Here is a 115,343-nt window from a genome sequence, read left to right on the forward strand (position 1 = left end):
AGAAGGTCTGCCCGCCCTCTTCCAAGTGCACCGTGAAGGCGTCGGTCGACAGCCCGGTCTCCTCGAACACCTCAATGGCCTTCTCGGTGGAGGAGGAGATGGCCGGGAAGACGATTCCGTACGAGGCGACGATGTCCTGCGCCTCGGCCGTACCCAGGAATGCCACCCACTGGGCGGCCAGGTCCACCTTGTCCGAGTCCTTGACGATCGAGTCTCCCAGTCCGTTGAACAAGGAGGCGCGGTTACCGTTGGGACCGATCGGGGTGGGGGCAATACCCACGTTGATGTCCAGGCCCGCGAAGGTGTTGAACATCCAGGCCCCGTGAATCGCCATGGCGATAGACCCCGAACCGAGCTGGATATCAGTGCTCGTGGCGTCGGAGAAGGCGCCGTTGGGGTTCAGGTAGCCCTTGTCCACCAGCCCGAAGTACCAGTCCAGGGTGCGCTGGAAGTCCTCCTCGTCGTAGCGGTAGTGGGTGCCCCAGGTCTCCTGGTCGGTGTAGTGCCAGTCCCCCACCGTGGCGGTGAAGGGGCTCCACTGGGTCTGGCCGTCGTTGGAGCCCGAGTCCTGAATGCCGAGGCCGTAAACGGCAACGTGCTTCGGATCGAAGCCCTCCTCGTCGCCGCGCACCCCGTTACGGTCCACGGTGAGCCGGGCAAGGATCCGCTCAAAGGTGCCGCCGTCGTCGGGGTTCCAGTCACAGGTCTGGATCTCCTCCTCGGAGATGCCCGCCTCGGCGAGCATGTCCTCGTTGTAGAACAGCGCCACCGTGTCCCAGTCCTTGGGGCAGCCGTACTGGTGACCGTCGTCGCCCTTCCACAGGTCCAGCAGACCCTCCTGGAAGGCGGACTCGTCGACGTCGGACCAGGCCGCCTGCTCATCCAGCGGGACCAGCACGTCCAGGTCCACGAACTGGGCGAATCTGGCGATGTGGTCGACGAACACGTCCGGGCCGGTGCCGGCGATGAAGCCGGCGGTCAGCTTGGTCCAGTAGTCGCCCCAGCCGATCTGGGTGATGTTGACGGTGATGCCCGTCTTCTCCTTGAAGCGCGCGGCGCAGGCCGCATAGGCGGGCTCCTGGCTCGCATCCCAGAGCCAGTAGTCGATGGAGTTGGACTTCGACTGCTCGTCACCGCCGGAGCAGGCCGCCAGCGTTGCTGCCGTGGCGCCGGCGAGCGCGCCTGCCAGCAGGCCTCGGCGGGTGAGCATGAGCTTGTTGTTCATCTCGTTCCTCACTTGATTCCGGTGAAGCCGATGGAGTTGACGATGCGCTTGGCCGCCGCCATGAACAGCAGCAGCATCGGAAGTGCGGCCACCAGGGTGGCCGCCATCAGTCCGGACCAGTCGGTGCCGGAGGTGGGCGCCTGGGACCGGAAGACGGCCACGGCCACGGTCAGCACGCGGGAGGAGTCCGTGTAGGACACCAGCAGCGGCCAGAAGTAGTCGTTCCAGGCGGTGATGTAGGTGATGATCGCCAGGGTGCTGATGGGTGCGGAGGCCATCGGCAGGATCAGCTGGAAGAAGACCCGGACCTTGGAGGCGCCGTCGAGCAGGGCGGCCTCCTCCAGCTCCCTGGGGATGTTCATGAAGAACTGGCGCAGGAAGAACACCGCGAACGGCGTCATGAACATGGTCGGCAGGGCCACGCCCAGCAGGTTGTCGATGAGCCCGATCTGCTTGACCAGCACGAAGTTGGGCAGCAGTGTGAAGATCGACGGCACCATCAGCGCCGCCAGGAACAGGGTGAATACCGCATCCCTCCCCCGCCAGCGCAGGCGGGCGAAGGAGTATGCGGCCATCGCGGAGAAGAAGACCTGACCCGCAGTGACCAGCGTGGACACGATCACCGAGTTGCGCAGGTAGATCCAGAAGTTCATGGAGGCGCCGGAGCCGCCGTCGGCCAGGGCCTCCTCGGTGGACTGCATGCCGAACACACGCGCGAAGCCGCGCAGGTTGAAGTCAACCGGCAGGATCGAGGTGGGATCGGAGGTGATCCCGGCATTGGAGGACAGCGCCGTGCGCAGCACCCAGTAGAAGGGCAGGATCGTGACGATCATGACCAGGGCCATGAAGATCCAGGCGATCACACGGCCAACAGACAGGCTGTTCTTACCGGAGCGCCTTTGCTCAGTCTTGGGGCTTGCCGCCGAGCCGGTGCCGGTGGTGGCGAGAGTGCTCATGGTTAGTCGTTCCTCTCAGTCCAGGTCGGTCTCGCCCGCACGGGTCATGCGGTACTGGAGAATCGTGATCGCGGCCAGGACGATCAGCAGCCCCACCGCCATCGCGGAGGCGTAGCCGAACTGGAAGCGCCCGAAGGCCATGTCGTAGATGTAGTACTGCAGCACGCGGCTGGCATTGACCGGACCGCCCTGGGTGGTCACCGACACGGTGTCGAACACCTGGAAGGAGCCGATCATCGTCATGATGAGCACCAGTGCCAGAATAGGGCGCAGCAGCGGCACCGTGATCTTCCAGAACATCGTCCACTCACTGGCGCCGTCCATCTTGCCGGCCTCGTAGACCGTGTTCGGAATCGACTGCAGTCCGGCGAAGATGAGCAGGGCGGTGTAGCCCACGTGCCGCCACACGTTGATCATCGCAATCGTGGGAATCGCCAGGGCGGAGGAGAAGAAGTTGACGTTCTCCCCGGTGATGGCCGAGATGATCTCATTGGAGATGCCCAGCGTGTTGTCCAGGATCCACAGCCACAGCATCGCGACGACGACGTTGGACACCAGGTAGGGGGTCAGCACGATCGAGCGGACCAGGGTCGACTGGGTCAGCCGCTGCATGAGCACGGCGATTATCAGTGCCAGCACCGTCTGGAAACCGATGTTGATCAGCACGTACTCGAGCGTCACCTTGACGGCGTTCCAGAAGATGGAGTCGCCCACCATGCGCTGGTAGTTGGCCAGACCGGTGAACTGCTCCGGCGTCAGCAGGTTGTACTCGGTGAAGGACAGCCAGATGCCCCTGATGAGGGGCCAGATGTAGAAGGCGACCAGACCGATGCCGGCGGGAATGATGAAGGCGATGCCAAGCAGGCGATCATCCTTCGGCTTCCTGCGCAGCGCCGATGGGGCCGCAGCGGTCGCTGTGGACATGGACGGTGCTCCGTTCCTGGCGAGGGGATGGATTTGGAGAATTGAAGAAGCGGATGGGATTACACGGCGCAGTGCCGACGACGCCGACGCGTACGCGCCAGGCCGTGTGATGCGGGCGCGGGGCCCGACCCGACGGCGGCCTCACACGGCGGTGACACGCACCAGGAGTGAGTGGTCGGGGTGAATGACGGGCAGCGACAACCCGGTAGCGGCCAGGTAGGCGCCGGGCAGGACCACGCCCTCGGGACGGGTCCAGGCGGCTGCGTAGGTGCTTCCCTCGTACAGGGGGGCGGCCAGTTCCACACGGTAGGTGCGCTCCGGGTCCAGCCCCGGAAGCGGGCGGGGGGCGCCCGGCCAGGTGAGTGCCTGCCCCAGGCCGGTCAGTCCGTACAGGGCTTCGGAGCGGTCGGCGGACACCACACCCTGGACGCGCACGGCGTCGTCCTCGTCGACGTCGGCGTGCACCACGGTCCCGGAGTGCAGCAGGGGGCGCAGCTGCTTGTGCAGGGCGATCAGCTCCGCCAGGCCCTGCTTGTCGGCGTCCGTGGCGGACAGCAGGTCCCATTCCACACCCATGTGACCCCACAGGGCGGTGGCGGCGCGGAATGAGACGTCCAGGCTGCGCAGCGTGGTGTGGTCGCGGCCGGCACCGACGTGGGTGCCGATCAGCTCGGGCGGCAGCAGGGTCATGGTGCCGCGGTTGATATTGGCGCGGTCGTGGGCGTCATTGCAGTCGGAGGTCCACACGCGCTGAGTGTGCTCGATGATCCCCAGGTCGATGCGGCCGCCGCCGCCGCAGCACGACTCGATCTCCAGCCCCGGGAACCGCTCGCGCAGGGCGTCCAGGAGGCGGTACAGGGCGAGGGTCTGCTCGTGGACCGCCGGGGCGCCGAAGCGGGTGCCGAGCGAGGCGTTGGGGGCCATGTGGCCGGCGGCGAGCACGGTGGAGTTGTGGTCCCACTTGATGTAGGCGATGTCGAGGCGCTCAACCAGGTCGGCGATGGCACCGAACAAGTACTCCCACGCTCCTGGCGCCGTCAGGTCCAGGACCCGCTGGTGACGGTGCTCGACAGCGCCCCCGGCGCCGTCGGAGAGGACCCAGTCGGGGTGGGCACGGGCCAGGTCGGAGTCCAGGTTGATCATCTCCGGCTCGAACCACAGGCCGAACTCCATGCCGAGACAGCGCACGTGCTCGGCGAGCGGTTCCAGGCCGGTGGGCCAGACCTCTGCGGACACCTGCCAGTCCCCCAGGCCGGAGGTGTCGTCCCGCCGGGAGCCGAACCAGCCGTCGTCGACGACGAAGCGCTCGACTCCAATCGCCGCGGCCTCATCCGCGAGTGCCTTGAGGGTGTCGAGGTCGTGGTTGAAGTAGACGGCCTCCCACACATTGAGGAGTACGGGCCGGGGCCGGGACGGGTAGGCGGGCAGGGCGCGCACGTGAGCGTGCGAGCGCGCGGCCAGGGCGTCCAGCCCCTCACCCCAGGAGCCCACCAGCCAGGGGGTGGTGTAGGACTGGCCGGAGCCGAGCACGACCTCACCGGGCTGGAGCAGCTCGCCCGCGCCGAGCAGCCGGTATCCCTGCGGCGGGTGGGAGGCGAGGGCGCGCGTGTTGCCGGACCAGGCCAGGTGGACGGCGTGCACGCGGCCGCGCCGCCAGCCGAATCCGGGCGTGCCGGCCGCCAACCAGGTGGCGGAGTCGTGTCCGGTGCGCCCCTCCCAGGACTCGCGCAGGCGGGTTCCGGGGGTGAATGGCGTGCGGACGATCTGGCGCTCGAAGGCGTGGTGGCCGGTGAAGTCCAGTAGCTCAGTGGCGTCGGCCGGAACCGGCAGCACGGGGGTCAGCTCGTCGATCTCCAGCGGTGCGGCGCCGGGGGCGGCGGTGTCGGCGACCTCGGCGCGCAGCCGCACCAGACCGGTGGGCTCCAGTCGCAGCACGGTGGTCAACTCGATGCCGTGGACCGGGTCGACGGCGGTGGAGGTGACGACGTCGGCCCGGCCGCCGGGAGCGTCGACCACCTCGACGGCGTGGGTGACGCTCTCGGGGTGCACGGAGAAGGCGGAGCCGTCCGCCCGGTGCAGCAGCACGGCGGGACGCGCGGACCACCCCAGGTGCGGGAGCGGCAGTACCGGCAGGTCCGGCGTCGTCCAGCTGTGGTTGGAACCGGTGCTCGTGTTCTGAGCGATGGCGACGTCGGCGAGTGCCGCGCCGTCCAGGTCGCCCAGGTCCTCGCCCCAGTGGCGCACCACCGGGTGGCGGTCGGGCATGAGGTCCAGGACGAGCGAGGTGCCGCCGCGGCGCAGGTGGACGGTACGAGAGTCGGACACGGCGTCTCCTTTGACATGGCTGGATTCGCGGATGGGTGGCGGTGCAGCCCGTTACCTGGGGCCGCTGCGATGCGGCCCGGGATGCGAAGATAATTTTATAGTCGAAGAAACAAGTGGCGTCAAGCGCGCGCGGATGTCTCGTCGGCGCTCGGGCAGGCGAGCACCCTCCCCACGGGCTCGTCCCCGAGGCACGAGTTCGGAGGCCTGCCCGCGCTGGGCACCCGCACGGCATCCGATACGCGTGGGCGATGCGAAAAGTCGTGCGCGTGACGCCGTCAGCTCGGCTCGTAGGGGGCGACGACGATCTCGACGCGCTGAAGCTCCTTGACGTCGGCGTAGCCGGTGGTGGCGAGTGTGCGCCGCAGGGCGCCCATGATGTTCAGGGTGCCGTCGGCGCGGTCCGAGGGTCCGGAGAGGATCTGCTCCATGGTGCCGACCGTGCCCACGTGGCTGCGGTAGCCGCGCGGCAGCCGCTCGTGGCGGGCCTCGGCGCCCCAGTGGTAGCCGCCGCCCGGGGCCTCCTGGGCGCGCGCGAGCGCAGCACCGAGCATCACGGCGTCGGCGCCGCAGGCGATGGCCTTGACGACGTCGCCGGAGTTGCCGACCGAGCCGTCGGCGATGACATGCACGTAGCGGCCGCCGGACTCGTCCATGTAGTCGCGGCGCGCGGCCGCCACGTCGGCGACGGCGGTGGCCATGGGCATGTGCAGGCCCAGTACCTGCCGCACGGACGAGGAGGCCCCGCCGCCCTGGCCGACGAGCACGCCCGCCGCGCCGGTGCGCATCAGGTGCAGGGCGGCGGTGTAGGTGGTTACGCCGCCGACCACCACGGGCACGTCCAGCTCATAGATGAAGCGCTTGAGGTTCAGTGGCTCGACCGAGCCGGACACGTGCTCGGCGGAGACCACCGAGCCGCGGATGACCAGCAGGTCGACCCCGGCGTCGACGACGGTGCGCCAGTGCCGCTGGGTCTGTGAGGGGCTGAGCCGCCCGGCGACGACGACGCCGGCCTCACGAATCTGCGCCAGCCGGGCGGCGATGAGCTCGGGCCGCACCGGTGGACGGTACACGTCCTGAAGCACGGCGGTGGCCTGCTCGGGCGCGGCGGTGCGGATGCGCTCCAGGGCGGGGGCCGGGTCCTCGTAGCGGGTCCACAGCCCCTCCAGGTCCAGTACGCCGATGCCGCCGAGCTTCCCCACCAGGATCGCGGTCTCGGGACTCATCACCGAGTCCATGGGCGAGGCCATCACCGGCAGGTCCACGTGGTAGGCGTCCAACTGCCAGCCGACGCGCACGTCCCGCACGTCGCGGGTGCGGCGCGCCGGGACCAGCGCGATGTCGTCGAAGGAGTAGGCCTGCCGGGCGCGCTTGTCCCGCCCGATCTCGATCTCACCGCTCATGAAGTGCATCGTAGCGAGCCTCACCCCGGACACCGGCGTCTCCGGCCGCGTCATTCGTGTCGGAGGCCGATGGCACACTCGGGCCATGAGCCAGCAACCACGCCCCGCCCGAACCGCCTCAGCCACCTGGACCGCCGGTCCACTACTCGGATTCGACACGGAGACCACCGGGGTGAGCCCCACCAGCGATCGGCTGGTGACGGCGGCGCTGGTCGCCCGGGGCCCGCGCGGCGCCGACGGCACGCGCACCCAGCAGGTAACCACCTGGCTGGCGGACCCGGGCGTGGCGATCCCCGCCTCCGCCACGGCCGTGCACGGCATCAGCACCGCGCGCGCCCGCGCCGAGGGGCGCCCGGTCGGCGAGGTACTGGAGGAGGTGGCCGCCGCGCTGGCGGCGGCGATGGCGGCGGGCACCCCGGTGGTCGCCTACAACGCCGCCTACGACCTGACCCTGCTGGAGGCGGAGCTGGCCCGCCACGGCCTGCCCACCATGCGGGAGCGGCTGGGCCGGGAGCTGGGGCCGGTGGTGGACCCGCTGGTCATCGACCGGCGGGTGGACCGCTACCGCAGGGGCAAGCGGCGCCTGACGGACTTGTGCTCCTACTACGGGATCGACCCCGAGGCAGCCGGCCTGCACACCGCCGAGGTGGATGTAGTCGCCACCCTGGATGTGCTGGACGCCATGGCCTACGCCCACCCGGAGATCGCCCGTATCCCGCGCGCGGAGCTGATGAGCTGGCAGGCGGCTGCGCACCGCGACTGGGCGGAGTCATTCAATGACTTCCTGCGCCGTCGCGGCCGCACCCCCGATGTGAGCCCGGCCTGGCCACTGCCCGACGGTGTGTGACGGCGGCGGGCCCGCTGACCAGGCCTTGCCACGCCCCCGGTCAGGAGTCGCGGCCGGTGTAGTTCGGGGCCTCGACGGTCATCTTCACATCGTGCGGGTGGGACTCCTTCAGGCCCGCCGCGGTGATGCGCACGAACTGGCCGTTGGCCTTCAACTCGGGGATGGTACGAGCACCCACGTAGAACATCGACTGGTGCAGGCCACCGACGAGCTGGTAGACCACATCCGCCAAGGAGCCCGAGAAGGGCACCTGCCCCTCGATGCCCTCGGGGATGATCTTGTCGTCCCCGGAGACGTCGGCCTGGAAGTAGCGGTCCTTGGAGTAGGACTTGCGGCCGCGCGAGCTCATCGCCCCGAGCGACCCCATGCCCCGGTAGCGCTTCCACTGCTTGCCGTTGACGAACACCAGGTCGCCGGGCGACTCGGTGCAGCCGGCCAGCAGGGAGCCGAGCATGACGGTGTCCGCCCCGGCCACCAGCGCCTTGGCGATGTCACCGGAGTACTGCAGTCCGCCGTCGGCAATCAGCGGCACACCCGCCGGGGTGCAGGCGCGGGCGGCCTCGTAGACGGCGGTCACCTGGGGCACACCCACGCCGGCGACCACGCGGGTGGTGCAGATCGAACCGGGCCCCACCCCCACCTTGACGGCGTCCACGCCGGCGTCGATCAGCGCCTGGGCGCCCTCGCGAGTGGCCACGTTGCCACCGATCACCTCGATGCCGGAGAAGGCCGGGTCGGACTTCAGGCGGGAGATCATCTCCAGGGCCAGCCTGGCCCCGCCGTTGGCGGTGTCCACCACGATCACGTCCACGCCGGCGTCGGCCAGGGCGCCGGCCCGCTCCCAGGTGTCACCCCAGTAGCCGACGGCCGCACCGACCACGAGGCGGCCCGCCTCGTCCTTGGTGGCATTGGGGTACTGCTCGGTCTTGACGAAGTCCTTGACGGTGATCAGCCCGGACAGACGGCCGTCGGCGTCGATGATCGGCAGCTTCTCAATGCGGTGCTCAGCCAGCAGTGCCTTGGCGTCCTCACGGGAGATGCCCGCCGGTCCGGTAATCAGTCGCTCACGCGGGGTCATGCACTCCCGCACGGTCAGCGTGTCCCAGCGCTCGGGCGGCACGAAACGCAGATCGCGGTTGGTGATGATGCCCAGCAGGTTCCCGGCGTCGTCCACGACCGGCAGGCCGGAGACCTTGTAGTGGCCGCACAGCTCGTCCAGCTGGGCAATGGTGGCGTCCGGGCCCACCGTGACCGGATCGGAGACCATGCCGGACTCCGAGCGCTTGACGCGGCGCACGTGCTGGGCCTGCTCCTCGATCGACAGGTTGCGGTGCAGGATGCCGATACCGCCCTGCCGGGCCATGGCGATGGCCATGTCGGACTCGGTGACCGTGTCCATCGCGGCGCTCAGCAGCGGGGTGGCCAGGGAGATCTTGCGGGTCAGGCGGGAGGTCGTATCAACCTCGGAGGGGATGACGTCCGTCAGCCTGGGCAGCAGGAGAACGTCGTCGTAGGTCAGACCGGTGGGGGCGAAGATGTCGGGGCTGGTGATCGAGTCGCTCACGGATGCATCGTAAAACCCGCGCGGCGGCCGACGCACGTCGGAGACCCGCCACAGTCCGCCCTCCCTCCTCCCCCGCACACGGCTGTGGGGCGGCAGGCACGTGCCTGCCGCCCCACAGTGAGACGTAGAAGCCGGGTCGGCTACCGGGTCAGCGGGTGACGACCGCCAGGACGTCACGGGCGGACAGGATCAGGTAGTCCTCGCCGTCGTACCGGACCTCGGTGCCGCCGTACTTGGAGTAGATGACGACGTCGCCCTCGGCGACGTCAACCGGGATGCGCTTGCCGGAGTCGTCAACACGGCCCGGGCCCACGGCCAGAACCTTGCCCTCCTGCGGCTTCTCCTTGGCGGTGTCCGGAATGACCAGCCCGGACGCGGTGGTCTGCTCGGCCTCGACCGTCTGCACGACGATGCGGTCCTCGAGCGGCTTGATGGAGATCGACATGCGTTCTCCCCTTCTCGCTTCTTGAGTATGGAATGACTGGATGCCGCATCCCGGGAGCGCCGAGCCGCCGTCGCGGGGGTCGGTCCGGCACACAAGAGCTGCGGGTCGCACGAGAGGCCGAAGCACCTCGCGCGCCGAAAGAGAATCTACGCGCACCGTTAGCACTCAGTCAACGCGAGTGCTAAAGCGCACCTCCCGGTTCGCCGTCGGCGTGCGGCACCCGCCGCGCCCACCGGCACGACGACGCCCACCGCGACGGCGGGGCTCACCCCTTCCGATTCCCACGAGTCCAGGTGATGGCATCATCCACGGTGGTCTCGCGGTCCCCGAGCAGCGGCGTCCGGTCGGTGAGCACGTCCCACCCGGCCTTCACCGCCGCCCCGCGCTCACGCAGCCAGCTGTAGGTCCAGGTGCTGCGATTGGCGCGGGCCCGCGTGTCACCCACCCCGGCGGCATCCACGCCCACGGCCCGGCACACGGCCACCGCGCGGGCCTCGTGGAAGTCCTGACTGACGAGGATCGCCTCGGACACGCCGAACACCTCCCGCGCCCGCACACAGGTGGCGTAAGTGTCGAAGCCGGCGTAGTCGACGGCGATCGCCTCACTCGGCATCCCCACGGACACCAGGTACTCGTACATCGCGATCGGCTCGTTGTAGCTGGCCTGACCGTTGTCGCCGGACACGAGGATCGCGTCCACACGCCCCGACTCGTACAGGTCGGCGGCCACATCCAGCCGGTAGCGCAGCCACGGGGAGGGCTCGCCGGAGGAGTAGACCGAAGCACCCAGGACGATGGCGACCGGGGCGGTTGCGTCGTCGTCGGCGGCCCCGTGCTCGGTGACGTGCCCGGCTGCGCTCGCCCAGATCCAGGCGTTGGGCAGCGCCACCGCAGTCACCGCGAGCGCAAGCAGCCCGCCCAGGACCCACCGCCAGCGGCGGCGTCTGTCGCCTCGTGCCACGCAGCTCCTCCTTACTTCTTCCGGGGCCGGACACCCAAGAGTATTCGCCCCGCCGGGGGCGCCGGTTCACACGGACGGGCAAGCGTAGCCCCATCGGGACCATCATGCGGCCATCGTCGCTCCGCCCGCGCGCCCCACGGCGTTAAGACCGCGCCGTCCGCCACCGGGCGACCCCGGACCCGGGGTGATCTAAAACCGTGAGACGCCTCTCCGTATGCAGCGCGTGAGCGGATCGACGTGTCATGATTCTGAACGATGGACGGCTTCGACCTCGCCCCGCTGCTCACCCCGGAGGGCTGGCGGCTGCTCGAATCACTGCCCCCCTATGATCCCGATCAGGCCCTCACCCTGGGCGAGTCCCTGCGCCGCGAGGGCCACTCGCCCGCACTGGTGGCCGCCGCGCTGACTCAGCAACGGCTGCGCGGGCGCGCCACCGCCAAGTTCGGCCCCTTCGCCGCCAGGATGCTGTTCACACCCGACGCCCTGGAGCAGGCCACGCGGCTGGCCGTATCCGCGCACCACGCCTCCCGCTATGCGCGCGCCGGAAGCCAGTACGTGGCGGATCTGGGCTGCGGCATCGGCGGCGACGCACTCGCCCTGGCCTCGTTGTGCCCGCGGGTGCTGGCGGTGGACCGGGACGAGCCGACGGCGGCCCTCGCCACCGTCAACCTCTCCCCGTTCCCGAATGCCGAGGTGCGCTGCGCCGACGCGCTGGAGGTGGACCTGCGGGCGGAGGGGGTCGACGCCGTCTTCGCCGACCCGGCGCGCCGCGCCGGGGGCAGGCGCATCGCGGACCCGGAGTCCTGGTCGCCGCCGCTGGGCAGGGTGCTGGCCCTGCGGGAGCAGGTGGCGGCGCTCGGCGTCAAGGCGGCCCCGGGGATCGACCACGCGCTACTACCGGCCGACGCGCATGTGCAGTGGGTGAGCGTGGACGGCGAGGTGGTAGAGGCCGGCATCTGGTGTGGTCCGCTGGCCCCGGAGGGGCCCGGGCGCTCCGCGCTGGTCCTGCGCACGGGGGTCGACGGCGCGCCGGCGCCCCATGTGCTGGCCGACCCCGACTGCGCCGACCCCTCGGCTCCGCCCACTCAACTCGATCCCGTTACCGGGGCGGAGGAGCTCGGCGAGTTCATCCACGAGCCCGACGGCGCCGCCATCCGCGCCGGCCTAGTGGCTCACCTGGCGGGCCGTCTCGGCGCAACACCCGTCGGGCACCGCATCGCCTACCTGACGGGCACGAGGCCCGTCGGGCCGGAGCTCGCCCCCTTCGTGCGCACTTGGCGACTGGTGGAGGTGCTTCCCCTGCGCCTGAAGGCGCTGCGCTCCCGCGTGCACAGTCGCGGCATCGGCCGCCTGGAGATTCACGCCCGCGGCGTCGACGTCTCCCCCGACGCACTGCGCGCCTCCCTGCGCCCGCGCGGTGACGTCGGGGAGGTCTGGCTGCTGACCCGTATCGGCTCGCGCGGCGACGGCGGTCACGGCCGCTCCCCCCGGGGCGCCGTACTCGTCGTCGAGCCCGTGGGCCCGTCGACGGGCCAGAGCCCCGCCGCGCCGTCGTCGCAGGCGCACGACAGCCACCCATCAACGTAACCATCAGCAAGTGTCCTTGAACAACGTCTCCGACAAGTGTCCTTGAACAACGTCTCCGACAAGTGTCCTTGAACAACGTCTCCGAAAGGAGCTCCGTAATGACCCCGGCCACACCCGCCTTCACCCGTACTCCCCGCGCGCATCTGCTGCACCGGGAGGAGATGCCCTTCGCCCATTCCGAGCGCTCCACACTCGGCATCGAGTGGGAGCTTCAGCTCGTTGACCGCGACAGCCTGGACCTGCGCCAGTGCGCCGCCGAGGTCCTCCGCCTAGTGGGCGAGGACCCGCACATCCACGGCGAGATGATGCTCAACACCGTGGAGCTGGTCTCCGGCGCCCGCGATACGGTCGCCGAGTGCATTGAGGACATTGCGCTCGCCTACGACCGGTTGCTGCCCGTCGTCGAGCCGCTGCGGGTACAGCTGGCCAGCGCGGGCACCCACCCCTTCGCCGACCCGCTGGTGCAGAAGGTCACCGACGCGGAGCGCTATGCGCGGCTGGTGGAACGAACCCGGCTGTGGGGCCACCAGATGCTCATCTTCGGCACCCACGTTCACGTCGGCATTGAGGACCGCAGCAAGGTGCTGCCGATCCTTTCCGCCCTGCTCACCCGCACCGCGCACCTGCAGTGCTTGAGCGCCTCGTCGCCGTTCTGGGCGGGCGCCTCCACCGGCTACGCCGACAACCGCGCCATGATGTTCCAGCAGCTGCCGACGGCGGGCGCCCCGCATCAGTTGGACTCCTGGGAGGAGCTGGAGGGCTTCGTCGGCGACATGGTGCACACCGGCGTCATCGAGGACTTCACCGAGATTCGCTGGGACGTGCGCCCATCGCCGCGACTGGGCACCATCGAGGTGCGGTCCTGCGACGCCGCCACCAACCTCGTCGAACTGGGTGGGATCGCCGCCCTGACTCAGTGCCTGGTGGAGGACTTCTCCCGCCGCCTGGACCGCGGTGAGGAGCTGGACGCGCTGCCGCCGTGGTACGTCAACGAGAACAAGTGGCGCTCTGCCCGCTACGGCATGGACGCCATCCTGATCACCGACTCATCGGGCACCGAGGAACTGGTCACCGACACCGTGGAGCGGATGCTCATCGAGTTGGAGCCTGTCGCCGTCGACCTGGGTTGCGAGTCGGAGCTCGACAGTGTTCGGGCAACGCTCGAGGCCGGCGCCTCCTATCAGCGCCAGCTCGCCGCAGCCACCACCGCTAGCAGCAACGAGGCCGCCATGCGGCTACTGCTGGAGGAAGTGCGCGCCGGCCGACCGCTGGCTCCCGCGGAGGTCACCGCCCTGGTCTCCAACGGCATCCGCCCCGGCCCTGCTGCTCCTCCCCGACGCCCCTCGCCCGACAGGCACTGCCCCCTCCCTCCCCGATCTCGGTAGTTATAACCACCGAGATCGGTAGTTGTAACCACCGAGGTCGGTAGTTGTTACGTGCCGAGGTCGGTAGTTGTAACCACCGAGGTCGGTAGTTGTTACGTGCCGAGGTCGGTAGATGTGGGAGCGCCCCATGCTTGCGCGTCGTCCGGTGAATGCCGCATAGGATGACCATTCCTTCCAAGGCCCTTGCAAGTCGCCCGCGGACGCGGCTGAGCTTCCGCCGTCACCGGGAAGTCCTTGCGGTCGCTGTAATGGGCGCGGTTCATGGACGCCTCCGGCTTGTATGGGTGGAGGTTGGTCTCGAGACTGTGATGCCGACGGCCATCCTCGGGTCGGTAAGGACGTCGTCGGGCCAGTGAGGTCACCCTCGCACGGGGCCGTCCTCGAGAGCCTGGCTGCGTCGCAGGCGCCTCACCGCCTCATAAGCGGCTAGCCAGCACCCACAAACAGTCCCACCTCCCGGACGCCTCCATATGTTCGTGGGCGTGGCAGTCGGCGTTTCGCCGGACGCGGGACCCGGTGAACCTGCCGGTCTTCCCTCGCCGACGCCGACGAACCCCGCCAGACCGCGCCGGACTCATCTGCCTGGAAACCCCGGGCCGGGAAGCGGGACCATTTGCAACGCCACCTCCCCATCTGCAACGCCACTTCGGGGTTAACAACGCCAGTTAACCGTCTGCTGAAGGGTGCTGAGGTATACAGCAGACCGTTAAGTAGCGCTGTTAACGTCCAACCGGCGCAGCAGACAGCTCAGCCCGACACGCCCCCGAACCGGAAGAGCCCCTTATCGACCGACCTCAGCACGTAACAACTACCGACCTCGGTGGTTACAACTACCGACCTCGGTGGTTGCAACTACCGATCTCAGCACGTAACAACTACCGATCTCGCGGAAGGGGTGGGCGGGTGGGCGGGTGGGCGGGGGTGGTCGGGGGGGGCGGGGGGGGCCGACGAGCTCAGTGCGCGACGGGCACATCCAGCGGCATGCCGGAGTCGGGGGCGAAGTCCATGGGGCTCGGCTCCACTCCCGCGCGCACGGCAGCCGCGCCGAGGGCCGCGATCTGGGCACCGTTATCCGTGCAGTACTTCAGCGGCGGCAGCCGCAGGGTAATGCCTGCCTCCGCGCAGCGCTGCGCCGCGAGCGCCCGCAGCCGGGAGTTGGCGGAGAACCCGCCGCCGATCACCAGGGTGTCGCAGCCGGCGTCCCGGCAGGCCTGCACGGCCTTCGCGGTGAGTGAGTCGTTGACCGCCTCGGAGAAGGCGGCGCACACGTCGGCGGCCGGCACCTCCTGCCCGGAGTCGTGCAGTGACTCCACGTAGCGTGCGACCGCGGTCTTCAGCCCGGAGAAGGAGAAGTCGTAGCGGTGGCGCTCACGGTCCTTGGCGGCGGCCAGCCCGCGGGGGAAGCGGATCGCCGCTACATCTCCCTCCTGGGCGAGCCGGTCGACGTGCGGGCCGCCCGGGTAGGGCAGGCCGAGCAGTCGGCCGACCTTGTCGAAGGCCTCCCCGGCGGCGTCGTCCAGGGTGCCGCCCAGCTCGACGACGTCGGTGGCCAGGTCGTGGATGTCCAGCAGGCTGGAATGGCCGCCGGAGACGATCAGGCCGATGAAGTGCGCGGGGGCGGGGCCGTCAATGAGCTCGTCGACGGCGATGTGCCCGACGACGTGGTTCACGCCGTAGATGGGCTTGCCCAGCGACGCGGCCAGTGCCTTGGCGGCGCTTACGCCGACGGTGAGGGAGCCGATGAGCCCGGGGCCGGCGCTGACGGCTATGGCGTCGACATCCGCCAGGTCGGCTCCGGCCCGCTCCAGCGCGGCGTCGAGGGTGGGCAGGAAGGACTCCAGGTGGGCGCGTGAGGCGATCTCGGGGATTATGCCGCCGAAGCGGGCGTACTCGTCCATGGAGGTGGCCACGACGTCGCCGAGCAGTTCGCGCCCACGCACCAGGGCGACGCCGGTCTCGTCGCAGGTGGACTCAATGCCGAGGATCAGAGGTTCACTCACGGCGTCCAAGCGTAGCCGCCCGGCGGGCCCGGTGGGCACGCCGGGCGGGGTGCCCAAGAGGCCGTGCTTGCACGCCTTACACGAGCCGCCAGCCGGCGGCGCGGCTGCGATAGTTCCAGAAGTCCCGGTAGGGGCCGGGGGCGTCCAACAGGTCGGCGTGGGTGCCGTGCTGAGCCACCTGCCCGGCCTGGTCCATGACGATCACCTGGTCGGCGGCGGCGATGGTCTCCAGCTTGTGGGCGATCACGATCAGTGTGGAGGTGCGCCGCAGCTCCTGCATGGCGGCCACGATATGCGCCTCGTTCTCCGCATCCAGGGCACTGGTGGCCTCATCCAGCAGCACGATGGGCGCTTGTTTGAGCAGGGCGCGGGCGATGGAAACCCGCTGCCGCTCCCCACCAGACAGGGCCTGCCCGCCCTCACCGACGCGCGTGTCCCAGCCGTCGGGCAGCCGGTCCACGATCTCGGTGACCCCGGCCAGGTCAGCCGCCCACCGCACCCGATCAGTACCGGCCTCGGGGTCTCCGATGCGGATATTGGCCTCCAGGGTGTCATCGAAGAGGTATACGTCCTGGAAGACCATGGAGATCTGCCCCATGAGCTGAGATACCGGCATGTCTCGTACGTCGGTGCCGCCCACGCGCACGGTGCCGGCGTCCACGTCCCAGAAGCGGGCAACCAGACGGGCGATGGTGGTCTTCCCACTGCCGGAGGGACCCACCACCGCGCACATGGAGCGGGCGGGCACGCGCAGGCTCACTCCGCGCAGCACGGGCGCGTCGGCCCGGTAGGAGAAGTGGACGGCGTCGAGCTCGACGGCGCCGGGCTCTGGCTCCGCGGCGGCGGCGCCCGGCTCCGGCAGCGGGGGGACGTCCATGACGGCGTCGAGGTGGTCCATCATCTGGCGGCGCTCCTCAATGCCCGCGGTGGTGGCGCCGATGGTGTCTAGCATGGTGGTGAACCGCAGGCACATGCCGATGGTGACGACCGCCTGCAACGGGGCCAGGGCCCCGGAGACGGACAGGGCCGCCGACAGGGCGATCATGGCTACGACGATCACCTGGACCAGGACACCATTGACCAGGTTGCCGGCGGTCTCCCACCACAGGCCGCGGCGGGAGGTGCGGGCAGCGACGTCGAAGGCGTCGGCCAGCTGCCGGTAGTCGGTGCTTGCGTGGCAGGAGCGCAGTGCTCCCTGGCAGCGCGCGAATTCCACAATGCGGGCGGCGAGCTCGCGCTCAGCGGGCTCGGAGAGGGCCTTGCCGCGGTCGATCATGCGGCGGGAGACCCGTAAGAACACCGCCAGCAAAGGTGCCGCGCAGGTCAGCAGCAGCCCCAGCCGCCAGTCCCACGCCCAGGAGCCGAGCCAGATGACCACGCACCCGGCCACGGTGGTGCTGAGCGAATTCAGGAAGTGCGCCACCGACTCGGACAGTGACATCATCTCCCGGGAGACGGCCCGGGACATGACGCCGGCGGAGTCGGCGGTGAACCAACTCAGGGGCACGCGGGCCACCTGGTCGCCGATGGCGTAGTGGACGTCGTGCTGGAAGCCGAGCGCCCCGGTCATGCCGATACGCTGGCTGAAGTAGTCGGCGACGGCGCAGGTGACGGCGAGGACGGCGAGCACGATGAGCCAGGCGCCGAAGCCGAGCCCCCAGCTGGCTCGACCGGTCACCAATGCCACCGAGGCCGGCAGCAGGAACAGCAGCGCCAGGCCCGAGGACACACCGCTGAGGACTCCGATTCCTATACCGCCGACGACCTGCCGCCAGGCAACGGGCCCCATGAGGCGTCGGTAGCGGGCCATCAAGGAGTGGGAGACAGGCGGATCCGCAGCAGCCGGGGCGCCGGGTGCCGCCCGGTTCACGACGCGCTTCACGGGATAACTCGTGGTGTCAGTCATGGCGGTTCTCCTCGGAGTCGACGGCGACGCCGCCCTGGCGCAGCAGCGCCCGGTAGTGGGGTTCGGTCAGGAGTTCGTCGTGAGTGCCGGCAGCCACGATGCGGCCGCGGTCCATGACCACGATGCGGTGGGCGCCGCGGACGGCTGCGGGCCGGTGGGCGATGACCAGCACCGTGCGCTCCTTGACCAGCTCCGCCAGGGCATGCTGAATCTCAGCCTCGGACTCGGGGTCTGCCATGGCGGTGGCCTCGTCGAGCAGGATCACCGGGGTGTCGCACAGTACGGCCCGGGCGATGGCGATGCGTTGGGCCTGCCCGCCGGACAGGGCCGTGTCCCGTCCGACGACGGTGTCATAGCCGGCGGGAAGGGTCATGATGAAGTCGTCAATCTGGGCGACGCGGGCGGCGGCACGCACCTGCTCCAGGTCCGCATCTGGGCGGCCGAGGGCGATGTTGTCGCGGATTGGGGCGTCGAGCAGCTGAGGATCTTGGAGGACGAAGGAGACCGTGTCGTACAGGGTCCGCTCATCCATGTCGCGCAGGTCCACCCCGCCGATGCGCACCGTGCCGGCGTCGGGGTCGGCGAAGCGGGCAATCAGGGTCGCCAGGGTCGATTTGCCGGAGCCGGAGGGGCCCAGCAGGGCGGTGACGGTGCCGGGCTCCAGGGTCAGGGAGGCGTCGTCGACGGCGAGGGTCCGCCCGTAGGAGTAGGACACGTGCTCGATCTCCACGCGGGCGCCGTCCGGGCGGCGCGGGTGGACGGCGGCGGGCAGGGTGGGGGCGTCGAGAATGTCGCACAGGCGCAGCGCGGCCGCCCCGGCCTGCTGGTAGGACCAGGAGACGGAGGCGATGGTGACCATGGCACCGGGCAGCACGAGGGCGATCAGCGTGGTGGTGAGCATCTGCGGCAGCGTCACCAGGCCGGAGCGCAGCAGCAGGCTCCCGCCGCCCAGGTTGACCAGTAGCAGCACCGGGATGGACACCCAGGTGATGGACAAGCAGCTGATATTCATCATCGACATGGCCCAGGCGCGGTAGAACGTGGAGAACTCGTCGCCGGCGCGCAGGTAGGCGGCGTGGGCGCGGCCGACCTGCCCGAAGGCCTTGACCACCCCGATGCCGGCGACGAACTCCACCATGGCGGAGGAGATGTTCTCCAGGCGGCGGTCCATCTCCACGGTCTTCTCATTCATGCCGCGCATGGACAGGGAGTAGGTGGCGAAGAACAGCGGGATGGTGCCGATGCTCAGCAGTCCCAGGCGCCAGTCGATCCAGAAGGCGCAGGCCAGGAGCGCCACCGGGGAGATGACCGCGTTGAGGCGCTCCACCGGCCCGTGGGCGATGACGGTGTGCACGGTGGTGGTGTCGTCCTGCACCGCCTTGCGCAGCCGGCCGGAGGTGGATGCGGTGAACCAGCTCAGGGGCGTGCGGGTCAGCCGGGAGATGATGTCACGGCGCAGCCGGTCACGCAGGGCGAGGTCGGCGAAGTGGGTGATGAGCAGGGCCAGGGAGTACAGCAGCAGGCGGGTCGAGTAGGCACCGATCAGCACCATCACCGTGGCGCGCACGCGCGCCGGGTCGGGGGCAGAGCCCACCTCGTGCGCCGCCAGCAGGATGTCGCCCAGTTGTACGAGCGCCACATACGGGGCGATGGACAGTAGCCCGGAAATGACTACGAGCACCTGCCCGAGGCGCAGCCGGGCGCGCACCGAGGCGCCCAGGCGCTTGATGGCGGCCTGGCCGGCGACCGCGCGGGCGCGGTCGTCGGCGGGTCGGGTCGACGGCTCCACCTGATCGGGTGCGGCCGTCGTGAGCGAGCTCGGCATGTCTCACGCTCCAATCGAGAACACCATTCTCTATTGACTGAGCCTGACCTTACTTTGATGCGGTGTGACATACAAGGGTCGTACGCAAACCGGCGCCGCGTAACGTGACCCGCATGACGCGTCTGGGCAATCCCACCGGGCCGAAGCCCGGATTCACCCGCCAGGAGGTGGTGTCCGCCGCACTGGAGATCGGCGTCGACCGCTTCACACTCTCGGCTGTCGCCCAGCGACTGGGGGTGGGGACCTCGGCGCTGTACCGCACGATCAGCTCACGCGAGGACCTGCTGCGCGGCTGCCTGGAGCGGGTCGCGGCCGCCACCGACTTCTCCGACCTGGCCGGGTCCTGGCAGGGGGTGGCGCGCGCCTACGCCGAGCGCCTGTGGGAACTGCTGGAGGAGCACCCGGGACTGGCCGGCGTACTCGTCTCCACGTCCTGGGCCTACCAGTTCTTCGCCCGGCCCATAACACAGACACAGCGGGCGCTCACACGGGGCGGCCTGTCCCCCGACGACGCCGTCCTGGCCCTCGACTTCATCGCCGACACCGTCATCAGCGTGCACCTGCAGACCGAGGTCGCCCGCGCACCCGTCAGCGACACCCCGGGGATCCCGCAGCATGCCGGCAGCACCTTAGCCACCGACAGGGACGGCCCGTCGGCGCCAAGTGGTCTGGATGCGGCGCGCAGGCGCTTCGCCGAGGACGGGCGGGCCGCGCAGCTGCCCGCCGCGCTGGCCCCTTCCACCAGCTGGCTCGACCGCGGCTGGCTGGATCGCAAGCTCGAGGTCATCATTCACGGCATCGCCAGCGCTGCCGCACAGTCGGCGGGCGACGACGAACGGGCGCCCACTGGGCCGGACGACTAGCCGCGCCACCACTCAGTAATGGCTGACGACGGTGGTGCCGGTCTCGGCCCAGTCGTAGTACCAGTGGGCCTCCTCCTCCGGCAGGTTGATGCACCCGTGCGATCCGGCGTCGGCACCGACACCGAAGTGCTTGGCCCAGGGGGCGGAGTGGATGGCGTAGTTGCCGTGCCAGTAGGTGACCCAGGCGACGTCCTTCTGGCAGTATGACCAGCCGGCGCTGCAGCCCAGGTCCTGCTTCGCATAACTGAGGTACACCTCGTAGGTGCCGGTGATGGTCTCATTGCCGGGGCCGCCGTGGTTCATGAGGATCGGGCCGTGCACCTGCTCATAGCCCTCGTAGGCGGTGATGGTGGAGTCGGTGAGGTTGATGTCGATCCACTTCTCGCCGGCCTCGGCACTGTAGGCGAAGCGGTCAGTGCCGGCGGAGACGACTCGCTGCTCGGTCTGCGCCTCCACCTCCTGGGTGGCGAACTCACCGGTGTAGGCCTCGTGGGACTCCAGCGCGGACATGATCTCCGCGGCAACGGCGTCGCGGTTGGTGACCTCCAGTCCCGCCTGGGCCGGCCGGGCGGGCTCCAGCACGTTGCCTTCGGCGTCGACGTTGTCGATGGCGCTGACCGGATCGAACTCGATGGACTGCGCCGCCTGATCGACCCAGGCGGCCACGTTCTCCGCCAGCAGGGTCGGCTCGAGCTCGCCGTCGACGGCGGTGGTACCGACCCAGGCGGCGCGGGCGGCGGCGTCGGCCTCCACGGTCTGCCCCCCGCCGGCGAGTGTGACCTCGGGGGCGATGAGCTCATCGGCGGCGGCAGCAGCCTTCTCGGCGGCGGCGTCGGAGACGGCGGGGGCGACGTCGGTCACAGGCAGCTGGGCGCTCTGGGAGGTGAGACTCACGACGGCGGCCTCGACGACGGCGGTGAGGGACTCGACGTCCACTCCCCTGCCCGGGGTGCCGCCGACCGCCTCGAAGGAGCCGCCGTCGGCGGTCGGCTGAATGGATGCGTTGACCGCCGGGGTGCCGGACTGGGCGTCGATGCGCTCGGCGAGCGCGGCCACGGCCTCGGCGTCCACGAATGCGGCCGGCCGCACGTCGGCCCGGTCTGCGACACCCCCTGCTGCCGCCTCGGTGAGATCGACGCCGTCCACCAGTGCGTCCGCCACGGCCACCGCGTCGACGCGCCCGCCGGCCCGCTCCAACGTGGTCTCAATGGTCTGCCCGGCGATGGTGATGGAGACGGTGGTGCCGGCAGCGCGAGTGGCGACGACGTCGGTCACCTCCTGGCGGGTCATGCCGGCCACGCTCTGACCGCCGATGCTGGCTCCAGCGGGCGCGAGGTCCGCGGCGTAGGCGGCGCGGCCGGACAGGCCCGCGAGCGGGGCCGCCACAAGCAGCGCCAGCAGTAGCGCCAGCATCCGCCTGCGGGCACGCAGCGCGTTCGTAGCGTGCCTCGGCGTATGCGCAGCGTCATCACGTCGCCACTGCGGGAACCTCTTCTTCACCATACCTCCGGTAAAGGAAGTGTAACGGAACCTGACGGGGAGAAGATCACGATACAGCCGCCGTCCGCAACCGGCCACTCACTGGCGCTGTGGCACACGCCGCCAGACGGCGCCCCACCCGCCATTGTCCCGTTATCGGCGCTGACGTGACGCTCAGGTTCGGGCCGGGCCGGTCTACTACGCCGGTTGGGGCTTTACTACGCCGCAAGCGTACCCAACGGTGGACCGGCGTGGTAGAGCGTGCGGGAACACGTCCGGGACGGCCGGTACGGCCCTGGTACACGACGCCGCGCCGTGGCTTAGCGCAGAGCCACGGCGCGGTGGGTCGTTGGCAGCCCCGGGCTGCTCGCCGGGAGCCTCAGGCGGTGGCCTTCTGGCCCTTCCACAGGGCGTGGCCCAGGTCGCGGTTGAGCCGGGTGATGACCTCCAGCGGCACCGACTTGGGGCACACGGCCGCACACTCACCGATGTTGGTGCAGCCGCCGAAGCCCTCGGCGTCGTGCTGGTTGAGCATGTTGACCACGCGGGCGAGGCGCTCCGGCTGGCCCTGCGGCAGCAGGCCCAGGTGGGAGATCTTCGCGCCGGTGAACAGCATGGCGGAGGCGTTCGGGCAGGCGGCCACGCAGGCGCCGCAACCGATGCAGGCGGCGGCCTCGAAGGCGGCGTCGGCCTTGTCCTTCTGCACGGGCACGGAGTGCGCCTCCGGGGCGGCACCGGTGTTGACGGAGATGTAGCCGCCGGCCTGCACGATGCGGTCCAGGGCCGAGCGGTCCACGATCAGGTCCTTGAGCACCGGGAACCCGGTGGAGCGCCACGGCTCGATGGTGATGGTGGAACCGTCCTTGAAGGAGGGGTCCTCCGCCAGGTGACGCATGTGCAGCTGGCAGGTGGTGGAGCGGATCGGCCCGTGGGCCTGCCCGTTGATGACCACACCGCACTGGCCGCAGATGCCCTCGCGGCAGTCCGAGTCGAAGGCGACGGGCTCCTCGCCCTCGGCGAAGAGCTGCTCGTTGAGCAGGTCGAGGACCTCGAGGAAGCTCATGTGCTCCTCGATGCCGGTCATCGAGTACTCCTCGAAGTGACCCTCCGAGTCCTGGTTCTTCTGGCGCCAGATCTTCAGCTTGATGTTCACTTGTAACTCCGCTGCTTGAGCTCGATGTCCTTGTAGATGAGGTCCTCCTTGTGGAGGATCGGGGGCTGGTTCTCGCCGCCCCACTCCCAGGCGGCCACGTAGAGGAACTCGTCGTCGTGGCGCAGCGCCTCACCCTCGGGGGTCTGGGACTCGGCGCGGAAGTGGCCGCCGCAGGACTCGCGGCGGTGGAGGGCGTCGATGCACATCAGCTCGGCCAGCTCGAAGAAGTCGAGCAGGCGGCCCGCCTTCTCCAGTGCCTGGTTGAGTTCCATGGCCTCGCCGGTGATGCGGGCGTCCCGCCAGAACTCCTCCTTGAGGGCGCGGATCTGGCCGATGGCCTCCCGCAGTCCCTCCTCGCGGCGCTCCATGCCGCAGTACTCCCACATGATGCGACCCAGTGCCATGTGGAAGTCGTCCACGGAGCGGGTGCCGCGCAGCGCCATGAGCCGGTCGATACGGTCCTCGACGCTCTTGCGGGCCTCGGCGATCTCCGGGGCGTCCGGGTCGACCTTGCCCTCGCGCAGCATGTCCGCCAGGTAGTCGTTGAGAGTGTCCGGCAGTACGAAGTAACCGTCGGCCAGGCCCTGCATGAGGGCTGATGCCCCCAGGCGGTTGGCGCCGTGGTCGGAGAAGTTGGCCTCGCCGGCCACGTACAGGCCCGGGATGTTGGACTCCAGGTCGTAGTCGACCCACAGCCCGCCCATGGTGTAGTGCACGGCCGGGTAGATGCGCATGGGGACCTCGTAGGGGTCGTCGCCCGTGATGCGCTGGTACATCTCGAACAGGTTCCCGTAGCGGGCGGAGACGGCGTCCCGGCCGAGCCGGCCGATGGCCTCGGAGAAGTCCAGGTAGACGCCGCGCCGCATCATGCGCTCGTTGCCCTGCGCGTCGCGCTCCTTAATGGCGGGGCCGACGCCGCGGCCCTCGTCGCACATGTTCTTCGCCTGACGGGAGGCGATGTCGCGCGGCACCAGGTTGCCGAAGGCGGGGTAGATCCGCTCCAGGTAATAGTCGCGGTCCTCCTCGGGAATGTCACGCGGGTCCTTGTCGCAGTCCTCCGCCCGCTTGGGCACCCAGATACGGCCGTCGTTGCGCAGCGACTCACTCATCAGGGTCAGCTTGGACTGGAAGTCACCGGACTGCGGGATGCAGGTCGGGTGGATCTGCGTGTAGCAGGGGTTGGCGAAGTACGCGCCCTTGCGGTGCGCCCGCCAGATCGCGGTGGCGTTGCAGCCCATGGCGTTGGTGGACAGGAAGAACACGTTGCCGTAGCCGCCGGTGCACAGGACGACGGCGTCGGCCAGGTGGGTGGCGATCTCACCGGTGACCATGTCGCGGGTGACGATGCCGCGGGCGCGACCGTCGATCACGATCAGCTCGACCATCTCGTGGCGGCGGTACTCCTTGACGGTGCCGGCGCGGACCTGACGCTCCAGGGCCTGGTAGGCACCGATCAGCAGCTGCTGGCCGGTCTGGCCGCGCGCGTAGAAGGTGCGGGAGACCTGCACGCCACCGAAGGAGCGGTTGTCCAGCAGGCCGCCGTACTCGCGGGCGAAGGGGACGCCCTGGGCCACGCACTGGTCGATGATGGCCGCGCTGACCTCGGCCAGCCGGTAGACGTTGTCCTCCCGGGCGCGGTAGTCGCCGCCCTTGACGGTGTCGTAGAAGAGCCGGTAGACGGAGTCGCCGTCATTGCGGTAGTTCTTCGCGGCGTTGATACCGCCCTGGGCGGCGATGGAGTGGGCGCGGCGGGCGGAGTCCTGGTAGAAGAAGCACTTGACGTTGTAGCCCTGCTCCCCGAGCGACGCGGCGGCGGCACCGCCCGCCAGACCGGAGCCGACGACGATCACGTCGAGCTTGCGGCGGTTGGCGGGGTTGACCAGATTCGCGTTGAACTTGCGCTGCTCCCAGCGCTGCGCAATGGGGACGTCGTGCGGGGCCTTGGTGTCGGCGATCTTCTCGCCCTCGCGGTAAAGGCCGTCGATGAGTTCAGTCATCATTCACTCGCTCTCGCTCAGTGGGCAGCGCAGTGGGCGAACTGCTCGGAGGCCGAGCCGATCGCGTCGCAGAACTGGGGGTAGTAGTCGGCGGCGGCCATGGGGGCCTCGGTCCAGCCGAAGAAGATCGCCGTCGGAGGGGCCATGAACACGGCGAACAGGCCGAAGGCGACGATGAAGGCGATCAGGCGGATGAGGGGCACGGTGTTGCCGCGGGTGGCACCGAGGGTCTGCAGGGCGGACCAGACGCCGTGCCACACGTGCAGGCACAGGGCCACCAGGGCCACCAGGTAGATCAGGTACACCCACCACAGCTGGAAGCCGTAGTACATGTTGGCGTAGGCGCGGCCATGGACGTACTCCCCGCCGGGGGTCAACGACAGGGTGGTGAACTGCAGGATGTGCCAGATGATGAACAGCAGCAGGATGACACCGCCCCAGCGCATGGTGCGCATGGCGTAGCGGGAGGCGAAGTAGTCGGCACCGGGCTTCTTGACCTCGTACTTGTCGTTCCCACGGGCCTTGCGGTTGCGGTACCACAGGTGGAAGGCACTGCCGACGTGGGCCGCCAGTAGCGCCACCAGCACGAGGCGCAGGATCCACAGGAAGCCGCTGTAGGGCAGGAGCGGCTCGAGCAGGGTGCGCAGCCAGACCGCGTAGTGGTCGTAGGCGATCTCGCCCTGGAAGTAGTGGGTGTTCCCGTAGGCGTGGAACACGACGAACAGGATGAAGATGATGCCCGACCAGGCCATCAGACGCTTCATGAAGACCGTCGTCGTGTAGGCGGTCTTCTTCTTGGGGGGAGCAGACGTTTTCACCACAAGTGCAGTTTACGAACACCCCTCGGCCGATAGTCCCAAACCTCCGCCCCGTCCTCGGCAAGGATTAGCGCACCCTTGCCATGGTGCGGAAAAACGGGGACCTGCGCCAGCGCTCCACTTCAAGACGCCCCGTCGCAGCGGGCGCGGGGCCGCCCGTGGACGCCGCCATTTCGTCACGTCATTGTCAGACAAATATCAGAGTCTTCAGCCGCCCTTGCCACGCCGCCAGGGTCCCGCCCGGTTTCAGGACCCCGCCGCGGGTGCCCGCAGGCGCCGACGCATGACCACGGCATCCTCCACGGGGGCCAGGTAGTAGCGGCGACGCCGCCCGACCGGCACGAAGCCATGAGCCGCGTACAGGCGCCGGGCGCCCTCATTGGACGCGCGCACCTCCAGCAGGACGGCACGGCAGCCCACGTCCTCGGCGAGCTGCGCCAGGGCCTCCAGCAGGGCGGTGGCCACGCCCCGCCGACGGGCGGCGGGAACGGTGCCGATCGTGAGCAGGTCGGCATCGCCGCGGCCGTCCCCGTACCACAGGCCGGCATAGCCGACGATCGCGCTCCCGCCCGCAGCCGGATCGGCCGCCCCGCAGTCCGTCCCGGCGTCCGCGCCCGCCGCCGCGAGCAGCTCGGCGACCAGGTACCTCCGGTCCGCGCCGGGGCCGACGGCGCGGTCCAGCTCGGCGGCGAGCGTGGCCGGGCTCCAGGCCTCCGCGCCGAACAGCTCCGACTCCAGGCGGGATACCACCTCCAGGTCGGCGGGCGTCATGGTGCGCAGCCGCACCCCCGGCGGGGCCGAGCCCACGGCGGAGGGGGACGGGCTCACCGGGCGCGTCCCGTGGGCATCTGCACATCGGGACGCCGCAGGTACAGCGGCCGCGTGTCCAGCCCGGCCTCCCGCAGCACCTCCGGCCCCGCCTCGGGCAGCCGCCGCAGGCGGGCCAGGGCGAGGCGCACCTGGGCAGCCGCGTCACCGGACGCGGGCGCCAGCAGCTCACGGCCCGCCGCCAGCTCCGGGTACATGGCGGCGCCGGAGCCGGCCACGACGTCGGCGGCCGGCAGTGCGCCCGCATCCTCGCGTTCGCGCAGCGCGCCCGGGGCCATGACCTCGAAGCCGCCCAGGCGCTCCACGTCGTCTGCGCCCCGGGCGCGGTAGCGGGCGGCGTAGACCTCCTTGCGGCGCGCGTCGGTGGCGACCAGGACGGTGGCCGACTGCGCGCGGGCACGGTCCTGCCCGGCCAGCTCGTCGAGGGCGGCACGCGCGACGGCGTCGAGGCTGGGCACGCCGTACACGGGGATGCCGCGGGCCCGGCCGACGGTGCGGGCGGCCACCAGTCCGGCGCGCAGCCCGGTGAAGGGGGCGGGGCCGGTGGCGGCGACGACGGCGTCGAGCGGCGCCGCGGCCACCGCCGGGGCGGCGAGCGCGCCCGCCAGCATGGGGCCCAGGGACTCGGCGTGACGGCGGGGACTGTCCTGGCGCGCCGTCGTCAGGACGTCCAAGACGATGGGGGCCGACTCGCCGCCACCGGACCGTACGTCCGGGGCGGAGGCCACAAGCAGCTGGGTGCCCAGCGAGGAGTCGATGGAGAGGATGCGCACGGGGGCAAGCCTAGAGGAGCGGGAGACGGTCGTGGGTGGCGGTGCACGGGCCCGGCGGGCCACCGGCCGGGCCCGGTGCCTCAGCCCGCCAGCACGCCCAGGTCCACGCCGGCCCAGCGCGGACCGACGGCGGTGATGGTGACGGTGCGGCGACCGTCGTCGGCCTGCTCCAGGTCGGTAACCGCATCGGCCCCGGGGGCGGCGGGTGCGGCCAGTCCGCCGTGGGGGCGGGAGACGGTGATCTCCAGGCGGTCGGCCGAGAGCGCCTCGGCCTTGCCCTCGCCCCACTCCATGAGGGTTACCGAGTCGGCGACGGAGGAGTCCAGGTCGAGGGCGTCGAGCTCCTCCAGGGAGGAGATCCGGTAGGCGTCCACGTGAATGAGATCGGGCCCCGAGCCGGCCGCGGGGTGGACACGGGCGATGACGAAGGTCGGCGAGGAGACGCGCCCGCGCACTCCCATGGCCGCACCGATCCCCTGGCTGAGCGTGGTCTTGCCGGCGCCGAGCCCGCCGGTCAGCACCACCACGTCGCCGGCGCGCAGCAGGCCGGCCAGGCGTGCGCCCAGGGCGCGGGTGGCGTCGGCGGAGTCGGTGGGGACGCTGATCACTGCGGCCGGGCCTGCCGTGCCGGTGCGGCCGGCGCTCATGCCCGCGGCTCCTGCGCGTGCGGGGCGTGGATCCGGGCGGCGTCCCGGCCGGTGAACACGCGGGGAACGCGCTCGCCGAGCCGGGTGACGATCTCATAGTTGATGGTGGAGCACAGCTGGGCCCACTCGTCGGCGGTGGGGGTGACGGCGTCGTCGGGCGCGCCCCACAGCACGGCGGTGTCTCCGGCAGCTGCGGGCGGGGGCACCGGGGCCCCCTCGGGGGTGGTGGCCGGGCCGAGGTCGATGACCACCTGGTCCATGCAGACGCGGCCGACTATGGCGGAGCGCAGGCCGTTCACCGCGACCGGACCGCCGTTGGAGGCGGCACGGGGGATGCCGTCGCCGTAGCCGAGTGGGACCAGCCCCAGCCAGCGGTCGGTGGGGGCGCGCCAGGTACCCCCGTAGGAGACGGCCTGGCCGGCGGGAATGCGCTTGACCTGGGTCAGCGGGGCCTCCAGGCGCATGGCCGGCGTCAGGTCGAGGGTGGCGGAGGTGGCGACGGCGGGGTCCGGTGACAGCCCGTACAGGCCGATGCCGATACGCACCAGGTCCAGTCGGGTGTCGGGGTGCCACAGCAGGCCGGCGGTGGCGGCCAGGTGGCGCACGCGCGGGTTCAGGCCCGCCTCCGCGACGACCCGCTCGGCGGTCAGGAAGCGGGACAGGTGCTTCTCCGTGGAACCGCAGGCCGGCTCATCGGCGCGGGACAGGTGGCTCCACAACCCGACGACGGCGATCGCGCCCTCCTCCTGCGCGGCCTGCGCGGCGGCGGCCAGAGCGGGCAGGTCGGCGGGGACGGCGCCGCCGCGGGACATGCCGGTGTCGACCTTGAGGTGGATGCGGGCCGGGCCCGGTGCGGGACGGCCGTCGGCACGGTCACCCATTTCGGCGCGCGCCGCCGCCGCAATGGCGTCGAGCTGGGCAGGAGTGGACACGGACAGGTCGATGCCGGCCGCAAGTGCGCAGCGCAGCGGGGAGCCGGGGGCGGCCGCCTGCTCGGGCGCGAGCACCGGCAGGAGCCAGCTGAGCAGCCGGGGGCGCTCGGAGGTGGGGACGGAGTCGGGATTGCGGGAGGGGCGGGCGACGCCGGCGGCGTCGAGCAGGGCGCGCAGGTGCAGGGCCTCGGCGAGCTGGGCGACGCCGAGCCAGGTGGCGCCGGCCCGCAGGCAGGTGGTGGCCACCGGGCCGATGCCGTGGCCGTAGGCGTCGGCCTTGACCACCGCCATCCAGGGCACGCCGCCGACCGCGGCGAGCACGTGGGCGTTGTGGGCGACGGCGTCGAGGTCTATGACGGCGCGGGAGGTCGTCGCAGGAAGCGGAGTGCCGGTGGACGCGTTCACGATGGTGATTGTTCCACTCCGCGGCGCTCAGCGCCTGGTAGAGCTCACTCGGTGGTTTGTTCTAGGCCTCGGCCGGCGCACCAGAGCCGTTCCCAGGCGGCCGGAATCGCCTCGGTCAGGTCCAGCGCGGCAAGCGGATGCCCCGGGCGCGCAAGTGGCCTGCAGCCCCCAGGGGCGGGCGCCGAATCGGCGTTGACCAGGTCCGCGGCTCGCGCCGCCGCCAGCGCATGCAGCCGCACCCCCAGGGCCGCGCAGCGGGCCGCGGCTTCGGCCTGTGCGTCTTCGCCGCCGACGGCTTTGCCGTTGTCGGCATCGGCCCGGTCGGCCGCCAGCAGGGCACCGATGATCCCTGCCAGCACGTCCCCGCTGCCGGCGGTTGCCAGCCAGCCCGGGCCGGAACCGACCGACAGCAGCGTCCCGCCGGGGGAGGCGATCAGCGTCGGCGTGGTCTTCAGCAGCACCGTCGCGCCGGTCGCCTCGGCCAGGCGGCGGACCGCCGCGGCCGGGGCGGCCGCAACCGCCTCCCGCGCGGTCTGCTCCCCCAGCGCGGTCAGCAGGGCGGCGGCCTCGCCCGCGTGCGGAGTGAGCACCTGACCCGGTGTGCAGCGCAGGCCGGCGCCGATCCGTGCCGCCAACAGGGGCAGTGCCCCCGCGTCAATGACCGCAGCGACCGGCTCGCCGCCCTCGCCAAGCACCCGCCCCAACGCCGCATCGAGTTCGGCGGCGCGCGGAGCATCGGCCGGGTCGGTGCCGGGACCGATGACCAGTGCCTGACAGCGTCCGTCACCGGGTACGACCTCCGGCCGCCGGGCGAGCACCAGGTCAACCACCCGTGGCGGCGCCGCCACCCGCACCATGCCCGCGCCCGTGCGCACGGCCGCCGACGCGGCCAGGACCGCGGCCCCCGGGTAGGCCCGGCTGCCCGCCCACAGGCCCACCACGCCACGGGTGTACTTGTGGTCCTCGTCGCCGGGCACACGCAGCAGGCGTCCCAGTTCCGCATCCGTGGGCCGCCGTGCCGACGGCGCCGCCTCCGGAACCGGCAGCCCCAGGTCGATCACTTCCACACGTCCGCACCGGGTCGCCGCCGGGGGCAGCAGGTGCGCGCCCTTGGGGCAGGTGAAGGTGACGGTGCAATCGGCGGCCAGCACGGGGCCGGGCAGGGTGCCGTCGTCCACGCCGACGCCGGAGGGCAGGTCAACGGCCAGCACCCGGAAGGGGCGACACCCCACCTGCCCGGCGGCGCACAGCGGAGCGATGAGCCCAGCCGCGGCGGGACGCAGTCCACCGGTGGCGCCGATACCCGTCAAGCCGTCAATCACCAGGTCGGCGCCGTCGGCGCTCCCGCTGACGCCCCCGGCGGCTGCACGTGCCGCGCCCATTGGATCAGCGGCAAGACGCACACCGGCGGCCCGAGCGGCGTTGAGCGCGCCGGCGTGCAGGCGATCGGTGGTGGTGGCGGGCGCGGCAGTGACGGCGCAGCCGCGGCGGGCCAGCAGGGCGCCGGCCAGGAGGGCGTCGCCGCCGTTGTGCCCACCGCCCACAAGCAGCAGCACGCGCGCTCCGGGCACGGCGCCGCGCGCGCCGCGGAGCTCCTGCACTGCGACACGCGCCACGGCATGGGCCGCCGCATGCATGTAGCGGTCGGTTCCGGCGGTCAGTGGCGCCTCGGCCTCCGCTACGGCGCGTGCCGGATATGCGGTCGTGGCGGCCGGTGTGGGGGCGGTGGTTGGAGCGGCGGTGACATTCACCGTCCCATCATCGCCCCGTCGGCAACCCGCACGCCCCGGCCGCCCGCGCACTCACTCCACGGTGACGGACTTGGCCAGGTTGCGGGGCTGGTCGACGTCCAGCCCCTTGGCCTTGGCCAGGGCGGCGGCGAAGATCTGCAGGGGCACCACGGTCAGTAGCGGCCACATCAGGGTCGGGGCCGCCGGGATGCGGATGACGGTGTCGGCGAAGGGGGTGACCGCCTCGTCGCCCTCCTCGGCGATGACGATGGTGCGGGCGCCGCGGGCGCGCACCTCCTGGATGTTGGAGATGACCTTGTCGTGCAGGACGGGGCGGCGCGGGGTGGGGACGATGACGAACACGGGCAGCCCGTCCTCCACCAGGGCGATCGGGCCGTGCTTGAGCTCACCGGCGGCGAAGCCCTCGGCGTGGACGTAGGCGACCTCCTTGAGCTTCAGCGCCCCCTCCAGTGCCACCGGGTAGCCGACGTGGCGGCCCAGGAACAGGAAGGAGGTCTGGTCGGCCAGCTGGGCACCGAGCTCGCGGACCATGTCCTCCTGCTCGGCGAGCAGGCGCTCGATCTTGGCGGGCATCTGCCCCAGGTTCTCCAGGTAGTCGGCCACCTCGTCGGGCCACTTGTTGCCGCGCAGCTGCGCCAGGTACAGGCCCAGCAGGTAGCAGGCGGTGATCTGGGCGAGGAAGGCCTTGGTGGAGGCCACGGCCACCTCCGGGCCGGCGTGGGTGTACAGCACCGCGTCGGCCTCGCGAGCGATCGTGGACCCGTAGGTGTTGACGATGGCCAGGGCGCGGCTGCCCTGCTCGCGGGCGTGGCGTATCGCGTGAATGGTGTCCATGGTCTCCCCGGACTGGGAGATGGCCACGGTGAGGGTCTTCTCCGACACGATGGGATCCCGGTAGCGGAACTCGTGGGCGAGCTCGATCTCCACCGGGATGCGGCACCAGTGCTCGATGGCGTACTTGGCCACGTGCCCGGCGTAGGCGGCCGTCCCGCAGGCGACGACGATGATCTTGTCGATGCTGCGCAGGACGGAGGGGTCGATGCGCATCTCGTCCAGGACGAGCTCGCCGCGGTCGTTGACGCGTCCGAGCAGGGTGTCGGCAACGGCGGTGGGCTGGTCGTGGATCTCCTTGTCCATGAAGGTCTCGTACCCGCCCTTGACGGCGGCGGAGGCGTCCCAGGAGACCTCCCACTGGCGCGGGGCGACGACGTTGCCGGCGGCGTCCCACACGGTCACGGCGTCGGCGGTCAGCAGCAGCACCTGGTCGTCGTCGACCTCGGCGGCGTGAGTGGTGAAGGCGACGAAGGCGGCCACGTCCGAGCCGAGGAAGTTCTCGCCCTCACCCAGGCCGATCACCAGTGGGCTGGAGCGGCGGGCGGCGACGATCGCCCCGGGGGCGAGTTCGGTGACGGCCAGCAGCGCGAAGGTGCCCTCCAGCCGGGTGGTGACGGCGCGCATGGACTCCACCAGCAGTGCGGCGGCCCGCTGCGCGTCGGCGGCGTCCGGGCCCGCCTCGGCCAGCCGGGCGGTGAAGTCCAGGTCGAGCAGGTGGGCGACGACCTCGGTGTCGGTGGCGGACAGCAGGGTGCGGCCCGCATCCTCCACCTCGGCGCGCAGCGAGCGGAAGTTCTCAATGATCCCGTTGTGGACGACCGCCAGGGACCCGGCCCGGTGCGGGTGCGCGTTGGCGGTGGTGGGGCCGCCGTGGGTGGCCCAACGGGTGTGCCCGATGCCGGCGGTGGCAGGGGCGGGCTCGGCCTCATCCAGGGCTGCACGCAGGTTGTCCAGCTTGCCGGCGGCCTTGACGGTGGTGAGCCGCTCCGCGCCGTCGGGGCGCACCAGGGCGATCCCGGCGGAGTCGTAGCCGCGATACTCCAGGCGGGACAGGCCGTCCAGCAGCACCTCCAGGGAGCGGCCGGAGCCGGAGACTCCGGTGGGACTGGTTGAGTTCAGGGGGCCTACATGACCGACGATTCCACACATGGACCCGATCGAACCACCAACCCGCCCTTCGATTCAACGCGCGGGCCCGACGCGGCCCTGACTGGACTGAGAGGTGCACCGTCACAGCACCGGGGCGTGCCGATGAGGTGACTATGCGTCACACTGGTGCGGTGAACAGTCCCTTGTCCCCCGTGGCCCCGTCCGGAGCGGCTCCCTCTCCGTACATCGAGCTGCGCCGGGACCAGTGGCGCGCGCTCGCATCCTCCGCGCCGCTGCCGCTGACCCAGGCGGATGTTGAGAAGCTGCGGGGGCTGGGCGACCCGATCGACCTGCCCGAGGTGGACGTGGTCTACCGGCCGCTGACGGCGCTGTTGGAGCACTTCATCATCACTGCCCGCGAGCGCGCCCGCCGCACCTCCGCCTTCCTGGGGGTGGCTGAGCGGCCGACGCCGTTCGTGGTGGCCGTGGCCGGCTCGGTGGCGGTCGGCAAGTCGACGACGGCGCGGCTGCTCGCCCACCTGCTGGCCCGCTTCCCGGACACCCCCCGGGTGGATCTGGTCACCACCGATGGCTTCCTGCTGCCCAACGCCGTCCTGGAGGCGCGCGGCCTGACCGCCCGCAAGGGCTTCCCGGAGTCCTACGACCAGAAGGCGCTGCTGGAGTTCGTCACCGCGGTGAAGTCCGGGGCGCCGCGGGTGGAGGCGCCGGTGTACTCACACACCGTCTACGACATCGTGCCGGGCAGGAAGCTCGTGATTGAGCAGCCGGACGTGGTGGTGCTGGAGGGATTGAATGTGCTCCAGCCCGCCCCGCGGGTGCGCCACGCCCCCGGTGATGAGCGCACGGTGGCGTCGGCGCTGGCGGTGAGTGACTTCATCGACTTCTCCATCTATGTGGACGCCAACCCGGAGGACATCCGCCGCTGGTACCTGGACCGCTTCCTCACGCTCAAGCACACGGCCTTCAAGGACCCGAGCTCCTACTTCCGGCGCTACCAGGCCATCCCGGACGACATCGCGCTGGCGGCGGCGAACGAGGTGTGGGAGAGCGTGAACCTGGTGAATCTGCGGGAGAACATCGCCCCCACACGCGGGCGGGCCACCCTGGTGCTGCACAAGGACGCCGACCATCACATGAGCCGGGTGCTGCTGCGCAAGGCCTGAGTTCCGCCGATGGTGAGGTAGGCGACCCGCCGGTCGTTGGCGCGGCGCTCCTGTTCGATCGCATCATCGGGGGCCGGACGGTAGGAGCCGTCGTCGTGGGTGACTGCCCGAGCCAGGCCCCAATCCCAGATGGTTTGCGCCATCGTCGCAGCGGCCAGCAGGGCCCGATCCTCGTTCCGGGACCAACGCAGCGTGCCGGGCACATGCAGCACCGCCCCGGAGGGGGCGAGCAGCCAGGCGGATGCCTCGGTGAACCAGAGGCGGCGCCAGCTTCGCACGAAGAGGTAGGAGCGTGACGGCGGCCAGGCCACCCGGCGGGTTCGCCGCCCAGCCAGAACCAGGCCCGACCGGGAGAGGATCGTGCGTTCCCGAAGAATCCGGTGCAGGCCGGCACTGAGGCCGCCGACGGCCACCACCAGCAGTACCCAAAGGCCTACGGACCCACGCGCCGTCCCATCCTCCGGGAGCACTCCGGCAAAGACCTGTGGGGTCCGCTCCGGGCCGAGCACGGCCAGCAGCGCCACCGCGCATAGGACCACCAAGAGGATGACATTGGGGATGAGCCCGTGCCAGTTCGGCCGCTCCTTGAGGATCAGGGGCTCGTGGGCCAGCAGTGCCTGGTCGACGGGCAGGGCGCGCGGCGCGGCTCCCGGTGGAGGTATGCCCTGCACGAGCCGGGGATCCGCGCCCTGCCGGGCGGGCGGGACGGGCATCGCCTCGCGGGCGTAGCCGCGGTCCAGCGCCCACGCCCAGATCCCGTCGACCTCGGCCTCGAGCCGCAAGCGCAGATCCTTGGCCTCCCTGGAGGACAGGCGTGGAGCGGACAGTCGCACCCGGTGGCCCGCGGCTCCCACCTCGATCAGGGCCACCGGGCCGCCATTGCCACCACCGGTCACGACGACCATGAATCCAGCACGAGAATCCGGCCAGGGCAGGTGAACCGTCCGCAACAGGCCGCGGGAGTGAATGCCGCGGGCGTCGAACACGGTGCGGCGCCGCAGCATCGCAATGCCGAGGATCAGCACCAGAGTCCCGGCCGCGCACAGGGGCGCGGCGACCTCCAGCTCGGGATCGAGGACATACAGCATGCAGCCGAAGTACAGCAGCATCGGACCGCCGAGCAGGAAGGCGAAGCCGGCGATCCTGCTGGAGGCATCCTGCCGACGCGTCAGGGACTCCGGCCCCTGGAACGACGCCGGGGTGGTCGCCTGTACGCCGTAGGACACGGCACCGCGGCCGAAGCCCCCCTGGGGTTCCTGCGGAGGAATGGTCATCGAGTCTCCTGGGGGTGCGCATGCAGGTACTCGATGCGCTGGGCGGTGGCGACGCGTTGCTGCTCCACCTCGGCGTCAGCGGCGGGGCGGTAGACGCCGTCGTCACGGGCGACGCCGCGGGCGTACCCCCACTGCCATATGGACTGTGCGGCCGTCGCCGCCGGCAGCAGGGCGCGGCGATCGTGCTTGGAGCGCCACGTCAGTCCGGGCACGGCCAGCGCCGTTGTGTCGGGGGCGAGTACGCACACCGTGGCCATGGTCCGGCCCGAGATTCTACGGGATTGGACGAATACGCACGTGCGCGACGGCGGCCATGCCAGGTGCTGCGCGCCCCGCGCCCCCGTCCACTCCAGCCCGTCCCGCGATACCGTCAACCGCGAGCGCAGTCTGAGGCACTCGCCGATCAGCAGGGCGGCCCCGACGCCGAGTTGGACGCACGCGAGCACAATGACGATCGATTCGGCGTCGTCTAAGGCCAGCTCATCCACGGCTTGCAGTGCGCGCACCAGCATGAGTCCGCCCACCAGCATGAAGCCGATCGACGCGGTTATGCACGCCGCCGTTCTTCCGTCCGGGCGCTGCCTGAACACCAGGGGCTCGCGGGCCAGTAGCCCCTGGTCGGCGGGCGGGCCGGCGTACGCCGACGTCCGCGCGCCCGGCCCGCTCCGCCCGGGCGCGTACCCGCCCTGGTTCCACTCCCGCACGTAGCCGCGGCCCAGCGCCCACGCCCAGATCTCATCCAGGTCCGCTTCCAGGCGCGCACGCAGTACCTGCTCCTCCCGCGCGGGTGCGGACAGGATGCGCGGCATCGCCAGTGTCGTGCTTCGCCCCGGCGTCAGTACGCGGACAGGATGCGCGGCATCGCCAGTGTCGTGCTTCGCCCCGGCGTCAGTACGTGGACTGTGAGAGTCACCTCCCGCCGTCGTCTTGTGGAGCGCCCGTCTGCGCCCCGGTCACGGCTGTGCCTACCCACGTCCACGACGAAGGCGGTGCGTGTGTCCGGCCAGGGCAGGTCCACGCGCCGGATCAGGCCGCGGGAGTGAATGCCGTCGGCGTCGAAGACCGTGCGCCACGCCACCATGGTCAGGCCCCAGCAGATCAGCAGCAGCGCCATGCCGGCTACGCCCCCGAGCCAGATGGACCGCATCGGCTCGTCTGCCTCCAGGTCCGTCCGGATGCCGGCCACGGCTACCGCGACACCCGCCAGGGCGATGAGCGCACCACCGACGTACGTCCTCGCATCCGGCCGACGGACCAGGGACTCGGACGAGCCCGTCGAGGCGGCACCCGGGGATACTGAGAGTCCCCCTTGCGGGTCAGGCGTGAGACCGTAGGGGGATGCCGGCATGGCAGCTCCTTAGAACAGCTGGTGGGCGCGAGGACGGTTTCAGGGCGGCACTGGCACACGCCACCGTATCCATCTCGTGACCTCGAGCTTAGCAGAGCCGCCGGGAGGCCATGCCCCCTGACGTCGTCCCCGGGGCCTGCACAACCGCCTAGCCCGCGCGGGATGCGTCGTAGGCCTCGCGGGCGGCGAGCACGTCGTCCATGTGCCCGACGGCCCACTTCTCCAGGGCGTCCATGACGTCGGCAAGGTCCCGCCCCAGCGCAGTCAACTCGTAGGTGACCCGCGGCGGGGTCTCGGTGTAGTACTCGCGCCTGACCAGGCCATCGCGCTCCAGGGTGCGCAGCGTCTGGGTGAGCATCTTGGTGGAGATGCCGTCCACACGCCGGGATACCTCGGTGAAGCGCAGCGGCCCCTCATACAGGGCGCCGATGACCAGCACGCTCCACAGTTCACCGAGCTCGCGCAACAGGCGCCGCGAGGGGCAGGACCGGCTGTAGGGGTTGTAGACCTGCTCGCCCTCATCACCTGCCGCACGCATGCGCCGCTCCTCCTTCAGCCCCGTCAGAACCCGGCCGCTGGGATTCTACCGGCCCCCGAGAATGGTCAGCGTACGGGAACGCGCCCGCCGTCCTGAGTAAGGGACGGCGGGCGCGGGCGTCACACGGTGGGCTGCCCGGCAGACAGGCTCACTTGACGACGGCGAAGCCTCCGGTCCAGGCGACCTGCTCACTCAGGGCCAGGCCGATCTGGAGCGCACCCATGGCCTCCAGCTCACGCGCCCGCTTGAGCGCTCCGGCGTCCACGTAGGCCAGGCCGGCCGCCTCCACAAGAGCGCGCAGGGTCGCCTTGGCGTCCTCGCTGTCCGCGGCGGCATAGACGGTGACCGGCTTACCGGCGATGGCGCCGGAGGCGAGGGTCGCGGCGAAGTTCGTGTTGAAGGCCTTGACGACCTGCGCTCCGGGCAGGCGCTCGGCGAGCTCCGCGGCAGCGGAGGAGCCGGGGGCGACGACGGAGTCTAGCGTGCCGAAGTCGATGGGGTTTGAGGGGTCGACGACGATCTTCTCGGCGAAGGCGTCCGCGGGGTAGGCGGACAGCACCTCGGCGAGGGCCGGGTAGGGCAGGGCCAGGACGACCAGGCCGCCGGTGACGGCGTCGCCGACGGTTCCGGCGGTGGCGCCATCGGCCGCCGCCGCGGCCTTCGCCGCGTCGCGGGCAAGCACCTGGACGGAGGCGCCGGCCTTGACGGCGAGCTGGGCGACGGCGGAGCCGATGGCACCGGCCCCGAAGACGGTAACGGACGGGAGGGATGCAGCAGCCACGATGTTCTCCTTACTGCGTGCGGCGGTTCCGACAGGAACACTCTCTCTCGGTTACTCACTTTCTGCAAGAGAGCGTTTCGGTGAGGCGAGCCACATCCGCACCGGCGCGGGCGACTCGCCCACGCCCCCCTTGCACCGCCCCGATTCCTGCCGCGGTGAGACACCGCGTGACACCCACCCCGAGGCGTTCTACTGTTACGCGAGTCACCCCGCGTGCCCACCCTTCCCGCAACGCGCCCCCGCGCGCCCGGGCTTCGGGCGCGCCCGCTGAAAGGAGCTTCTGTGCGTCTTGGAATCCCCTGTCAGCCTCCGGACCGCTCCCTGGCCGCGGCCACCCCGCAGACCGTGGAGCGGCTGATCCGCCTGGGCTACGACGTCGTCGTCCAGCGCGGAGCCGGAGCGCCGGCCCGCTTCCCCGACTCCGCCTACGAGCAGGCCGGCGCCCACCTCGCCGACCGCGCGCAGACCTGGGCCTGCAACATCGTCGTCACCGCCTATGCCCCCGACGACGCCGAGCTCGACCTCATGCACCCCGGCGCCACCCTCATCGGTCGGCTCGACCCGGCCCGCCACCCCGACTTCGTGCACAAGCTCCAGGACCGCTCCCTGACCGCACTGGCGATCGACACGGTGCCGCGCATCTCCCGCGCGCAGAGCATGGACGTGCTCTCCTCCCAGGCGAACCTGGCGGGCTACCGGGCCGTCATCGAGGCAGCCGCGCACTTCGGACGCCTCCTGAACGGCCAGGTGACCGCCGCAGGCAAGTTCCCGCCCGCCTCGGTGTACGTGATCGGCGCGGGCGTGGCCGGCCTGGCGGCAATCGGCACCGCCTACTCCCTGGGGGCGGTCGTCAAGGGCACCGACGTGCGCCCGGAGGTGGCCGACCAGGTCAAGTCCGTGGGCGCCGAGTTCGTGCCCGTGCCCACCGCCCAGGAGGTCTCCGCCGACGGCTACGCCAAGGAGATGTCCACCGACCAGGCCGCCCTGGCCAACGCCCTTTACGCCGAGCAGGCGGCCGCCGCGGACATCGTGATCACGACCGCGAACATTCCCGGCCGGCGCGCCCCGCTGCTGCTGGACCGCGCCGCTGTGGAGGCCATGCGACCCGGCTCGGTGATCGTGGACATGGCCGCCGCCAACGGCGGCAACACCGAGCTGACCGTGCCCGGCGAGGTGGTCACCACCGACGGCGGAGTGACCATCGTCGGATACACGGACCTGGCCGAGCGCCTGCCCGCCCAGGCCTCACAGCTGTACGGCCGCAACATCCTCAACCTGCTGACCCTGCTCACGCCGGACAAGGACGGCGAACTCGCCCTGGACCTGGAGGACCAGGTAGTGCGGGCCATCACCGTGTGCCAGGCCGGCGAGCTGCTGTGGCCGCCGCCGCCCGTGGCGGTCTCCGCCGCCCCCAAGTCCCCCGCTACCGGGCCGGCCCCGGAGCGCTCCGCCGCAGACGTGCAGGCCGACGCCGCAGCGCAGGCCGCCGCCCAGGCCCGCTCGCGCCGCCGGATGATGATCGGGGTCGCGGTTGCCGCCATCGCCGCCGCGGCGCTGGTGCTGGTCACGCCCGCGGCCGCCACCAGCCACTACATCGTGCTGGCCCTGGCGATCATCCTGGGCTTCCATGTGATCTCCAACGTGACCCCGGCCCTGCACACCCCACTGATGTCCGTGACGAACGCAATCTCCGGCATCATCCTGCTAGGGGCGATCTCGCAGGTCGGCAACGCCAACCCGGCGATCAGCGCAGTGGCCTTCGTCGCGATCATGCTCGCATCCATCAACGTCTTCGGCGGCTTCGCGGTCACGCACCGCATGCTCGCCATGTTCAGGAAGGAGTGAGCGGATGTTCAACACGGCAGCCCTCAGCCTGACCGCGGTGCTTCCCGCCGCCGCCCAACCCGTTGACCTCGCCCTGCCCTCGCCCGTGGCCCTGGCCTACATCGCGGCTGCGGTGCTGTTCATCCTCGCCGCCGCCGGGCTGTCCCGGCATGAGACGGCGGTGGCCGGGAACGTTGCCGGCGCCGTCGGCATGGGGGTGGCGGTTGCAGCAGCCATAGGCCTGGCCCTTACCTCCGACCCCGGTCAGGGAGTAGTAACCACGGCGGCACTCATCGCACTTGCGCTGGGCATCGGCGCCGTGATCGGCATGGTGCTGGCGGGCAAGGTCGCCATGACGGGGATGCCCCAGCTGATCGCCGTGCTCAACGGCCTGGTGGGGCTGGCCGCCGTGCTGGTGGGCTACAGCTCCTACTCCTCCCCCGACGCGCTGGCCGAGTCGCTGGGCGGATTCCACCTCGGTGAGGTCTTCCTGGGCGTGTTCGTGGGCGCGGTGACCTTCACCGGATCGGTGCTGGCCGCCCTGAAACTGGCCGGTCGCGTCCCGGGCCGCCCGATCACCCTGCCGGGGCGCAACAAGCTCAACCTTGCCGCCCTGCTGGTCAGTCTCGCGCTCATGGTCGCCTTCATCATGCTGCCGGCGGGCGGGGCGGCGGCCTGGGTGTGCCTGGCGGTAATGACCGTCATCGCCCTGGCCCTGGGCGTGCACCTGGTGGTGGCCATCGGCGGCGGCGACATGCCCGTGGTGGTCGCCATCATGAACTCCTACTCCGGATGGGCGTCGGCCTTCACCGGCTTCATGGTCAACAACGACCTGCTGATCATCACCGGCGCCCTGGTGGGCTCCTCCGGCGCCTACCTGTCCTACCTGATGTGCCAGGCGATGAACCGTTCCTTCGTCGCCGTGCTGCTGGGCGGCTACGGCACCGAGGGCGCGGTGGTCGCCCCCGGGGAGGACCAGGAGGGCACAATCCAGCAGACAGATGTGGGTGCCGTGGCCCACGCGCTGCAGGAGGCCAAGCGAGTGGTCATCACACCCGGTTACGGCATGGCCGTGGCCCAGGCGCAGTACCCCGTCGCCACGCTCACCGAGATGCTGCGCGGGGAGGGCGTGGACGTCACCTTCGGCATCCACCCCGTGGCCGGCCGCCTGCCTGGGCACATGAACGTGCTCCTGGCCGAGGCCAAGGTCCCCTATGACCTCGTGCTGGAGATGGACGAGGTGAACGACGACTTCTCCGACGTCGACATCGTCCTGGTCATCGGTGCGAACGACACGGTCAACCCGGCCGCGGAGGAGCCCGGCTCCCCCATTGCCGGCATGCCGGTGCTGCGAGTGTGGGACGCCCGGCGCGTGGTGGTCTTCAAGCGCTCCATGGCCTCCGGCTACGCCGGGGTGCAGAACCCGCTGTTCTTCAAGGACAACACCTCCATGCTCTTCGGCGACGCGAAGGAGACCGTGGAGGCGGTCATCCGCGCCATGGAGTGAGCACGTCGGGGGCGCAGAGTGAGTGGACCGCTGTGCCCCCGTTGGACCGCTGTGCCCCCGTTGGACCCCTCTGCCCCCGTTGGACCCCTCTGCCCCCGTTGGACCCCTCTGCCCCCGTTGGACCCCTCTGCCCCCGTTGGACCCCTCTGCCCCCGTTGGACCGCCGTAGCCGCTGGTTACAGCGGTCCAACCGCGCGTGAGCGGTCCAACGGGGCGTGAGCGGTCCAACGGGGCGTGAGCGGTCCAACCAGGGCGGCGTAAGACCCCGCCCACCCCTCGGCTGCCGGCAACCAGGCCCCCGGCGCCACGGGAACAGCCCCGCAGGCCCGACTGCACACAAGGATCCTCACCGAGTACACGGGCCCGCCCGCCCACAGGCACCCGCACCGACAACCCGGCTCCGGGAAGACGCTCCCAACAACGCGAGCGTGCGCCCGGGACAGGCACGGACGTCGTGCGCGCCCACCGGGGCGAGGCGACGCGCTTTCGACGTGTCCGCACCACGGCGCCGCTGGACCACACGGTGATACCACCCCGAAAGCGTCGTGAAAGCGGCGGCTGCCAGCCTGCCTGCATGAGCACTGCTTCATCGCCACACCCTCCGACCCCAAGAGCGCATCACCAGGCAGGAGACGTCCCCGCCATCCACGCCACCGGCCTGCGCCGCGACTTCGGCTCCCTGAGAGCCGTCGACGACCTGGACCTGGACATCGCCGCCGGCAGCGTCTACGGACTACTCGGCCCCAACGGGGCCGGCAAGTCCACCGTGGTCAAGCTGTTGACGACGCTGCTGCGCCCCAGCTCCGGCAGCGCCACCATCATGGGACACGACCTGGCTCACGCCCCGCACCGGGTGCGCTCCGTAATCGGCGTCGCCGGTCAGTACACAAGCGTTGATGAGACGCTCACCGGACGCGAGAACCTGCGACTGTTCGCGCGTCTGACCGGAATGTCCCGCACCGACAGCAGGCGCCGCGCCGACGAGCTGCTGGAGGCCTTCAGCCTCGCCGACGCCGCCGGGCGGCGCGTGGGCCGGTACTCGGGTGGAATGCGGCGGCGCCTCGACCTCGCCGTCTCGATGGTCGCCACGCCTCCGCTGCTGTTCCTCGATGAGCCGACGACGGGGCTGGATCCGCGCACCCGCCAGCAGATGTGGCAGGTCGTCGAGGACCTGGTGTCACACGGGACGACCATCCTGCTGACCACCCAGTACCTGGATGAGGCCGATCGCCTGGCCGACCGGATCGGCATCATGAACCACGGGCGCAAGGTAGCCGAAGGCAGTCCCGATCAGCTTAAGGACCGGATCGGCACCTCGGCCCTGGCGATCACTCCCGCGAATCGTGAGGACGTGCCCGCCATCCGCGATGTCATCACCCGGGTGCTTTCCCCAGGCGGTACACCGACCACTCGCGCAGGGCGCATATACGCACCCATCAGGCAGACCGCGGATGCCACGGAGATCCTCGTGGCGCTCCGCGAGCAGGGGCTGTCTCCGGCGGCGATCTCGGTCGACCGCCCCAGCCTCGATTCCGTCTTCCTCACCTTGACCGGGAACCAAGGGCCGACCCGAGAAGCGACCGACCGCTCCACCACCTCCGGGCCCACCACCGCCGAGCCGGTTCACGCCGCAGGCCTGAGCACGCACCACAACACCAATCTGAATAACACCGACCTGAATACCGAGGAGGACCTGTGACCACCGCATCCGCTTCCCTCAACTCATCCCCCGCCTTGTCCGTTCCCCGACGCTTCAGCGAGTCTCGGCTAATACCGGACACCGCCGCGATGGCGTGGCGCTCGGCACTGACCATGCTGCGCAATCCGGCGGAGTTCTTCGACGTGCTCATTCAGCCCGTCCTGTTCACCGTCATGTTCGGGGAACTGCTTGGCGGCGCCATCTCGGGGGACGTGCGCTCCTACCTGCCGATCCTGGTTCCGGGGCTGGTCATCACCAATGTTCTGTCCACCTGCCAGAGCGTCGGTGTTGACCTGCGTGAGGACATGTCCAAGGGCGTGTTCGACCGTTTCCGGGCGCTGCCCATGTCCCGACTGGCGCCGCTGCTGGGCCCAATGGCCACCGACCTGCTGCGGTACGCGGTGTGCGCCGCGCTGACGGTGGCGACCGGCGTCGCGCTCGGGTACAGACCGGAGAACGGCTGGATCGGAGCCGTTGGAGTCGTGCTGGCGGCCGCCGCATGCGGTTGGGCGATCTCCTGGGTGTTCCTGATGCTGGGCACCCTGTTCAGCTCGGCGCAGGCGGTGACCTCATTCAACATCATCATTCTGTTCCCCCTGTGCTACCTGTCCAATGCGCTAGTGCCCGTTGATACGCTGCCGCACTGGCTGAAGATCTTCGCCGAGCACAATCCGGTGTCCTATGCCGTCAGCGGGCTGCGCTACCTGCTCGACGGAACCGCCGGGACGGGAACGGCCGCCGACGCCGGCTGGGCCCTGCTGGGTTGTGTACTAATCGTGGCCGTGGCGGCGCCGATCACCGTCACGCGCTACCAGCGCTCCGTCGCCTAAGGCGGGAGCCGGCGGTCTCCCCGGTCACGCGGCCGGGGAGAGCACCTTGCTCACAACAGCTCAGCCAGTGAGCCGGTCAACGTCACCATGTGTTCTACGAGCGCCTCGGGATCGGAGGAATGAGCTTGCCTCAGCATCTCGTCGACGCGGCCGGGGTCGATTCCGCGCGCCGCCTCCAACAGGCGCGGTCGTGACAACAGCCGTGAGGTCTGATTGGGGCCGCAGGCCAGGGCCGCACAGAACAGTTCCAGCCCCAGCCCAACTACCCGGGCGGAATCCACATCGCCGGGCTCCTCCCCCACCAACGCGGGCACGCCCGCATCTCCCCACTGCCCACCGGCCCCGGCCTGCGCCGCAGACAGGCCGACGGCGCAGGCCAGCGACGCCGTCGTCGGCAGATCGAAGCGGGTGGCGCGGGCCTGTTGCAAGGCCTGCGTCAGTGCCTGCAGCCCCCGCCGCAACATGGCGGTCGCCTCCAGGGCATGATCCCGCAGTGAGTCGCCTCGCGTGTCCGGCGCCGCCGCACCAGACCTGGCGATCTCCACGTCGATCAGCAGGCAGGTCGCCAGGCCGTAGAGCTCCCACGGGTTACCCGCGGGCACGTCGGCACCGGCCATGCGCTCAAGCAGACCCCGCGCCGCCGTGAAGGCCTCCTCCGGGCGGCCGCGCAGAAGCTCCATCTCACCGCCGAGGAACCCGGTGATGAACATCGCCATTCCGGGCACCGGCATGCTCTCGGCGTCCGCCAGTAGGGCGGCAGCGCGCTCCGGTGACGGCGCCAGATAGACCCGGCAGCAGTCCCGTTGCAGGCGCAGAGCGCTGCGGAGGGCATCTTGAAGCGGATGGCGGTCGGCCACCTGCAGCAGACGGGTGCACTCGCTCAGCCCGCCGCGGTAGTCCCCCATTTCCAGCAGCAGGCGCAAACCGTCGACGTCAAGCTCAAGCAGGCGGACGGGCGGCAGATTCGAGGCGCGCAGCCGTCGCCGCAGACTGCGATTGAGCTCCAGGGCACCGGTCACGTCACCGCGGTTCTCAAGCTCCGTGACCACGCAACTACCTGCGGCCCAGGCGGTCCAGTGGTCTGGATCCTCCAGCAGCCCGCCCCACTCCTCGTGCCGGGTGCGGACCAGCCGGCGAATCGCGGCGACGTAGGCGCTCTCGCACGGGAATGACGCCGGAATACGGAGCCGGAGCTCCTCCGGGAGGGGGCCCAGCAGCCAGGAGTTGGCCACCGCACGATGGAGCACCAGCATCCGGGCGATGTTTCCAACGGAGTCCGACGCCGCAGTCACCGCATGCCCCAGGAGCCGCGGCACCCAGGCGGCGGTCTGGCTGTAGCCCCAGCTCGTGGACCAGGCGGTCAGCAGCGCCGCACCGAGCACCAGGGCGGCCTCAGGAGCCTGATGCCCATCGTCGTCGCCCAGTGCTCGTCCCAGCTCGGCGGCCACCCCGCGCTCCTCCGCCAGCAGGGCGTCAACGGCAGGAGCGACCTCATCCATACGGCTGCCATCCATCACGGCCAGCACCGGGCGAGCCAGGCCCAGCGCCCAGCGGCGCACGGCACTTTGAGCCTCCGCCGCATCTAAGGTGCCGGCGACGCGCTCACGAACCAGCGCACGCACGGAGGAGAGCATGTGGAAGCGGGGCGGATCGTCCCCGTCCGCGGTCAGGAGCGACTGCGCCAGGAGCTGATCAAGCATGACGGCCGCGGCGGGACCGATCACGGCCTCGGCTGTCTCCAGGGTGAAGCCGTCGGCCAGCAGTGCGGCGCGCGTCAGGGCGCGTCGCTGCGGATCGTCCAACAGCGACCAGGACCATTCGATGACGGCGCTGAGGGTGCGCTGACGCTCCGGCAGATCCCGCGGACCGGTCATGGTCCTCAGGTCGCGTGGGAGGCGCTGCGCCACTTGCCGCACCGACATGACGCGGGTGCGCGCCGCGGCCAACTCGATGGCGAGTGGCAGCCCCTCCAGGGCGGGCAGTAGCCGAGCCAGGCCGTCGTCGTCGAGGGCCTGGTGCGGCCTGGCCGCCAGTGCCCGGTCACGGAACAGGGCGGCCGCCGCCGTGCCTGTAAGCGGCGCCAGCCGATGCACGTACTCGGCCGACAGCTCCAGGACGCTTCTGGACGTCACCACCACATGCAGCCCCGGCAATGAGGCGAGCATGGGCCCGAGCAGATCGGCGAGCGCACCGGCCACGTGCTCACAGTCATCCAGCACCAGCAGCGTGCCGGGAGCCGCGAGCGCCTGCGCCAGGGCGACGCGGGCCGGCTGCGCGGCCGAGCCACTGCGCCCGATGGCGGCCAGCAGCTCGCGGGCGAGCCGATCCACGGGCGCCGCGCCGTCGGAGGCGTCCGCAGCCACCGGGTCGTGCCCACGTGGGGCGACCTCCGTCATGGACAGCACTCTGATCGTGGGAAACGGGCTGCGTGAGGCGAGCGCCTGCGCCAGAGTCGTCTTGCCGACCCCTCCCGGTCCGGTGATGGTCACCAGCTGCCTGGTGGCGACCGCGTCCTCCACCACCCGCAGGTCGTGCTCCCGCCCTATCAGGCCGATGGGCGCCCGCAGGCCCTGCCGAACCGGGTGCTCAGCGGCCAGCGCATGCTCGTGCGCGGCACGTAGCAGCGGCCCGGGCACGGCGCCGGCCTGGCGCAGACGACGTCGGTACCGTTCGTAACGCGCCAACGCCGCAGCCGGTGAACGGGTCCAGGCCTCACTGCGAATCAGGGCGGCGAGAACCGCCTCATCGGAGGGATTCTGCTCGGCCAGGGACGGAAGCAGCTCCATGGCCTGCGCGTAACGCCCCAGCTCTCCGAGTGCGAGTGCGCGCAGGCGGAGGGCACGGGCACTAAGGGCCATTGCCTGCTCCAAGAGCCGACGGTGCGGCGGGCTCACGCCCGCCCCGCTGATCTCCCCCATACCCTCGGTCAGGTCGACCACATCGGCCGGGCGATGGGCGCAGGCCGCGGCCTCCGCCCGACGACGGCGTTGCGCCAGATCCAGGTGATCCACCTGTGAGCGTGGCAGGGTCAGGGCGTACCCCTCACCGTGTCTTTGCAGAGCCTCGGCCCCCAGGCGGTTACGTGTGCGGGAGACGACTACCTGCAGCGCCTGGCGAGGTCGAGACGGCGGCGAGCAGTCCCAAAGCCCCGCGATCAGTTGATCCTCGCCGCCGCGGGCGCCGGGCAGAGCGGCGAGCACGCAGAGCAGGTCGAGAACCCGCCCGCTGAGCGGCTCGCCGTTCCAGCTCGGTGCGTCGTCCAGCAGCCGCAGCCCGGCGCCGGCGGCGTCGGACCGGGTCACAGCGCGAGGTTGTCCTTGACGACGGCGGCCAGGCCCTCGGCGACGCGGTCGGCCTCCTCCTGGCTGGCGGCCTCCACCATGACCCGCACCAGCGGCTCGGTGCCGGAGGGGCGCAGCAGCACCCGGCCGGTCTGCCCCAGCTGCTTCTCGGCGTCGGCGACGGCGTCCTGCACCGCCCGGTTGGTGCCGGCGGCGGCCTTGTCCACTCCACGGACGTTGATGAGCGTCTGCGGCAGGCGCTGCACGATGCTGGCCAGCTCCGCCAGGGACTTGCCGGTGCGCTTCATTCGGGCGGCCACACGCAGGGAGGTGAGCACGCCGTCCCCAGTGGTGGCGTGGAGGGTGTCGATGACGTGACCGGACTGCTCACCGCCGAGGGTGTAGCCGCCCTGCAGCATCTTCTCCAGCACGTAGCGGTCGCCCACGCCGGTCTGGACGATGCGGATGCCGTGCTCACGCATCGCCAGGATCAGGCCCAGGTTGCTCATGACGGTGACCACCAGCGTGTCGGAGCCGAGCGTGCCGTCGGCCTTCATACCCACCGCCAACAGACCCATGATCTGGTCGCCGTCCACGAGGTTGCCCTCGGCGTCCACGGCCAGGCAGCGGTCGGCGTCGCCGTCGTAGGCGACTCCCATGTCCGCGCCCACGCTGCGCACGTAGGCCTGCAGCTGCTCGGGGTGGGTGGAGCCGCAGTCGGCGTTGATGTTGAGCCCGTCCGGGGAGGCGTTGATGGCGATGACCTCGGCGCCGGCATTGCGCAGGGCGGCCGGGCCGACACTGCTGGCGGCACCGTTGGAGGCGTCCACCACGATGCGCAGGCCGGACAGGTCGGTGGCGACGGAGTCCACCAGGTGGTTGATGTAGGTCTGGTCGGCGACGGTCTCACCCTTGATGACACGGCCCACGTCGGCGCCGGTGGGGCGGGGCAGGTCCTCCGCCAGTGCCGCCTCGATGCGGTCCTCGACGGCGTCCTCCAGCTTGTAGCCGCCGCGGGCGAAGAACTTGATGCCGTTGTCCGGGAAGGGGTTGTGGGATGCGGAGATCACCACGCCGAGGCTGACGTCCTGGCTGGCGGTGAGGTGTGCGATGGCCGGGGTGGGCAGCACCCCGACGCGGGTGACATCCATGCCGGAGGCGGCCAGGCCGGCGCTGATCGCGTGGTCGAGGAACTCGCCGCTGGCTCGCGTGTCTCGGCCGACGACGGCGCGGGGCCGACGGCCGAGCCGGTGGGGGGAGTCATCCGAGCCGACCAGTACGCTCGCCGCTGCGCGGCCGAGGCTGACTGCGAGATCAGGGGTTAGCAGTTCGTTGGCGAGTCCGCGGACGCCGTCGGTGCCGAAGAGTCGTGTCATGGGATCCTCCTGTTGGTAGACAGCGACCCCATCATTTCACGCCGGAACGTAATCCGGCGGTCACCTCCGCGTGGGAGGTGACCGCCGGATCCGCATAACGCGGCCTGGCGCCGACGTGCCTGGACGGCGCCGCCGGGATCAGCGCTTGGAGTACTGCGGGGCGCGGCGGGCCTTGTGCAGACCGGCCTTCTTGCGCTCGACGATGCGGGCGTCCCGAGTGAGGAAGCCCGCCTTCTTCAGGGTCGGGCGGTTGGCCTCACGGTCGATCTCGTTCAGGGCGCGGGCGATGCCCAGGCGCAGGGCACCGGCCTGGCCGGAGATGCCGCCGCCGTTGATGCGGGCGATCACGTCGAAGCGGCCCTCGAGCTCGAGAATGGTGAAGGGGGCGCGCACGAGCTGCTGGTGCAGCTTGTTGGGGAAGTAGTCCTCCAGGGTGCGGCCGTTGATCTTCCACTGACCGGTGCCGGGAACCAGGCGGACGCGGGCGACGGCCTCCTTGCGGCGGCCCAGACCCATGCCGGGAGCGGTGACGGACTGGCCGCGTCCCTCGGTGGGGGTGGATTCGGTGGTGTAGCTGGCGGGGGCGTTCTCCTCGTCCAGCGCGTCGATGTCGACGGTGGTCTCAGCCACGATGTGTCCTTTGCTTGTCGGGTGCCGAGCGCTGGAGCGCTTACTGGGCGACCTGGGTGATCTCGAAGGTCTGCGGGTTCTGGGAGGCGTGCGGGTGCTCGGCGCCCGCGTACACCCTGAGCTTCTTCAGCTGGACGCGGCCCAGCTTGTTGTGGGGCAGCATGCCCTTAACAGCCTTCATGACTGCACGCTCGGGGTTCTTGGCCAGCAGCTCCCGGTAGGAGACGGCGGTGAGGCCGCCCGGGTAGCCGGAGTGGCGGTAAGCGAACTTCTTGTCGGCCTTACCGCGGGTGAGGACGACCTTGTCGGCGTTGATGATGACGACGTAGTCTCCGCAGTCCTCGTTGGGGGCGAACTGCGGCTTGTGCTTCCCACGGAGCAGGGTCGCAGCCTGAGCTGCGAGACGGCCGAGAACGACGTCGCTGGCGTCGATGACGTACCAGTTCTTCTCGACGTCGCCGGGCTTCGGTGTGTACGTGCGCACGGGCGTTGCCTTCGTTTCTCTTGGCGGGCGGGCACGCGGACGCAGCTAAGACGCTGGCATCGGCGGGACCGCCATGGTCAGATGAGGTGGTCGGAGCACCGGCCGCACGTGGCGAGTGGGATGGCACCACGAGCGTGATCGCGTGCTGCACGACGGTCCCCTACCCTACCGGCGGCTTCAGGGACGGTCAAAGCCGGTTGCGCCCCTGCAGCCGTGAAACCCGACACGCCGCGGTGCCGTGCGCCGGCGGTGCAGCCGCACCGGGTACGCATGCCGGCGGGACGGCACCCGGGAGTGAACGCGCCGCCCGCTGCGCGGTCAGTCGCAGCAGTTCGGTGCCCGACGCAGGGTCCGGGCCCGCTCGGCCTGTGCGGCCAGCTCGGCGTCGGCCGGGTAGGTGACGGCTTCGAGGGTGAGCCCATGAGCAGGCGCAACCGGCGCGGCCTGGCCTCGACTGCGGGCTGCCAGCAGCCGGGCGGGCCAGTCGACGTCGCGGCGTCCGGTCCCTACGGCGAGGGCGGCGCCCACCAGGGAACGCACCATGGAGTGGCAGAAGGCGTCGGCGACGACGGTGAGGGTGACCAGGCCACCGTCGGGGCCGGGGGCGTCGGCGGGCAGGCGCCGCCAGCTGAGTTCCTTGAGGGTGCGAATGGTGGTGGCGCCCTCGCGGGGGCGGCAGTAGGACAGGAAGTCGTGCTCGCCCAGCAGGGGGCGGGCGGCGGCCTGCATGGCGGCGACGTCGAGCCGCTCGTTCGCCCAGAGGACCTGGCCGCGGCGGGCGGGGTCGCGCGGGGCACCGGTGGGGCCGCCGTCGGCGATGCGGTAGCGGTAGCGGCGGGTCAGGGCGGAGAAGCGGGCGTCGAAGGCGGCGGGGACCACGCGCACACCGTGGACCACGAGGTCGCCGGCACCGCGTGGGGCGGGGGCTGGGCCGCCCTGGGCCTCGCGGGCGAGCACGCCGGCGAGCCGGTCCAGCAGGGCCTGCTCGGGGCTGCGGGTGGAGCGGCCGGGCAGGGCGCGCCAGGCTGCGGCGGGCACGTCGAGGTGGGCGACCTGCCCGCGCGCGTGCACGCCGGCGTCGGTGCGCCCGGCCACCGTCAGCCGCACCGGAGCGCGCAGCACGGTGGCCAGGGCGTCGGTCAGCACACCCTCGACGGTGCGCTGTCCGGGCTGGGCCGCCCAGCCGTGGAAGCCGGCGCCGTCGTAGGCGAGGTCCAGGCGCACGCGCACCGTGTCGGGGCGGGCAGGGTCGGCGTCGTAGGCGGGGTCAGCATCGCGCGTGGGCTCGGCGTCGCTCATGGGCACCATGAGACCACAGCCCGGGTGCTGCCTTCACCCGTCCGCCTCGGTGCTAGACGTCGGGCCGCGTCTCACTTGCACGAACTTGGTGGCGTTGCACGACCTTGGTGTGCGTTCCACGACCACCCCGGGGTCGTGCAAAACACCCCGGGGTCGTGCAAAACACCCCGGGGTCGTGCAACGCGGCCCGGGGTCGTGCAACAGCAAACAGGGACGCAGCCCGCCACCTGCAAGAGCACAGCCCCGCTCCCCCGCGCGCACGCGAGGGACGATGACGGCGGCGGCGGCGGCTGAGGCGATCATGAGGGCGCTCCCCCGCGCGCACGCCAGGGACGAAGGCTCTAGCCGCGCAGCTCGGCGGCGGTGGCACCCGGCCGCCAGGCACGCACATAGCGCCGCGCCAGTTTGCCGGCCAGCACCGCGGCGACGAGCGCCGCCACCACCTTCAGCATCAACGCTGCCGCGGTGAATGCGGAACTGGGGTGCCACAGGGCAGCGAACTCGTCCGTTGTGCCGGTGATCTTGTCCATGCCCGTGGGCAGGATCTGGTAGGCGAGCACGCCGAAGCCGCCCGAAACCAGCAGGGGCACGCCCGGTCCCAGCACAAGCGACAGCAGCGTGGACTTGCCGCTGCTGGAGGGGCCCACAATGGCCACTGACCGTCCCACCGGGGCGGTCAGCGACACATCGTGGAGCACCTGTTGCTTGCCATAGGAGAAGCTGACCCCCTACATGACGAGGGCCGGCGCTTCTGGTCCGGGAGGCACGACTTTCTCGGCGTTCATGGTGGGGGACCTTCTAACTGAGCGAGTCTTGCAAGGCGCGGCCCGCGCGAAAACGGCCCATGTGTCGCCCCCCGCAAGCCTCAGCGGAACCTAACACCGGCATGAACCAGTTCATACAACACTCCGAGGGGACACCCTCGTGTGCGCCTCGATCTTCGCGATACACCGACGCCGACGGGAAACTGCGTCAGCCGCGGCCGAGGCGGTAGCGTCGGGGCGTGAGCACTACGACCACCCTCAGCGTCGACTGCGGCGGCGGCGGCATCAAGGCCTCCGTGCTCGACGCCGACGGCGCCATCATCTCCCGCGCCCTGCGCACCCCCAACCCCTACCCGCTGCCGCCCGAGCTGCTGGTGGACACCATTAAGGACCTGGCCGATCAGCTGCCGCCCGCCGACCGGGTCACCGTCGGCATGCCCGGCATGATCCGCCACGGGGTCGTCATCGCCACCCCCCACTACATCACCAAGGACGGCCCCCGCTCCCGCGTCCTGCCCGAACTGGCGGAGGCCTGGGCACGCTTCGACATGGGCGGGCGCCTGCAGGCGACCCTCGGCCGCCCGGTGCTGGTGCTCAACGACGCCGAGGTCGCCGGCGCCGGCGTCGTCACCGGCCACGGCCTGGAGATGATCGTGACCCTGGGAACGGGCCTGGGCAACGCCGTCTTCGACAACGGCGTGCTCGCCCCCCACGTGGAGGTCTCCCAGGGGCCGGTCCGCTGGGGGCTCACCTATGACGACTACATCGGCGAGCACGAGCGCCTGCGCCTGGGGGACGCCCACTGGTCGCGGCGGGTGCGGCGCGTCGTCGAGGCGCTGCGCCCCATGTACATGTGGGACCGGCTCTACCTGGGCGGCGGCAACTCCCGCCGCATCACGGCCTTCCAGCTCGACAAGATCGGCGACGACGTCGTCGTCGTGCCCAACGAGGCCGGCATGACCGGCGGGGCCCGCTGCTGGGAGATGGCCCAGCCCTGACGGCCCCGTCCCCGCTACCGCGTCCGGCTCCGTACGCCCGGACCTGAGACGCTGAGAGGGCCGGTCACCTCGCGGTGACCGGCCCTCCCTCGTATATGTGAGCCTTGCGGCCCACCAGCGCTCAGCCCCTACCGGGACCGGCTCACTTCTTGACCTTCTGCGCGGCGGCACCGCCGGCCGGGGCGAAGCCCGCGGCCTCGGCGTCCTCGGCGGAGGCGAACCAGACCTCGGCCACCGTGTTGTCGTACCAGCGGGAGCCGGGCACGTGGTACTTCATGGAGTCCTCGTTGCCCTTGACCTCGTGGTCGGCGTCGGGCGCTTCGGTGGAGCCCTTCTCCAGGCGCACCGAGCCGGCGTAGACGGGCTTGCCGGAAGCCTCCTCGGCGGTCTCGTCAGCGGCCTCGGCCTCGGCGACGTCGTCGGCCGGCGCCTCCTCGACCTCGACCTCGGCGGCGGCCTCCTCAACCTCGGCCACGGCCTGCTCGGCCGCGCGCTTGGCGGTGCGGACGGCGTCGTCGACGATCTCCTTCTTGGCGACCGGCTCCAGCACCAGGGAGATCACGGCCATGGGGGCGTTGTCGCCCCGGCGCGGCGCGGTCTTGATGATGCGGGTGTAGCCGCCGTCGCGGTCGGCCATCTGCGGGGCGATCTCGTCGAAGAGGCGGTAGACGGCGTACTTGTCCGTCACCTTCTTCATCACCGTGCGGCGGGCGTGAAGGTCGCCGCGCTTGCCCTTGGTGATGAGCTTCTCGACGTACGGCCGCAGGCGCCGAGCGCGGGCCTCCGTGGTCGTGATCGACTCGTGGACGATGAGCTGCGTGGCCAGGTTGGCCAGCATGTGGCGCTCGTGCTGGGGGGATCCGCCCAGCCGGGGACCCTTGGTGGGGCGAGGCATGTTGTCTCCTAGTGGAATGGCGAGCCGGCCTCAGGCCTGCTGCTCGTCGCTGAAAGTGGGGTTGGTGTAGTCGCCCTCCGGGGCGTAGTCGACCGGGGACCCCTTGAGGGACAGCCCGAGCTCGGCCAGCTTGTCCTTGATCTCGGAGATCGACTTGGCACCGAAGTTGCGGATGTCGAGGAGGTCGGCCTCGCTGCGCGCGACGAGCTCACCGACGGTGTGAATGCCCTCGCGCTTGAGGGCGTTGGAGGAGCGGGCCTGCAGGTCCAGCTCGTCGATCATCATCGCCAGGTCCTGCTGCAGGGCCTGGTCCAACGGCGAGGGGCCGACCTCAATGCCCTCAGCCTCCACGTTGAGCTCCCGGGCCAGCCCGAACAGCTCAACCAGCGTCTTGCCGGCAGAGGCGAGCGCGTCCCGCGGAGTCATGGAGGCCTTGGTCTCCACGTCCACCACCAGGCGGTCGAAGTCCGTGCGCTGCTCCACACGGGTGGCCTCCACGGCGTAGGAGACCTTCTTGACCGGCGAGTAGATCGAGTCCACCGGGATCCGGGAGATCTCGGCGTTCGGGTCCTTGTTCTGGTTGGCGGACACGTAGCCCCGGCCGCGCTCGACCGTGAGCTCGATCTCCAGCTTGCCCTTCTCGTTGAGGGTGGCGATGACCAGCTCGGGGTTGTGGATCTCCACGCCCGCCGGCGGGGTGATGTCACCGGCGGCGACGACGCCCGGACCGGACTTGCGCAGGTACATGACCACCGGCTCGTCGTTCTCAGACGACAGCACGATCTCCTTGATGTTCAGGATGATCTGGGCGACGTCCTCCTTGACCCCGGCAATGGTGCGGAACTCGTGGGGCACGCCCTCGATGCGCACGGAGGTCACGGCCGCACCCGGGATGGATGACAGCAGCGTACGGCGCAGGGAGTTACCGAGCGTGTAGCCGAAGCCGGGCTCCAGGGGCTCCAGGATGAACCGCGAGCGGCGGTCCTCCTCGATGACCTCCTCGGAGAGTGTGGGTCGCTGTGCAATGAGCACTAGGGGTTTCCTTTCGTCGCGGCGCCCGCTATATGACGCCGTTACTCATGGTGTTCGCCTTCGGCAAGTACCGACGGCCGGCCCGCCGCGTCGGGGCGGAACCGTGGAGTCGCCCCTCCCCCACTGCCGTGGGGCGGGTGGCGACCAGTGGATTCAGACGCGGCGCCGCTTCGGGGGGCGGCAGCCGTTGTGCGCCTGCGGGGTGACGTCGGTGATGGAGCCGACCTCCAGGCCGGCGGCCTGCAGGGAGCGGATCGCGGTCTCGCGGCCGGAGCCCGGGCCCTTGACGAAGACGTCGACCTTCTTCATGCCGTGGTCCTGGGCGCGCCGGGCGGCGGCCTCGGCGGCGAGCTGGGCGGCGTACGGCGTCGACTTGCGCGAGCCCTTGAAACCGACCTGGCCGGAGGAGGCCCAGGCAATGACGGAGCCGGCGGGGTCCGTCAGGGAGACGATGGTGTTGTTGAAGGTGGACTTGATGTAGGCGTGACCGTGGGTGACGTTCTTACGGTCCTTGCGGCGCGGCTTGCGCGCGCTCGTACGAGTCTTAGGGGGCATGCTTCCTTCTTCAGATGAGATCTATGGCCCGGGCATGCGGCGCCCGGATGAACTGGCTGTTACTTGGCCTTCTTCTTACCGGCCACGGTGCGCTTGGGCCCCTTGCGGGTGCGGGCGTTCGTCTTGGTGCGCTGGCCGCGGACCGGCAGGTGCCGACGGTGACGCAGGCCCTGGTAGCAGCCGATCTCAATCTTGCGGCGGATGTCCGCCTGGACCTCACGCCGCAGGTCGCCCTCAACCTGATAGCTGGAGTCGATGTGGTTGCGCAGCGCGACCAGCTCGGCCTCGCTGAGGTCCTTGACGCGGGTGTCCGGGTTGACGCCGGTGGCCTCAAGAGTCTTGACGGCGCGGGTGCGTCCGATCCCGTAGATGTAGGTGAGCGCGACCTCTACCCGCTTCTCGCGAGGCAGGTCGACGCCGGAAATGCGTGCCACTGTGTGGTTCTCCTATGTGTTCCCGGAGGTCGTCACCCATCCCCTCCACCGCCTACCGGTGGCCCCGGCCTCCAGGAACCGGGGGTGGTGGCGCGCCGCGCCACTGGGGTGGGTGCTGGTGATGTTGCCGTCGCCGCATGGTCGACGGCGCGCGGGTGTCAGCCCTGACGCTGCTTGTGCCGCGGGTTGTCGCAGATGACCATGACACGGCCGTGGCGACGAATCACCTTGCAGTTGTCACAGATCTTCTTGACGCTCGGCTTGACCTTCATGATGTTCCTCCGTCCTCCCTCCGGGGAGGACTGTCACTTGTACCGGTAGACGATGCGGCCCCGGGACAGGTCGTAGGGGCTGAGCTCAACAACCACGCGGTCCTCAGGCAGGATGCGGATGTAGTGCTGCCGCATCTTCCCCGAGATGTGCGCGAGCACGACGTGCCCGTTGCTCAGCTCAACCCGGAACATCGCGTTCGGAAGGGCCTCGACGACCGATCCCTCGACCTCGATGACGCCGTCCTTCTTAGCCATGTTCCTCCGTCGGTGCTTTCTCGCTGGATACTTCCGCCGACGACGACGCCGCCGACGTGACGCGCTCCGCCGAACGCCCGCGCCTCACCCGACGCCGTTGACTCGGCGGGCAAAACAGCCGGGCGCCGGTTCTTGGGCGCGCCGCCCGCCAACGATACGGCAAACCTGCTATGGCTGACCACCGCCGAGGGGCATTATCCGGCGGTGTTTCCTGACACACTGCACATCCCGCCCCCGGCGCGCCGCGAGCGTCAGACACCAAGACCGGCCCTGACCGACCTCAGCACGTAACAACTACCGACCTCAGCACGTAAGATCTACCGACCTCAGCACGTAAGATCTACCGACCTCAGCACGTAAGATCTACCGACCTCGGCGATCGCGGGCACGGGGCACGGGATACGGGAGAGCAGAGGCGTCAGGCGAGGGGCTTGGGTTCCAAGCCGTAGGGGGCCAGTCCCTCCACTCCCCCATCGGGGGCGGTCAGCACCCACACCCCGCCGGGCACAAGCGCCACCGTGTGCTCCCACTGGGCGGCACGGGAGCCGTCCCGGGTGACCATGGTCCAGCCGTCGTCGAGCTCGTCGACCTCCGGGCCGCCGGCGGTGAGCATTGGCTCGATGGCCAGCACCATGCCGGGGCGCAGCCGCGGCCCCTTGCGCTTGACCGAGTAGTTGAGCACGTCGGGAGCCATGTGCATGGCAGTGCCGATGCCGTGGCCCACGTAGTCCTGCAGGATGCCCAGGTGCACGCCCTCACGCTCGGCCGCGTCGGCGACCGCCGCCTGAACCGCGTCGCCGACGGCATTGAGCCTGGCCGCCCGGCCGTCGGCCTGCCCGGCGGCGGCACGGGCGACGGCGGCGATGGCGTCCCACAGGGCCTGCCGGGTGGTGGCGTCCAGGACCCGGTCGGAGTCGGAGCCGTAGTGGCCGCCGACCACCGTGGTGAAGGCGGCGTCCCCGTGCCACTGGGTCCCGTCGTCGTCCAGGATGTAGGCGCCACAGTCGAAGGTGACCAGGTCGCCGGCCTCAAGCACCCGCTCACCGGGGATGCCGTGGACCACCTCGTCATTGACGGATACGCACACGGTGGCCGGGTAGTCGTAGTAGCCCAGGAAGTTGGAGTGGGCACCGGCGCGGGCGATGGCGTCGGCGGAGACCGCGTCGAGCTCGGCGGTGGTGACGCCCGGCCGCACCGCCTCGCGCAGGGCGGCGTGGATGTCGGCGACGACGAGCCCGGCACGGCGCATCCGGCGCACCTGGTCGGGAGTCTTGAGCTCGATGCGTTCCCGCGTCAGCATGGTGAACCGCCGGGCACTGTTCAGGCGGTCACGCCGCGCGTGGCCAGCGCCGCCATGATGCGGTCGGTGACCTCGTCCAGCGCGCCGACGCCGTCCACGCGCACCAGCAGCCCGCGCGCCTCATACAGTGCCGCCAGGGGCTCGGTCTGCTCCGCGTAGACCTCCAGGCGCCGGCGGATTACCGGCTCGGTGTCATCGGTGCGGCCCTGCTCGGCGGCACGGCCGAGCAGGCGCTGCACCACGACCTCGGCGTCGGCGGTGATCTCCAGGACCACATCCAGGGAGAGCTCCCGCGCCGCGAGCATCGAGTCGAGCTCGTGAACCTGTGCCTCGGTGCGGGGGTAGCCGTCGAGCAGGAAGCCGTCGGCGGCGTCGTCGGCGGTGAGCCGGTCGGCAACCATGGCGTTGGTGACCGAGTCGGGCACGTACTCGCCGGCGTCCATGTACTGCTTGGCCTGGCGCCCCAGCTCGGTGCCGCCGGCGACGTTGGCGCGGAAGATGTCTCCGGTGGAAATCGCCGGGATTGCCAGCCGCTCGCAAATGCGGGCGGCCTGAGTGCCCTTGCCCGCTCCGGGGGGACCGAGGATGACCATGCGTGCGCTCATGAGAGGAACCCTTCGTAGTGCCGCTGCTGCAGCTGAGAGTTGATTTCCTTAACCGTCTGCAGGCCGACCCCCACCATGATCAGGATGGTCGTGCCTCCGAACGGCAGATTCTGGGACAGCCCCAGCCACATGACGGCGAGCGTCGGCAGCAGGGCCAGAATCACCAGGTAGACGGCGCCCGCCGCAGTGACCCGGTTGATCACGTAACTGAGGTAGCGCACGGTCGGCTCACCGGCCCTGATGCCGGGAATGAAGCCGCCGTAGCGCTTCATGTTGTCGGCGATCTCCTCGGAGTTGAAGGTGATCGCCGTGTAGAAGAAGGTGAAGGCGAACACCAGCAGCGCATAGGCCACCAGGTAGACCGTGTCGGTCTGCCCCAGGTTGGTGGCGATCCACTGCACCCAGGAACTGGTGGGGCTGCCGAACTGCGCCACCAGCTGCGGCATGGCCAGCAGGGAGGAGGCGAAGATGACCGGGATGACGCCGGCGGTGTTGATCTTGATGGGGATGTAGGTGGTGGAGCCGCCGTACTGGCGCCGTCCCACCATGCGCTTGGCGTACTGCACGGGAATGCGGCGGGTGGCCTGCTCCACGAATACCACCGCCAAGGTGGCGGCGAGGATGACGGCGACCACCGCCAGGAAGCGGCTGAAGCCGCCGGAGCCGCCCAGGATGGACAGCAGGTTCTGCGGCATGCGGGCCACGATCGAGGTGAAGATCAGCAGCGACATGCCGTTGCCGATGCCGTGCTCGGTGATCAGCTCACCCAGCCACATGATCAGGCCGGTACCGGCGGTCATGGTCACGATCATGAGTGCCAGGTTCGCCGGGGAGTCATTCGGGATGACGTCCACCGAGCAGCCGGTGAACAGGTTGCCGTTCGCGGCGGTGGCCACAATGGTGGCGGACTGGAGCACGCCCAGGCCGATGGTCAGGTAGCGGGTGTACTCGGTGAGCTTGGCGGTTCCCGCCTGCCCCTCCTTGTACAGCTCCTCGAATCGGGGGATCACCACGCGCAGCAGCTGAATGATGATGGAGGCGGTGATGTAGGGCATGATGCCCAGCGCGAATACGCTCAGCTGGAGCAGTGCGCCGCCGGAGAACACGTTGATCAGGCCCAGCAGGCCCTCGTCCTGGCTCTCACCCACGCAGATCTGCACATTGCCCAGGTCGACGCCGGGGGTGGGCAGCACCGAGCCGAAGCGGAACAAGGCCATGATGCCCAGGGTGAACAGGAGCTTTCTCCTCAGGTCCGGCGTCTTAAACGCCTGGATGAACGCACTGAACACTCGGTCTCCTGTGGGCGGCTGATTACGGATCTGGGAAACGGCGGGCGCACGCGCGTCACGCGGACCGACCGCCGAGGTGCCCCGGACACACGTCGCGCCTGTCCGGGGGCATACCCTGGGACACCCTACCCCCGCCACACCTGTCCGGCTTGCCACACAGGCACAAAGCCGACGGGGTATCGGTCACGCCGATGCACCCGGCAGGCCGAGCAAGCGCCCGCACCTGTTACGCGTGCACGGAAGGAGCACATGCGAACGGCTCCGGCCGGGCAGGGTCGCTTCCCTGCCCGGCCGGAGCCGTGGTGCTCGCCGTCGGCGATCAGAATCGGGGCGGCGCTAGCCGGGGCTCACCGCCCCGACCGCTGCGCGCCACCGGTCAGCGGTTGGTCAGCGTACCGCCTGCGGCCTCGACCTTCTCCTTGGCGGAGTTGGACCAGGCGTCGACCGTGAGGTCGAGCTTGACCGCGACGTCGCCTCCACCCAGAACCTTGACCAGGTGGCCGCGGCGAACCGCGCCCTTGGCGACCAGGTCCTCAACCGTGACCGCGCCGCCGGCCGGGAACAGCTCGGCGATGCGGCCGACGTTCACGGGCTGGTACTCGACCCGGTTCGGGTTGCGGAAGCCGCGCAGCTTGGGCAGCCGCATGTGCAGCGGCATCTGGCCACCCTCGAAGCCGGGGCGCACCTGGTAGCGCGCCTTGGTGCCCTTCGTACCGCGGCCGGCGGTCTTGCCCTTGGAGGCCTCACCGCGGCCGACGCGCGTCTTGGCCTTCTTGGAGCCCGGCGCGGGCCGGAGGTCGTGCAGGCGAATAATCTGCCCGGCCTCCTCGTGCTTCTTCGTGTCAGCCATCTCAGGCCTCCTCAACGGTGACGAGGTGCGCCACCTTGGCGATCATGCCGCGCACGGACTGATTGTCCTCGCGGACCACGGACTGGCGGATCCGGCGCAGGCCGAGCGACCTCAGGGTCTCGCGCTGACGACGCGTACCCCCGATGCCGGAACGGACCTGGGTCACCTTGATCTGCCGCACGTCCTGCTGTGTCTTGTCGGTAGCGGCGTCAGCCATCACGCACCCACTCCTTCAGCGGCCTTCTCGGCCTCCTTCTTCTCGGCCTCGGCGCGCTTGGCGGCCTCGCCCTCGGCGCGGGCGCGCAGCATCGACTGCGGCGCGACCTCCTCCAGGGGCAGGCCACGGCGGACCGCAACCGACTCGGGCTGCTCGAGCTGCTTGAGCGCGGCCACCGTCGCGTGGACGATGTTGATCGCGTTCGATGAGCCGAGCGACTTGGACAGGATGTCGTGGACACCCGCGCACTCCAGCACGGCGCGCACCGGGCCGCCGGCGATAACACCGGTACCGGGCGACGCCGGGCGCAGCAGCACGACGCCGGCGGCGTCCTCGCCCTGCACCAGGTGCGGAATGGTGCGGCGGATCATCGGGACGTGGAAGAACTCCTTCTTCGCCGCCTCGACGGCCTTGGCAATGGCTGCGGGAACTTCCTTCGCCTTGCCGTAGCCGACACCCACCGTGCCCTCGCCGTCACCGACCACGACCAGCGCGGTGAAGGTGAAGCGGCGGCCGCCCTTGACGACCTTGGACACGCGGTTGATGGTGACGACGCGCTCGATGTACTTGTCGTCGTTGCCCCGACCGGTGCCCCGGTCGCGGCGGTCAGTGTTGCGGTCACGACGGCCGCGGCCCTCGCCGCGGTCGTTCTCACGCCGGGCCGAGCCGTCGGACGACGCGGACCTGTCTCGCTGCTGTGCAGCCATCAGTAACTCCTTAGCTTTCTCGTCGTCTGGCTCAGAACTCCAGGCCGCCCTCGCGGGCGCCCTCGGCTACGGCCGCAACGCGACCGTGGTACTTGTAGCCGCCACGGTCGAACACGACCTTGTCGATGCCCAGGGCCTTGGCACGCTCGGCGACCAGCTCGCCGACGCGGCGGGCGGCACCGACCTTGTGGCCCTCAACGCCCTGGAGCGCGGCCTCGTGGGTGGAGGCGGAGCAGAGCGTGTGCCCGATGGTGTCGTCGATAACCTGCGCAACCATGTGGCGGTTGGAGCGGCTGACGACGAGCCGGGGGCGCGCGGCCGTGCCGGACACGTGCTTGCGCACGCGCTGGTGGCGGATCTTGCGGGCGACGGTCTTGGTCTTGTCCCTCTTGATCGCGTAAGCCATGGTCACTTACCAGCCTTTCCGACCTTGCGGCGCACGTTCTCGCCGGCGTAGCGCACGCCCTTGCCCTTGTAGGGCTCCGGCGGACGGATCTTGCGAATGTTCGCGGCGACCTCACCGACCTGCTCCTTGGAGATGCCGGAGACGATCACCTTGGAGGTCCCATCGACCTTCAGCTCGATGCCCTCGGGGGCGTCGACGACGACGGTGTGGGAGAAGCCGAGCGACAGCTCGATGCTGCTGCCCTTCTGGACGGCGCGGTAACCGGTGCCGACGATCTCCAGCTGCTTGGAGTAGCCGTCGGTGACACCGATGACCATGTTGTTGATCAGCGTGCGGGACAGGCCGTGCAGCGAGCGCGAGCGGCGCTCGTCGTCGGGCCGGGTGACCAGGATGGAGCCGTCCTCCTGGCGCTCTACCGTCAGCGGCTGGGCGATGGTCCGGGTCAGGGTGCCCTTGGGGCCCTTGACCGTGACGTCATTTCCTTCGATGGTCACGTCCACTCCGGCGGGGACCGGAACGGGAAGGCGTCCAATTCGAGACATGGTTCTCCTCCGCTCCTTATCTCACCAGACGTAGGCGAGCACTTCGCCGCCTACGCCCCGGGACTCGGCCTGCCGGTCGGTCAGGAGACCGGAGGAGGTGGACAGGATGGCCACCCCCAGGCCGCCGAGGACCTTGGGCAGGTTCGTGGACTTCGCGTACACGCGCAGACCGGGCTTGGAGACGCGCTTGAGGCCCTGGATGGCACGCTGCCGGTTGGCACCGTACTTCAGGTTCAGAGTGAGCGTCTTACCGACCTGGGCGTCGGTCACCTCGTAGCCGTCGATGTAGCCCTCGGCCTGCAGCATCTTGGCGATGTTCACCTTCAGCTTGCTGGAGGGCATGGAGACGGTCTCGTGGTATGCGTTGTTGGCATTGCGCAGACGAGTCAACATGTCTGCGATCGGGTCTGTCATTGTCATTAGTGGGCCTGCGCCCTTCCTCGTCGCGGTTTCCTCCTCGGACCTGCGACGTAAGTTCTTACCAGCTGGACTTGCTCACGCCGGGGAGCTGGCCGCTGAGGGCCATCTCGCGCAGGCAGATGCGGCACAGGCCGAACTTGCGGTACACCGAGCGGGGCCGGCCGCAGCGCTGGCAGCGCGTGTAGGCACGGACGCCGAACTTCGGCTTGCGGTTCGCCTTCGCGATCAGAGAGGTCTTTGCCATGTCACTTCTCCTTGAAGGGGAAGCCGAGCTGCTTCAGCAGCGAGCGGGCCTCCTCATCGGTCTTGGCCGTGGTGACCACGGTGATGTCCATGCCGCGCACGCGGTCAATGGCGTCGGGGTCGATCTCGTGGAACACCGCCTGCTCGGTGAGACCGAAGGTGTAGTTGCCGTTGCCGTCGAACTGCTTGGGGCTGAGCCCGCGGAAGTCGCGGATACGCGGCAGCGAGATCGAGATGAGGCGGTCCAGGAACTCCCACATGCGGTCGCCGCGCAGCGTGACGTGGGCGCCGATGGGCTGGCCCGCACGCAGCTTGAACTGGGCGATCGACTTGCGGGCCCGGGTGATCTGGGGCTTCTGGCCGGTGATGGCGGCGAGGTCGCGAACCGCGCCCTCAATCAGCTTGGAGTCGTGGGCGGCCTCCCCCACACCCATGTTCACGACGACCTTGACGACGCGCCCGACCTGCATGACGTTGGAGTGGTCGAACTCCTTCTGCAGAGCGGGGCGCACCTGCTCGTTGTACTTGCCCTTGAGCCGGGGAGCGGCCGGGGCCTCGGTGGTGACAACCGTGTTCTCAGCCATGGTCACAGGTCCTCTCCGGACTTCTTGGCGTAGCGCACGCGCACGGTGCGCTTACGGCCGTTGGGACGCACGCCCTCCTCGAGCCGGAAGCCCACGCGGGTGCGCTGCTTGGTCTTGGGGTCGATGGGCATGACGTTGGAGATGTGGATGGGGGCCTCGACGGTCTCGATACCGCCGGCGGTGGCGCCCTGGGCGGTCTGCCGCGGCCGCGTGTGCTTGGTGACACGCTGCACGCCCTCGACGACGACGCGGTCCTCCTTCGGGATCACCCGAAGCACACGGCCGGTCTTGCCCTTGTCCTTACCGGCGATGACGATGACCTGGTCACCCTTCTTGATACGTGCCATGGGTCAGATCACCTCCGGTGCCAGTGAGACGATGCGCATGAACTTCTTGTCCCGAAGCTCACGGCCGACGGGTCCGAAGATGCGCGTGCCGCGCGGCTCACCGTCGTTGTTCTTGATGATGACGGCCGCATTCTCGTCAAAGCGGATGTACGAGCCGTCCGGGCGGCGACGTTCCTTGGCGGCGCGCACAACGACCGCCCTGACGACCTCGCCCTTCTTGACGCTGCCGCCGGGGATGGCGTCCTTCACGGTGGCGACGATCTGGTCGCCGATGCCCGCATAGCGCCGACCCGAGCCGCCGAGCACACGGATGCAAAGGATCTCCTTGGCACCGGTGTTGTCGGCGACCTTCAGTCGCGACTCCTGCTGGATCATTGAGTGTTCTCCTGTCGTCGAGCCGGTTCTCACCCCGCACGGGGCGGGCCGAGCCTGGCCGAACGTTCTTTCTTCATGTGCGCGCCCCGCGCACGGCGGGAGGTTCTCGACACACGGGTCCCGGCAGACACAGGCGCACGGGCGCGAGGTCTCTGCCGGGCGCGCCGAGAGCGCGCAGCTCCACAACCCTAGTGCAATGCGGGGATTCGCCGGTAGTCGAGCCGGAAGCGCGCGCCTGTGCCGTTGCTCACCGAGCGCGCCGCCCCGGCGTCCGCCGCCCGCCGACGCCGACACACACGCGGGCGTGATTGTGACCTGCCGCTCATTCCGTTAGCCTTGCCGAGTCCTGTTAGCCCCTGATCAAGGAGACCTGAGATGACTGCTCAACTGTCACGGCGCCGCATGCTTTCCGCGGCCGCACTGACCGCGCTCGCAGCTGCTGGAGCGCCCCTGCTGGCGGACCCGGTCGCCCTCGCCGCCGAGGGCTCGGACCTGTACTTCATCAAGAGCAACGACACCGGCCAGGGCAAGATCGAGGTCCACGCCCTCACCGCCGCCTCCAACTACACCTCCTTCAGCCGCCACAACATCACCACCCTGACCAACGGCGAACGCAACAACGGCACCTTCCACATGGTCGGCGAAGACCTCTACTTCATCAAGACCAACAACACCGGCCAGGGCAAGATCGAGGTCCACGCCCTCACCGCCGCCTCCAACTACACCTCCTTCAGCCGCCACAACATCACCACCCTGACCAACGGCGAACGCAACAACGGCACCTTCCACATGGTCGGCGAAGACCTCTACTTCATCAAGACCAACAACACCGGCCAGGGCAAGATCGAGGTCCACGCCCTCACCGCCGCCTCCAACTACACCTCCTTCAGCCGCCACAACATCACCACCCTGACCAACGGCGAACGCAACAACGGCACCTTCCACATGGTCGGCGAAGACCTCTACTTCATCAAGACCAACAACACCGGCCAGGGCAAGATCGAGGTCCACGCCCTCACCGCCGCCTCCAACTACACCTCCTTCAGCCGCCACAACATCACCACCCTGACCAACGGCGAACGCAACAACGGCACCTTCCACATGGTCGGCGAAGACCTCTACTTCATCAAGACCAACAACACCGGCCAGGGCAAGATCGAGGTCCACGCCCTCACCGCCGCCTCCAACTACACCTCCTTCAGCCGCCACAACATCACCACCCTGACCAACGGCGAACGCAACAACGGCACCTTCTGGGTGTCCTCTTCGGCCCGCAGCGCCGCGGCCTCCGCCCCCGCCGGCCGCCTGAACGCCAGGATCATTGCCGCCGCGCAGGCCTACCCCAACGGTGCGGTCGGCGGCCAGTGCGCCGCATGGGTACAAACCGTCATCCGAGCCGCCGGCGGCACACCCGTCTACCTGGAGAACTTCCCGTGGGGATACAACGCCTCCTGGGCGAAGATCTGCACCGAGGTGGTCGGATGGCACAACGTCCAGCCCGGTGACATCTGCCAGTGGGTGTACCCGGACATCGCCGGCGGCCACACCGCAATCATCACGGCCGGCGGCTCTGAGGCGACTGCGCAGGTGATCGACTCGAACTACGGCTACGGCGAGCGCGTCAACCGCGGCAGCTTCGCGTCCCGTAATACGGGCGGCTATTACAAGATCTGGCGCCTGAAGTAGTACCGGTGCGCGGCCCACGCCGGCCCGTGGACCACCGACGTCCTCAAGCAGGAAATGCGCCGAACACGCCGACGCCGCAGCCTTGGGCATAGCCCGTGGCTGCGGCGTCGGCGTTGTGTGTGATGGCGGCGGCGAGCCGCCGCCGATCAGTGAGAGGTCACTTGGCCTTCTCGATGATCTCAACCAGCCGCCAGCGCTTGGTGGCGCTCAGCGGGCGGGTCTCCATGATGAGCACGAGATCGCCGGGGTGGGCGTCGTTGTGCTCGTCGTGGACCTTGTACTTCTTCGAGCGACGCAGAACCTTGCCGTACAGGGAGTGCTTGTAGCGCTCCTCCACCTCGACGACGATGGTCTTCTGCATCTTGTCCGAGACGACGTAGCCACGACGCACCTTACGGTGGTTGCGCTCCGGCGCACCGGACTCGTTCTGGACGTCCTCGTTCTGAGTGGTCTGCTCGCTCACTTGGCCTCCTCCTGAGTACTCGGAGCGGTGCGAATACCGAGCTCACGCTCGCGCACGATGGTGTAGATGCGGGCAATGTCGCGACGCACGGCCTTCAGACGGCCGTGGTCCTCGAGCTGGCCGGTCGCGGAGGCGAACCGAAGGTTGAACAGCTCGGCCTTGGCCTTGGAGAGCTCCTCAGCGAGTCGCTCATTGTCCATGGCGTCGAGGTCGGCGGGGGTCAGCCCCTTGGAACCGATAGCCATCAGACGTCACCACCCTCACGAGTCACGAAACGGGTTTTCATCGGAAGCTTGGCCTGGGCGCGGCGCATGGCCTCCCGGGCGAGGTCGACGTCAACGCCGCCCAGCTCGAACATGATGCGGCCGGGCTTGACGTTGGCGATCCACCACTCCGGGGCGCCCTTACCGGAACCCATGCGGGTCTCCGCGGGCTTCTTGGTCAGCGGGCGGTCCGGGAAGATGTTGATCCACACCTTGCCGCCACGCTTGATGTGCCGGGTCATGGCGATACGCGCGGCCTCGATCTGCCGGTTGGTGACGTAGGCGGGCTCGAGAGCCTGAATGCCGTAGTCACCGAAGGCGATCTGGTTGCCGCCCTTGGACATGCCCGAACGGTGCGGGCGGTGCTGCTTGCGGTACTTGGTCCGGCGGGGGATGAGCACGGCTCAGGCCTCCGTTCCCTGGTCGGGGGCAGCGTTGTCGGTGGCCGGCGCCTGCTCGGCCTGCTGCTCGCTCTGGCGCGGGGCGCGCTCACCGCGACGTCCGCGGCGCTCACCACGACCGCGGCCGCGCGGGGCGGACTCGGCCTGCTGGCGGGCGAACTCGCGCTCGGTCATGTCGCCCTTGTAGATCCACACCTTCACGCCGATACGGCCGAAGGTGGTCCTGGCCTCGTAGAAGCCGTAGTCGATGTTCGCCCGCAGGGTGTGCAGCGGCACCCGACCCTCGCGGTAGAACTCGCTGCGGCTCATCTCGGCACCGCCGAGGCGGCCGGAGCACTGCACCCGCACGCCCTTGGCGCCGGCGCGCATCGCCGACTGCAGGCCGCGGCGCATCGCGCGCCGGAAGGACACGCGGCTGGCAAGCTGCTCGGCGATACCCTGGGCGACCAGCTGGGCGTCCATGTCGGGGTTGCGCACCTCGAGGATGTTCAGCTGCACCTGCTTGCCGGTCAGCTTCTCGAGCTGGCCCCGCAGACGCTCGGCCTCGACGCCGCGCCGACCGATGACGATGCCGGGGCGGGCCGTGTGCAGGTCGACGCGGACCCGGTCACGGGTGCGCTCAATGTCGACCTTCGAAATGCCGGCGCGCTCCATGCCGTCCTCCATGAGACGGCGGATCTTGACGTCCTCGTCCACGAAGTCGCGGTAACGCTGACCGGGCTTGGTGGAGTCGGCGAACCAGCGCGAGCGGTGGTCCGTGGTGATGCCCAGGCGGAACCCGGTCGGGTTGACCTTCTGCCCCATTACCGGGCTCCTTCCTGCTTGGCGGTGTCGGCCTTGTCGCCGACGACAACGGTGATGTGGCTGGTGCGCTTCAGGATCCGGCCGGCGCGCCCCTGGGCGCGCGGGCGGAACCGCTTGAGGGTCGGGCCCTCGTCGGCGTACACCTCAGTGATGAACAGGTCGTTCTCGTCGAAGCGCTCGCCGTCCCGCTCGGCCAGATACCGGGCGTTGGCGATGGCGGACTCGATGACCTTGCGGACGGGCACCGCAGCGGCCTGCGGTGCGAAACGCAGTACGCCCACGGCGTCGACGGCGCGCTTGCCGCGGACGACGTCCACGACCCGGCGTGCCTTCATCGGCGTGCAGCGCACGTACTTGGCCTGCGCCTTGGCTTCCATGTTCTTCAGCCTCTCAAACTCTCCGGCGCCCGTCAGCGACGCGCCTTGCGGTCGTCCTTGACGTGCCCACGGAAGGTCCGCGTGGGGGCGAACTCGCCGAGCTTGTGCCCCACCATCGACTCGGTGACGAACACCGGGACGTGCTTGCGGCCGTCGTGGACAGCAAAGGTGTGGCCGATGAAGTCCGGTGTGATGACCGAACGACGTGACCAGGTCTTGATGACGTTCTTGGTGCCCTTCTCGTTCTGGACGTCCACCTTCTTCTGCAGGTGGTCGTCTACGAAGGGGCCCTTCTTCAGGCTTCGCGACATGATGGCTCCTATCAGCGCTTCTTGCCGGTCCGACGACGACGCACGATAAGCCGGTCGCTGGACTTGTTGGGACGGCGGGTACGGCCCTCAGGCTTGCCCCAGGGCGATACGGGGTGGCGACCACCGGACGTGCGGCCCTCACCACCACCGTGCGGGTGGTCCACCGGGTTCATGACCACACCGCGGACGGTCGGGCGCACACCCTTCCAGCGCATGCGGCCGGCCTTGCCCCAGTTGATGTTGGACTGCTCGGCGTTGCCGACCTCGCCCACGGTCGCCCGGCAGGCGGCCTCAACATTGCGGATCTCACCGGAGGGCATGCGCAGCTGCGCGTACTTGCCCTCCTTGGCGACCAGCTGCACCGAGGTGCCGGCGCTGCGGGCGATCTTGGCGCCACCGCCGGGGCGCAGCTCGACGGCGTGCACCACGGTGCCGGTGGGGATGTTACGCAGCGGCAGGCAGTTGCCGGGCTTGATGTCGGCCCCGGGGCCGGCCTCGACCCGGTCGCCCTGGCGCAGTCCGTTGGGGGCGAGGATGTAGCGCTTCTCGCCGTCCAGGTAGTGCAGCAGCGCGATGCGAGCCGTGCGGTTGGGGTCGTACTCGATGTGCGCGACCTTCGCGGGCACGCCGTCCTTGTCGTGACGGCGGAAGTCGATCAGCCGGTAGGCGCGCTTGTGACCGCCGCCCTTGTGGCGGGTGGTGATGCGGCCGGAGGAGTTGCGGCCTCCGGACTTGCTCAGCGGCCGCACCAGCGACTTCTCGGGCCGACTGCGGGTCAGCTCGCTGAAGTCCGCGACGGAGGAGCCGCGGCGACCGGGGGTCGTCGGCTTGTACTTACGGATTCCCATCTCGATCTTCTACCTTCCGTGTCAGTCCGTCACGTCGCCGAAGATGTCGATGGTGCCCTCGCGCAGCGTCACGATCGCGCGCTTGGTGTCCTTCGACTTGCCGATGCCCGTGCGGGTGCGGCGGGTCTTGCCGCGGCGGTTAATCGTGTTCACCGACTCGACCTTCACGCCGAAGATGGCCTCAACGGCGATCTTGATCTCGGTCTTGTTGGCGGCGGGGTCGACCAGGAAGGTGTACTGCCCGCGATCCATGCAGGTGTACGACTTCTCGGAGACGACCGGCGCGAGGATGACGTCGCGGGGGTTCTTGCTCTTCTCGAGGCTCACTTGGACTCCTCCTCACCCTTGCCGAGGAAGGCATCCAGGGCTGCGGCGGTGAAGACGACGTCGTCGGAGTTGAGGACGTCGTAGGTGTTCAGCTGGTCCGCCTGAAGCACGTGCGCCTCGGGGGCGTTGCGCAGGCTGAGGCGGGTGAGCTCGTCCGCGGAGGTGGCAACCACCAGGGACTTCGGACGGTCCGTGAGGTTGCGCAGCGCGGCGAGGGCCGACTTGGTGGACGGCTTCTCGGAGGTGACGAACTCGGTGATGACGTGAATACGTCCGTTGCGCGCGCGGTCCGACAGGGCCTGGCGCAGCGCCGCGGCCTTCATCTTCTTCGGGGTGCGCTGGGAGTAGTCGCGCGGCTGCGGGCCGTGCACCGTGCCACCGCCGGTGAACTGCGGGGCGCGGATGGAGCCCTGGCGGGCGCGTCCGGTGCCCTTCTGGCGGTAGGGCTTGCGGCCGCCGCCGCGGACCATGCCGCGGGTCTTGGTGGCGTGCGTGCCCTGGCGGGCCGCGGCCAGCTGGGCCACGACCACCTGGTGCATCAGGGGGATGTTCGGCTCGACGTCGAAGATCTCGCCGGGGAGCTCCGCGGTGCCGGTCTTGGCGCCGGTGGAGTCGACGATGTCGACGGTGATGGTCTGTGCCATGGTGTCAGGCTCCCTTCACGGCGGTGCGGATGACGACCACCGAGCCCTTGGGGCCCGGGATGGCGCCGCCCATGAGCAGCACGCCCTTGTCGGTGTCGACGCCGCGGACCTTGAGGTTCTGGACGGTCGTGGTGGCGTGGCCCATGCGGCCGGCCATGCGCAGGCCCTTGAAGATGCGGCCCGGGGTGGCGCAGGCGCCGACGGAGCCGGGCTTACGGTGGTTGCGGTGGGCACCGTGGGAGGCGCCGACGCCGGAGAAGCCGTGACGCTTCATCGTGCCGGCGAAGCCCTTACCCTTTGAGGTGCCGGTGACGTCGACGAGCTGGCCGACCTCGAAGGTGTCGACGTTCAGCTCCTGTCCGGGGGCGTAGTCCCCGGCGAGCGAGGTGCGGACCTCGGCGACGTGGCGGCGGGGGGTCACCCCGGCCTTGGCGAAGTGCCCGGCGAGCGGCTTGGTGACCTTGCGCTCGTCGATCTCGCCGAAGGCGAGCTGGACGGCTTCGTAGCCGTCGTTCTCGACGGTGCGCACCTGGGTGACGACGTTGGTGTCCACGCGCACGACGGTGACCGGGCGCAGGACGCCGTTCTCGTCCCAGACCTGAGTCATGCCGAGCTTGGTGCCGAGCAGCGCCTTGGTGGGCGCAGCTGACCGCTGGTTGGTTGTCATGGCTTCAGTCCTCAGAGCTTGATCTCAATGTTGACGTCGGCCGGCAGGTCGAGCCGCATGAGCGAGTCGACGGCCTTCGGCGTCGGGTCGACGATGTCGATCAGCCGCTTGTGCGTACGCATCTCGAAGTGCTCGCGGCTGTCCTTGTACTTGTGGGGCGACCGAATCACGCAGAACACGTTCTTCTCGGTCGGCAGCGGCACCGGACCAACGACCGTCGCGCCCGCGCGGGTCACGACGTCGACGATCTTGCGCGCCGAGGAGTCAATGACCTCGTGGTCGTAGGACTTGAGCCGGATGCGGATCTTCTGTCCCGCCATGGCGCCTAACCTCTCTTGCTTTCGATTACCGGTCCACGCGCTCGGGCGTGTCGCCTGCGCGACGCGCACCTCGGCCCGGTCAAGGGCAGGTGAGCCGGTCTGGACACACGGAAGCCCGATGGGAATCGGGTCCGTCAGACTGGATTCCGGGGTGGGCCCCCGGTGCGGCCGGACGGGCTGGAACCCGCCGGCTGGCCTACGTTATCAGCGCCTCCCCCGCCCGTGAAAGCCGAAGCGGGCCGGATGCGCTGTGAGACCGCGCACGGGTCCACGCGCTCGGGCGTGTCGCACAGCTGGCTCGCCCGGGCCAACCCGCATGAGCATGCGGGAGGCCCGCCACCCAAGCGGGTGACGGGCCTCCGAAGCCACCGCCGCGGGCCATGAGCCCGCCGACAAGTCAGCGCAGACGCTGTTACCGGGTCACTTGATGATCTTGGTGACGCGGCCGGAGCCGACGGTGCGGCCACCCTCACGGATGGCGAAGCCGAGGCCCTCCTCCATGGCGATCGGCTGGATCAGCTCAACCGACATCTCGGTGGTGTCGCCGGGCATGACCATCTCGGTGCCCTCGGGCAGCGTGATGACGCCGGTGACGTCCGTGGTGCGGAAGTAGAACTGCGGACGGTAGTTCGAGTAGAAGGGGTTGTGGCGGCCGCCCTCGTCCTTGGTCAGGATGTAGACGTGGCCCTCGAACTCGGTGTGCGGGGTGATGGAGCCGGGCTTGCAGACAACCTGCCCGCGCTCGACGTCCTCGCGACGGGTACCGCGCAGCAGCAGACCGCAGTTCTCACCGGCCCAGGCCTCGTCCATGGACTTGTGGAACATCTCGATGCCGGTGACGGTGGTCTTCTGCGGGTCGCGGATACCGAGGATCTCGACCTCGGAGTTGATCGGCAGCTTGCCGCGCTCGACACGACCGGTGACGACGGTGCCGCGACCGGTGATGGTGAAGACGTCCTCGATGGGCATGAGGAACGGCTTGTCCATGTCACGCTCGGGGGTCGGGATGTACTCGTCGACCGCGTCCATGAGCTCCTTGATCTTGCCGGTCCACTCGGGGTCACCCTCGAGGGCCTTCAGCGCGGAGACGCGAACGACCGGGGCCTCGTCACCGTCGTAGTCCTGGGAGGACAGCAGCTCGCGGACCTCCATCTCGACCAGCTCGAGGAGCTCCTCGTCGTCGACCATGTCGGACTTGTTCAGCGCGACCAGCAGGGCGGGGACGCCGACCTGGCGGGCGAGCAGAACGTGCTCGCGGGTCTGGGCCATGGGGCCGTCGGTGGCGGCGACCACCAGGATCGCGCCGTCCATCTGGGCGGCACCGGTGATCATGTTCTTGATGTAGTCGGCGTGACCGGGGGCGTCCACGTGAGCGTAGTGACGCTTGTCGGTCTCGTACTCGACGTGCGCGATGTTGATGGTGATACCGCGCTGGCGCTCCTCGGGAGCCTTGTCGATCTCGTCGAAGGGGGTGAAGGGGTTCAGGTCCGGGTACTCGTCGTGCAGGACCTTGGAGATCGCGGCGGTCAGCGTCGTCTTACCGTGGTCGACGTGACCGATCGTTCCGATGTTGACGTGCGGCTTGGTCCGCTCGAACTTGGCCTTGGCCACTGGTGTCCTCCTGGGACTCGGGTAGTTCTCTTCGTCGGGAGTCGACTAGCACATGTTAGCCGCACCGACTGCCAGAGTGTCTACGGGTGAATTGTTGGAAATCTTACTTGGATGGGATGCCCCGGAGGTAATTCCGGGGCGGTGACCGCCGGGACGGGACATGTGATTCCCGCCCCGGCGGCGGTGCAGGCCGGGTTACTCGCCCTTGGCCCTGGCGATGACCTCGTCCGCCACGTTCTTGGGAACCTCGGCGTATGAGTCGAAGGTCATGGAGTAGACGGCACGGCCCTGCGTCTTGGAGCGCAGGTCGCCGACGTAGCCGAACATCTCCGACAGCGGGACGGCGGCCTTGATGACCTTCACGCCCTGCGCGTCCTCCATTGACTGAACCATGCCCCGGCGGGAGTTCAGGTCGCCGATGACGTCGCCCATGTACTCCTCGGGGGTGCGCACCTCGACGGCCATGACCGGCTCGAGCAGAACCGGCTGGGCCTTCTTGGCGCCCTCCTTGAAGGCCATCGAGCCGGCGATCTTGAACGCCATCTCGGAGGAGTCGACCTCGTGGTAGCCGCCGTCGACCAGGGTGGCCTTGACGTCCACCATCGGGTAGCCGGCCAGCACACCGGTCGTCATGGCCTCCTGCACGCCGGCGTCGACGCTCGGGATGAACTCGCGGGGCACGCGACCACCCGTGATGGCGTTGACGAACTCGTAGTGCTGGTTCTCGGACTCCTCGTCGGTCTCGTCGACCACGAGGGGCTCGAAGGACATGAGCACCTTCGCGAACTGACCGGAACCACCGGTCTGCTTCTTGTGCGTGTACTCGACCTTGTCGACCTTCTTGCGGATGGTCTCACGGTAGGCGACCATCGGGTTACCGACGTTCGCCTCCACCTTGAACTCGCGCCGCATGCGGTCGACGAACACATCCAGGTGCAGCTCGCCCATACCGCCGATGACGGTCTGGCCGGTCTCCTCGTCGAGCTCGACGGTGAAGGTCGGGTCCTCCTCGGAGAGCTTCTGGATGGCCACACCCAGCTTCTCCTGGTCGCCCTTGGTCTTGGGCTCGATGGCCACGTGGATCACGGGATCCGGGAAGGTCATCGACTCCAGGATGATCGGGTCGCCCTGGGCGCACAGCGTGTCACCCGTGGTGACGTCCTTCAGGCCGATGAAGGCGTAGATGTGGCCCGCGTGGGCCTCCTCCACCGGATTCTCCTTGTTGGAGTGCATCTGGAAGAGCTTGCCGACGCGCTCCTTGCGGCCCTTGGTCGCGTTGAAGACCGTGTCACCCTGGGAGACCTTGCCGGAGTAGACGCGCACGTACACCAGCTTCCCGTAGAACGGGTGCGTGGCGACCTTGAAGGCGAGCGCGGAGAAGGGCTCCTTCTCGTCCGCCTTGCGGGTGAGCGCCTTGGACTCGTCGCCGGGGGCGTGGCCCTCGACGTCCGGAACGTCCAGCGGGGAGGGCAGGTAGTCGAGCACGCCGTCGAGCACGGGCTGGATGCCCTTGTTCTTGAAGGCGGACCCGGCGAAGACCGGGAAGGCCTGGCCGGCGATGGTGAGCTTGCGGATGCCGCGCTTGAGCTCGGCGACCGTGAGCTCCTCACCCTCCAGGTACTTCTCCATCAGCTCGTCGTCGGCCTCGGCGACCGTCTCCATGAGCTCGCTCCGCAGCTGCTCGGCCTTGGCCACGAGCTCGGCGGGGATCTCCTCGTACTCGACGACGGAGCCGCGGGTCTCCTTGCCGTCGGCGTCCTTCTCGGGGAAGCGGACGGCCCGCATCTCCAGCACGTCGACGACGCCGGAGAACTCGTTCTCGGCACCGATGGGGAAGTTCACGACGATGGGAGTGGCGTGGAGCCGGTCGCGGATCGTCTGGACGGAGAAGTCGAAGTCCGCGCCCAGCTTGTCCATCTTGTTGATGTAGCAGATGCGGGGGACGTTGTACTTGTCCGCCTGGCGCCACACCGTCTCGGACTGGGGCTCGACGCCCTCCTTGCCGTCGAAGACGGCGACCGCACCGTCGAGCACGCGCAGTGAGCGCTCGACCTCGACCGTGAAGTCGACGTGGCCGGGGGTGTCGATGATGTTGATCTGGTTGTCGTTCCAGAAGCAGGTGGTGGCCGCGGAGGTAATGGTGATACCGCGCTCCTGCTCCTGCTCCATCCAGTCCATCGTGGAGGCGCCGTCGTGCGTCTCGCCGATCTTGTAGTTGATGCCCGTGTAGAACAGGATGCGCTCGGTCACGGTGGTCTTGCCGGCATCGATGTGAGCCATGATGCCGATGTTGCGGACCTTGGTGAGGTCAGTCAGCACGTCTAGTGCCACTAGTGGTGTCCTTCGTTCGTGTGGTGAGGGAGTTGGGCACCGTCCAGGCCCGGAGGGGCCCGGACGGGGTGCGGATGATTACCAGCGGTAGTGAGCGAAGGCCTTGTTGGACTCGGCCATTCGGTGCATGTCCTCGCGCCGCTTGACGGCGGCGCCGAGGCCGTTGGAGGCGTCCAGGATCTCGTTCATGAGGCGCTCGGTCATGGTGTTCTCGCGCCGCTGGCGGGAGAAGTCCACGAGCCACCGCAGAGCGAGGGTCGTGGCGCGGTTGGGGCGGACCTCGACCGGGACCTGGTAGGTCGCACCACCGACGCGGCGGGAGCGGACCTCCAGGGACGGGCGAATGTTGTCCAGGGCGCGCTTGAGGACCGAGACCGGATCCTGGTCGGTCTTGGAGCGCACCCCCTCGAGGGCGCCGTAGACGATGCGCTCGGCGGTCGCCTTCTTGCCGTCGAGCAGGACGCGGTTGACGAGCTGGGTGACGACCGGTGAGCCGTAGACCGGGTCGACGGCGAGCGGGCGCCGGGGGGCGGGACCCTTACGGGGCATTAGTTCTTCTCCTTCTTGGCGCCGTACTTGGAGCGTGCCTGCTGGCGGCCCTTGACACCCTGGGTGTCGAGGGAGCCGCGCACGATGTGGTAACGGACACCGGGAAGGTCCTTCACACGACCACCGCGGACGAGCACGATCGAGTGCTCCTGGAGGTTGTGCCCCTCACCGGGGATGTAGGCCGTGACCTCAATGCCCGTCGACAGGCGCACACGGGCGACCTTACGCAGGGCGGAGTTCGGCTTCTTCGGGGTCGTGGTGTACACGCGGGTGCACACGCCACGACGCTGCGGGCTGGACTTGAGCGCCGGCGTCTTGGAGGCCGCACGCTTGGTAGAGCGGCCCTTGCGGACCAGCTGCTGAATTGTGGGCACTACTGATTCTCCATCTTGAAGTGCTTTGCGGGCTGTCGTTGCCCGTGTGCCGACCCGCTCCCCCACGACGGCGCACTGAGCCACGGTGAGGGCCGGCCCGCCCGGCGCCGGCCCGGCCGACGACGCTGCGTCCGGAGCCCCGTGACGGGGCCCGTCGGTTCCCGCCGCGGCAGACCCGCGTCACTCGCCGACGCCTGAGCGCCGCCTCGCTGGGAACGGAATGGAGAACGGTGACCCGCACGCGGGCACCAGGGCGTGACTTTACCGGCCTGCGCCCGCAGACGCCAGGCGCTGCCATGGTGTTCCCGGCCACGTACCGAGCCGCGGACCGGCCGCAGTCGCCTGGCACCTGCGGCTCACGGGCGCGGCGGTGACGCCGCCCTCAGCCCTCGCCCCTGACGGCCCGGAGGATCTCCAGGACCTGCTCCTTGCCCGGGACATCCACGCCCAGCGACTCGACCTCACCGATGAGGGCGTCTACGCGGTCCACGTCGATTGACGTCGCGTAGGACTCCGCCTGCGCGACGGTGGCGTCCTTCAGCGCCGTCGCCCCGTAGTAGGCGCCGCCGATGACCGCCGCCGTCGGCAGGATGAAGGAGGCCAGGAGCAGGAGGAACGCGGCAGTCTTGGGGCGAGCCCGGGCGACTGCGACGCACGCGATGATGAAGCCGACGAATGCGAGCACTCCCCCGGCGGCGAAGGCCGCCAGCGCGGGCGTGCTCAGGGTCGATCCGTTCCCCTGCACGATGGCGAGCACGTCCACGGACGTCAGCAGCAGGTAGATGCCGCCTCCCAGGAGCGCGCTCGCCAGCAGCACGACGATAGTGCCCAGCGGCGTGGCCGCCGTGCGGCGGCGCCGCGGGGGCCGCGGCAGGCGCACGGGTGCGGCGGGTACGGGCTCGGCCGGGGCCACGTCCATCCGGTGCCCGCCGTATGCGTACTGCGGCGCGGCGTCCGGGGTCGCGCCGCCTACGGCCAGCGGCATCGTCCGGGTGGCCGCGGGCGCGTCATCGGCGAAGGACGTCCCGAAGACCGGGTCGGCGCCGGCCTGCGGCTCGTCTCCGTATGCCGTGCCGAACGCCTGCGTGGGCTGGGAGTCCTGCCACTGCGCGCCGTCGGCGTCGCGCTCCAAGCGCTCGTCCCAGCCATTGCGACCGAACACGCTCACCCGCCGGGCGCCGCCGTGCGGCCGGGGATCGGGCTCATACTCGGGCGCGGACGAATTGGACATGCGTGGGCTCCTTACCGACGCCGCGGACAGGTACGCCCTCAACCGTACCGACGCCGCACGCCGACACCGACGTGCGCTTCAACACGGTCGCGCCGCCGGCCCGGTGGCCGCGCCGACGCCGCCGCGCTCACAGCCACAGGCCCCGGCGGTGAAGTCCCCACAGAATCGGGTCCAGGACCCGGAACGGCGAGATCCCGCGCTCTGTCAGCTGATCGGCGTGCTGGGGGCTCTCACCCACCGCCGATACGGCGAAGTACCGCAGCTCGGCGAGCGAGCCGTCGCTCCGCGCCCCCTCCGCCGCCACCGTGACCGTGGTGTCGCCGATGCGCGCGAACAGTGAGCGGACCTCCGCGTCCAGGAACGCGGCATCGGCCTCAAAGGCGGCCATCGCGTCCTCAGTACTCTGCTGCGCGCGCAGCATCGTGTCATCACGGTTGAAGTGAGCGGCCGGATTAGCCAGCAGCGGCGTCAGGGCACTGTCCGCATTGGTCATCTTGTGCAGCGAGTCGAACTTGGAGATGGTCAGCGCCAACCGGGCCGAGCCGGAGGACAGCTGCCTGAGTACCTTGGGCAGCACCTCATCGGGCGTGTCACCCAGCCGGTTGCGATCGATCTCCGGAATGATGCCCGCGAGCACCTGGCGCACGGAGTCCAGCATGAGCGGATCGAACAGGAAGATCACCAGATCGGCCCGGTCCATGAAGCTGAAGTGAAGCGGCCTGTCCACCACCTTCTCAATGTCCTCGCCGGCCACATCGCGCATGACGATGTAGAAGCGCTCGACGCCGTTCCCCCCGAACTCCCAGATCAGGGGGTCCTGCTGATAGGCACCGCCGCCGGCGATCGGAGGAGTGCCCCCCATGACCACGTTGTCCTTGAAAAGGGGCTCGTAATAACGTGTCGAGTACACCTCGTACGTCCCCATCGTGGTCGGCGTCATGGTGCATCCCCGGGATTCCGCGTAGCGCCTGAGCAGGTCCACCGCCACACCGATGTACACCGACTTGCCGGAGCCGCGCGCCCCGACCAGCGTCATCGTGAAAACCCGGGCATCGCGCCAGCCGGGCGGCAGGTCCCGGTGGCACGAGTTGCATACCGGCTGGCGGCACAGCTGCCCGCAGCGCCGGCACGGGATCGCGTTCGGCAGCGGCTGGCCCTCGGTTTGAACGACGCGGTAGGTGGGAGTCGTCTTGAAGTCGTAGCCGGCCAGGGCGGTGGCCTGCAGGTCGGGAACGGGCACGCACGCACCCGTGCAACGTAGCGTCGTCTCCCCGGCCGGTACTGGGGAAAAGCAGTAGGGGCAGGCACTCATGCGGTTTCTCCGTTTCCGTGGGTTTCAGCGGGTTGCGTCAGCCAGGCGAGTAGCGGCTCCAGGAGCTCCAGCGTGCGGGCCCCGAAGCCGACGTCGTCACGCATCAACTCCGCCCAGGCCTCCGCGTCCAGGGCGCAGGCACCGGGGTCGGGGACGACGGCGAGCACGTCGGCCGATCCGACCAGCAGCACATCCGCGCGGGCGGGCACCGGAGGCAGGTCCGTGACCACCCCCACGCGGCCCTGCGCAGCAGCAACCACCACCTGGCCGACGCCGTGTTGCTCCACACCGGCCACGGGAGGGCGGCGCACCGACGGCGCCGGGACGCCGACAGTGGCGTACAGGTCATTGAGGAAGCCGAGCAGGGCGTCCACCCGCTCCGCGTACTGCTGCATCGACGCGGAGGTGTCGATCACCAGGGTTGAAAGCGTGGGGGCGAGCCGCCTGCCCTGCTCCTCCCAGCGCCTCGCGCACCAGCCGCCCAGGCCCAGGGTGGCCGAGCCGCCCTCACCGGGGAGGATCGCTATGCCGGTGTTGGAGCGCGACAAGGTGATCACGGCCGCGGAGGACCGGCCGGAGACGGGGATGGACCGCAGCAGGTATGACTGCCCGCCCGCGACCCCAATGGCGAGGTCGACCGTATGGTCCCCGGGGAAGGGGGCACCGGAGGACGTCGCCACGCACACCGTGGTCGGCGTATCCGTGCCGACGGACTGTGCGGGGAATGCGACCGCCGTACGCGCCGCGCCAAGATACTTGGGTGACCGCGCCGTACCCATCACCTCCAGGCGCGCGGGCACCGCGCGCGAGACGAGGCTCAGCTCGACGGCGCCCTGGCCGGGCAGGGTGAGCGCGTCCCACTCTCCGTGCGCAATGATGTCTGACACGAGGCTTCCTTTCCTGTTGGACGGGTCAGCGGCCGCCGAAGATCCTTGACCGGATGTTGAATCGGCCCGCTGAGCCGAACACTTCCTTCGCGAGCCACCGCTCGGCTCCCGGAGCGTCCTGGAGTGCGTCCCGCAACTTGTCCGGCGCCTGCGCCCGCACGCGCTCATCGAGCATTCCCACCCATACACGTACGGCGGTCAGGGCGATGTCGTCACGATCCGCGAGCACGGGCGCCGAGCGCTCCTGCACCAAGTCGAAGTTGTTGAGCACGTCATCGGACCAGTCACGCAGGTCCTCGGGCAGCCGCCCCTCCCGCTGCCTGAGGAATGCCAGCGCAACCAGCCGGCGGGTCGTGTGCCCCAGCGCGTGGGGGGCCCGGGGCGACAGCGCGGCGGGATGCTGCTCCAGCCACTGCGGCAGCGTGTCCAAAGCCCTGGACATGCTGAGGCCGTCGGGTTGGACCGGTACCTGGATGCCCGCCCACATGGCCACCACCAGCGCCACCAGCGCCTTGTTCCGGGCATCCCCCAGCGCCAGGTTCGGCACGTCCGCCCCATATTGCCTGCGCCGAACCCCCTCTATTCCTTTTAACACGTTCGCGGCGATCGTGGCCACCTCCAGTGGTTCGGCAGTCATGATCGGAACCGAGTGCAGGAGCACCGCCCCGCAGACGACCTGCTGCCACGACCTGAAGGTGATTGCCTCACCACGCAGGCGGCGCTCGGACAGGCCTTCGGATCGCAGGTACCGGCGGGCGAAGTCCAGGCCCACCGGGTCTGCCGGGTTGTGCACCAGGCAGGGGCCGACGATCCGCCACCACCCGGGCAGGGCCCGGGGAACCGCGAGCGCCTGTGCCGCGGTGAGGTGGTCGGCCAGCAGGCTGAGGACGTCGTCGGGAAGCCGGGGTGCGGCACGCACCCCCTGCAGCGCCTGCACCAGGGCGACGGCGCCGGCCGCGTTGGCCTCGGAACGCAGCCCGTTGACCGCCGCCTCCAGGGCGATCCAGGGCATGCCCACCAGTACCTGGTCCTGCACGAGCCACGCCAGCGCCGCGGGCGCCAGCAGCGGCAGGGGGCGTTTGGGGTCGTAGGCGTGCAGGTCGCGCAGCCGGTCGTCGACCAGCGCGGCGACGCGGCTGCGTGTGCCCGCGCACGGATCCAGTGCCAGGAGCTCGCGGTGGTCCGGGTCGGAGTCATTGACCAGGGCGCTCGCGGCCGAGCCGAGCAGGGCCGCGGCAAGGTCCGCGGTCAGGGGCAGGCCGTCGCGCACCAGCGCGTCCACCGCCTGCACGCCGGCGCCCACGTGCGAGCGGTCAGCCTGTTCGGCCGCTGCCCGGTAGGCAGTCGAGAAGACGGTGTCAGCCACTGCTTGATTGCCGGCAGCCGCGCTCCATGCCTGGAGCAGCTGGGTGACGTCTTCTCGCCGGGTGCGTGGTGCTGCCAGCCAGTCGGGGTGTCGCGACGCCGTCTCCAGGTACTTCCTGGCCAGGCCTCCCGCGACGCCCGCAACGGGTGACCCCGCCGGGACGGCTGCGAGCTTGGAGTACCAGGACTCGGGGTCGTCCACCGTCGAGCCCAGCACGCGGTCGTTCACAACCGCGGTCAGGTAGGCGCTGGTGGCCAGCGCCCGGGGGTGGCAGGCGACCAGCTCGCGCTCGACCATGGCGGTGAGCGCATCATCCTGGGAGGACGCGAACAGGCCCGGCTCGCAGGCCTCCGCCATCGCCAGCGGCCACGCCGGGGTCAGGTCCCGGTGATCCGGGAGGACGGACAGTACGTCGCGCATTGACTCGGTGGCCGCGACCCACGCCCCCAAGTCATCGGCGGCGGCGCGGGCGAGGCGCCCCCAGGCGCCGGCCGGAGCCGGCCAGTCCTCCGCGGCCGGGTCGATCACCAGGCACTTGGCGCGGTCGAGCCGCCCTCCCAGGGCGTCGTCGCGCGGGGCGAACGCCAATGTGATGCCCTGCCGCAGCAGGCCGTCCACATCCCCGTCACCCGCGATGCGCTCCAGCGTTGACACGCCCACCCGCCGGAATGTCGCGCCGGCGCAGGTGCGCGCCAGGGCCGCGGTCCACGCCGCCGCCTCGTCGGTCGAGTCGCAGGCGACCACCACCAGCCGCGGCTCGCCCGCGCGCCCCGCACCCAGGCCCGCTTCAAGTGCATCGGCGATGGCCCCCAGAACCGGGCCCCTGCGGCCCGCGGCGATGAAGTCGGCGACCGCGTCGTCATCCAGGGGGCCTGCGCGCAGTGCCTGCGGGTCGGGGAGGGTCGCGGCCCGAACATTCTCCGCACCGAATGGGGTGACCCACCAGTTGGAGCGCCACAGGTCCGGCCCGGTCAGCACCGGGGCGGGTTCCTGCCCGAGCCGGAGCAGGTGGGTGACGGTGTTGGGTCTTCCCGTGGTATCCAGCCCGGCGGGCGCGGTGTGCACGAAGACGGTGTCATCGCCCAGCGGCACCTGCGCCAGCCTGCGCTCCGCACCCGCGATCTCCTCCGCCGTCGGGAAGGAGGACAGTGAGCGGACCGGGGAGAGCACCGGCTGGATCAGCCGGCTGAGCCGCTGCGCCTCCTCCTCACCCAGGTCGGCGGAGGCGGCCATGATCTGCCAGCCGGACAGTGCTCGCCCGTCGGCTACGCGGTCCACATTCGTGTATAGCAACTGGGAGCAGGACGCCGGCGCGCCCTGCGGCGGGGCCGGCGAGGCGGGCGGTGAGTCGGCCCGGTACGGTCCCGAGCCGTGGTCCTGGCTTGGAAACGGCATCTGCTCACCGCTCCTTGCACAGGCTGCTCAGCTCGGGGTCGATGAGCGCGTAGTGCTCCAGGGAGCGGGGCGCGTCCTGGCCGCCCGCCCGCACCGAGGCCGCGGCCGGGGAGTCGATCATCAGCCTGAGATAGCCGGGGGCCAGGGGCCCATGGTCGAACCACAGCGACGTCGCACTGCCGTCCGGGGGAATCAGCACCGAGGTGTGGGAGACCTGCCCGCCGTCCTTGGTGGGGCGCTCCAGGAAGAACTCCACCTTGCGGCCGTCCGCGGGATCCAGTGGCAAGTGCTCCGGGTTGTGCACCAGGACGACGCCGACGGCGTCCGGTTGCGCCTGGACGCCCTGCAACGGGGTGAGCTGCAGCTCGACCAGCGTCTGCCCGAAGGCCGCCGCGGCCCGCCGCAGGAAACCGCCGGCGATCCGGGCGTCTCCCGGCCAGTGCAGGGAGTACTGGTACACCCACTGCGGGGGCACCGCGATGCTCTCCGGCGGGGAGACTATCCGCCTGCCCGACAGGTAGGTGAGCGAGTTCAGGTGGATCACGCCCCCGGAGGCGGGCAGTACTCCCCCGCTGAGCACGCATCCGCCGCTGGCGCGGTACTCGTCCCGGGTGATGTCGAGCAGCGGCGTGGAGTCCGGGTCGAATGACTCACCGGGTGCAGTGAAGCGGATCTGCACCGAGGCGGCTTCGCCCGGCCAGGTGAAGGTGACCAGGTCCCAGGTCAGGCGCCGGGTCAGGACCGCGTTGCTGATCCTGCCCGCGCGCTTGCACACGATGGGGGCGCCGATCGTGGCCATGGCGTCGGAGTGCAGCGTAACCGGCGTCAGGTTCAGCTCGTCCCACTGGCTTCCGTCGGGCCAGACCACCAGGTCGAGCCGATAGCGCCGGTGCCCGGGATCGTCGCCGTCGGTTATGGCGGCCAGGCGCGTATTGAGCTTCGCCGAATCGGGAAGACCCGCCTGCGCGAGCTGGCTCTCCGGGATTGTCCGCGCTGCCCGCGCCTGCGCCGAGACCGGCTGCTGCGTCCGGTAGATCACGGTTCTTGCCAGGGGGTTCTGCGTCCAGGTCAGCGATAGCGTCACGCCGGAGCCGTCCGTGGCGGGGACCTGGACGGCCTGCAAGTCCTCAATGGGCTCCACCACGATGTCGGGGACGATGCGGCGGGGAACCGGCCTCGAGGTGTGGGCCTGGCCGTCGATGACGACTTCAACGGCGGCGACATAGGTGTAGGGGCTGCCGCCTGTGATCCGGGCGTCCTGGAATCCGCTGCCGTTGTTGGGCAGTGCGAAGCTCATCCAGGACGAGCTGCGCAGGTGCGGTCCCGGCGGCTCGTCCTGGGGCAGGCGCGCGGTATGCACCGTCAGCGCGGCACCGGGCGGCGCGGTGGGAGGCACCCAGGTGCCGACGACGGCGCGGGCCTCGCCGTCGAACTCGACCTTCCAGTCCACCAGGTCGTGGATGACCACACCGCTGGCCACCCGCCGCGGCTGCCCCAGCTCGCCGGCCCCGCCAAGGGGCTCGTACCCCCATACGGTCACGAAGCGGACCGCGGTCGTGGCCGGGGAGTCGTCGCGGGCAGTCGTGCCGGTGGTGACGGCGACCTGCTCGAAGTCGTCGGGGTTGTAGGGCATGGCGCTGTCGGAGACGACGACGCGGAAGGTCTCCCCCTCGCCGGGGTCCGGCCAGGTGTAGCGGAGTCCGCCGTCCACACGCTGCCAGGACACCGGGATGTGCGCGTCCCCCTGATCGGCGGCGTCCAGGTCCTCACGCTCGTAGGTGTAGTCGGGGAACGCGAACTCGGCCGCGGGCACCTCCGCCTCCGCGGCCGGCGCCCGGCTGCTCGGCGGCGCCTGGTCCGGCTCCTGCGGCACCGCCGCGTCCGCGCCCACGGGCGCCGTCGTGCTCTCCCCCGCATCCGGCGGCTGCGTGGAGGGAGCCGCCGGATACGCCGGCCCGAAGCGGCCATTGAGCATCTGCGCCAGAGGCAGCGCTACGGCGTCGTACAGCTCGCCCCGACCCTCGAGCACCTCCTGCGTGATCACATCCGGGTCGAATACCGTCGCTCCGTCGACCTCCCGGCCGGTGAGCAGCAGGCGCCTCCACATCGACGGCCGCAGGATCTCCTTGGCCTGTGCCCCGGCCCCGGAACCGATCCACTGCGTCATTGCCTCAGTGAAGTCACGGAAGTTGAGCGACATTGTTCGTCCTTATCGTGGGAAGAGGTTGGAGCATGGGATCTGTTCGGCGCCCGGGCGCTCAGTACTCCAGGGGAGCGGACGGCTTATGCGGCGTCGGCTCCGGGACCGGAGCCTGCCCGGAGGCCGAGGGCCCGGGCACGTCGTATGCGGGCTCGTCCAGCCGGAAGCCGCTTCCGGTTCCGACCGCGCTCGGGAACACGAGCTCGGTCGAGGGAAGCGGGTCCGTGGACGCGGCCAGCACCATGGTCTCGCTCAGCCCGCGTGCGGACTGCGCGAACCAGTGGCGGTCCGGGCTGGTCAGCGACCGCCCGGTGGCGCGGGCCGCCGGGCCCAGTACCTGCGCGATCACCGGGTGCGCAACCGGAACCGACAGGTCCCGGCGGTAGTCCGCCAAGCCGCGGCGCTCGCCGTCGGAGGTCATCACGGCGAGCTCCAGCTGCGGACCGGAGGAGCCGGCGAGCAGGTCCAGGCAGGCCCGCCACTTGTCCTGACCGGCGGATGAGCGCACGCCGTCGCGCACCACCGCCTGCTCCCAGTTGGCCAGTGCGGAGCCGTCGTGCCCCGGCTCGTTCAGCAGGTTCAGGTGGCCGGCGTTATAGGCGCTCCGCTGCTCCGCCGTCAGATCGTCGGCCACGCCCGACTCGAAGGCGTCCCACGCCTCGGACAGCCAGCCCACGGTGAAGACCCGCCTGCGCATCTCGGCGGCCACATCGGCCGCGTGCCGCTGCTCCACCTCGACCGTCGTGTACTGCAACGGCTCCGGGGGGACGGCGACGGGACTGTGCGGCTCGGCGACGACCTGACGCTCGCCCAGGGGGTCGGCCAGGAACTCGGTGACGATCGCCGCCCACCGGTTGAACTGCGCGTAGGCCTCCCCGATGGCGGACAGGTCCTCGATCGCCATGCGGAGATTGGTTGCCAGCTCGGGCAGGTGCTCCCGCCGTGACTCGGTGAGGAACATGAGCCGGAAGACCTCCCGCTGGCGTACGGCGAAGGTCACCACAGAGGCGATCAGCCAGACGACCAGGGCGACGGCGGCCACCACCGCAAGCGCCGCCCAGTCCATGCGCCCCATCACGGTAAGTACCAGTGGCACCGCGATTGCGACCGCGAGCACCGCCAGCAGGATCCTCAGGATCCGCGCCAGGACTCGCTGCTCGCGCTCAATCGCGGGCCCGAAGTCCTGCGCCTGGAGTTCATCCAGCTTGGCCTGCAGGTCCCGGATGTCGTCCCTGGCCGAGTCCCACTGACGTGCGATGGCCCGGCCGATCAGCGGCACGAAGCGCGTTCCGTTGCGAGCGCGCCAGGCGTCGATCTGCTGCAGGTACTGCTGGGCGAGTGCGGCGCGCGGCCCCTTGGTATCGACTTCTCGACGCAGCACCCGGCCCACGCGCTGAGTCTCCAGCTCGTCCCAGGAGTGAAGCACGGTGCCGGCGGGCAGCGAGCCGACGGCCTGATCCAGCCGGAGACGGCCCTCCCCCTCGCTCCCGGTCGCAATCGCGTCGCGCTCCGGCACGTAGCCCTCGTAGGCCTCCAGGTGCAGCTCCTCACAGCCGGATCCGTCCAGCAGGGCGCGCGCACCGCTGACGAGGTCATGCCACAGCCCGCCGAAGTCACGTGCTGCGGCCTGCGGCGCACGGGGGAACTCCTCGGGCAGTGAGGCGCTGGCCCGGGCCGCGGCGCGGGACAGCTCCTGCCAGCTCGCCGGCACTCCACTGGCGTCCACCCCGCCGACGACGACGCGTACGGGCGAGTCGGGTCCGAAGACTGCCGCCGAGACGGAGCCGGCGATACCCGCCTTGATCCCGACGATCTGCTTGCGCAGCCAGTCCCCCGGAGCGCCCGCGAGCGCCTTGAGCAGGAATGCGAAGAACATCTTCACCAGCGCCCACGCCCCCATGGACCGCTGCGCCGGCGCCGCGGCCGGCTTCGCCGCCGGGCGGCGCAGGTGGCCGCGGTGACGCCGCTCCCAGGCGACGGCGGCCTGTACCACTCGCCCCCCGGGATCGGGGAAGGCCGAGACCGGCACGCCGGTGTCGGAGCGGACCGGCTGCGGGTAGCGCGCCCCGATGGAGGTGACTTGGGCCCGCAATGACTGCTCGACCGCCTGCGCATCGGTGACCCGCACGAAGGTGCGGGTGACCTTGACGTAGTCGGAGGTGGATGCGCGCTGGCCGTCTTCGGGGGCCGCGCTGACCGCGCCCGTGATCCCGCCCTGCACGGCCAGGCCCACGGCGGCGGATCCGGGAATCAGCTCCGGGGTCAGCCACCAGCCGGAGACGGTGAAGGCCGGATCGGCCGAGGCCTCGGGCGACAGCATCACGTTGTGCCAGCCCTGGTGCCCCAGCTCACCGGGAATGGGCTCGGCGGACCAGGGCACCAGCACCCGCACGCACTCGCGGCGAGCCCGCCCGGGTATGCCCAGCCCCTGGAAGTGGAGCTCCGCAATGGCGGACAGGGCGTCACGCGCCTCATGCCCGACGGGGACTACGACTACCAGCCGCACGGTCTCGACCGCGTGCCGATTCACGGCCCGGGAGAAGCGCTGGGTCGACACCCGGCCCTGGTCCACCGTGAGCATCAGCGGATCTCGTTGTGCGGGATCCGCGGCCGGGTCGGGCGGCGACTCGATCCAGTGGAAGGGTGCCAGCAGCCCGGCGGCGGACAGGTCCGTCAGGGCTCCGAGCAGCGGCCGCTGGCTCTTCGGGGCGATGTAGACGGTTACCGCGTTCCCGGGCGTCTTGTCTGCGGTAGGCACGGTGACCATGCTCAGTACTCCAGCCCGTCCGTCACTGCCCGGGTGCCGCCGACGGCGTCGACGGGCGCCACCTGCGCCAGGTCTTCTCGGACCGCGCGCAGCTCGGCGCTCATCTCCGCCGCCAGGTCGACGCTCAGCGGCGTGGTCTCCACCAGTTCACGGCGGTGGAAGTTGGTCCAGTGCCCGGGTGCGTCCGCCTTGCCCTCCCCGGGAAGGTAGTTCTGGTCGAGATCCGCCAAGATCGCGTCGCAGTAGGCCAGCAGCCTCTCCCGGCGCTCTTCGGCACTGCGCGCATCCTCCAGGTCGACTCCCGGGGTGAGGCCGTCAACGGCCCCCCGACCGAGCAGTTCGGCCAGCATGCTCTGCACGGGAGTGTCCCTGCCGAAGGCCTCCTGGTGCTGGTTGGCGCCGTCGTCGGCCCAGCGGCGCAGCACGCTCCAGGGCCGGAACACCTCCAGGCCGTCGCGGCCGATCCGCAGGTAGGCCAGCAGGGTGGACTCCAGAATCGCCGGCAGCCAGGCATTCGGGGCGATCATCCGGGACGGCGGGGTCAGCATGGGCGCGGGGAAGGCGACCCACTCGCCCTCAGCACGGTCCCACACCCGGACCGGCCGGGTATCGGTGGCGGTGCGCCAGGGGTCCCGGTCGATTCCTCCGGCCAGTGTCGCCGCCCACCATCCGCGGATGATGGCGCGGCGCTCGTCGTCGCCCATCGGCACGCCGCCGGGCAGCGGGCGCGCGCGCCGGAACTGCCAGAAGGACTCGCGCCCGCCGGCCGATCCGGAGACGGCGTCCCACCGGTCCGCCACGGACTTGAGCAGTCCCGAGTACGCGGCCGGCAGGGTGCGCGGGTAGGAGCCGAACACATCGACCCGCGCCACGTCGTCGTCCCCCAGGCGCAGCTGGGCGTTCTTGACCACCAGGTCCGTGGCGAAGGAGGTGTTGTGCCCGAGGTAGTCGAGGAAGTCGTCGGCGACTTGGTGGTTGCGGAAGGGAATCGTCGAGAAGGTGAAGGACAGGCGGGGCGGCTGGCCGTCGTGCAGCCGGGCGTAGACCTGCGGGTCGATCTCCACCAGCGGGCGCGCCATCTCCAGGGTCCGCCGCAACCCCGCCAGTACGGCGGCGGAGCGCTCGGAACGAGCGTGCTCCCCCACCGAGTCGTCGTTGAGGTAGCCGCGCAGCGACTGCGAGGTGAACTGCTCGAAGGCCTCGCCGCGGCGGGCGACGAAGGCCCGCGCCCGCTCGAGCAGCACTCCGGGCTGTAGCCGCACCGTGGCGCGCGCCGGGGTGGGCACCTCGCCCTGAGCGGCCAGCTGAAGCCCCCGCGGCACCCAGCCGGAGGTGCTCAGCAGGTCATCGGGAGCGGGATCGCCGGCCCCCTGCGCCCAGCGGCCGGTAACCACGGCCCTGACCACCGCCATGTACGGGTTGTCCGAGTCGCCCGGGGCGGCATCACGCACGTGCTCGGAGAAGTAGGCGGGATAGTCATTGACATCCAGGAGGACGACCTCGTTGTGGGCCGTCGAGAACCTGGCGGGAACCACGGCCGTCCGCTCCTGGCCCTCCGGCGCCTCCTCGGGCCAGGCGGCGTACAAGTCGGTGGCCACGTCGGCCACGCCGACGGCGTTGTGCCGGTCGCTGCGCGCGGCCTCCAGTACCCGGCGGGCGTCGTTCAGCGCCGTCTCAAGCGGCGCGACCACCGAGTCGGCCATGTCCCGCAGCGCGGGCGCCAGGTACACGGCCGTGGTGCAGCCCACCCACTGCGCGAGCCGCCTGACCAGGGAAGCACGCAGCTGGTTCATGACCTCCTGCTGCGCCTGCGACGACAAGGACCCCTTGTGGCTCATGGATGCCAGCTGCTGGGACAGCTCCCGGGGCAGGCCCAGCGGAGTGTCCGGGCGCTGCGTCACCGCGCCGGCCAGGCGCTCCGCGAGGCTGAGCAGCTCGCCGCCAGGACGCCGCAGATGGTCCAGCACCGTAAGCGCGTAGGGAAGACCGAACTCGGAGATGTTGAGGCGGACCGTGTCCGCCAGCCGGGCGGCGATCTCCTCGGCGCGTGCGCGCGCCAGGTCCCGCGCGATGGCCTCCAGCTGTGCGGAGACCGCCGGGGTCTGGCCGCGCAGCCAGTCGCTGAGCGCATCGGCCAGTGCGGCGGCGGTCACGCCGTCGCCGAGCGCGATCCGCCGGGCGAACAGGCCGTCCACCACGTCCCGCATCCGGGACACGATCGTGTCATTGTTGACCACCCGGCTGGCCTGCGCGGACGCAAGCCACATCAGCGCCTCCTGGTCCGCGGCTCCCGACACCCCGACGATGTTCGTCCCGGAGGCCGTCGGCAGTCCGATCCGCTCCAGCTCCAGCGCGCGGTTGGTGCTCCACAGGTCGCTGAGTGCCTGCGTGTCGCCGACGTTCACGCCCGGGCGGCGGAAGCCGTCCAGCACGTGGTCCACGCAGCGCCGGGCGATCCGCTGGGCGGCGTACTCCGCGTAGCGGTCCCGCCCCGTGCTCAGAGAGGCGTACCCGAAGGAGCTCCAGGCCGTGTCGGTCGCGTCCACTCCCCAGCTGACGTACTCCTTGCTGGAGACGTTCACGCCGTTGGCGATGTCGTAGGACACGTAGTCGTTGAAGGCCGGGGAGGCGATGTAGCGCGCCAGCCCGCGCCCCATGCCGCGGAACACGTCCTCCGCCGAGCCGTCCCCGAAGACGGCCCCGGTCCCGCCGGCCTTGATCCCGATGGGGGTCACCCGCTTGAAGGCGCGGCCCGCGCGGCCGGTGATGCCGAAGCAGGCGTACAGCTCCTCGTCGAGGCCCGCGGCCCGGCCCTCCGCCCCCGCCTGGGCGGCGACGATCTCCCCCAGCATGGCCAGGGTGTTGCCGGGCATGCCGGTACGCATATCGTCCTGAACCGAGCCGAAGGCCTCGGCGGTGTACAGGAAGACCGAGATCAGCTGCGGATCGATCGCGGGCGTCGTCTGGACGCCGGCCACCAGGCGGCACACGTCCAGTGTCATTGAGGCACCGGATCCTCCGGCCATTGAGGAGATGACGAGCACCATGGGCGGCGCGTCGGGCTTCGGGGGCTCCCCCGCACCCGGCACCTTGGCGCAGACGCGCGCGGCCTCATCCTGCGCCTTCGGATCGGCCATGCGTGCCAGGCAGGACTGCACCGCACGCGAAACCTCGTCCAGCTTGGTGAGCACGAGCAGGCGGCCGATGCCACGGAACTGCCCCGCGCCGACCGTGACGGGGAAGGCGACGTCCCGGGGGCGGCGCGGCATCCACGTAGCCAGGTGCCGCAGCCCCGCCGGGGAGTTCTGCTGCACCCGGCCCGTCAGCGCCTGGTCGACCACGGAGTAGGCGCCGGAGGCGACGCCGCAGGCGACGTATGCGCCTCCCTGCTGGCTCACGGTTCCGACGTTCTCGCCGGCCTCCTCCTGGAGCGGGGTGTCGACGTTCAGGAACTGCCAGCACTCGGGTATCTCCCCGATGCCGTGCACCGCGAGGTCGGCGCGCAGCTGATCCATCATGTACGCCAGTGTCTTGGCGCCCGAGCCACCGCATCCGATGACCAGAACCTTGTACATAATCCGTAGTCCTTTCCACCCGCGGTCTCGTCGGGAGGTCGGCGCGGTCCTTCACCGCCCAAGCTAGCCTGTGCGACCACTCGGTGCGCGGTATGTCACTATCCGAACGGGGAGGAGTCATCGAAGGGTGAGGAGTCCCCGAATGGGGATGAGCCCCCGAATGGGGAGGAGTCGCCGAAGGGCGCTGCCCCCGCCGGCTTCGTCCCCTCGGTGCCGGACGCGTCGGCGGGCCGGCCGTCCTCATCCTGGCGCACCGGCGGACTAACCGAGGCGACCGCCGTCCCCAGGTGCTCTCTGGCGTCGGCCACCACCTTCTCAATCGCCTCCGGGGCCGCCGAGGCGAGCAGTACCAGCAGCGTCACGTGCTGGGGCGAGTCGGGCTGATCGAGGACGGCGATCCAGTTTCCGCGCACCGCCAGCGGCAGGACCGCCCGGTTGTTGCGCGCGCCGCCGGCCGCGCCGGATACGGACGGGGCCGCGGCATCGGCCAGGATCACGTAGGGCGGCGCGGTGGGGGACGCCCCCGCCACCGCCCGCAGGCGGTAGCCCGCAAGCGAGTACTCGCGCTGCCGCCGGGGCAGGGAGTGCATCGTCAGGTCCTCGGGGCCGAAGTCGATGGAGCCGACGCCGCCGGCCTGCGGAACCTCGACCACCTTCGTCCCGGCGATCAGTGTTCCCGCGGGGATTCGTGCCGACAGCGACTTGAACAGGTAGAGCAGCGCCAGGGGAATGCCGATGCCCGCGACCAGGGCGATGGCGAAGGTGCTCCACGTGGTGGCGACGTTGAGCGGCCGGCGCATCTCCGCGGTCATGGGGACCTCGATGACCTGCACCCGGTCGGGTTCGTCCAGCGGCGAGACCGAGACCTTGACGGTACCCGTCACGGCACCGTTGGCCTGACCGCCGACGCTCAGCGTGAGCGGGAGCGATGCCTTGACGCCGTCAGCCGCGCTTACGCACTGCTCGGGCGTGGAGGCCGCGGCGCTCACCGTGATGTCGCCGGCCCCCTGGGGGGCGCCCGTGACCTTGAGCGAATCCGCCCCCACCCAGACGCATCCGGGACCGGTGATGCCCAGCTCGGCCGTCGCGGTCGTCTCCTTCTCGAGTCTTCCGAAGTCGATCCTGGCACCCAGCTCGGGGTAGTTCGACGGCGGGTTCACGGTCACCGGGACCGAGCTGATGGTCGGGTCCAGCTGCGTGCCCGGAATCGTCCTCCCGCCGTCGGTCGCAGCCGCCGTCGTCACCGTCACGGAGGTCGTTACGGTTCCGGCGCCCACGGCGACGTCCTCGCCGATTGCGAGCTCCACCGGCTGCTCGATGTCGCTCAGGTCGTCCGAGTGCAGCAGCGCGTGGTCCTCCCCCGCGGCGTCGGTGAGGGTCACCGAGTAGGAGACCGAGCCGGTGAACTTGTCCGCCTGCACCACATCGCCGTCGACACGGGACAGCAGCGCAATGGTGGCGTCCACGCTCTCTCCCTGGCGCAGCGTGGTGGTCTCCAGGTCCTTCCAGCTCAGCGTGAGCGGTGACGTCAGGTGCAGGTTCACATGCACCTGCTTGTCCTGGGACTGGGCCCTGGTGTCGACGAAGGCTATCCGCCACTGCCCGTCCCATGCCTTGGAGGTGGCCGCGTCAAGGTCGACCTCCAGTGTGCGCCGCGTGCGCCACTGATAGCTGATGCCGTCGGCGGGCTGAGCATCGCCCTGCTGCGCCGAAAGGATCGTCGGCGCAGACGCCCCCGGCGGGTACAGGTAGGCGTCCAGGTCATCCACGTCCGTTGTGGCCAGCACGTGCACCGTGTCAACCGACTTGTCCAGGACGAAGGACAGCTCGCCGTCGGCGCAGACCTGTCCCTGGCAGATCTCCACCGAGGACGAGCGGACCGTGTCCCCGGGGGTCCCGATCGCGTCGAATGCGAGCAGGAGCTGGTCGATGCCGTCCGCGGTGTAGAAGGCGCCCGGCGGGGAGGACAGGGCTCCGCATGCCTCAAGCCCGGCGGATGCGCCGTTATCGCCTCCGGCGAGCGTCACCCTGCGCATCAGCGTCAGGTCGGTGTCGCCCGACTCCAGGCCTATGCCCACAAGCACCACGCCCGAGCCGCGGAGCTGATCGGCGAGCCCGGTGTCGCGGCACAGGTCCGCGACACCTGCGGCCTCCGCCCGCGCCACGCCGGCCTCATCGTCCAGCGATACGCCCGGCGCGTAGGGCTTCTCGCTGCCGATGGCGTCACGGACCGCACGCGAGTCCCGCACGTCCAGGTCGAAGGCGCCGTCGGAGAACCAGGCGATCGCCCGGCAGCCCGACTGGTCATGATCCACGAGGTCCTGCCTGGCCCCCTCCAGCGCGGTCCAGTAGTCGGTGTCGTAGTCCCGGATGTCCGCGCCGATCGCCTCGATCGACTGCTTGACGGCCGCGACGCTGTCCGGGGCGATCCCGGTCCACTCGCCGACGGGCGCATAGGCGTCGGAGAAGCCGGCGACGCGCACGTTCACCGCCGCCCCGCTGCGCTCGGAGAAGTCGGCGAGGCGCTCGGCCAGATAGCTCGCGGCCTGCACGCGGGTACCCTCCGGGTCGGTTTCGCGCAGCGATCCCGACTGGTCCAGGAGCAGCAGCAGGGACCCGCTTCCCCGCCCGACCAGGCAGGCTCCGAAGTCATCCATCCCCGACCTCGGCGCAGCGGCCGGCTCCTCGTCGGCCACCGCTCGCGGCGGGGTCGACAGCAGCGTCATGCCGAGGCAGACGGCTCCCACCAGTGCGATCAGGCAGCGCAGGATCCCCCTGCGGCGGAACACGTGTCGTAGCACGCTCACAGCCTCCCCACGTACAGGGCGATCCGCACGGCCGCGACGGCGACGGCGAGGACGGCCGCCACCACGCTGATCCGGTGGAGCAGGGCGGGGGTCTTCTTGTAGAGGTACCACGGGTTCGCCTGCCTCTGAGTGTCCTTCACCACGAAGAACGTCGCCAGCCCCATGCCGAACAGCGCGGCGAGTACCCACGCGACTGCGGCGACGACGATCTGCTCGAACAGGCCCGCGAGCACCAGGGACAGGGCCGACGCGGCCAGGGAGCCGACGAGCAGGCCCACCGGGGCGCTCGTCGTCGAGTACCCGGCGGCAGGCCCCCCGCCGTCCCCGAAGGCGGCGGACGACGCCCTGCCCTCCTGCGGCGCGTCGGTCCCGAAAGCAGCTGCGGACTGCGGGGGCGGGGCAGCGGCCGACGGCGACGCCTCCGTCCCTGATTGGCTCTGCCACGCCCCGAGAGCTGGAGAGCTAGATTCTGGCCGCATCATCGTAGACGAGTTCCTTCCAGGCTCAGGGCGGCCCAAGGCACACCCGCAAGGTGCATCATCCGAGCGACGACCGAGCGGCCGACAACCCAAGACCTAAGCGTAGTACTTTCAGCGTCCCCACAGCCGACGATCAGCACCGGTCAGGGCACGGCAGTCCTCAGAACACGGAATAGCCGTTTCGAGAGACGGTGAACCCGGAACCGGTGACCTGATTCCAGCAGGTCATCCCGCTCTCCTCGGAGGTGCAGGCGAAGGTGTCGTTAGCCGCGGTTGACCCGTACTCCAGCGTAATCAGCTCACCCCCGGCACTGCCGATGAAATCATTCCCGCAGCTGAGCGAGGCCTCGCCGTCGGCAACACCGATGGAGAACAGGGACTGGCTGCAGTCCTCCTGGCCGGCCTCGACGTAGTACCGCTCCGCCACCGAGCACCCCACGATGTCGTCGTGGAGTTCGCAGGAGATGTTCTGTGAGGGGCTCTGGAGCCAGAAGGCGTCGACGGCACCCTCAGGGGCCGGCCGGACCAGATCCCCGACCGACGGATCGGGTGTGTCGACGGCGGTGCCCGAGTGCCGGTTGTCGCTGAGCGTGGTAAGCACCCCGTAGGCGCACTGGTAAAGCATGTAGAGCGCGACCAGGACCAGCACGAGCACCAGGATCGCTCGCGGGCCCCGGTTGCGCTTCTGCTGCGCCATGGGCCGGGGCGGTACCTCGGGCTGCGGCGGCACCGGCCCCGCCGCCGGGGGCATGGGACCACCGGTCGGCTGCTGGGGCTGTTGCGCGCTGCGGTGCTGCTCCCACGCACGCCGCACCTCGGACGAACCGAGCGACAGGATCCACTGGCGCAGGCCCTCCGGGCATGCCGGATTCACCACGATTCGCGCATGCAGCTCCGGGTAGTTGTCGGCAAGCTCCTCGAGCCGTTCCGGGCTGGTTTCAGGGGAGGAGGCGGCATTCGCCCCATCACCGGGAATAATGTCCATCGCGTCCTCCTGCTCAGGGCTCTCGTCGCAGTGTCGGCTCGGGTACAACTCTGCACGGCCATCCGCGCTCGCTCGTGACAGTACAGCATGTCACCGGCACGCGAGTGCCCGTCTCGAATAGCCTCACCAACTGGCCGGCCCCGGCGAGCACTCCGACTTGCCGGGGCCGGCCGCTTCAGGCACGTGCGCCGTGGCCTCACATGCCGTAGTACGGGGCGGAGCCGGTCACGGTGATCGTGGGTTCACCCCCGTCCTGTTCCCGGGCGGGGTGACGCATGCGGTTGCCGGGGCATTGACCGCGTCCAGCACCAGATTGTTCAGCGTTTCGGTGGCCTCTGCCTCCACCTCTACAGTGGTGCCAGACGAGCCGCCCACCGTCACCGAATCGGTGTCCGGTTCCAGGTAGTCCGGCTTGGTCTCATCGACGCCCAGCGCGTAAACGCCGAAGTAGACGTACTGCGTCGCCGATGCGCCCATGTAGTCGGCGTCCTCCAGGGTCACTTCGGTGCCACCGCAGGTGACGGTATCGAGCGAGTCGGACTGCAGCGTGATCGCGCGGATGAGCGGGGTGCCGCTCTCCCAGTTGTTCAGCAGGCCGAAGTCCTTGTCCCCGGCCCTCACCGCGAGGGGCACCTCGAACCGTTCGCCGTCCAGCGACAGCTCGGCGGTGACGGGCAGGTCCTCGTCACCGGTCATGCTGACTCCGGCCAGTAACAGGACCGCAGACAGCAGCGCGGTGCCGAATACCACCAGCGCCGTCAGTCCCACGGTTGCGAGCGCGGGCCCACGGGTCAGCGGCATCAGGGCGGCGTTGAGGACGCCAGGGGCCGTCGGCTGCTGCGGTGCTGCCGTCGCCCCGGGTGCGGCTCCGGCATCGGGCGCGGAGTCGGGGGGAATCGGGGTTTTGGTCGTCGATTACCTTTAGGGTTCGGGCACAGTTGACGATGCGGTATCGAGACATATGTTGTCGGTCGTCGCAATTGCTGTGCGTACGGTGAGACCGGCACCGTTTACCGGCGCTTCCGCTTTGGGGGTGTGGGGTGGTTTTGGTGGGCCGATCCTGGGCGTAGGCCGCAGTGGATGTTCCAGGTTCGGCGGGAGTGGTGCTGGCCGTGCTGGTGCCGGTGGCTCGTTCGCAACCGTGGGTGCACCGCCTGTGCGGCCTCGGGCTGTTCCCGCTGCCGTGTTCCCAAGTGCCGGGAGCCGGACCTGTGCGCGGGTGGGCCCGGCGACGAGCGCGCCGCACGCTCAGTTGTGGCGCTGTTTTAGGGATTTGGCGGAATCATGCGGAAAACACCTCAGCCGGTGAACGGTGCAGTCGGCTCCTACGTGCGCCGACCCCTGCGGCGCACGTAGGAGCCGACCGGCCTCCTTCGACCCAAAACCAAGAATGTTGAAATATCGGGCAAAACTCGCTGTCCGGTCAGGGCGGTGAGATGGCTGAGCGTGCGCCGCCCCCGGGGGCGTCCACCCGACCGGACCCTAACCACCCGCCAACCATCCACCGCCCAACGCCAACGCCACCCGCGCCTGCCCACCCGCACTCCCCGAGCCCCACTCTCAAACCGGAAGAGCCCCTAAAGCCACGCACTCGCGCCGATAACACGGAAAAACCGGCTCTTCCGGTTTAAGGGTGTAGTAGCTGGTTGCGGAAGCCGCCGGCATGGATGAGGCTGCGGATGGTGTAGTTGGTCAGGTTTCGGAAGCCCAGGGCGATGCCCCGTAGGTGCTCCAGGCGGCCGTTGGTGTTCTCGGTGGGGCCGTTGGAGGTACCGGGATGGTCGAAGTAGGCGATGATGTCACCACGCCTGTTGGTGAGGGTCTTGCCCAGCGACTTCAGCTCTTCCAGGGCGTCAGGCACACCGGCCTTGAGCGAGTCGATGACCTTGCTCATCAGCTGCTTGCCTTCGGCGGGGGTCTTGGCGCGGTAGGCGGCCATGATCTTCTGGTGCACGCCCCACATCACCTCTACCGGCGTGTTCTGGGGGTCGGCAAACAGTTGTTCGAGCCGGTCCCAGCCGCTGTCGGTTACCAGGCCCGCCCCGGTGCGCAGCAGCCTGCGGGCCTTGTACAGGGGATCATCCTTACGGCCCCTACGGCCGGTGGTCTCGCGCTGGGTGCGGCGGCGGCACTCATCGAGCTTGTCACCGGCCAGCGCTACTACGCGGGAAGGGGTCCATGACCTCGGTCGCCTGAGGTAGGGCCTCGGCAGCGGCGGTCTTGAAACCTGTGAAGCCGTCCATGGCAACCACCTGCACGCCCCTGCGGAACGTCTCGGACTGGTCCTGGAGCCATTGCTTGAAGACCTGCTCGGGTGCGGCCTTCGACCATGTCCAGACGTCCAGGATCATTGATCAAGCGGTCCTTGGCCCGCTCCAGGATGGCGTCGCCCTCGGTGTGCCATGACACCCCCAGCGCTGCCGCCACACGAGCCACAGACATGAACTCCACCCCCACGGCCCGGATCGCCCAGTCCACCGCCGCCCGGGTCAACACAGCCCGCTTGGCCGCGGCCCGAGACGCGTCCTGACGCCACACGCGTTCGCAGCCCTGGCAGCGCCACCGCCGCAACCGGACCAGCAGGTGCGTGGGCCGCCACCCCACCGGCACATGCGCCAGGCGCCTGGCCACGGTCCCCACCGCCACGCCCTGGGCTCCACACCGCCGGCAGAACACATCCTCCTCCAAGACCTGCAGCCGGCACTCCACCAGCGCCTCATCAGGCGTTATCCGCTGACCAGTCACGGTCAGTCCCAGGCCGTCCAGGCCCAGGAAACTAGCAAGATCAGGAACAGTGAAGGCAGTACTCAGCCATGTCGAGGTCTCCGTGATCGGTGGTGTTAAGCGACTCCCAATCATCGGGGACCTCGACCCACACCCACCACCCTCACACACGCACCCGCGACCACCCCACCACACCCTTAAACCGGAAGAGCCCGTTTACCCGGCAGACGCGTCGGCCCCGGCGAGCACTGTGGCTCGCCGGGGCCGGTCATATGCGGCGACGGCTCAGTGGCTGCCCACCGACCGTCAACGCTTATGCGTCAGAACTGGAAGTCCTCCGAGGAGGCGTTGAACCCGGTGCGGAAGTCATCGGAGAAGTCCGCGCGGAAGTCTCCGCCGAAGGAGAAGTCGTCCAGCGCCACCGAGTCACCCATGCTGAAGGCGTCCCCGCCGGCGTAGCCGGCACGGGAGAAGACCTCCGCCTTGACCTCCTCGGTCGGCTCCACCTCGATGTCCGAGTAGCGGGCCAGGCCGGTGCCGGCGGGGATCAGCTTGCCCAGGATCACGTTCTCCTTAAGGCCCAGCAGCGGGTCCGACTTGCCGCTCATCGCGGCCTCGGTGAGCACGCGCGTCGTCTCCTGGAAGGAGGCGGCGCTCAGCCACGAGTCGGTCGCGAGCGAGGCCTTGGTGATGCCCATGAGCTCGGTACGCGCGGAGGCGGTCTTGCCACCCTCCGCCATCACCCGGCGGTTCTCCTCGCGGTAGCGGGAGACGTCCACCAGGTCGCCCTGCAGGAGGTTGGTGTCGCCGGTGTCCAGCACGGTCACGCGGCGCAGCATCTGCCTCACAATGACCTCGATGTGCTTGGAGTGGATGTCCACGCCCTGGGAGCGGTAGACCTCCTGGACCTCGTCCACCAGGTGACGCTGGGTGGCGCCCACGCTGCGCAGTCGCAGGATCTTCTTGGGGTCGATCGGCCCCTCGGTGAGGGCGTCGCCCGGCTCGACGTGGTCGCCGTCGGTAACCAACAGCCGCTGGCGGCGGGAGACGGGGACCACCAGGTCCTCCTCGCCGTCGTCACGGGTGATGACCAGACGCTTGCCGTCGGCGTCGTCCTCGATCTTGAGGGTGCCTGCGGCCTCGGCCACCGCCGCCTCGCCCTTCGGGGTACGGGCCTCGAACAGCTCCTGGACGCGGGGCAGACCCTGCGTGATGTCGGCGGCACCGGCGGCACCACCGGTGTGGAAGGTGCGCATGGTCAGCTGCGTACCGGGCTCACCGATGGACTGGGCGGCGATGATGCCGACCGCCTCACCGATGTCCACGCGCTTGCCGGTGGCCAGCGAGCGGCCGTAGCAGGCGGCGCAGGTGCCGACGGCGGAGTCGCAGGTCAGCACGGAGCGGCAGACGACCTCCTCAATGCCCGCGTCAATGGCCGCGCGGATGTCGCCGCCGGTCAGGTCGGTGCCGGCCTCGATCACGACGTTGCCGTCGGCGTCCACGGCGTCGCGCGCCAGGGTGGTGCCGTACACGGTGGTCTCCAGGATGTCGGAGACCTCCTTGGTGCGCTCGCCGTCGGCCCCCATCCAGGTGAACAGCCGCTTGGTCAGGCCCTTGCGGGTGCCGCAGTCGTCCTCGCGGACGATCACGTCCTGGGAGACGTCGACCAGGCGCCGAGTCAGGTAACCGGAGTCGGCGGTACGCAGCGCCGTGTCGGCCAGGCCCTTGCGGGCGCCGTGGGTGGCGATGAAGTACTCCAGGACGGACAGGCCCTCCCGGTAGTTGGACTCGATCGGGCGCTCGATCAGCCGCTGCTTGGGGTCGGCCACCAGGCCGCGCATGCCGGCGAGCTGGCGGATCTGGTCCCAGTTACCACGACCACCGGACGCCACCATCTGGTAGACGGTATTGCGCTCGGGGAAGTTGGCGCGCATGGCCTCGGCGACCTCGTCGGTGGCCTTGGTCCAGATGTCGATCAGCGACTTGTAGCGGTCGTCCTCGGTGAGGGCACCGAGCTCGAACTGCTCCTCGATCTCAGCGGCCTGAGCCTCGTAGCGCTCCAGGATCTCGGGCTTGGACGGCGGGGAGACGACGTCGGCGAATGCCACGGTGATGCCCGACCAGGTGGACCAGTGGAAGCCGTTGGCCTTCAGCTCGTCCAGGCAGGCGGCCACCTCCACGCGCGGGTAGGACTCCGCCAGCGTGTTGATGATATTGCCGAGCTTCTTCTTGTCAACGGTGTAGTTGACGTAGGGGAAGGTCTCCGGCAGCGCCGTGTTGAACAGTGCCCGGCCGAAGGAGGTGCGCAGGGTGATCGGATCGCCCTCGGACCAGTTCTCGGGGGGCTGCCACCCCTCGGGAGCGGTGATGCCCTCCTCGAAGCGGATGTCGCAGGCCGCGTTGACGTCGAGCTTGCCGAAGTCGTAGGCCATCACGGCCTCCGCGTAGGAGGAGAAGGCCGGGACGATCGGCTCGCCGTTGTCATCCTTGGCCACCTCGACCGCGGGATCCGGCTCCTGGGTGAGGTAGTAGGTGCCGATGATCATGTCCTGGCTGGGCATGGTCACCGGGCGCCCGTCGGAGGGCTTGAGGATGTTGTTGCTCGAGAGCATCAGGATGCGGGCCTCGGCCTGCGCCTCGGCACCCAGCGGCAGGTGCACCGCCATCTGGTCGCCGTCGAAGTCCGCGTTGAAGGCGCCGCACACCAGCGGGTGCAGCTGGATGGCCTTGCCCTCGATCAGCTGCGGCTCGAAGGCCTGGATACCCAGGCGGTGCAGCGTGGGGGCGCGGTTGAGCAGCACCGGGTGCTCCCGGATGACCTCGGCCAGCACGTCCCAGACCTTCGGGTTGGCGCGCTCGACCATCCGCTTGGCGGCCTTGACGTTCTGCGCCTCCTTTAGCTCCACCAGCCGCTTCATCACGAAGGGCTTGAACAGCTCCAGGGCCATCTGGCTGGGCAGACCGCACTGGTGCAGCTTCAGCTGCGGGCCGACGACGATGACGGAACGGCCCGAGTAGTCCACGCGCTTGCCCAGCAGGTTCTGACGGAAACGGCCCTGCTTGCCCTTGAGCATGTCGGACAGCGACTTCAGCGGACGGTTGCCCACGCCGGTCACGGGACGGCCACGGCGGCCGTTGTCGAACAGGGCGTCGACGGCGTCCTGCAGCATGCGCTTCTCGTTGTTGACGATGATCGTCGGGGCACCCAGGTCCATCAGCCGCTTGAGCCGGTTGTTGCGGTTGATGACACGGCGGTACAGGTCATTCAGGTCGGAGGTCGCGAAGCGACCACCGTCCAGCTGCACCATGGGGCGCAGGTCCGGGGGGATCACCGGAATGTTGTCCAGCACCATCGCCTCGGGGGCGGTGCCGGTCACACGGAAGGCGTTGATGACCTTCAGCCGCTTAATGGCGCGCGTCTTGCGCTGACCGGTGCCGGACTCGACGATCTCGGTCAGCGCGGCGGCCTCGGCCTCCAGGTCGAAGGTGCGCAGGCGGTCCTGAATGGCCTCCGCGCCCATGGCGCCCTTGAAGTAGATGCCGTAGTCGGCGGCCATGTCGCGGTAAAGGACCTCGTCGCCCTCGAGGTCGCCGACCTTGAGGGACACGAAGCGGTCCCACACCTTGTCCATGTGCTCCAGGGTGCGGGTGTTCTTGCGGCGCAGGGAGGCCATCTCCCGCTCGGCGGTCTTACGGGCCTTGTCCCGCTGCGCCTGCTCGGCGCCCTCGGCCTCAAGCTGGGCGAGGTCCTCCTCGAGACGCCGCTGGCGGGCCTCGATATCGGCCTGTCCGGCCTCCTCCACGTGCTGCTTCTTGACCTCGAACTCGTTGCGCAGCGAGGGCAGGTCGTCGTGGCGGGCCTCCTCGTCCACCTCGGTCACCATGTGGGCGGCGAAGTAGATGACCTTCTCCAGGTCCTTGGGGGCCAGGTTGAGCAGGTAGCCCAGGCGGGAGGGCACGCCCTTGAAGTACCAGATGTGGGTCACCGGCGCGGCCAGCTTGATGTGGGCCATGCGCTCACGGCGCACCTTGGAGCGGGTGACCTCAACCCCGCAGCGCTCGCACACGATGCCCTTGTAGCGCACGCGCTTGTACTTGCCGCAGGCGCACTCCCAGTCGCGGGTGGGGCCGAAGATCTTCTCGCAGAAGAGGCCGTCCTTCTCCGGCTTGAGAGTGCGGTAGTTGATGGTCTCGGGCTTCTTGACCTCGCCATGCGACCAGGACTTGATGTCCTCGGCGGTGGCAAGGCCGAGCTGGATCCTGTCGAACACGTTGGCGTCGAGCACAGTTCCTACTTCCGAATCAGAGTGGTCAGCTCAAAGATTTAGGGGTCCCCGGTGCCGCGGTTCCACGGCGCCACCGGGTCCGGTGGTCTCCGGGAGGAGTACGGGCGGTACTCCCCCCGGAGCCATTGGGGGTCAGATCTCGTCCACCGTCACGGCGTTGCCGCCGGGGCGACGACCCAGGTCGAAGCCGAGCTCCTCGGAGGCGCGCCGGCCGTCGTCCTCGTTGTCGTCCAGGCCGATGGCATTGCCCTCGGCATCCAGGGCCTCGACGTTCAGGCACAGCGACTGCATCTCCTTCATGAGCACCTTGAAGGACTCGGGGATGCCGGGCTCGGGGATGTCCTCGCCCTTGACGATGGCCTCGTACACCTTCACGCGGCCCGCCACGTCGTCGGACTTGACGGTCAGCAGCTCCTGGAGGGCGTGGGCGGCGCCGTAGGCCTCCATGGCCCACACCTCCATCTCGCCGAAGCGCTGGCCGCCGAACTGCGCCTTACCACCCAGCGGCTGCTGGGTGATCATCGAGTACGGACCGGTGGAGCGGGCGTGGATCTTGTCATCCACGAGGTGGTGGAGCTTGAGGATGTACATGTAGCCGACCGAGATCGGGTATGGGAAGGGCTCGCCCGAACGACCGTCGAACAGCTGCGCCTTGCCGTCGGGGCGCACCAGCTGCACGCCGTCCCGGCCCGGCAGGGTGGAGTCCAGCAGGCCCATGAGCTCGTCGTCGCGCACGCCGTCGAACACCGGGGTGGCCACCGGGGTGCGGGGCTCGGCGGACACGCCGTTCTCGGGCAGGCGCCGGGCCCACTCGGCACCGGCGGCGCGAGCAGCGGAGGCGTCCCAGCCGCGGGAGGCGACCCAGCCCAGGTGCAGCTCAAGCACCTGACCGACGTTCATACGGCTGGGCACTCCCAGCGGGTTGAGGATGACGTCAACCGGGGTGCCGTCGGCGAGGAAGGGCATGTCCTCCACGGGGAGGATCTTGGAGATGACGCCCTTGTTGCCGTGGCGGCCGGAGAGCTTGTCACCCACGGTGATCTTGCGGCGCTGGGCGATGTACACGCGCACCATCCGGTTCACGCCGGCGGGCAGCTCGGCGTCCTCGGAGGAGGCGTCGAACTCGCGCACGCCGGTGACGATGCCGTACTCGCCGTGGGGAACGCGCAGGGAGGTGTCGCGCACCTCGCGGGCCTTCTCCCCGAAGATCGCACGCAGCAGCCGCTCCTCGCTGGTCAGCTCGGTCTCACCCTTGGGGGTGACCTTCCCGACCAGGATGTCGCCGCTGCGGACCTCGGCGCCGATGCGGATGATGCCGCGCTCGTCCAGGTTGGCCAGCGCCTCCTCGGAGACGTTGGGGATGTCGCGGGTGATCTCCTCGGCACCGAGCTTGGTGTCGCGGGCGTCGACCTCGTGCTCCTCGATGTGGATCGAGGTCAGAACGTCCTCGGCGACCACGCGCTGGGACACGATGATCGCGTCCTCGTAGTTCAGGCCCTCCCAGGTCATGAAGGCGACCAGGAGGTTCTGGCCCAGGGCCAGGTCGCCGTCGGCGGTGGCCGGGCCGTCCGCCAGCACGGAGCCGACCTCCACGCGCTCACCCTCGGAGGCGACCACGCGCTGGTTGTAGCAGTTGCCCTGGTTGGAGCGGCGGAACTTGGCCACCTTGTAGACGGTCTCGGTGCCGTCGTCGTTGGCCACCCGCACGAAGTCGGCGCACACCTCGGTGACCACGCCGGCATTGGAGGCGACCAGCACGTCACCGGCGTCCACGGCCGTGCGCCGCTCCATGCCCGTGCCCACGAGCGGAGCGTCGGGGCGGATCAGCGGCACGGCCTGGCGCTGCATGTTGGCGCCCATGAGCGCGCGGTTGGCGTCGTCGTGCTCGAGGAAGGGGATCAGTGAGGTACCCACGGAGACCATCTGCCGCGGGGAGACGTCCATGAGGTCCACCTGCGAGGCCGGCACCAGGGCGGGCTCGCCGCCGGTGACGCGGCACAGCACGTGGTCCTCGGCGAAGTGCCCGTCCGCGGTGAGCTCCACGTTCGCCTGGGCGATGACGTGGCGGTCCTCGTCGTCGGCGGTGAGGTAGTGGGTCTCATCGGTGACCTGGCCGTCGCGCACCACCCGGTAGGGGGTCTCGATGAAGCCGAAGGGGTTGATGCGCCCGAAGGTGGCCAGCGAGCCGATCAGGCCGATGTTCGGGCCCTCCGGGGACTCGATGGGGCACATGCGCCCGTAGTGGGAGGTGTGCACGTCGCGGACCTCCATGGAGGCGCGCTCACGCGACAGACCACCGGGACCGAGGGCGGACAGGCGCCGCTTGTGGGTCAGGCCGGCCAGCGGGTTGTTCTGGTCCATGAACTGGGACAGCTGGCTGGTGCCGAAGAACTCCTTGATCGCGGCCGTGACGGGCCGGATGTTGATCAGGGTGTTCGGGGTGATCGCCTCGACGTCCTGGGTGGTCATGCGCTCGCGCACCTGCCGCTCCATGCGGCTCATGCCGGTACGCACCTGTGCCTGGATGAGCTCGCCGACGGCGCGGATGCGGCGGTTGCCGAGGTGGTCGATGTCGTCGTACTCGACGGCGACGTCGACGATCTCACCGTCGCGCACACCCTCAATGGTCTCCGCGCCGGCGTGCAGGGCGAGCAGGTACTTGATGGCGGCGACGATGTCCTCGATGCGCAGCACGGACTCGTTCAGGTCCGCGGTCAGGCCGAGCTTCTTGTTGATCTTGTAGCGGCCGACCTTGGCCAGGTCGTAGCGCTTGGCGTTGAAGTAGAAGTTCTCCAGCAGGGTGCGGCCGGCCTCGACGCTCGGCGGCTCACCGGGGCGGATCTTCTTGTAGATGTCCAGCAGCGCCTCGTCCTGGGTGGTGACCTTGCGGTCCTCGTCCAGGGCCGTGGTCAGCGCCGGGTAGTCCTTGAACTCCTCGCGGATCTCGGCCTCGTCCAGGCCCAGGGCGAGCAGGAAGACGGCGACGTCCTGCTTGCGCTTGCGGTCGATACGCACGGCCACGCGGTCGTTCTTGTCCACCTCGAACTCCAGCCAGGCGCCGCGCGAGGGGATGAACTTGACGTTGTAGACGTACTTGTCCGAGGCCTTCTCGGTGGTGCGCTCGAAGTAGACGCCCGGGGAGCGGACCAGCTGGGAGACGACGACGCGCTCGGAGCCGTTGACGATGAACGTGCCCTTGTCCGTCATGAGCGGGAAGTCACCCATGAAGACCGTCTGGGACTTGATCTCACCGGTGGTGAAGTTCTCGAAGTCCGCCACCACGTACAGCGGCGCGGAGTAGGTCAGGTCCTTCTCCTGGCACTCCTCGGCGGTGTACTTCGGCTCTTCGAAGCGGTGGTCATGGAAGGACAGCGCCATCGTCTGGCCGAAGTCCTCAATCGGTGAGATCTCGTCGAAGATCTCCTCCAGCCCGGAGGTCTCCGGCAGCGAGCCCGGCTGGGCGGCGTTGGCGGCGTCCACCCGGGCGCGCCACTTCTCGTTGCCCACGAGCCAGTCGAAGCTCTCGGTCTGCAGGCCGAGAAGGTTCGGAGCCTGCATCGGCTCGGCGATCTTGGCGAAGTTGATTCGGCGCGACGCGGTGCGCGCGGCGATGTCAGCAGCAGTTGGTGCAGAGGTGCGCGAGGCAGCCAAAGGGGATCCTTCCCTCATCTCGGGGATCACTCTGCGTACACTCACGGCACATGCCCCTGCGGCAACTCCCCTATCCCCTCACGGAGGGCCGGCTGGTCGGGCCGGCCGTCGGGCAGCACCATTGGAGCCAGTACACACAAGGTACGCGAAGAGCTAGCCTACACGGTCACCAAGCCCCGATCCACGCCGCGGCGGCGTTCCTCCTTGCGATTCCCGCCACAATCCCCCATACTGCCCTGTCCCCGCCACCCCCCTTTCGCCGAGATCGGTAGATGTTACGTGCCGAGATCGGTAGAAGTGGCGCCCGTTGGACCCCTGAGCCCCCGTTGGACCCCTGAGCCCCCGTTGGACCGCCGTAGCCACGGGTTACAGCGGTCCAACCGCGCGTGAGCGGTCCAACCGCGCGTGAGCGGTCCAACCAGGGCGGGCGTTGCCGACCCGCAGCACGCCCCGTCCCGGCAACGCATTCTCGGAGCAGCTCCCCGGCGCACCCACCCGCGTGCTGAAAGACCTACCCGCGCCTTCAGTGACCGCCCCGCGCCCTAACAACGGCGTCGCCCCGACCACGCATGGCGGTCGGGGCGACGTCGGTGCTTATGCGATCCCCCGGCGTCGGCTCGGGGCCGACGGCGTCGGGGAAGGCCTCACTTGAGGGTGACGGTGGCGCCGGCGCCCTCGAGCTGGGCCTTGGCCTTCTCGGCGGCGTCCTTGGCGGCGCCCTCGAGGATGGCCTTGGGGGCGGCCTCGACGAGGTCCTTGGCCTCCTTCAGGCCGAGGGAGGTCAGGGCGCGCACCTCCTTGATGACCTGGATCTTCTTGTCGCCGGCGGACTCGAGGATGACGTCGAACTCGGTCTTCTCCTCCTCGGCGGCCGGGGCGGCGGCACCGGGAGCGGCGGCGACGACGGCGGCGGCCGGGGCGGCGGCGGTCACGTCGAAGGTCTCCTCGAAGGCCTTGACGAACTCGGACAGCTCGATGAGGGAGAGCTCCTTGAAGGCCTCAATGAGCTCGTCGGTGGTCAGCTTCGCCATGATGGGCGTTCCTTCCTGGAAAAGAGATCCTGCGCTGCCTTTAGAGTCACAGAGCGCAGGGCGGTTTCGGGTTGGTGGCGCGCGCGGCTCAGGCCGCGTTCTCCTGCTTCTCGCGCAGGGCGTCGACGGTGCGCACCGCCTTGGAGGCGGGCGCGGCGAACAGGTATGCGGCCTTGGACAGGGACGCCTTCACAGCGCCCGCGGCCTTGGCCAGCAGGACCTCGCGGGACTCGAGCGAGGCGAGCTTGTCGACCTCGTCGGCGCTCAGGGCGTTGCCGTCCATGACGCCGCCCTTGACGATGAGGTTCTTGTTGTCCTTGGCGAAGTCACGCAGTGCCTTGGCGGCCTCGACCGGCTCACCGGTGACGAAGGTCAGGGCGGTGGGGCCCTTCAGGTCGTCCACGATCGCGTCGAGTCCGACGCGACGGGCGGCGATGGCGGCTAGCGTGTTCTTCGCCACGGTGTACTCGGCGTTGCCGGCGAGCGAGCGGCGCAGTTCCTTGAGGTCGGCGACGCTCAGCCCACGGTACTCGGTGAGCAGAACGGCGTTGGCCTCACGGAATTTGTCCGCCAGCTGTGCAACAGCCGCGTCCTTCTCAGGCCTTGCCATGGGCCCTCCTTCCGTGGTCTGCCACAGGCTCCGCACTGAAAAAGCCCCGCGCCGGTGGGCACGGGGCTCATGACCGCACTCGGGTATCCGAGGGCTCGGTCGGGCTCGTTCTCACCTGCGCCGGCTCCGCTTCATGCGGACTTGGCCCCGCTTGCGCGGGAGACCTGCGGTCTTTGGCAGGCGCCACGATACACGCATTCCTCCCTCGCGGCGCAAGCCGCCCGGCAGGCAAGCCGCGGTGCTCTCGGTCACCCCGCCCTCCCGCCGCGGCCGCATGCGCTCAGTCGGCTACTACCGGCACGCCGGTGAGCCTCCACGGGTAGGCGACGACGCCGTCGTCCGCATTACCCCCCGGGTGGTCGACGACGACGGTGTCCTCACCGGTGTCCGGCCACACCACGCATGCGGTGAGTTCCTCCCCCTCGGCGAGCTCATCGGTCAGGTCGAGCTCGGTCAGGGCGCGGTGCGCACTGGCGCCCTTGAGCAGATAGTCGACCGGATACACACGGTCGGAGCCGGCCAGGAGGGTCAACCCGCCGGCCGAGAACACGCTGGTCAGGCCGCCGAGCTCACCGCGTGCGTTCGCCAGCGCCTCACCCGGGTCATTGAGCCAGCCGAGGTTCAAGGCGGCCACGGAGCCGCCCTTCCCGCCCCGCAGCCTCAGCTCCCCGAGCAGCAGCCCGTCCCGCCGCGTGACCCGCTCCAGGGACACCACGAGCTGGCCCGTGTCCGGAGCCACCGCGTCGACGGTGATGCCTTCGGGTCCGCTCCCCTCCGGGCCGGCCGCCGGGGGCAGGGCGGTGTCGACGTCGGACCGGGACAGGGAGCCGTCGGTGCCGCCGGTGGGGGTGATGATGATCTCGACGCGCCGGTTGGCCTGCCGGTGCGCATCGGAGTCGTTGCTCACCTTGGGGTCGCCCTCCCCCTTCCCGGAGACGGCGACCTGCCAGGCGCCGAGGTCGGTCAGCTCACCCAGCCGGTCGGATACGGCCTGCGCGCGCTGCTCGGAGAGGGTCTGGTTGTGCGCGTCGTCGCCGACGTCATCGGTGTGCCCGACGATCTCCAGCTGACCGCCGTCGTACTCGGCGATCGTCTGGGCGACCCCGGTAAGGACGGCGTCCGCATCGGCGGACAGCTCGGCGGAGTCGGAGCCGAAGGTGACGTCACTGGAGACGTCGACGGTGGTCTCCTCGTCGGTGGTCAGGCCGCTGGAGGAGCCGTCCAGCGCCTCCGCATAGCGCTCCAGGGGGACGGGGTCGCGCAATGCGGCATTCGGGGTGGCGGCCTCGACAATGGCGGCCACGTCGAGCCTGGGGGCGCCGTCGGCGTCCGCATCCACCACCGGCACCTCGGCGAAGCCGAAGCCCGAGAGGAACACGGTGACGGCGTCGACGTCGACGGGCCCGAAGGTCGCCCGCAGATCCTGGCTCCGTCCGGGCCGGAGCTCGGTGAACAGGACCTGCCGGCTGGTGGTGGACCACAGGCGCGATCCCGCGGTGTCGATCAGTCGCAGCGGCTTGTAGTCGGCCAGGGAGGACAGCAGCGAGCCGATCAGGCGCTCACCCAGGCGCACCGGCGCGGTGTTGGCGTCAGCCGAATCGGCATGAATCGGCAGGATCGCCAGCTCCTCGCCCTCGTGCTCCGTACGCACCACGGGGCCGACGGCGAGCGTGACCTCCTGCCCGAGCAGGGTCGCCCGGACCGGCACCGCGCCGCCCGTGCCCGCCGACGCCGAGGCTCCGGCCGACGTGGCCCCGGTCGCCTTCACAACCGGTGTGGGCCGTTCCTTCGCGCAGGAGGCCAGGGCGCCCACACCGAGCAGTGCGGGCAGCGCCAGCGCCGCACGGCGGGGCAGGCGGATGCCGACGCCGCGCCGAGATCGGTTGTGCATGGGCTCCTTCCCTTCGCTTCACCCGTGCTGCGCCGCCAATCACCAGGGCCCGACGGCGGCACTGATCCGGCCGGGTAACAACTTGGGTTGACCATACCGTGAGCCGCCCGCCCGGGCCACCGGCGGCGCAGCCTCAGTCCTTGACGATGCCGTAGATCACCAGTTCATCGTCGGCCGACACGAGCACCCGGGGCGCGCCCGCGGCGCTGCCGGCGGCGTTGTCCGACGGCGGGACCACCGCCACCAGGGTGCCCGGCACCTGCCAGAGCTGCTCACCGCCGCCGAGGTCGTAGGCGATCACGTTGTCGCCGGTGGCCTCCGTGCGCGAGGAGGGCTGCCCCATGGTGAACAGCACGCCGTCGTCCCCGCCTACCAGCCCCTCCGGGCTGATGACGCAGGCCTCCCCCGCGGTGCGTTCGGGCACGGCGTAAGCCACCGCGCCGGGGCCGGTGGCCGTGCAGGCGAGCGTGTCCACCGTGATGGCCGCGGTCTCACCGCCGCCACGCACCTGCACCCCGCCGTCCTGGGCGGTGGCGCGCAGCAGCTCCAGAAGCTGCTCCGCCGTCACCTCGGAGGAGACGGCCCAGGCCGCCCGCTCCCCCGCCCCGGTGACGGTGCCGACCTCGGCGCCCTCGGCGTCGTAGACGGTCACCGAGTCGCCGTCCACCACGTAGAAGGCCTGCGCGCCCACGTCCGTGCCGACGCCGCCGGGAAGGGCGGAGTCGAAGCTGGGGGCGTCCTCGACCGGCTTGGACAGGAGCACCTGCCCCGTATCTGCTGAGAGCACGAGTATCCGTTCCGAGCCGGTCTCATAGGTCACCACGAAGCCGGCGCTCACCCGGGCGCCGGGGAAGCCGCCGTCGGTCCGCCACATCTGCTCGCCGTTGGAGTGCAGGGCCACCAACGAGCCCGAGTAGTCGCCTTCCCGGACGATGGCGGCCCGGCCGGTGGTTCCCAGCAGGGTGCGGCCGTCCAGCGACAGCGCATCGCCGGTGTCGATTCCGTCCAGGCCGATCAGCTGCACCTTCTCATCCCGCAGGCACAGGAAGGTGGCGGAGGTCCAGAACCCGGCCGAGTCGCAGTCCCCGGCCCACACCGGGGCCTGGTTCGCCGCCCCGAGGTCATACAGCGACCAGTAGTTGGCACTGGTCTGCGCCGCCACGGCCGCGTGGTCCGGCGAGACACGATACTCACTGACACCCGTCATGCGCTGCAGCTCGACCGCACTCGCCCGGGCGGGCAGGGCCGTGACGTCCGTCGGGGCGGGCGCGCCCGCGGCACGGAGCCGCCAGATGAGCAGCCCCCCAGCGGCGACGGCGACCACCACGACGGCTGCCAGCGCGCCGAGCAGCGCGCGCCGGCCCCGACGCCGCCCCGGCGCGCGGCTGGCCGACCCGCCTGCCGTGTCCGGCGGGGCCCAGTCGGCCGAGGCGGCCACCCTCGGTGAAGATGCCGCGGACTGTGGCGAGGACTGCGGGGAGGACGCGGTTCGCGTGCGAATCTGGGCCTCGGGGAGGGGCGGGACTCCGCCGTCGCCGGCCACTACGGTCGGCTCGGTCCACAACGGGGCCGTGGGCGCCGTCGCCGGGCCCGGCGCGCCGCCGTCGACCGGTGCCGCGGCAGCGGGAAGGAAGTCGTCGGACCATACATAGGGGGCGGGAGCCGACGCCGACGGCGGGGGTGCGGACAGGCGCGCCGCCGGGGGCAGCCCCGCCAGCGCGGGGGCGGCCGCCTCCAGCAGGGCGGCGACCTCCAGGGCTCCGGGACGCTTCTCCGGCTGCTTGGTGAGCATGCGTTCCAGGACGGACCAGAGTGCGTCGGGGACGCCTCCGGGCCGGCCGGGGGCGCGGCGCGCATGCTGGGCCAGCACCTGCGTGGGCGCGCCGACGAACGGCGTGATCCCGCAGGCCGCCTCATACAGCAGCACGCCGAGGGAGTACACGTCCGCCGCGGGCGTCGGGGCGGCGGGGTCAAGGATCTCGGGCGCCATGTACAGCGGCGTGCCGATAGCCCCGGTGGCGTGCGAGGACGCCACCGTGTCGCAGATGCGCGCAACCCCGAAGTCGGCCAGTCGGGGAGTCCACTCCCCGGCATCGGCCCCCGCGGCCGCGGCGTCCATGAGCACGTTGGCGGGCTTGATATCGCGGTGGACGATGCCGGCCTCGTGGACGGCGGCCAGTCCATGCGCCAGCTTGGCGCCGACACGCGCCACCTCCGCCGGCGGCAACGCGCCCCGCTCGCTCAGCAGGCGCCGCAGGTTGCCCCCGCCCACATAGTCCATGACAATCGCGAAGCGGCTGCCCTCCACCACCATGTCGCGCACCCCGACGACGTACGGGGACGACACCCGCATCAAGGTGGCGCGTTCCCGGATGAAGCGCTCGATCACGCCCTCGTCCTCCAACAGGTCCGCGCGCAGCAGCTTGACCGCCAGGGGAGCGTCGGGAGCCTCGGTGCGGTGGGCCAGCCAGACCTCTCCCTGCGCACCGGCCCCGATGCGCGTATCCAGCACGTAGGCGCTGCCGAGGCGTTGTGCGGGATCGTTCGGGGCCATCTGGGCATCTCCTCGGGGTGGTACCAAGCGGCAGGGGACGTCATTCCTGCCTCATACAACAGCATCCTAGACAGAACATATCTATCAGATGTCAATCCGCTCAGCGCCGCTAACCCACACGCGCGGCGGGCCGACCCCGCATGGGGTCGACCCGCCGACTCAGAATGCCTCAAACCGCCTCAATAGGCTCGGTGCACTTCGATGCGCGCGCTCGCATTCGGCGCGCCCGCAGCCTCAGAGCTTGGCGACATCCATGGGGATGGCGGGGCCCATGGTCGTGGCCATGGTCGCCTTGAGGATGTAGCGGCCCTTGGATGCGGACGGCTTGAGCCGCAGCACCTCCTCCAGCGCCGCCTGGAAGTTCTCGGCCAGCTGCTCCTCGGTGAAGGAGGTCTTGCCGATGATGAAGTTCAGGTTGCCGGCGCGGTCTACGCGGAACTCGATGCGCCCGCCCTTGATGTCGGTGACCGCCTTGGCCACATCCATGGTGACGGTGCCGGTCTTGGGGTTGGGCATCAGGCCGCGGGGGCCGAGCACGCGGCCGAGGCGGCCGACCTTCCCCATGAGGTCGGGGGTGGCGACGGCGGCGTCGAAGTCGGTGTAGCCGCCGGCGACCTTCGCGATGAGCTCATCCGCACCGACCTCGTCGGCGCCCGCGGCGAGGGCCTGCTCGGCCCGCTCGCCCTGGGCGAAGACGACCACTCGGGCGGTCTTGCCGGTACCGTGCGGCAGGGACACGGTGCCGCGCACCATCTGGTCGGCCTTGCGGGGGTCCACACCCAGGCGGAAGACGACATCGACGGTCGAGTCGAACTTCGTGACGGAGGTCTCTTTGGCCAGCTTAACGGCCTCCGCCGAGGTGTAGAGGATCCCGGACTGGATCTTCTCCGCGGCGGCGCGGTAAGCCTTGCTGCGCTTGGTCATCTGCTTCTCCTTGGCAGTCGTGGTGAACGGGCCGCGCAGACCCTTCCACGCATGGTTTGTTCTTGGTGGCCGGGGCCTGAGGGTCAGGCCTCGACGGAGATGCCCATGGAGCGGGCGGTGCCGGCAATGATCTTGGCGGCGGAGTCCACGTCGTTGGCGTTCAGGTCGCGCATCTTGGTCTCGGCGATCTCACGCACCTGGGCCTGGCTCAGCGAGCCGACCTTGTCCGAGTGAGGAGTGGCGGAGCCCTTGGAGACGCCCGCGGCCTTCTTGATCAGCTCGGCGGCCGGCGGGGTCTTCGTCACGAAGGTGAAGGAGCGGTCCTCGTAAACCGTGATCTCCACCGGGACGACATTGCCGCGCTGGGACTCGGTCGCAGCGTTGTAGGCCTTGCAGAACTCCATGATGTTCACGCCGTGCTGACCGAGCGCGGGGCCGATCGGCGGGGCGGGGTTGGCCTGGCCGGCCTGGATCTGGAGCTTGATCAGCCCGGCGACCTTCTTCTTAGGAGCCATGGGTAACTTGGTCTTTCTTGTCCGGATTGCTGCACACCTGCCGTGCAGCGAGTGATTGCGTTGGTACGCGGAGGCGTACCGGCACGCGAGCGCCCATCTTAGACCCGCGTGCGCGCCCGTGAGAGGCCCGGTGGGCGGTCTCACAGGCGCCAGCCCGCAGTCCCCGTCCCCGGCCTCGCGGCGGGGGGCGGGAGCGGCGGTCAGATCTTGGCCACCTGGTTGAAGGCGAGCTCGGCCGGGGTGTCACGGCCGAACAGGGAGATGAGCACCTGCAGCTTCTGGGTGTCCGGGTGGATCTCCGAGATCGTGGCGGGCAGCGACTCGAAGGGACCGTCGGTGACGATGACGGACTCGCCCACGGAGAAGGCGACCTCGTAGACCTGGCCGTCGGCGACGACCTGGGTGCCGGCGCCCTCCTCGGGGGCGGCGGTGGCCGCGGCCGCGCGCTTGGCGGCGACCTCCTCCGGGGTGGGGCCGAGCTGGGAGACGACCTCCTCGAAGGTCAGCGGGACGGGGTCGTAACGGTCGCCGACGAAGCCGGTTACGGCGGGCGTGTCCTTGATGGTGCGCCACACCTGCTCGGAGGTCTCCGGGTCGTCCAGGTCCATCCGCACGAACACGTAGCCGGGGATGCGGACCCGCGAGACCTCCTTCTTCTTGTTGCCGTTCTTGACCTCGATGACCGTCTCCATCGGGGCGACGGCGTCGAAGACGTAGTCCTCCAGCTCGAAGTTCTCCGCCCGGGCCATGATGTCCGCGGCAACACGGCGCTCATAGCCGGAGTAGGTGTGCAGCACGTACCACTCGCCGGGCAACGAGGACATCTGCTTGCGGAACTCCTCGACCGGGTCGGCCGGGGCGTTGCTGGGCTCGGCGTCGTCGACGACGACGTCGGTCTCCTCGGGGATGATCTCCTCAGACACGATGTTTCTCTCTCCTCGGGCTGAATGTGGCTGCGACGGCTACGTTTGCGGCGAATGCTTGGTGGACCGGGCGTTCAGGCGAAGACCCACATGACGAGCCGGTCGAAGACGGCGTCGAGCGCTCCGGTGAAGAGCATGATCGCCAGGATGAAGACGACCACCACCGCGAAGTAGGTCCACAACTCGTTGCGGGTGGGCCAGACCACCTTGCGGAGCTCGTCGATCACCTGCCGGAAGTACAGGGAAATACGGGAGAAGGGGCCACGCCTCTGCTTCCGCGCGCCCTTGGCGACGGTCGTATCGCTCATGCTCTCGTAATCCTCGGGGTCGACGGCTCGATCATGCCCTGACGGGCGAGAAGACGGAACCGACGGGATCTCCCGACAGATCCGCCGTTCTCAGCAGGGCAGGCGGGACTCGAACCCACAACCGCCGGTTTTGGAGACCGGTGCGCTACCAATTGCGCCACTGCCCTTCAGCGGCCACCCATCTTGCCACATCCAACGGCAAATGCCGAACTCGAACTCCGTGGGCTGCGCCACGTCGGCCCGGCCGCCGGGCCCCGACCGCCCGAGAGGCTCACCACCCCGCCCATGCGACGGGGCCGGATAGCGGGACGGCACTGCGGCGCCCGGCCGCGCGCATGAGACTATCTAGCCGTGAGTACTGCACCCAGGAGCCGTGTATCCGCCCGTCTGGCCGCCATCTCCCCCTCGGCCACCCTCGCCGTCGACGCCAAGGCCAAGGCGCTGCGCGCCGCCGGGCGCCCCGTCATCGGTTTCGGCGCAGGCGAGCCGGACTTCGCCACCCCGGACTACATCGTGGCCGCCGCCGTCGCCGCCGCCCAGGACCCCGTCAACCACAAGTACTCCCCCGCCAAGGGCCTGCCCGAGCTGCGCGAGGCGATCTCCGCCAAGACGCTGCGCGACTCCGGCTACCTGGTCTCACCGGAGGACATCCTGGTCACCAACGGCGGCAAGCAGGCCGTCTTCCAGGCCTTCGCCGCGCTCGTCGACCCCGGCGACGAAGTCCTGATGCCCACCCCGATCTGGACCACCTACCCCGAGGTCGTGGCCCTGGCCGGGGGAACCACCGTGGAGGTGTTCGCCGGCGCGGACCAGGACTACAAGGTCACGCTGGAGCAGCTCGAGGCCGCCCGCACCGAGCGCACCAAGGTGCTGCTCCTGTGC

99 protein-coding genes, 1 tRNA gene and 1 pseudogene (2 of these 101 only partly in view) are annotated in these 115,343 nt (G+C 70.0%); 12 read left to right on the plus strand and 89 right to left on the minus strand.

The window, feature by feature from the left end:
* The 5 genes from E4J16_RS11050 to E4J16_RS11070 all read right to left on the minus strand — a co-directional run.
* On the minus strand, nt 1–1,225 hold the 5' portion of the coding sequence (locus tag E4J16_RS11050; RefSeq protein WP_136314021.1) for an ABC transporter substrate-binding protein. 155 nt of this gene lie to the left of the window's left edge; the window shows 1,225 of its 1,380 coding nt (coding positions 1–1,225); its start codon is at nt 1,223–1,225; its stop codon lies off the left edge, out of view.
* Nucleotides 1,226–1,233: 8 nt separating this feature from the next.
* A complete protein-coding gene (locus E4J16_RS11055; protein ID WP_136193688.1) occupies nt 1,234–2,181 on the minus strand; it encodes a carbohydrate ABC transporter permease in 948 nt (315 codons plus the stop codon).
* 15 nt (nt 2,182–2,196) lie between these two features.
* Nucleotides 2,197–3,105 (minus strand): carbohydrate ABC transporter permease, encoded by a 909-nt coding sequence (locus E4J16_RS11060; RefSeq protein WP_136193687.1) that lies wholly within the window; start codon nt 3,103–3,105, stop codon nt 2,197–2,199.
* Nucleotides 3,106–3,246: 141 nt separating this feature from the next.
* Complete coding sequence (locus E4J16_RS11065) at nt 3,247–5,430, minus strand: alpha-galactosidase (protein WP_240038122.1); 2,184 nt, start codon at nt 5,428–5,430, stop codon at nt 3,247–3,249.
* Nucleotides 5,431–5,705: 275 nt separating this feature from the next.
* The gene (locus E4J16_RS11070; RefSeq protein WP_136193686.1) at nt 5,706–6,830 is read right to left on the minus strand and encodes a GuaB3 family IMP dehydrogenase-related protein; all 1,125 of its coding nucleotides are present in this window, start codon (nt 6,828–6,830) and stop codon (nt 5,706–5,708) included.
* An 85-nt stretch (nt 6,831–6,915) separates the two neighbouring features.
* On the opposite strand from E4J16_RS11070, the gene E4J16_RS11075 reads away from it, so the two are divergent.
* Nucleotides 6,916–7,677 (plus strand): exonuclease domain-containing protein, encoded by a 762-nt coding sequence (locus tag E4J16_RS11075; protein ID WP_136314022.1) that lies wholly within the window; start codon nt 6,916–6,918, stop codon nt 7,675–7,677.
* Between the two features lie 40 nt (nt 7,678–7,717).
* On the opposite strand, the gene guaB is transcribed toward E4J16_RS11075, so the two are convergent.
* From guaB to E4J16_RS11090, 3 genes are all read right to left on the minus strand, one after another.
* Nucleotides 7,718–9,241, minus strand: coding sequence for an IMP dehydrogenase (gene guaB, locus E4J16_RS11080; RefSeq protein WP_136193684.1), 1,524 nt, complete (start codon nt 9,239–9,241; stop codon nt 7,718–7,720).
* 148 nt (nt 9,242–9,389) lie between these two features.
* Entirely contained in the window at nt 9,390–9,686 is a 297-nt protein-coding gene (gene groES / locus E4J16_RS11085) for a co-chaperone GroES (RefSeq protein ID WP_136193683.1), read from the minus strand.
* Between the two features lie 265 nt (nt 9,687–9,951).
* Nucleotides 9,952–10,647 carry a SanA/YdcF family protein gene (locus tag E4J16_RS11090; RefSeq protein ID WP_420809312.1) on the minus strand — a complete coding sequence of 232 codons (696 nt, stop codon included), beginning with the start codon at nt 10,645–10,647 and terminating at the stop codon, nt 9,952–9,954.
* A 255-nt stretch (nt 10,648–10,902) separates the two neighbouring features.
* Here E4J16_RS11090 and E4J16_RS11095 point away from each other — a divergent pair, with 255 nt between their 5' ends.
* Together E4J16_RS11095 and E4J16_RS11100 are read left to right on the plus strand one after the other, a co-directional pair.
* Entirely contained in the window at nt 10,903–12,234 is a 1,332-nt protein-coding gene (locus tag E4J16_RS11095; protein WP_136314023.1) for a class I SAM-dependent methyltransferase, read from the plus strand.
* A gap of 161 nt (nt 12,235–12,395) precedes the next feature.
* Nucleotides 12,396–13,619, plus strand: a complete 1,224-nt coding sequence (locus E4J16_RS11100; RefSeq protein ID WP_420809344.1) for a glutamate--cysteine ligase — start codon at nt 12,396–12,398, stop codon at nt 13,617–13,619.
* A 953-nt stretch (nt 13,620–14,572) separates the two neighbouring features.
* On the opposite strand, the gene tsaD is transcribed toward E4J16_RS11100, so the two are convergent.
* The 3 genes from tsaD to E4J16_RS16335 all read right to left on the minus strand — a co-directional run bounded on the left by tsaD (nt 14,573) and on the right by E4J16_RS16335 (nt 19,350).
* On the minus strand, nt 14,573–15,619 hold the full coding sequence (tsaD, locus tag E4J16_RS11105; RefSeq protein ID WP_136314025.1) for a tRNA (adenosine(37)-N6)-threonylcarbamoyltransferase complex transferase subunit TsaD: 1,047 nt from the start codon (nt 15,617–15,619) through the stop codon (nt 14,573–14,575).
* Between the two features lie 76 nt (nt 15,620–15,695).
* Complete coding sequence (locus tag E4J16_RS16330; protein WP_338028850.1) at nt 15,696–17,525, minus strand: ATP-binding cassette domain-containing protein; 1,830 nt, start codon at nt 17,523–17,525, stop codon at nt 15,696–15,698.
* Nucleotides 17,518–19,350 carry an ATP-binding cassette domain-containing protein gene (locus E4J16_RS16335; protein ID WP_338028851.1) on the minus strand — a complete coding sequence of 611 codons (1,833 nt, stop codon included), beginning with the start codon at nt 19,348–19,350 and terminating at the stop codon, nt 17,518–17,520. Before E4J16_RS16335 ends, E4J16_RS16330 begins: the two co-directional genes overlap by 8 nt.
* A 113-nt stretch (nt 19,351–19,463) precedes the next feature.
* Between E4J16_RS16335 and E4J16_RS11115 the strand changes: the two genes are divergently transcribed.
* The gene (locus E4J16_RS11115) at nt 19,464–20,213 is read left to right on the plus strand and encodes a TetR/AcrR family transcriptional regulator (RefSeq protein WP_136314026.1); all 750 of its coding nucleotides are present in this window, start codon (nt 19,464–19,466) and stop codon (nt 20,211–20,213) included.
* A 12-nt stretch (nt 20,214–20,225) separates the two neighbouring features.
* Here E4J16_RS11115 and E4J16_RS11120 read toward each other — a convergent pair whose 3' ends face one another.
* From E4J16_RS11120 to glmS, 10 genes are all read right to left on the minus strand, one after another.
* The gene (locus E4J16_RS11120; RefSeq protein WP_136314027.1) at nt 20,226–21,716 is read right to left on the minus strand and encodes a L,D-transpeptidase family protein; all 1,491 of its coding nucleotides are present in this window, start codon (nt 21,714–21,716) and stop codon (nt 20,226–20,228) included.
* A gap of 355 nt (nt 21,717–22,071) precedes the next feature.
* A complete protein-coding gene (locus E4J16_RS11125; RefSeq protein ID WP_136193677.1) occupies nt 22,072–22,845 on the minus strand; it encodes a succinate dehydrogenase/fumarate reductase iron-sulfur subunit in 774 nt (257 codons plus the stop codon).
* Nucleotides 22,842–24,842 carry a fumarate reductase/succinate dehydrogenase flavoprotein subunit gene (locus E4J16_RS11130; protein ID WP_136314682.1) on the minus strand — a complete coding sequence of 667 codons (2,001 nt, stop codon included), beginning with the start codon at nt 24,840–24,842 and terminating at the stop codon, nt 22,842–22,844. Before E4J16_RS11130 ends, E4J16_RS11125 begins: the two co-directional genes overlap by 4 nt.
* Before the next feature lie 17 nt (nt 24,843–24,859).
* The gene (locus E4J16_RS11135; protein ID WP_204520041.1) at nt 24,860–25,606 is read right to left on the minus strand and encodes a succinate dehydrogenase cytochrome b subunit; all 747 of its coding nucleotides are present in this window, start codon (nt 25,604–25,606) and stop codon (nt 24,860–24,862) included.
* A gap of 300 nt (nt 25,607–25,906) precedes the next feature.
* Complete coding sequence (locus tag E4J16_RS11140) at nt 25,907–26,488, minus strand: GNAT family N-acetyltransferase (RefSeq protein WP_338028852.1); 582 nt, start codon at nt 26,486–26,488, stop codon at nt 25,907–25,909.
* Nucleotides 26,485–27,261, minus strand: coding sequence for a tRNA (adenosine(37)-N6)-threonylcarbamoyltransferase complex dimerization subunit type 1 TsaB (tsaB, locus tag E4J16_RS11145; RefSeq protein WP_136314029.1), 777 nt, complete (start codon nt 27,259–27,261; stop codon nt 26,485–26,487). The genes E4J16_RS11140 and tsaB overlap by 4 nt, the downstream gene beginning before the upstream one ends.
* Before the next feature lie 80 nt (nt 27,262–27,341).
* Nucleotides 27,342–27,908, minus strand: coding sequence for a tRNA (adenosine(37)-N6)-threonylcarbamoyltransferase complex ATPase subunit type 1 TsaE (gene tsaE / locus E4J16_RS11150; protein ID WP_136314030.1), 567 nt, complete (start codon nt 27,906–27,908; stop codon nt 27,342–27,344).
* Entirely contained in the window at nt 27,905–29,254 is a 1,350-nt protein-coding gene (gene alr / locus E4J16_RS11155; RefSeq protein ID WP_136314031.1) for an alanine racemase, read from the minus strand. The genes tsaE and alr overlap by 4 nt, the downstream gene beginning before the upstream one ends.
* A gap of 35 nt (nt 29,255–29,289) precedes the next feature.
* On the minus strand, nt 29,290–30,996 hold the full coding sequence (locus E4J16_RS11160) for a bifunctional ADP-dependent NAD(P)H-hydrate dehydratase/NAD(P)H-hydrate epimerase (RefSeq protein WP_240038124.1): 1,707 nt from the start codon (nt 30,994–30,996) through the stop codon (nt 29,290–29,292).
* A 51-nt stretch (nt 30,997–31,047) separates the two neighbouring features.
* Entirely contained in the window at nt 31,048–32,979 is a 1,932-nt protein-coding gene (gene glmS / locus E4J16_RS11165) for a glutamine--fructose-6-phosphate transaminase (isomerizing) (RefSeq protein ID WP_136193671.1), read from the minus strand.
* Nucleotides 32,980–33,092: 113 nt separating this feature from the next.
* On the opposite strand from glmS, the gene coaA reads away from it, so the two are divergent.
* A complete protein-coding gene (gene coaA / locus E4J16_RS11170) occupies nt 33,093–34,103 on the plus strand; it encodes a type I pantothenate kinase (RefSeq protein ID WP_136314032.1) in 1,011 nt (336 codons plus the stop codon).
* On the opposite strand, the gene E4J16_RS11175 is transcribed toward coaA, so the two are convergent.
* The 5 genes from E4J16_RS11175 to E4J16_RS11195 form a co-directional block, all read right to left on the minus strand.
* Nucleotides 34,070–35,377: a hypothetical protein gene (locus E4J16_RS11175; protein WP_136314033.1), complete on the minus strand. Its 1,308-nt coding sequence runs from the start codon at nt 35,375–35,377 to the stop codon at nt 34,070–34,072. The genes coaA and E4J16_RS11175 overlap by 34 nt on opposite strands.
* The gene (locus E4J16_RS11180; protein ID WP_136314034.1) at nt 35,374–36,186 is read right to left on the minus strand and encodes a hypothetical protein; all 813 of its coding nucleotides are present in this window, start codon (nt 36,184–36,186) and stop codon (nt 35,374–35,376) included. Before E4J16_RS11180 ends, E4J16_RS11175 begins: the two co-directional genes overlap by 4 nt.
* A 26-nt stretch (nt 36,187–36,212) precedes the next feature.
* Nucleotides 36,213–36,725, minus strand: a complete 513-nt coding sequence (locus tag E4J16_RS11185) for a hypothetical protein (protein ID WP_136314035.1) — start codon at nt 36,723–36,725, stop codon at nt 36,213–36,215.
* Between the two features lie 148 nt (nt 36,726–36,873).
* Nucleotides 36,874–37,263 (minus strand): winged helix-turn-helix transcriptional regulator, encoded by a 390-nt coding sequence (locus E4J16_RS11190; RefSeq protein WP_136193667.1) that lies wholly within the window; start codon nt 37,261–37,263, stop codon nt 36,874–36,876.
* Between the two features lie 148 nt (nt 37,264–37,411).
* Nucleotides 37,412–38,044 (minus strand): NADPH-dependent F420 reductase, encoded by a 633-nt coding sequence (locus E4J16_RS11195; RefSeq protein WP_136314036.1) that lies wholly within the window; start codon nt 38,042–38,044, stop codon nt 37,412–37,414.
* Nucleotides 38,045–38,326: 282 nt separating this feature from the next.
* On the opposite strand from E4J16_RS11195, the gene E4J16_RS11200 reads away from it, so the two are divergent.
* The 4 genes from E4J16_RS11200 (at nt 38,327) to E4J16_RS11215 (ending at nt 43,904) form a co-directional block, all read left to right on the plus strand.
* Complete coding sequence (locus tag E4J16_RS11200) at nt 38,327–39,889, plus strand: Re/Si-specific NAD(P)(+) transhydrogenase subunit alpha (RefSeq protein ID WP_136314037.1); 1,563 nt, start codon at nt 38,327–38,329, stop codon at nt 39,887–39,889.
* Nucleotides 39,890–39,893: 4 nt separating this feature from the next.
* Nucleotides 39,894–41,375, plus strand: coding sequence for an NAD(P)(+) transhydrogenase (Re/Si-specific) subunit beta (locus E4J16_RS11205; protein WP_136314038.1), 1,482 nt, complete (start codon nt 39,894–39,896; stop codon nt 41,373–41,375).
* Nucleotides 41,376–41,949: 574 nt separating this feature from the next.
* Nucleotides 41,950–43,074, plus strand: coding sequence for an ATP-binding cassette domain-containing protein (locus E4J16_RS11210; RefSeq protein WP_136314039.1), 1,125 nt, complete (start codon nt 41,950–41,952; stop codon nt 43,072–43,074).
* The gene (locus E4J16_RS11215) at nt 43,071–43,904 is read left to right on the plus strand and encodes an ABC transporter permease (protein ID WP_240038126.1); all 834 of its coding nucleotides are present in this window, start codon (nt 43,071–43,073) and stop codon (nt 43,902–43,904) included. The genes E4J16_RS11210 and E4J16_RS11215 overlap by 4 nt, the downstream gene beginning before the upstream one ends.
* Nucleotides 43,905–43,954: 50 nt before the next feature.
* Here E4J16_RS11215 and E4J16_RS11220 read toward each other — a convergent pair whose 3' ends face one another.
* The 6 genes from E4J16_RS11220 to E4J16_RS11245 form a co-directional block, all read right to left on the minus strand.
* A complete protein-coding gene (locus E4J16_RS11220) occupies nt 43,955–47,206 on the minus strand; it encodes an AfsR/SARP family transcriptional regulator (RefSeq protein WP_136314040.1) in 3,252 nt (1,083 codons plus the stop codon).
* Nucleotides 47,203–48,561 (minus strand): phosphoglucosamine mutase, encoded by a 1,359-nt coding sequence (gene glmM / locus E4J16_RS11225; protein ID WP_136193661.1) that lies wholly within the window; start codon nt 48,559–48,561, stop codon nt 47,203–47,205. Before glmM ends, E4J16_RS11220 begins: the two co-directional genes overlap by 4 nt.
* Nucleotides 48,562–48,699: 138 nt before the next feature.
* Nucleotides 48,700–49,191 (minus strand): 30S ribosomal protein S9, encoded by a 492-nt coding sequence (gene rpsI / locus E4J16_RS11230; RefSeq protein ID WP_136193660.1) that lies wholly within the window; start codon nt 49,189–49,191, stop codon nt 48,700–48,702.
* Between the two features lie 40 nt (nt 49,192–49,231).
* Nucleotides 49,232–49,675 (minus strand): 50S ribosomal protein L13, encoded by a 444-nt coding sequence (gene rplM / locus E4J16_RS11235; RefSeq protein WP_136193659.1) that lies wholly within the window; start codon nt 49,673–49,675, stop codon nt 49,232–49,234.
* Nucleotides 49,676–49,993: 318 nt separating this feature from the next.
* Entirely contained in the window at nt 49,994–50,974 is a 981-nt protein-coding gene (locus E4J16_RS11240) for a tRNA pseudouridine synthase A (protein WP_136314041.1), read from the minus strand.
* Nucleotides 50,975–51,315: 341 nt separating this feature from the next.
* Nucleotides 51,316–51,660 (minus strand): hypothetical protein, encoded by a 345-nt coding sequence (locus E4J16_RS11245; protein WP_240038127.1) that lies wholly within the window; start codon nt 51,658–51,660, stop codon nt 51,316–51,318.
* 317 nt (nt 51,661–51,977) lie between these two features.
* Here E4J16_RS11245 and E4J16_RS11250 point away from each other — a divergent pair, with 317 nt between their 5' ends.
* Nucleotides 51,978–52,736: an ROK family protein gene (locus tag E4J16_RS11250; RefSeq protein ID WP_136314043.1), complete on the plus strand. Its 759-nt coding sequence runs from the start codon at nt 51,978–51,980 to the stop codon at nt 52,734–52,736.
* 142 nt (nt 52,737–52,878) lie between these two features.
* Here E4J16_RS11250 and rplQ read toward each other — a convergent pair whose 3' ends face one another.
* From rplQ to rplN, 19 genes are all read right to left on the minus strand, one after another.
* The gene (gene rplQ, locus E4J16_RS11255; protein ID WP_136314044.1) at nt 52,879–53,631 is read right to left on the minus strand and encodes a 50S ribosomal protein L17, sunset domain variant; all 753 of its coding nucleotides are present in this window, start codon (nt 53,629–53,631) and stop codon (nt 52,879–52,881) included.
* Between the two features lie 30 nt (nt 53,632–53,661).
* Complete coding sequence (locus E4J16_RS11260) at nt 53,662–54,663, minus strand: DNA-directed RNA polymerase subunit alpha (protein ID WP_136193654.1); 1,002 nt, start codon at nt 54,661–54,663, stop codon at nt 53,662–53,664.
* A gap of 153 nt (nt 54,664–54,816) precedes the next feature.
* The gene (rpsK, locus tag E4J16_RS11265; protein WP_136193653.1) at nt 54,817–55,218 is read right to left on the minus strand and encodes a 30S ribosomal protein S11; all 402 of its coding nucleotides are present in this window, start codon (nt 55,216–55,218) and stop codon (nt 54,817–54,819) included.
* Between the two features lie 59 nt (nt 55,219–55,277).
* The gene (gene rpsM / locus E4J16_RS11270) at nt 55,278–55,652 is read right to left on the minus strand and encodes a 30S ribosomal protein S13 (RefSeq protein WP_136193652.1); all 375 of its coding nucleotides are present in this window, start codon (nt 55,650–55,652) and stop codon (nt 55,278–55,280) included.
* A gap of 158 nt (nt 55,653–55,810) precedes the next feature.
* On the minus strand, nt 55,811–55,924 hold the full coding sequence (gene rpmJ / locus E4J16_RS11275) for a 50S ribosomal protein L36 (protein WP_009748913.1): 114 nt from the start codon (nt 55,922–55,924) through the stop codon (nt 55,811–55,813).
* A 33-nt stretch (nt 55,925–55,957) separates the two neighbouring features.
* On the minus strand, nt 55,958–56,179 hold the full coding sequence (gene infA / locus E4J16_RS11280; RefSeq protein WP_003781847.1) for a translation initiation factor IF-1: 222 nt from the start codon (nt 56,177–56,179) through the stop codon (nt 55,958–55,960).
* A gap of 418 nt (nt 56,180–56,597) precedes the next feature.
* Nucleotides 56,598–57,479 (minus strand): type I methionyl aminopeptidase, encoded by an 882-nt coding sequence (map, locus tag E4J16_RS11285; RefSeq protein WP_136314045.1) that lies wholly within the window; start codon nt 57,477–57,479, stop codon nt 56,598–56,600.
* Nucleotides 57,480–57,499: 20 nt separating this feature from the next.
* Entirely contained in the window at nt 57,500–58,084 is a 585-nt protein-coding gene (locus E4J16_RS11290) for an adenylate kinase (RefSeq protein ID WP_240038128.1), read from the minus strand.
* Complete coding sequence (gene secY, locus E4J16_RS11295; RefSeq protein WP_136193650.1) at nt 58,081–59,373, minus strand: preprotein translocase subunit SecY; 1,293 nt, start codon at nt 59,371–59,373, stop codon at nt 58,081–58,083. The genes E4J16_RS11290 and secY overlap by 4 nt, the downstream gene beginning before the upstream one ends.
* 376 nt (nt 59,374–59,749) lie before the next feature.
* Nucleotides 59,750–60,223 (minus strand): 50S ribosomal protein L15, encoded by a 474-nt coding sequence (gene rplO / locus E4J16_RS11300; RefSeq protein ID WP_136193649.1) that lies wholly within the window; start codon nt 60,221–60,223, stop codon nt 59,750–59,752.
* A gap of 1 nt (nt 60,224) precedes the next feature.
* Nucleotides 60,225–60,440, minus strand: a complete 216-nt coding sequence (gene rpmD, locus E4J16_RS11305; protein ID WP_136193648.1) for a 50S ribosomal protein L30 — start codon at nt 60,438–60,440, stop codon at nt 60,225–60,227.
* Nucleotides 60,440–61,147 carry a 30S ribosomal protein S5 gene (gene rpsE, locus E4J16_RS11310; protein ID WP_136193647.1) on the minus strand — a complete coding sequence of 236 codons (708 nt, stop codon included), beginning with the start codon at nt 61,145–61,147 and terminating at the stop codon, nt 60,440–60,442. The genes rpmD and rpsE overlap by 1 nt, the downstream gene beginning before the upstream one ends.
* A 31-nt stretch (nt 61,148–61,178) precedes the next feature.
* Nucleotides 61,179–61,553, minus strand: a complete 375-nt coding sequence (gene rplR / locus E4J16_RS11315) for a 50S ribosomal protein L18 (RefSeq protein WP_136193646.1) — start codon at nt 61,551–61,553, stop codon at nt 61,179–61,181.
* Nucleotides 61,554–61,555: 2 nt separating this feature from the next.
* A complete protein-coding gene (gene rplF / locus E4J16_RS11320) occupies nt 61,556–62,095 on the minus strand; it encodes a 50S ribosomal protein L6 (protein WP_136193645.1) in 540 nt (179 codons plus the stop codon).
* Between the two features lie 21 nt (nt 62,096–62,116).
* On the minus strand, nt 62,117–62,515 hold the full coding sequence (gene rpsH / locus E4J16_RS11325; RefSeq protein ID WP_136193644.1) for a 30S ribosomal protein S8: 399 nt from the start codon (nt 62,513–62,515) through the stop codon (nt 62,117–62,119).
* A 58-nt stretch (nt 62,516–62,573) separates the two neighbouring features.
* Nucleotides 62,574–62,759 (minus strand): type Z 30S ribosomal protein S14, encoded by a 186-nt coding sequence (locus E4J16_RS11330; RefSeq protein ID WP_092532989.1) that lies wholly within the window; start codon nt 62,757–62,759, stop codon nt 62,574–62,576.
* Between the two features lies 1 nt (nt 62,760).
* Nucleotides 62,761–63,342: a 50S ribosomal protein L5 gene (gene rplE / locus E4J16_RS11335; protein ID WP_136193643.1), complete on the minus strand. Its 582-nt coding sequence runs from the start codon at nt 63,340–63,342 to the stop codon at nt 62,761–62,763.
* A gap of 2 nt (nt 63,343–63,344) precedes the next feature.
* The gene (gene rplX / locus E4J16_RS11340) at nt 63,345–63,689 is read right to left on the minus strand and encodes a 50S ribosomal protein L24 (RefSeq protein WP_136193642.1); all 345 of its coding nucleotides are present in this window, start codon (nt 63,687–63,689) and stop codon (nt 63,345–63,347) included.
* A gap of 3 nt (nt 63,690–63,692) precedes the next feature.
* Nucleotides 63,693–64,064 (minus strand): 50S ribosomal protein L14, encoded by a 372-nt coding sequence (gene rplN / locus E4J16_RS11345; RefSeq protein ID WP_092532997.1) that lies wholly within the window; start codon nt 64,062–64,064, stop codon nt 63,693–63,695.
* 375 nt (nt 64,065–64,439) lie between these two features.
* On the opposite strand from rplN, the gene E4J16_RS11350 reads away from it, so the two are divergent.
* Nucleotides 64,440–65,750 (plus strand): CHAP domain-containing protein, encoded by a 1,311-nt coding sequence (locus E4J16_RS11350; RefSeq protein ID WP_136314046.1) that lies wholly within the window; start codon nt 64,440–64,442, stop codon nt 65,748–65,750.
* Between the two features lie 157 nt (nt 65,751–65,907).
* On the opposite strand, the gene rpsQ is transcribed toward E4J16_RS11350, so the two are convergent.
* The 38 genes and pseudogenes from rpsQ to E4J16_RS11540 all read right to left on the minus strand — a co-directional run bounded on the left by rpsQ (nt 65,908) and on the right by E4J16_RS11540 (nt 114,628).
* Nucleotides 65,908–66,213: a 30S ribosomal protein S17 gene (gene rpsQ, locus E4J16_RS11355; RefSeq protein ID WP_136193640.1), complete on the minus strand. Its 306-nt coding sequence runs from the start codon at nt 66,211–66,213 to the stop codon at nt 65,908–65,910.
* Nucleotides 66,210–66,458, minus strand: coding sequence for a 50S ribosomal protein L29 (rpmC, locus tag E4J16_RS11360; protein WP_092533004.1), 249 nt, complete (start codon nt 66,456–66,458; stop codon nt 66,210–66,212). Before rpmC ends, rpsQ begins: the two co-directional genes overlap by 4 nt.
* Complete coding sequence (gene rplP, locus E4J16_RS11365; protein WP_136193639.1) at nt 66,458–66,877, minus strand: 50S ribosomal protein L16; 420 nt, start codon at nt 66,875–66,877, stop codon at nt 66,458–66,460. Before rplP ends, rpmC begins: the two co-directional genes overlap by 1 nt.
* Nucleotides 66,878–66,880: 3 nt before the next feature.
* Nucleotides 66,881–67,681 carry a 30S ribosomal protein S3 gene (gene rpsC, locus E4J16_RS11370; protein ID WP_136193638.1) on the minus strand — a complete coding sequence of 267 codons (801 nt, stop codon included), beginning with the start codon at nt 67,679–67,681 and terminating at the stop codon, nt 66,881–66,883.
* On the minus strand, nt 67,681–68,058 hold the full coding sequence (rplV, locus tag E4J16_RS11375) for a 50S ribosomal protein L22 (RefSeq protein WP_136193637.1): 378 nt from the start codon (nt 68,056–68,058) through the stop codon (nt 67,681–67,683). Before rplV ends, rpsC begins: the two co-directional genes overlap by 1 nt.
* 32 nt (nt 68,059–68,090) lie before the next feature.
* A complete protein-coding gene (gene rpsS / locus E4J16_RS11380) occupies nt 68,091–68,369 on the minus strand; it encodes a 30S ribosomal protein S19 (protein WP_092533016.1) in 279 nt (92 codons plus the stop codon).
* A gap of 11 nt (nt 68,370–68,380) precedes the next feature.
* Nucleotides 68,381–69,217: a 50S ribosomal protein L2 gene (rplB, locus tag E4J16_RS11385; protein ID WP_136193636.1), complete on the minus strand. Its 837-nt coding sequence runs from the start codon at nt 69,215–69,217 to the stop codon at nt 68,381–68,383.
* Between the two features lie 21 nt (nt 69,218–69,238).
* Nucleotides 69,239–69,544 (minus strand): 50S ribosomal protein L23, encoded by a 306-nt coding sequence (rplW, locus tag E4J16_RS11390; protein WP_136193635.1) that lies wholly within the window; start codon nt 69,542–69,544, stop codon nt 69,239–69,241.
* Nucleotides 69,541–70,188 carry a 50S ribosomal protein L4 gene (gene rplD, locus E4J16_RS11395; protein ID WP_136193634.1) on the minus strand — a complete coding sequence of 216 codons (648 nt, stop codon included), beginning with the start codon at nt 70,186–70,188 and terminating at the stop codon, nt 69,541–69,543. The genes rplW and rplD overlap by 4 nt, the downstream gene beginning before the upstream one ends.
* A gap of 4 nt (nt 70,189–70,192) precedes the next feature.
* Nucleotides 70,193–70,855 (minus strand): 50S ribosomal protein L3, encoded by a 663-nt coding sequence (gene rplC, locus E4J16_RS11400; protein ID WP_136314047.1) that lies wholly within the window; start codon nt 70,853–70,855, stop codon nt 70,193–70,195.
* 11 nt (nt 70,856–70,866) lie between these two features.
* Entirely contained in the window at nt 70,867–71,175 is a 309-nt protein-coding gene (gene rpsJ / locus E4J16_RS11405) for a 30S ribosomal protein S10 (protein ID WP_003786051.1), read from the minus strand.
* Nucleotides 71,176–71,595: 420 nt separating this feature from the next.
* Nucleotides 71,596–72,786, minus strand: a complete 1,191-nt coding sequence (gene tuf, locus E4J16_RS11410) for an elongation factor Tu (RefSeq protein ID WP_136314048.1) — start codon at nt 72,784–72,786, stop codon at nt 71,596–71,598.
* A gap of 195 nt (nt 72,787–72,981) precedes the next feature.
* Entirely contained in the window at nt 72,982–75,117 is a 2,136-nt protein-coding gene (gene fusA, locus E4J16_RS11415) for an elongation factor G (protein WP_136193631.1), read from the minus strand.
* A 78-nt stretch (nt 75,118–75,195) separates the two neighbouring features.
* Nucleotides 75,196–75,666, minus strand: a complete 471-nt coding sequence (gene rpsG / locus E4J16_RS11420) for a 30S ribosomal protein S7 (RefSeq protein ID WP_073327560.1) — start codon at nt 75,664–75,666, stop codon at nt 75,196–75,198.
* Nucleotides 75,666–76,040 (minus strand): 30S ribosomal protein S12, encoded by a 375-nt coding sequence (rpsL, locus tag E4J16_RS11425; RefSeq protein ID WP_073327562.1) that lies wholly within the window; start codon nt 76,038–76,040, stop codon nt 75,666–75,668. Before rpsL ends, rpsG begins: the two co-directional genes overlap by 1 nt.
* A 382-nt stretch (nt 76,041–76,422) precedes the next feature.
* Nucleotides 76,423–77,271: a hypothetical protein gene (locus E4J16_RS11430; protein WP_136193630.1), complete on the minus strand. Its 849-nt coding sequence runs from the start codon at nt 77,269–77,271 to the stop codon at nt 76,423–76,425.
* Between the two features lie 127 nt (nt 77,272–77,398).
* On the minus strand, nt 77,399–78,511 hold the full coding sequence (locus tag E4J16_RS11435; RefSeq protein ID WP_240038129.1) for a hypothetical protein: 1,113 nt from the start codon (nt 78,509–78,511) through the stop codon (nt 77,399–77,401).
* 68 nt (nt 78,512–78,579) lie between these two features.
* Nucleotides 78,580–79,470, minus strand: a complete 891-nt coding sequence (locus E4J16_RS11440) for a hypothetical protein (RefSeq protein ID WP_136193628.1) — start codon at nt 79,468–79,470, stop codon at nt 78,580–78,582.
* A gap of 25 nt (nt 79,471–79,495) precedes the next feature.
* The gene (locus tag E4J16_RS11445; RefSeq protein ID WP_136193627.1) at nt 79,496–82,231 is read right to left on the minus strand and encodes a GAP1-N2 domain-containing protein; all 2,736 of its coding nucleotides are present in this window, start codon (nt 82,229–82,231) and stop codon (nt 79,496–79,498) included.
* A 4-nt stretch (nt 82,232–82,235) separates the two neighbouring features.
* Nucleotides 82,236–84,431: a SaeA-related protein gene (locus E4J16_RS11450; protein ID WP_136314049.1), complete on the minus strand. Its 2,196-nt coding sequence runs from the start codon at nt 84,429–84,431 to the stop codon at nt 82,236–82,238.
* 58 nt (nt 84,432–84,489) lie between these two features.
* A complete protein-coding gene (locus E4J16_RS11455) occupies nt 84,490–87,198 on the minus strand; it encodes a hypothetical protein (RefSeq protein ID WP_136314050.1) in 2,709 nt (902 codons plus the stop codon).
* Between the two features lie 2 nt (nt 87,199–87,200).
* Nucleotides 87,201–90,773 (minus strand): tubulin-like doman-containing protein, encoded by a 3,573-nt coding sequence (locus E4J16_RS11460; protein WP_136314051.1) that lies wholly within the window; start codon nt 90,771–90,773, stop codon nt 87,201–87,203.
* Nucleotides 90,774–90,871: 98 nt separating this feature from the next.
* Nucleotides 90,872–93,580: a VWA domain-containing protein gene (locus E4J16_RS11465; RefSeq protein WP_136314052.1), complete on the minus strand. Its 2,709-nt coding sequence runs from the start codon at nt 93,578–93,580 to the stop codon at nt 90,872–90,874.
* Nucleotides 93,577–94,062, minus strand: a complete 486-nt coding sequence (locus E4J16_RS11470) for a hypothetical protein (protein ID WP_136314053.1) — start codon at nt 94,060–94,062, stop codon at nt 93,577–93,579. Before E4J16_RS11470 ends, E4J16_RS11465 begins: the two co-directional genes overlap by 4 nt.
* A gap of 157 nt (nt 94,063–94,219) precedes the next feature.
* Entirely contained in the window at nt 94,220–95,044 is an 825-nt protein-coding gene (locus E4J16_RS11475; RefSeq protein ID WP_136193621.1) for a variant leucine-rich repeat-containing protein, read from the minus strand.
* A gap of 225 nt (nt 95,045–95,269) precedes the next feature.
* Nucleotides 95,270–95,845: a hypothetical protein gene (locus E4J16_RS11480; RefSeq protein WP_136314054.1), complete on the minus strand. Its 576-nt coding sequence runs from the start codon at nt 95,843–95,845 to the stop codon at nt 95,270–95,272.
* Between the two features lie 826 nt (nt 95,846–96,671).
* A pseudogene (locus tag E4J16_RS11485) lies at nt 96,672–97,903 on the minus strand (ISL3 family transposase).
* A gap of 185 nt (nt 97,904–98,088) precedes the next feature.
* Nucleotides 98,089–102,054: a DNA-directed RNA polymerase subunit beta' gene (locus E4J16_RS11490; protein WP_136193619.1), complete on the minus strand. Its 3,966-nt coding sequence runs from the start codon at nt 102,052–102,054 to the stop codon at nt 98,089–98,091.
* A 132-nt stretch (nt 102,055–102,186) separates the two neighbouring features.
* Nucleotides 102,187–105,705, minus strand: a complete 3,519-nt coding sequence (gene rpoB, locus E4J16_RS11495; protein WP_136314055.1) for a DNA-directed RNA polymerase subunit beta — start codon at nt 105,703–105,705, stop codon at nt 102,187–102,189.
* 644 nt (nt 105,706–106,349) lie between these two features.
* A complete protein-coding gene (rplL, locus tag E4J16_RS11500; protein WP_136193746.1) occupies nt 106,350–106,736 on the minus strand; it encodes a 50S ribosomal protein L7/L12 in 387 nt (128 codons plus the stop codon).
* A gap of 88 nt (nt 106,737–106,824) precedes the next feature.
* Complete coding sequence (gene rplJ, locus E4J16_RS11505) at nt 106,825–107,346, minus strand: 50S ribosomal protein L10 (RefSeq protein ID WP_136193745.1); 522 nt, start codon at nt 107,344–107,346, stop codon at nt 106,825–106,827.
* A 280-nt stretch (nt 107,347–107,626) separates the two neighbouring features.
* A complete protein-coding gene (locus E4J16_RS11510) occupies nt 107,627–109,237 on the minus strand; it encodes an OmpA family protein (RefSeq protein WP_136314056.1) in 1,611 nt (536 codons plus the stop codon).
* A gap of 133 nt (nt 109,238–109,370) precedes the next feature.
* Nucleotides 109,371–111,791 carry a serine/threonine-protein kinase gene (locus E4J16_RS11515; protein WP_136314057.1) on the minus strand — a complete coding sequence of 807 codons (2,421 nt, stop codon included), beginning with the start codon at nt 111,789–111,791 and terminating at the stop codon, nt 109,371–109,373.
* A gap of 234 nt (nt 111,792–112,025) precedes the next feature.
* Entirely contained in the window at nt 112,026–112,715 is a 690-nt protein-coding gene (gene rplA / locus E4J16_RS11520; protein WP_136314058.1) for a 50S ribosomal protein L1, read from the minus strand.
* A gap of 83 nt (nt 112,716–112,798) precedes the next feature.
* On the minus strand, nt 112,799–113,230 hold the full coding sequence (rplK, locus tag E4J16_RS11525; protein ID WP_136192505.1) for a 50S ribosomal protein L11: 432 nt from the start codon (nt 113,228–113,230) through the stop codon (nt 112,799–112,801).
* A 200-nt stretch (nt 113,231–113,430) separates the two neighbouring features.
* On the minus strand, nt 113,431–114,141 hold the full coding sequence (gene nusG / locus E4J16_RS11530) for a transcription termination/antitermination protein NusG (protein WP_240038467.1): 711 nt from the start codon (nt 114,139–114,141) through the stop codon (nt 113,431–113,433).
* 86 nt (nt 114,142–114,227) lie between these two features.
* Nucleotides 114,228–114,461, minus strand: a complete 234-nt coding sequence (secE, locus tag E4J16_RS11535; RefSeq protein WP_136192506.1) for a preprotein translocase subunit SecE — start codon at nt 114,459–114,461, stop codon at nt 114,228–114,230.
* Nucleotides 114,462–114,555: 94 nt separating this feature from the next.
* A tRNA-Trp gene (locus E4J16_RS11540) sits at nt 114,556–114,628 on the minus strand.
* Between the two features lie 184 nt (nt 114,629–114,812).
* Between E4J16_RS11540 and E4J16_RS11545 the strand changes: the two genes are divergently transcribed.
* A protein-coding gene (locus tag E4J16_RS11545) for a pyridoxal phosphate-dependent aminotransferase (RefSeq protein WP_136192507.1) crosses the window boundary here: on the plus strand, nt 114,813–115,343 show its 5' end (the start). The gene runs 684 nt beyond the window's last position; the window shows 531 of its 1,215 coding nt (coding positions 1–531); it begins with the start codon at nt 114,813–114,815; its stop codon lies off the right edge, out of view.

The sequence above is a fragment of the Actinomyces procaprae genome (assembly GCF_004798665.1).
GTDB lineage: Bacteria > Actinomycetota > Actinomycetes > Actinomycetales > Actinomycetaceae > Actinomyces > Actinomyces procaprae.

Bases quoted from the DNA above. Each gene is read 5' to 3' on its own strand.
- E4J16_RS11055 (WP_136193688.1), bottom strand. From the start codon at position 2,181: ATGAGCACTCTCGCCACCACCGGCACCGGCTCGGCGGCAAGCCCCAAG.
- E4J16_RS11060 (WP_136193687.1), bottom strand. From the start codon at position 3,105: ATGTCCACAGCGACCGCTGCGGCCCCATCGGCGCTGCGCAGGAAGCCG.
- E4J16_RS11070 (WP_136193686.1), bottom strand. From the start codon at position 6,830: ATGAGCGGTGAGATCGAGATCGGGCGGGACAAGCGCGCCCGGCAGGCC.
- E4J16_RS11075 (WP_136314022.1), top strand. From the start codon at position 6,916: ATGAGCCAGCAACCACGCCCCGCCCGAACCGCCTCAGCCACCTGGACC.
- groES (WP_136193683.1), bottom strand. From the start codon at position 9,686: ATGTCGATCTCCATCAAGCCGCTCGAGGACCGCATCGTCGTGCAGACG.
- E4J16_RS11095 (WP_136314023.1), top strand. From the start codon at position 10,903: ATGGACGGCTTCGACCTCGCCCCGCTGCTCACCCCGGAGGGCTGGCGG.
- E4J16_RS11100 (WP_420809344.1), top strand. From the start codon at position 12,396: ATGCCCTTCGCCCATTCCGAGCGCTCCACACTCGGCATCGAGTGGGAG.
- E4J16_RS16330 (WP_338028850.1), bottom strand. From the start codon at position 17,525: ATGACTGACACCACGAGTTATCCCGTGAAGCGCGTCGTGAACCGGGCG.
- E4J16_RS16335 (WP_338028851.1), bottom strand. From the start codon at position 19,350: ATGCCGAGCTCGCTCACGACGGCCGCACCCGATCAGGTGGAGCCGTCG.
- E4J16_RS11115 (WP_136314026.1), top strand. From the start codon at position 19,464: ATGACGCGTCTGGGCAATCCCACCGGGCCGAAGCCCGGATTCACCCGC.
- E4J16_RS11120 (WP_136314027.1), bottom strand. From the start codon at position 21,716: ATGGTGAAGAAGAGGTTCCCGCAGTGGCGACGTGATGACGCTGCGCAT.
- E4J16_RS11130 (WP_136314682.1), bottom strand. From the start codon at position 24,842: ATGACTGAACTCATCGACGGCCTTTACCGCGAGGGCGAGAAGATCGCC.
- E4J16_RS11135 (WP_204520041.1), bottom strand. From the start codon at position 25,606: ATGAAGCGTCTGATGGCCTGGTCGGGCATCATCTTCATCCTGTTCGTC.
- tsaE (WP_136314030.1), bottom strand. From the start codon at position 27,908: ATGAGCGCCGGCCGCACCGGCACGGCAGGCCCGGCCGCAGTGATCAGC.
- glmS (WP_136193671.1), bottom strand. From the start codon at position 32,979: ATGTGTGGAATCGTCGGTCATGTAGGCCCCCTGAACTCAACCAGTCCC.
- coaA (WP_136314032.1), top strand. From the start codon at position 33,093: ATGCGTCACACTGGTGCGGTGAACAGTCCCTTGTCCCCCGTGGCCCCG.
- E4J16_RS11175 (WP_136314033.1), bottom strand. From the start codon at position 35,377: ATGACCATTCCTCCGCAGGAACCCCAGGGGGGCTTCGGCCGCGGTGCC.
- E4J16_RS11180 (WP_136314034.1), bottom strand. From the start codon at position 36,186: ATGCCGCGCATCCTGTCCGCACCCGCGCGGGAGGAGCAGGTACTGCGT.
- E4J16_RS11185 (WP_136314035.1), bottom strand. From the start codon at position 36,725: ATGCCGGCATCCCCCTACGGTCTCACGCCTGACCCGCAAGGGGGACTC.
- E4J16_RS11190 (WP_136193667.1), bottom strand. From the start codon at position 37,263: ATGCGTGCGGCAGGTGATGAGGGCGAGCAGGTCTACAACCCCTACAGC.
- E4J16_RS11205 (WP_136314038.1), top strand. From the start codon at position 39,894: ATGTTCAACACGGCAGCCCTCAGCCTGACCGCGGTGCTTCCCGCCGCC.
- E4J16_RS11210 (WP_136314039.1), top strand. From the start codon at position 41,950: ATGAGCACTGCTTCATCGCCACACCCTCCGACCCCAAGAGCGCATCAC.
- glmM (WP_136193661.1), bottom strand. From the start codon at position 48,561: ATGACACGACTCTTCGGCACCGACGGCGTCCGCGGACTCGCCAACGAA.
- E4J16_RS11240 (WP_136314041.1), bottom strand. From the start codon at position 50,974: ATGAGCGACGCCGAGCCCACGCGCGATGCTGACCCCGCCTACGACGCC.
- rplQ (WP_136314044.1), bottom strand. From the start codon at position 53,631: ATGCCTCGCCCCACCAAGGGTCCCCGGCTGGGCGGATCCCCCCAGCAC.
- rpsK (WP_136193653.1), bottom strand. From the start codon at position 55,218: ATGCCCCCTAAGACTCGTACGAGCGCGCGCAAGCCGCGCCGCAAGGAC.
- rpmJ (WP_009748913.1), bottom strand. From the start codon at position 55,924: ATGAAGGTCAAGCCGAGCGTCAAGAAGATCTGTGACAACTGCAAGGTG.
- infA (WP_003781847.1), bottom strand. From the start codon at position 56,179: ATGGCTAAGAAGGACGGCGTCATCGAGGTCGAGGGATCGGTCGTCGAG.
- map (WP_136314045.1), bottom strand. From the start codon at position 57,479: ATGCTGACGCGGGAACGCATCGAGCTCAAGACTCCCGACCAGGTGCGC.
- E4J16_RS11290 (WP_240038128.1), bottom strand. From the start codon at position 58,084: ATGAGCGCACGCATGGTCATCCTCGGTCCCCCCGGAGCGGGCAAGGGC.
- rplO (WP_136193649.1), bottom strand. From the start codon at position 60,223: ATGGCTGACACGAAGAAGCACGAGGAGGCCGGGCAGATTATTCGCCTG.
- rpmD (WP_136193648.1), bottom strand. From the start codon at position 60,440: ATGGCTGACGCCGCTACCGACAAGACACAGCAGGACGTGCGGCAGATC.
- rpsE (WP_136193647.1), bottom strand. From the start codon at position 61,147: ATGGCTGCACAGCAGCGAGACAGGTCCGCGTCGTCCGACGGCTCGGCC.
- rplR (WP_136193646.1), bottom strand. From the start codon at position 61,553: ATGGCTTACGCGATCAAGAGGGACAAGACCAAGACCGTCGCCCGCAAG.
- rplF (WP_136193645.1), bottom strand. From the start codon at position 62,095: ATGTCTCGAATTGGACGCCTTCCCGTTCCGGTCCCCGCCGGAGTGGAC.
- rpsH (WP_136193644.1), bottom strand. From the start codon at position 62,515: ATGACAATGACAGACCCGATCGCAGACATGTTGACTCGTCTGCGCAAT.
- E4J16_RS11330 (WP_092532989.1), bottom strand. From the start codon at position 62,759: ATGGCAAAGACCTCTCTGATCGCGAAGGCGAACCGCAAGCCGAAGTTC.
- rplE (WP_136193643.1), bottom strand. From the start codon at position 63,342: ATGGCTGAGAACACGGTTGTCACCACCGAGGCCCCGGCCGCTCCCCGG.
- rplX (WP_136193642.1), bottom strand. From the start codon at position 63,689: ATGGCACGTATCAAGAAGGGTGACCAGGTCATCGTCATCGCCGGTAAG.
- rplN (WP_092532997.1), bottom strand. From the start codon at position 64,064: ATGATCCAGCAGGAGTCGCGACTGAAGGTCGCCGACAACACCGGTGCC.
- E4J16_RS11350 (WP_136314046.1), top strand. From the start codon at position 64,440: ATGACTGCTCAACTGTCACGGCGCCGCATGCTTTCCGCGGCCGCACTG.
- rpmC (WP_092533004.1), bottom strand. From the start codon at position 66,458: ATGGCTATCGGTTCCAAGGGGCTGACCCCCGCCGACCTCGACGCCATG.
- rpsC (WP_136193638.1), bottom strand. From the start codon at position 67,681: ATGGGGCAGAAGGTCAACCCGACCGGGTTCCGCCTGGGCATCACCACG.
- rplV (WP_136193637.1), bottom strand. From the start codon at position 68,058: ATGGAAGCCAAGGCGCAGGCCAAGTACGTGCGCTGCACGCCGATGAAG.
- rpsS (WP_092533016.1), bottom strand. From the start codon at position 68,369: ATGTCGCGAAGCCTGAAGAAGGGCCCCTTCGTAGACGACCACCTGCAG.
- rplB (WP_136193636.1), bottom strand. From the start codon at position 69,217: ATGGGAATCCGTAAGTACAAGCCGACGACCCCCGGTCGCCGCGGCTCC.
- rplD (WP_136193634.1), bottom strand. From the start codon at position 70,188: ATGGCACAGACCATCACCGTCGACATCGTCGACTCCACCGGCGCCAAG.
- rplC (WP_136314047.1), bottom strand. From the start codon at position 70,855: ATGACAACCAACCAGCGGTCAGCTGCGCCCACCAAGGCGCTGCTCGGC.
- rpsJ (WP_003786051.1), bottom strand. From the start codon at position 71,175: ATGGCGGGACAGAAGATCCGCATCCGGCTCAAGTCCTACGACCACGAG.
- rpsG (WP_073327560.1), bottom strand. From the start codon at position 75,666: ATGCCCCGTAAGGGTCCCGCCCCCCGGCGCCCGCTCGCCGTCGACCCG.
- E4J16_RS11430 (WP_136193630.1), bottom strand. From the start codon at position 77,271: ATGTCCAATTCGTCCGCGCCCGAGTATGAGCCCGATCCCCGGCCGCAC.
- E4J16_RS11445 (WP_136193627.1), bottom strand. From the start codon at position 82,231: ATGCCGTTTCCAAGCCAGGACCACGGCTCGGGACCGTACCGGGCCGAC.
- E4J16_RS11450 (WP_136314049.1), bottom strand. From the start codon at position 84,431: ATGTCGCTCAACTTCCGTGACTTCACTGAGGCAATGACGCAGTGGATC.
- E4J16_RS11455 (WP_136314050.1), bottom strand. From the start codon at position 87,198: ATGGTCACCGTGCCTACCGCAGACAAGACGCCCGGGAACGCGGTAACC.
- E4J16_RS11460 (WP_136314051.1), bottom strand. From the start codon at position 90,773: ATGTACAAGGTTCTGGTCATCGGATGCGGTGGCTCGGGCGCCAAGACA.
- E4J16_RS11470 (WP_136314053.1), bottom strand. From the start codon at position 94,062: ATGATGCGGCCAGAATCTAGCTCTCCAGCTCTCGGGGCGTGGCAGAGC.
- E4J16_RS11475 (WP_136193621.1), bottom strand. From the start codon at position 95,044: ATGGACATTATTCCCGGTGATGGGGCGAATGCCGCCTCCTCCCCTGAA.
- E4J16_RS11480 (WP_136314054.1), bottom strand. From the start codon at position 95,845: ATGCCGCTGACCCGTGGGCCCGCGCTCGCAACCGTGGGACTGACGGCG.
- rplL (WP_136193746.1), bottom strand. From the start codon at position 106,736: ATGGCGAAGCTGACCACCGACGAGCTCATTGAGGCCTTCAAGGAGCTC.
- rplJ (WP_136193745.1), bottom strand. From the start codon at position 107,346: ATGGCAAGGCCTGAGAAGGACGCGGCTGTTGCACAGCTGGCGGACAAA.
- E4J16_RS11510 (WP_136314056.1), bottom strand. From the start codon at position 109,237: ATGCACAACCGATCTCGGCGCGGCGTCGGCATCCGCCTGCCCCGCCGT.
- E4J16_RS11515 (WP_136314057.1), bottom strand. From the start codon at position 111,791: ATGGCCCCGAACGATCCCGCACAACGCCTCGGCAGCGCCTACGTGCTG.
- rplA (WP_136314058.1), bottom strand. From the start codon at position 112,715: ATGACCAAGCGCAGCAAGGCTTACCGCGCCGCCGCGGAGAAGATCCAG.
- rplK (WP_136192505.1), bottom strand. From the start codon at position 113,230: ATGGCTCCTAAGAAGAAGGTCGCCGGGCTGATCAAGCTCCAGATCCAG.
- secE (WP_136192506.1), bottom strand. From the start codon at position 114,461: ATGAGCGATACGACCGTCGCCAAGGGCGCGCGGAAGCAGAGGCGTGGC.